Origin of the sequence: Chloracidobacterium sp., from assembly GCA_025057975.1 — a bacterium.
Lineage (GTDB): Bacteria > Acidobacteriota > Blastocatellia > Chloracidobacteriales > Chloracidobacteriaceae > Chloracidobacterium.
Genome location: JANWUV010000012.1, coordinates 1 through 115,343, shown reverse-complemented (window position 1 = coordinate 115,343; position 115,343 = coordinate 1). Strand labels below are relative to the sequence as shown.

Genomic DNA, 115,343 nt, shown 5'->3' with positions numbered 1-115,343 from the left:
CGCTCTGCGCTGTCGGGAAAAACCGTGACGACGTTCTTCCCTTCTCCAAGGCGTACTGCTAACTGAATGGCCGCAAAAGCGTTCGCGCCGGCCGAGCCGCCGCACAACACACCTTCTTCAGCAGCCAAGCGGCGTACCATCCTAAAGGCGTCCCGGTCAGTCACGGCGACAATCTCATCGCACAACTCACGATGGAAGTTCTCCGGAACGAAACTCGTGCCGATACCCTCAACCTTGTGCGGGCCGGGTTGCCCGCCGCCCAGCACCGACCCTTCCGTCTCAACGGCGATACACACCGCCCGTGGGTTGCGCTCGCGGATGTAGCGGGCGACGCCGGAAAAGGTCCCAGCCGTACCGCAGCCAATCGCTAGACCGTCCACTTTACCGCCAAGTTGCTCGTAGATTTCCGCGCCGGTCGTCAAATAGTGAATGTGCGGGTTCGCTGGATTGCTGAACTGCTGTGGCACAAAGGCGTTTGGGATGGATTCAGCCAACTCCAGCGCCTTGCGAATCGCGCCGGGAATGCCCTCCTCATAGGGCGTGTACACCAGCGTGCCGCCCAACGCCTCCGCCACCTGCATCTTTTCACGACTGTAGCCTTCCGGGACGCACAAAATGACGCGATAACCACGCCTCCGCCCAATCAGCGCCAGACCAACGCCCGTGTTGCCGGCCGTCGGCTCAATAATCGTCGCGCCGGGCTTGAGCAAACCGCGCCGCTCGGCGTCGGTAATCAACCCCAACGCCGCTCGGTCCTTGATGCTACCACCGGGGTTGAGATACTCCAGCTTGGCATAGACGTTGGCCGCGCCGGGCGGCACAACCGAACGTAGGTGCAATAGCGGCGTGTTGCCAATCAGTTCTGTAATGTCTTCTGTAACGCCAAGTGCCATGAAGGTGCTTCTTCAGCGGGGTGGTACCAGAAGTGGATGCTAGCCTTGCCTGCCGGTCAACGCAACGGATGGGTGACTGCCCTGCCGACAGACTAGGCGACCAACCTTTGGCGGCGGCGCGCACCCTTGATAGGCTACCTAAAAATCGGCGGCATGCCGGAACACTTTTGGCAAGGATGTTGAACAACCGATGACCAACGGCATTCGCGTTCGCTTCGCCCCGTCGCCAACCGGCTACCTGCACATCGGCGGCGCGCGAACGGCGCTCTTCAACTGGCTCTTCGCCCGCAAACATGGCGGCGTCTTTATCCTGCGCATCGAAGACACTGACCGCGAACGCTCAACCCCCGAAGCCGTGGCGACCATTCTCGACGGCCTGCGCTGGCTCGGCCTCGACTGGGACGAAGGGCCGTACTTCCAATCCGAACGCCTCGCCGAACACCGCCGACTAGCCGAACGCCTGCTGGCGAGCGGACACGCCTACAAGTCCTACGAAACCAAAGAAGAACTTGACGCCCTGCGGCGCGCGTCCGAAGCAGCGAAAACCGCCTTCGTGTTTCGCGGACGAGAGCTGTCGCCAGAGGAAGAAGCGCGGCTTGACGCGCAAGGGACGCCCTATGTGGTTCGGTTTCGTGTCCCGCGTACGGACGGCGCCGTGACGTTCCACGACCTCGTACATGGCGAACAAACCAAGCGGTATGCCGACATTGAAGATTTCGCCCTGCTGCGTTCGGACGGCTCGCCGCTCTACATCCTTAGCAATGCGGCGGACGACATCGCCGAACGCATCACCCACGTCATCCGTGGGCAGGACGGACTGGCGAATACCCCCAAGCAGTTGCTCATCTACCGGGCGCTGGGCGTCGCCGAGCCGACCTTCGCGCACCTACCGCTTATTCTGGACGGCAAACGCGCCAAGCTGTCCAAGCGCAGACACGGCGAGGGGGCGACGGTGCGGTTTTACCAAGAACGCGGCTTTATCCCCGACGCCTTCCTCAACGCCATTGCGCTCATCGGCTGGTCGCCCGGCGACGACCGTGAAATCCTTTCGCGCGACGAGATGATCGCGGCGTTCGACTTCGCGCAGGTCAGCCGGACGAACGGCATCTTCAACCTGCCGCCGGCCGATCAGCCCCTGTCCGACCCGCGCCAATTTACCGACCCCAAGGCGCTGTGGATGAACGCCGAATACCTCAAAACGATGCCGCTTGACCGACTACTGCCGATGGTGCAGGCGCAGCTGGAAGCCGCCGGTTTGTGGAAAGCCGAGTTCGCGGAAGGCGCCGGCCGTGCTTGGTTCGCCCGGACAGTGGAAGTTATTCGGGAACGCTTCCGTACACTGACGGATTTCGTCACCTACGGACGACCGTACTTTGACGACGTTTTCGAGTTCGATCCCGAAGCCGTGAAGAAAAACCTGCGGGATCCACGCCTGACAGACTGGTTGCCGGAACTCGCCGACGCACTGGAGCAGGTGGAAGACTGGAAACCAGAAACGGTGGAGGCCGCGCTCCGGGCGTTCGCTGAAACCAAGGGCGCCAAGGCGGGACTGTTCATCAACGCGGCGCGCACGGCGCTGACCGGGCAAAGCGTCGGGCCGAGCATGTTCGAGGTCTTTGCCCTGATTGGACGGGAACGCTCCTGTGCGCGGCTGCGCGCCGTCCGTGAACAAATAGCGGCCGCGACGGCTTAGCCCCGAAGGCACAAAACTTCAGCCGGTGGTCTGGAAGCTGTGCGCCTTGGGGAGGCGTTTGAAAAGTCACGCCCGATTCGCGTGGCGCAAGGTAACGTCTTGACACGGGGGCGCATCCCTTCGCCCATGTTCGGTCTCCAACCGAAAGGAGGCGCTTGTTTGATGGTGAAAACCTACCAGAGCTGTTTGCTGTGGCTGGGACTGCTGGTCGGCGTCCCCTTGCTCGCCCTCGCGCAACAGGCCAGTGTGGTGTCGTTGGTCGTGACCGACGGCGCTACGCAGCGACCCATTCGCAACGCTGTCGTCACCCTGACGCCCAAAACCAAAGCTCCCGGCGCGCGAACGCTTACCCAAACTACCGACGGCGACGGCAAAGCTGTCTTCACAAACGCGCCCAGCGGCGACTACACGCTGACCATCACTGCGCCCGGCTACACGACGCTCACTGACGAACATTACACGGTCGAGTCCGGCGTCTTCGTCGAGCAGCCTATCGAACTCAGCCCTGCCGGAGGCGAAGTCGTCGAGGTGCGCGGCGACCAAGAAGCGCCGCTTGTCGCGCAAGGCGCAAACGCCGCCGCCGCCCTAACGCCCGCCGAAATTCGCATCCTGCCGTCACGCGGGCGCGATATTCTCACCTCGTTCCCACCTGTCCCGAACGTCATCCGTTCCAACGACGGCCGCACCAGTATCAAAGGCGCACGCGAAGACCAAGCCGCCGTTTTGGTCAACGGTAGCCTCAGCAACGATCCGGCGACCGGACGCTTTCAAGTCGAAATCCCGCTCGAAGCCCTCCAGCGGGCGGAGGTCTTCACGAACCCGTATCTGCCGGAGTACGGCAAGTTCACCAGCGGCGTCAAACGGCTGGAAACCAAGCCCGGCGGCAACAAATGGACGTACAGCGTCTATGACTTCTTCCCGTCGCTACGCGCTCGCTACGGCAAAATTTTCGGCTTTGCCAACGTGTCGCCGCGCGCAACCATCACAGGGCCGCTCGTCCGCGACCGGGCGTTTCTGGCGCAGGCGCTGGAAGTCATTGTGGATAAGGCTGTCGTCCGTGGTCTGGCCAGCCCCGACAACGAAATCCGCAAGCACGCCTTCCGCAGCTTCAGTCAGTTCGATGTTGTGCTGTCCGACCGCCAAACGCTGACAGTCACGGCGAACGCTGCGCGTCAGTTGCTGCGCAATGTTGACCTTGATTTCTTCAACCCTGTACCGGCGTCAGCCAATCGCCGAACGCTTGATTTGGCCTTTGCGGGCGTGCATCGCTACGCTGGCGCGGGCGGCTCGATAAGTGAAACGCGCGTCAACTACAAGCGCATCGGCGTGGACGTTTTCGGTAAGGGTGACGCGCCCTTCGCTCTGACGCCCTTTGGCCGAACGGGCAACTTCTTTAGTCAGACCGACCGAACAACTGAACGCGGACAGCTTCAGTTTTCCACGGCCTTGGCGGCGTTCAACGCCGGGGGATTGCACCAGATCAAGTTCGGCGCAGACCTCAGCGCCGCGTGTAATCGCGGCTGGGTCGTCAACCGTCCGGTGGAAGTGCGGCGTGCCGACGGCTCGCTTGCTGAACGCATCACGTACGCCACGCGCGGCGACTTGCGCGCCTCCAACATCGAGGTTGCCGGTTACGCGCAGGACCAGTGGCTCATTCGCCCGAACTTGCAGCTTGATTACGGTCTGCGTGTAGAAACTCAGCAGGCGGCGGCGCAGCTCAACCTCGCGCCGCGCGTAGCGCTGTCGTACGCGCCGGGCGGCACAAACAACACGGTGTTGCGGGCGGGCTTCGGGCTGTTTTACGACAAGGTGTTGCTCAATGCGTTGGCGTTCCGGCAAATGCCCCAACCGACGGCGACGACGTTCGCCGCCGACGGCGTGACGCCGACGCTGACGCGCTCGTGGACGCTTGATTTGGCGCGCGCCGATGGGCGCTACCGCGTGCCCTACAACCGCTCATTTCGCGTCGAGCTGGCGCAGCGGCTCTCACGCCGCGTGCTGGCTAAACTAGCCTACCTTGACAGCCGCACGTTCAATGACTTCTACGTTGAGCCGGAACCGCGCGGCGCGGCGGGCGTCATTCGCCTGTTCAACACCGGACGAGCGACGTACCGCGCGCTGGAAGCCACGGCGGATGTCAAGCTCACGCCGCGCCATACGTTCGTCGTCTCCTATGTGCGGAGCAAGGCGCGCGCCGAACTCAATGACCTGATTTCGTACTTCGGCGACACGCCGAATCCGATCATCCGGCCGAATCAGTTTGGGAACGCGCCGATTGACGCGCCACATCGGTTTTTTGCGCGGGGCGTGTTTGGGCTGCCGGGCGACTGGACGCTTGCGCCGATTTTTGAATGGCGAACCGGGTTTCCCTACAGCGTCGTGGACGAGGCGCAGAACTTCGTCGGTCGCCGGAACGCCGATACAACGCGGTATCCGCACTTTATGGCGGTTGACTTAGCGGTGACGAAGAAAATTCGTCTGCCGCAGTGGGTGCGGCGCGGCGTGTTCGGACGGAAGATTGATGTCGAGGCTGTCAACGTCACGGTCAACATTTTCAACCTCACCAATCACTTCAACCCGCGCAACGTCTTCGCCAACACGGGTGCGCCGCAGTTTGGGACATTCTTTGGGGTGTACCGACGTTTCTTCAACATTGAGATGAACCTGTAACGCCGTCGCCAAGCGGCAAAATACCCGTCAAGTCGGCGGAAGGTGTTATGGTTATCTAAACTTCGCCGTCTTCCAACAAGGAGCGCCAAGATGATCAAACAACAGGTCGGCAAGAAAGCCGCGTGGCTTGCCCTGTGGGCGGCAATGAGCGGCGGGATAGGACTGGAAGCGTTGGGGCAAACAATCCAAATCGGTCCAGTCGTTACGGGCGCCGAAGACGCACAGGCTCAAGCACTGCCGGTTGGTCTGGCGATGTCGCCCGACGGTGCGCAGCTGGCGCTCGGACGCGGAAATGTGGTCAGCGTTAGTCCGGTGATGACTGAGGCTCAGGTGAGAGCGCGGGAGGAAGCCTTTCGGCGTGGCGTTCCGCTGCAACCGTCAATGCGGCTGCTTGCCGATGATGCCCCGGTGACGAGCGTCGCTTGGTCGCCGGACGGTCAATTCCTCGCCTCCGGTGGCGGGGACGAACAAGAGGGCGAAGTCGTTGTCCGCGAAACCAAAACATGGACGGAGGCAATGCGTCTGCCTCATACCGACATTGTGTGGAGTGTCGCTTGGTCGCCTGACGGACGCTATCTGGCCGCCGGGAGTGGGATTCAGAGCGGCGAAGTTGTTGTTTGGGATGTGACGACGAAAACGCCGGCGGCGCGGCTCAACCATGCCTCCCCTGTCACCGACATCGCTTGGTCGCCCGACGGTAAACGCATGGCGACGCGCAACGGCGATGACCGGCGCGGCGAAGTCATTATCTGGGCAACCGGCGACTGGCGCGAAGTGTCGCGGCCGGGCGGGGCGAATGTGGTTACGTGCGTCGCGTGGTCGCCCGACGGGCGCCACCTTGCCGCCGGCAACTGGGACGAGCGGCGTGAACACGGTGAAGTTCTGGTCTGGGAGTTTCAAAAAAAGCCGTCGCCCATGCGCCTTGACCACACCGGCATCGTGCGGCGCATCGCTTGGTCGCCTGACGGAAAACATCTAGCGGCCTGGGGCGGAGAAATAGGTGCCGCGACGGCGACCGTCTGGGAAGTCAAGCGTTGGCGAATGACGCCGACAAACATGCGCTTGCCTACGTCTAACGGGAGCATTGTCTGGTCGCCGGATGGAAAAACGCTCCTGATTGCCGGGACAGCAGGGAATGGCGTATTTCAGACCCGTTGGACAGTGCCGCCGGCGTCGGACCCGTTGCCTGCCCAGCCGCAGAGCAACCCTGACAACGAGCGTCGTTTTGAGCGACCAGATTGGTGGCGGAACTAGCGCCTGTTGCGAGTCAACCCGCTGGCCGGGGGTGAGAAGTGGTCACGGCGTGTCAGGCAAAGCAGACCGCGCAAGAAAACAGCAGCCCCCGGCTCAAGGTGATGGCGCGTCACAGTCAGTAACATCGCTTTTGAGCCGCCTAAGCCCACGCAGCAAGACGACAAAGCCCCTTCTCGCCCTCGGCAGGGTGGGTAAGGAATTGCCATCCCCTGCCAGACCGGTGCTATGGCGCTATGTTCCCTGAAAACTGCTCAGGTGCGCTTTCCATCCTGACGGGGCAATACTCGGTTCGGAAGCGGCGTCAAGCGTTTGGCGTGCGGCGGCGTTCCGCCGCTTTGTGACGACGCGGGGCGATATCTGCAGCTCAGACGATGCCCCGCTTCACGCTTTTTCGGGCGGACATTCCGGTACGCGCTGAATAATCCGGATTCCACCTCTGTTGCCCCACTCAAGCAGAGGCGACGCGGACGCAGATGGTTCTCGCTGCGCCGGGAGGTGACACAGCGCGCTTTTCCTGCGCAATCCGCTCCACAGCGTCTTTGCCCTCATCCTGTCCTTTGTCGGCCTGTCAATCCCTGTACATCCCAGTGACACACAGTTTGTCGGCGCGGCGCAGCTTTTCCTCAAGTCGAACCGTCCAGCTGCGTCGCTGACGACCTCGCCGCCTTGCATCCATAAGTCATCCCTTCCAAAGAGGCGCTTTCTACAAAGAACTTGCCGGCGGTTGTACTCCAAAAAGACTTGACACACCCTGCCTTGTGACGAAAGATGGTATCAATCTGAAAATCATTTTCATTTGCGGAACAGCGATGCCACCGTAAATCCTCACCTCTCAAGTAATGAAGCCTCCTGCGCGGCAACGCGGGAGGCTTCCAACGCGCAGTCCCACCCACGGGAAAGGATGGCAAGCGCCGAGGCACTCTACCCGACGCGCCGTCCGAAACAAAGCTGTGACACCCGGCGGCGCGACGCCCGCCGGCGCAACGGATAGGAGTGTTTCAAAGATGACAGCTACGTGGTTTTCTCCGGCCCGGCGACGGATTCGCCCGGCGCTCCGGGTCGCCCTGACTTGGATGATGATTGGAATGATCAGCGGCGGCGCGCAGGCCGAGGAGCGCGGGACCTTGACCGGCAAGGTCGTGGATACGCAGGGCGCGCCGGTGGCGGAAGCGAGCGTTCTGGCGCGCAACATCGCGTCCGGCGCGACGCGCGCCGTCCTGACCGCGGCCGATGGGACGTTTTCGCTCAACGACCTGCCCTTCGGCTCCTATCAAGCGCGCATCGCTCGCAGCGGCTTTTCCGACGCCGTTCTGGAGTTTCGGCTGAACGCGCCCAGCCTCGCGCTTGATACGGTGACGCTTGTCCCCGGAACCATTCAGGAAATCGTGACCGTCACCGCCAGTCGCGCCGTTCGGGATACGATGACCACGCCCGAAGCCGTGTCGGTGGTTACGGAACGGCAGCTTCAGGAGCGTCTGCCCGGTACGGCCGCCGATATTCTCCGCGATTTGCCCGGCGCGTACACCCAATCCCAAAGCTTTCTCACCCGTCCCATCATTCGCGGGCTGGAAGGCAACCGAGTGCTTGTTCTGGTGGACGGCGAGCGCCTCAACCACGGCCGCACGCCGACGAGCCACGTCGGCAACGGCGTTGAAACCGGGCTGGTGGATGTCGGCTCGCTTCAGGCGGTTGAGGTCATGCGCGGGGCGGGATCAGTGCTCTACGGCACGGAAGCTCTCGGCGGCACGGTCAACTTCATTACCCGTCCGCCCGCGACGACGGACGGCGGCGTTCGCGTCAGCGGCGTCTTTGATCCGTTCGTCACCGCGAACGGCCCCGGCGGGCGCTACGGCGGGAGCTTGAATCTGGCGACGCGCCGGTTTACCGCCCGCGTGAGGCAGTCGTTTGAAAACTTCAGCGATTACACGGCCGGCGGCCCCGTCGAGGCCGGCTACGCTTCGGTGACGCCTCAGTTCAACACCGCGACGCGCCTCGTGACGGGTTCAGCCTATCGAACCAACGCCACCCGCGCCGAAGGACGCTTCTTCTTCACCGAACAGATGTTCGTTCGGTCGAGCTACGAGCGACTCGACGCCGCGCCCTACCAGTACCCCTTGCAGGCCACGTTCAACTTTCTGTTCAGCAAGCGCGACAAGGTCAACTTCGGCTTCGTCGCGCGCGAGTTGTCGCCGGTGGTGGCGAGCGTTCAGGCAAGCGGCTACTACCAGTGGCAGCAGCGGCGCGACCAAGTAACCGTGCGCGCCCTGCCGGCGCTGTTTCAAGTAACCGACCGGCAAATCAATCCGACCACGGGCGGGTTCGACGGGCAGGTGGTTTTGACGCCGTTCCGCAATCACGTCGTCACGGCGGGCGTAAGCTTCTACCGCGACACCAGCGCCGACGACCGCATCGTGATTCGCGGCACGCTGCCGACGCCGCCCGGCGGTCTGACGCCGGCGCAGGCGCAAGCGCAGGCGGCTCGCGTCCGTACCGACGGCGACTTTCTACGGACGCTTCGCAACAACCAGCCGCGCCGCGACGTGCCCAACGCCAACTTTCAGGACATCGCCTTCTTCGTGCAGGACGAGTTCATCCCCAGCCGCTACGTTCGGCTCATCGGTGGTTTGCGGGTGGATCGCTACAGCTCGCGGGCGTTGGATACGCCGAGCTATGACATTTTCAACATCGTGCCGCGCGGCACGGCCGGCATCAGCGGCCTCGAATCGCTCCGCCACACAAACGTCGCCGTGACGGGTTCGGGCGGCATTGTCGTCAACCCGATTCAGTCCGTCAGCTTGGTGGCGCGGCTGGCGCGCAGCTACCGCGAGCCGAACATTTTCGACCGCTACAACGCAGGCGCGTCGCATACCATCAGCCCGACGACGCGCAGCGTGACGATTCCCAACCCGGATTTGAGGCCTGAAACCGGCGTCAATCTCGATGTCGGCGCAAAGGTTCGCTTCACGCGGTTTTCGGGGTCGTTGACCTACTTCCGAAACAACTACAACAACTTCATCGGCAACTTCGGCACGCCCGTGCCGGGCCTTGCTCCGATTCCGAACCCAATCCCCGGCGGCGCTCCACTGACGGTTCTCCAGCGCCAAAATCTTGGAAAGATTCGCATTCAAGGGATTGAAGCTGATTTTGAAGCGCCTTTCCGATTGCCGGAAGCCTTCAGGTCGTCGTTTGTCACCCTGCTGGGGAATGTGAGCGTGACGCGCGGCGACGACGTACGGGCGAACCAGCCGGTTGACCCGTTCAACTTCCCCATCGTGCCCGTCAAGGCCGTGCTGGGGACGCGCTGGAATTCAGTGACCAATCGCTACTGGATGGAACATCGGGCGCGGATTGTCACCACGCAGCGCCGCCTGCCGCCGGGAAGCCTCTACGCTCAGCCGGGGACGGCGCGGCTGGGCTTCACCGTGCATGACCTGCGCGGCGGCGTCAACTTTGATTGGGAACGCTACGGCGTGGCGGTGACGCTCGGCGTCGAAAACGTGGGCAATCGCTTCTATCAGGATTTGTTTTCGCTCTTTGACGCGCCGGCGCGCGGTCGCGCTTTTGTGGCGGGTCTGCGTCTGCGGTTCTTTTAGCGAGGTCTTCGTATGGACATCAAATCGCTCTTTCGCCTGCCGGATGACCCGGACGCCGTGCCCGTCCCGGCGCGCATGTGGTTGTGCTTGGACTGTGGGAACTTTCACCTTGTCATCGGCGGCGCGCACTACACGTTTTCGCCGGAGCAGTTTCGACATTTTGTCAGGTGCGTTAACGAGTGCGCCGTCCACTACGGCCTCAGCAGCGTCGGTTTCGCCGAGACGCTGCGTCGCTGTTGCGAAACTGATCCCCTCAAACATCAAAACTGACTGAGGCGACGACGATGGCCAACCTTCGTGAGCGATTCCCGGAAAACGCTGAAGGCCCGTTCTATGTGGACGCCCAGTGCATTGACTGCGACGTATGTCGCTCGATAGCGCCGGATATTTTTGCTCGCAACGACCGGGGAGCGTATTCCTATGTTTTGCGCCAGCCGGAAAATGAGGAGGAGCGCGAGTTGTGCTTGGAAGCCATGGAATCCTGTCCGGTGGAAGCCATCGGCGACGACGGCGATATGTAAAAACCGCCGGCGTACGTGTTGTATCCAGACCTGACAAATTGAAGGAGAAATCAAACGATGACAGCCCCAAACCCAGCGACCGAACCAACCACCGACGCCGGCTATACCGCTGAAGACATCGCCCAGCGATGGGCTTTGTTGCGTCAATCCGAACCCAAACTGCGTATCCGTGACGCCGCGACGAAGCTCGGCGTCAGTGAAGCCCAACTGGTGGCGCTCGGCTGCGGTACGACGGTGACGCGCTTGAGTGCCGACTGGGGCGATTTCATCCAGCGGCTTGAAGCGCTCGGCCCCGTTATGGCGCTGACGCGCAATGACGCAGTGGTAATCGAAAAGGACGGTCAGTACCGGAATGTCGAAATTTTCAGCGGTCACACGCGGATGGGGCAAGTGCTTGACAGCGGGATTGACTTGCGGCTCTTCCTCGACCGCTGGGCGATGGGGTTCGCCGTCCGGGAGGAGTCCCCGCGCGGCCTGCGGAGGAGCTTTCAGTTCTTTGACGCGGCGGGGACAGCCGTCCACAAGACCTTCCTGCGCGAAGCAAGCAACGTTGCGGCGTTTGATGAGCTGACCAACCGCTTTGCCGCTCCCGATCAGCGTCGTGAGCAAGGCGTCACGCCGCCGCCGCCGCCCACTGAAATTCCCGACGCCGAAGTGGACGTTGAGGGATTTCGGCGGGCGTGGCGCGAACTCAAGGATACGCATGACTTCATCCGCCTGACGCACCGCTTCAAGTTGAGCCGTACGCAGGCGCTTCGGCTGGCCGACCCGGAGATGGCCTGGCGCGTTCGTCCCGACAGCTTTGCGCGCATTCTGGAAGAGGCGGCGGCGGCTAAGGAAAACCTCATGGTTTTCGTCGGCAATCCGGGCTGCATTCAGATTCACAGCGGCCCGATTCACAACGTCAAGCTCATCGGCGAATGGCTCAACGTACTGGACGACGGCTTCAACCTGCATGTCCATGAACCGCAGATTGCGAGCGCCTGGGTGGTCAGAAAGCCGACGGTTCGCGGCGTCGTCACCGGCGTGGAGTTTTTTGACGCGGCGGGCGAACAGGTCGCCATCCTCCATGCCAAGCGCAAGGAAGGCGAGCCGCCGTCGGCGTTCTGGGCCGAACTGTGCGAGCGATTGACGCGAGTTTGAGCGGGTTTGGATTGATGGGTTTTGTCGCGCAGGTAAACAACTCCTGAGGCCCGCGCGACCGTCGGGGCGCGGACGGGGTATAGGTTGGTCAGGTCGCGTACTTCGCAACTCGGCCCCGACGTTTTTTCTTGTTCGTTCTCATTCGGCGGCGCGGCGTCAACAGGCGACGCGCCTACATTCGGAAGGCTTACAAGGCGTCATGACAACGAAGAACTTCTGGAAGGCCGTAGGCTTCGCAGGGCTTGCCCTCGCCCTCATGTTCGGCGGCGGCTGTCGCCGCGAAACCGCGACGCAGGCGGCAGCGCGGACGGTGATGGACGCCAACGGGCGGCCGGTGGCGATTACGGATGTCTCGCGGGTGGTCGCCGCCGGCGGCTCGGTGACGGAAATCGTCTATGCCCTTGGCGCGGAAGGGGCGCTAGTCGGGTGCGATGCGTCGAGCCTTTACCCGGAAGCCGCCACGAAGCTGCCGCAGGTGGGGTACGTCCGGGCGTTGTCGGCGGAAGGCGTCTTGTCGCTGCGGCCGAGTTTGGTGCTCACGCTGCCGGAAGCCGGGCCGCCCGACGCGCTGGCGCAGTTGCGCGCAAGTGGGACGCCGGTTCTGACCGTCCCCGCCGAGGCTTCAATCGAGGGCGTCAAGCGCAAGATTCGGGCTGTCGCGCAGGCGCTCGACCGCCAACCGCAGGGCGAAGAGCTGATTCGGCGGCTGGACGCCGACCTCGTGCAGGCGCAGGCCTATCTGGCCGGACGCGCTGAAAAACCCAAGGTGATGTTCATTTACGCTCGCGGGCAGGGCGCGGCCAACGTCGCCGGACGCGATACGGCGGCGGCGGAAATGATTCGCTTGGCCGGCGGCGTCAACGCCTTTGATTTTGAAGGCTACAAGCCGTTGACGGCCGAGGCAGTGGTCGCCGCGGCCCCGGATGTCATCCTGCTCCCGTCACGCGGGCTGCAAAGCTCCGGCGGCGTCGCGGGCGTGTTGGCGATGCCGGGCGTCAAGCAGACCCCCGCTGGACGCAACCAGCGGATTGTCGCTGTAGACGACTTGCTTCTGCTGGGCTTCGGCCCGCGTACCGGGCAGGGCGTTCTTGAGCTGGCTCGCCTGCTGCATCCCCAAAAGTGAGCGCATGATGGCCGCCGTCAACGTCTTGGCTACGCATCCGCAGGCAATACGAGCCACGGGTAGGTGGCTCATCGGTGGGTTGGCCGTCGCGCTGGTCGTGAGCGTGTTGTTCGCGTCCGGCGTCGGCGCGGTCGCCATCACACCGATCCAGAGTGTGGCCATCATCGCCGACCGGCTCGGCCTTGACCTTGGCGTGCCTTTTACGGAGCAACAGCGCGCCGTCCTGCTAACGATTCGCCTCCCGCGCGTGTTGTTCGGCGCGCTGATTGGCGCGGGGTTGGCGATGGCGGGCGCGGCAATGCAGGGCGTTTTTCGGAATCCGCTGGCCGACCCCGGCATCATTGGCGTTTCCAGCGGCGCGGCGCTGGCGGCGGTGCTGTGCATCCGCGCCAACGGCTGGTTGTTCGGCAAGGCCGGCGGCGTGCCGGCGGTGTATCAACTGCCAATCGCCGCCTTTCTTGGCGGAAGCTTGGCGGTCTATGCGGTTTATCGTCTGGCGCGGCGTGAAGGGACGCTTTCCGTAGGGCTTTTGCTGCTGGCGGGCATTGCGTTGGCGATGCTGACGGAAGCTTTGCGCGGGGCGCTCATTTTCGCGGCGACCGACGACCAGCTACGGAGCGTGACTTTCTGGAGTTTGGGCAGTCTGGGCGCGGCCTCATGGGTCAATCTGGCCATCGTCGCCCTGCCCGCGATTCCGGCGATGGCGCTGCTCGGACGGCTGGCGCGACCGCTTGACGCCCTGCTGCTTGGCGAGGCGGAAGCGCGGCACCTTGGTTTTGATGTCACCACCATCACCCGAACGGCGATGCTGGCGGCGACGCTCATCGTCGGTTCGGCTGTCGCCTTCGCGGGCATCATTGGTTTCATTGGTCTGGTGGCACCGCATCTCATTCGGCTGGCGGCTGGGCCAAGTCATCGGACGCTATTGCCGGGCGCGGCGCTCCTTGGCGCGTGTCTGGTCGTCTTGGCGGATTTGCTGGCGCGGACGATCGTGAGTCCGGCGGAAATGCCGCTGGGCGTCGTGACGGCAAGCTTAGGCGCGCCGTGCTTTCTGTGGCTTTTGCTGCGCGAGCGGGGATTCCGGTCATGATGCTTGAAGCGCGTCGGATCAGCGTCATTCTGGGCGGGCGCTGCCTGCTGGACGATGTCTCGCTGACGCTCGCGCCGGGCGAAGTGACGGCCCTGCTTGGCCCGAACGGTGCCGGCAAATCCACGCTGCTCAAGACGCTGTCCGGCGACCTGCAACCAACGCAGGGCGGAGTGTATCTGGACGGCCGCCCGCTGGATGGTTGGTCGCTCATCGAGCGTGCGCGGCGGCGGGCTGTACTGCCGCAAACGTCGTCCTTGGCGTTTCCGTTTACGGCGTTTGAGGTGGTTCTGCTTGGCCGCGCGCCGCACGTCGTACTGCATGAGACCCCGCATGACATCACCGTTGCACGGCAGGCGATGCAGCAAACCGGCGTTGAGCATCTGGCGTCGCAACGCTACCCGTCGCTTTCGGTCGGCGAGCAGCAGCGCGTCCAGTTTGCGCGGGCGCTGGCGCAAATTTGGGAAGCCTTGCCCGACGGCGCGGCGCGCTGGCTGCTGCTGGATGAGCCGACAGCCAGCCTTGATTTGGCGCACCAGTATGAAGCTATGGCGATTGCGCGGCGACTCGCACAAGACGGCGTGGGCGTGATTGTGGTTGTTCACGATCTGAACCTTGCAGCGTACGCGGCCGATCACGTTGTTTTGCTTGATCGCGGCCGCATCGCGGCGGAAGGCCGCCCGGAGGACGTACTGACCCCGGAGCGGATTCAGGGGGTGTTCGGGCTGGAGGTATCGGTGACGCCGCACCCGCGCCATGGCCGACCGTGCATCATTCCGCTTCCGCCGCCGCTGCCGAGGATGGAGGGACGCACTCGCCTGCGCCCAGCAGGCGCTCAAGTACTCCAGTTTCAGTCTCACAGTAGCATCACCTAGGCGGTGGCGCTTCATAAAAAAGTAGAGGGCGCAGACGCGATGTTTGGTCGGTCTGCGCCCTCCACAAGTTCGTTTGGCAGGCCGCTTCTAATTGACCGAGAAGGTCGCCGGTGTCATTTCGGACCGCTCTTCTGTCACGATTACCTGCCCATCGCGCGCATCCACCTTGAAGGCGTTCGCCGCGTTCCACTGAAGCGTGATCGGCAGTTTGACCTTCTCATCAATCGTCCGCTTGAGGAAACGCGCCCCATAAGCCGGGCTGAAGCCCAGTTGAACCAGTTGGTCAATCGCCTGCTCCGTCACATGCAGAGTCTTCCCATACTTGGCCATTTGACGCTCGATTTTGTTGAGGTACAGCACGGCAATCTGGCGCACCTCGTCCTGCGTCAACGGGGAGAAGACAACGATTTCGTCAATGCGGTTACGGAACTCCGGCGAGAAGCGCGCTTCGGCCGCTTTCATGACCTCGTTCTTGATTTCCTTCAAGTCGCCCAGCGACTTCGTACCGAAGCCGAGCGGCTTCATATACTTTTTGAAGTTCTCGCTGCCAAGGTTCGAGGTCATGATGACGATAGCGTCGGACAAATACACCTTCTTGCCGCGTCCGTCCGTCAACCAACCCTCGTCGAAGGCTTGCAGGAATAGGTTGAGCAAGTACGGCGACGCTTTCTCAATCTCATCCAGCAGCAGCACCGTGTATGGGTTGTCACGCAGGCGTTCCGTCAGAATGCCGCCGCGCTCCGACCCAACGATACCGCGCGGCATGCCGATGAGCTTTTCAACCGCCACCACGCCGTCTTGGTACTCGGACATGTCGATGCGGATCATCTTATGCTCGTCGCCGAACATAAACTCCGCGACGGCCTTGGCCAGTTCGGTCTTACCAACGCCGGTCGGACCCAAAAACAGCAGCACGCCGTCCGGCTTGTAGAAGTTTTCCTTGAGCGGCCCCTTGTTGAGGCGCAACCGCCGCGCAACGCTTTCCACCGCCTCCCGCTGACCGATGACGCGCTTGGCCAACTCCGCCTCCATGTTGGCGAAGCGTTCGGTCGTTTCGCGGAAGATCATATCGTGCGGAATACGCGATTCCTGCGCGATCACGTCAATTACGTGGTGCTTGAGCACGGTCGGATTGTCCGGCTGGTTGATTTCCACCTTGACCGCAGCCGTGTCCAACCACCCAATGACCTTGTCCGGCATATGCAGGCTGCGGATATAACGCGGGGCCATCTCCAACGCCGTTTCAAGGGCCTCGTCGGAAATGTGCACCGAGTAGTTTCGCTCCAGTCGCGGCCGGATGCCCTGTAAAATCTTGCGCGTATCCTCGATGCTCGGTTCAGCGATGAAGACCGTCCGGAAACGTCGTGCCAGCGCCTCATCTTCGGCAATGTACTCCTTGTACTCCGTTACCGTCGTCGCGCCAATAATCCGTAGTTCACCACGCCCCAGCGCCGACTTGAACATATTCGCCGCATCGGCCGCTGCGCCCATCGCCGACCCTGCGCCAACAATGGTGTGAATTTCGTCAATGAACAGAATCAGGTTTTCTCGCTCTTTGACCTCGTTGATGAGGCCTTGGATGCGCTCTTCAAACATCCCACGCAGCATCGTTCCGGCGACGACGTTTGAAATCTGCATCGAAACGATGTGGGCGTTGCGCAACCGCCGTGGGACGCGCTCCGGCTCCAGTTCAATCCACTGCGCCAATCCCTCGACCACCGCCGTCTTCCCAACGCCGGGTTCGCCGATGAGAATCGGCGAGTTGGCGCGCTCACGGTGGCAGAGGATTTCAATCATCTGCTGAATCTCACGCTCGCGTCCAATAACCGGTGGCAGCTTGCCTTCGCGAGCCAGTTTGTTGAGGCTCGTCCCGAAGTGCTTGAGGTAAGGCGGTAACTCAAACTTGCGATTGAGCCGCGCTTCGCGCTCCTCCCGTGACTTGAGGCGCGAGCCGACACGTTCAATTACTTCCCGTGGGTCGGCGCCGAACTGCCGGAGTACGGAAGCTGTCACACCATCTTCGTCCTGAAACAGCGAAATCAGCAGGTCAGTGGAATCAATTGTCTGTCGTCCATTCTGCCGCGCCCGCCGCATGGCTTTGTTGAGGATGTCGCGCGTCGCTTCATGCAGTTTCATGCGCTTGCCGACAAACTGCCGCTGAATGGACAACCGCCCGTCGAGCGCATTGCGGATCGCCTGCGGGTCGAGATTGAGGCTTTGCATGATCTCATTCATCAGCGGCCGCTCGACCTCCGTCAAGGCGAGAAAAATATGCTCCGGCGCTAGAAAGTTATGCTCGCGGTTCTTTGATTCCTCATAGGCGCGGCGCATGACGCGCTGTCCGCTCTCAGAAAATCGGTCTGCGAAATCGCCAAAGTCCATCATAGCGTGCCTCAGTGAGGATGATGTGAGTTGTTGTTATATGATGCGCGTCCAACAGACCATAGCCTTTGAAGACGCAGCGCAGACGTGGGAAGGTATGCCAGAGAATATCATACGCACCAGCCGCATCTACAGCCCTTTTGCGCAATGTTATGCCGGAATTTCCGTTTCTGAAAGTACGGCCGACGGGCTTTCGGCTCGTCCCACTGTCACCAGCGCCGGACGAATCAAGCGCCCACTCAGCCGGTAGCCGGCGCGGGACTGCGCCACCACTCGCCCATCCTGTTCCGCCGCCACTACAGCCGTCTCCACCGCCTCGTGCAGCTCCGGGTCAAACGGTTGACCGACGGCTTCGATGCGTTCTATGTCGTGGCGTTGCAGCGCTTGGATCAGCAGTCGCTGCATGGCGGCCAGACCGGTCAGCAGGTCCTCGCGGGTTGCCTTATCGGCCCCGGCCAACATTAAGTCCAAATTGTCAAACACCGCCAGCCAATCTTCAAGCAACGCTTGCCGAGCGCTCAGCACCCGTTGCTCAACGGTACGCTCCAGCCGGCGGCGCGTCTCGCGCAACTCCTCTTGAACCTTAGCCTCGAACTCAACGACTTGCGCGCGCAGCCGCGCGATTTGCGCCTCGCGCTCCTCAAGCTGCATCTGGCGCTCCTCAAGCTGCATCTGGAGCTGGTGGAGATCAGGCGACGGTGCGGACGGCGGCTCCGCGGGCGTCTCCGGTACAGCTTCGGTCGGCGCATCCGTAACTGCCTCGGCGTCCATAAACAGACGACGTTTGTCCGTCACCTGTATGGTTGGGCCGGCAGCGTCCGTTGTTTCGCGTGGTTCGTCGCTCATCTTACCTGTTTGTCTCCCTAGGGTTATGTACAAACCTGCCGCTCAAGCCAACGGTGAACCCAACGTGGGTTCACCGTTGAGTTGAACGCAGAAACGCAACCTTGCGCAAAGCCGCGTCCTAGCTGACCTGAATGTTGATGCTGCGCCCCTGCGCCACTTCACGCTTCGGCAGGAAAATCGTCAGGACACCATGTTTGTATTCCGCCCGAATGTTGTCTTGGTCAACCGTAGGCGGCAAGGAGAAAGTGCGTGCAAAGCTGCCGTACGAACGCTCAATGCGGTGGTAGTTTTCACGTTTCACTTCAGACTCGAACTTCCGCTCACCGGTCAAAGACAAGCGGTTGTTGTCCACACTGACGCGAATATCCTCCTGCTTGACATCCGGCAGCTCCGCCTTGAGGACAATTTCCTTATCTGTTTCGTAGATGTCCACCGCTGGCGACCACATTGCGGCCGCTTCGCTGTCGTTGGTCATCCGAGGCAACAGGCCGACTTCGCTAAACAGGGCGTTTATCCGATTTTGCAGCGTCATAAGGTCACGGAACGGATCAAAACGTTGCAGCATCGTCATGGCTTCGTACCTCCTAAATATGTTCTGGCCGGTTGGGGTTTAGGCAATGGACACTCACCGAACAGTGGTCTCGGCGGTCGCGTTAGCTGCGACCGCCTGTACCGGTGTAAAGGTGAACCCATCGCCGGTTTCGTCGACATCCACTCGTACGGTTTGCCCATCCACGATGGAACCGTCGAGCAACTTCATCGCCAGCGGGTTCTGAAGCAGGTTCTGGATTGCGCGCTTGAGCGGGCGCGCGCCGTACGTGGGATCGAACCCTTCGCTGGCGAGCAAATCCTTCGCCAGATCGGTCAGCTCCAAGGTGATGTGCCGGTCGGCTAGCATCGCCTGCAACCGTGCGAGCTGAATTTCGATAATCCGGTGCAGATGCCGCCGGCCGAGCGGATGGAAGATAACGATTTCATCCACGCGGTTGAGGAACTCTGGCTTGAACACCCCACGCAGGAGTTGCATCACCCGCTGCCGAACTTCCTCGTCGGTTTCGGGATCGCCGCCCCAGTCAAGAATTTCACCGCTACCAATGTTCGAGGTCATGATGATGACCGTATTCTTGAAATCCACGGTGCGGCCTTTGCCGTCTGTCAGCCGGCCGTCGTCAAGCACTTGGAGCAGGACATTGAAAACATCCGGGTGCGCTTTTTCGATTTCATCGAGCAGGATAACGGAGTATGGCCGCCGCCGGATGGCCTCGGTCAACTGTCCACCTTCGTCGTAGCCGACGTAACCTGGCGGCGCGCCGATGAGCCGGGCGACAGTGTGCTTTTCCATGTACTCCGACATGTCCAGCCGTACCATCGCCTGTTCATCATCGAACAGAAACTCGGCCAGCGCCCGCGCCGTTTCGGTCTTTCCAACACCGGTCGGTCCGAGGAAGATGAAGGAGCCAATCGGACGGTTCGGATCCTGCAGACCGGCCCGCGCCCGGCGGACGGCGTTTGCTACCGCCTTCAAAGCGGTTTCTTGCCCGATGACGCGCTGCCCCAAGCGGGCTTCCATCTGGATGAGCTTCTGCACCTCGCTTTCCAACATCTTGGCGACTGGGATACCCGTCCACTTGGCGATGACGAGCGCGACATCGGCTTCGTCCACTTCCTCCTTGAGCATCGCGCCGGCTGACTGCAACTCGACGAGCTTAGCCCGGTTGGCTTCGATGCGTCGCCGCACCTCATTCATCGAGCCATAGCGGATTTCCGCCACTTTGGCGTAGTCGCCCACGCGCTCGTACTGTTCGGCCTGAACCTTGAGTTCCTCAAGCTTTTCCTTGTCGGCGCGGATGGCTTCAATAATTTGTTTTTCACTGGTCCAGCGCGCCTTGAGAGCGGCGCTGCGTTCGCGCAGCTCGGCGATTTCCTGTTCAATCTTGGCCCGGCGTTCGCGGGACGCCGGGTCGTCCTCGCGTTGCAGCGCCTGCCGTTCAATCTCGCGCTGCATAATGTCGCGCTCGATTTCGTCAATCTCCGTCGGCAGACTGTCAATCTCGATGCGCAGGCGCGACGCCGCTTCATCAATGAGGTCAATCGCCTTGTCCGGCAGGAACCGGTCGGCGATGTAGCGATTCGACAAGGTCGCCGCCGCGACAATGGCGGCGTCCTTGATGCGAACGCCGTGGTGGACTTCATACCGTTCCTTCAGGCCGCGCAGGATGGCGATAGTGTCCTCAACTGACGGTTCGGGAACGTAAACCGGCTGGAAACGGCGTTCGAGCGCGGCGTCCTTTTCGATATACTTTTTGTACTCGTTCAGCGTCGTCGCGCCGACGCAGTGGAGTTCACCGCGCGCCAGCGCTGGCTTGAGCATGTTGGAGGCGTCCAACGCGCCCTCGCTCGCGCCTGCACCGACCAGCGTGTGCAACTCGTCAATGAAGAGAATGATTTCGCCGTTGGAACGAACGACCTCCTTGAGGACGGCTTTGAGGCGGTCTTCAAATTCGCCGCGATACTTCGCGCCGGCCAGCATTGCGCCCAAGTCAAGCGCCACTAGCCGCTTATTCTTGAGCGACTCCGGTACGTCGCCGGAGACGATCCGCATGGCAAGTCCTTCAACAATCGCTGTTTTACCAACGCCCGGCTCACCAATGAGAACCGGATTGTTCTTTGTCCGCCGCGACAACACCTGAACGACACGGCGGATTTCGTCGTCGCGGCCGATGACCGGGTCGAGCTTGCCGGCGCGCGCCAGTTCCGTCAAATCACGCCCATATTTCTGGAGTGACTGGTACTTGGATTCCGGGTCCTGATCCACGATCCGTTCATTGCCGCGCAGCTCGCCGATGACCTTGAGCAAGGCGTCGCGGGTCACGCCCTCCTGACGCAGGAGGCGTCCGGCGACGCTTTCCTTGTCCTCCACCATCGCCAGCAGCAAGTGCTCGGTGCTGATGTAGGCGTCCTGAAGTTTGTCGGCTTCCTTGCGGGCGTTGACGAAGAGCGTGGACGTACGTCCTGAAAAATATCGCTCGCCGCCGCTCGCTTGCGGCAACTTGGCCAGCGCCGCCTGTGTTTCCTTGAACAGGCGCGGGACGGCGACACCGATTTTTTCAAAAATCGGCTTGGCGATGCCTTCCGGCTGTTCCAGCAGGGCGGCCAGCAGGTGTTCCGGCTCGACCTGTGGGTGCTGTCGCGTCTGGGCGAGCGTCACCGCCGCCGCGATGGCTTCCTGAGCACGTAGAGTGAACTGATCTTGTCGCATAACCAACCTCGTTTGTGCGGCACCGGCCGTTTTTCTTAGCCTGCCGGTAATATAAAAATCTTAGTTACTTACTGTCAAGTATTTTTTTGAGTGCCGCACGCCCGGCGGGTAGGGGCGGCGAGTGTGGTGCGGTGTCTGCGATGCGGCTTTCCGACAGACGGCGCAGCGGGGTAGACTTGCCGGTCGGTTGATAATCTCAAGGGAAGGCCTGAACGCACTGAACATGCAGGTGAACATGCCTCGAAGCAAGCCGGTTCATCGGCGAAGCCAGCGGCGTTGGTTGGACTGGGGACTGCCAGCGGCGCTTTTGGCGTGGTTGTGCTTTGGCCCAGCACCGGCGGGCGGCACGGCGACGGCCGCCGAGGTCGTCCTCACCCTACCTTTTGAACATACAACGACGCGACCAGAGCATAACTGGATTCGTGAAAGCTTCACGGTCACGATGTCCGAACTGCTTGACGCGCCGGGCCTAATCCCCGTGCCGCTTGACGAGTGCCACCTCGCCTATGAAAAGCTTGGTCTCTCGCGGACGGCGCTACTGACACGCGCCACGGAAATCAAGCTGGGCGAGGCCGTCGGCGCCGACCTCCTCGTACGCGGCTCCTACATGGTGACGGGCGAAGGCAAGGACAGCACACTGACGGTTCGGGCGCAGATGATTTCTCTGCGCGAGGGAAAGTTGCTGGGAAGTGAACACACTCTCAGTGCGCCGCTGGCCGATTTGCAGGTCATCCAAGGTAAGTTGGCGTGGGCGTTGCTTTACCAGCGCAATCCGGCGTTGCCGTTTTCACGCGACCGCCTCATCGCGCGGGCGACGCGCATTGCGCCGAGCGCCTACGAGATTTACGTCAAGGCGCTGGCGACGGAGGATGCCTCCGACCGCACACGGCTGCTGATTCGCGCCATCGAAGAGGCGACGCGCAACGCTCAGTTGACATTCCCGCAGGCGTACTTTGAGTTGGGCCTGATTCACTATCGCGCCGGACGCTACGACGAAGCTCTGTCATGGCTGGAACGGGTTCGTCCAACCGACCCGCGCGGACTGGAAGCCAACTTCTACCTTGGCGTTTGCCAGATTCTGACGAACAAAACGGAAGCGGCCGTCAAGACGCACGGCGCGTTGCTGGCGCCGATGCCGTTGTTTGAGACTTATGTTAACGCTGGCGTGGCGTACATGCAAAAGGGTGACTTCGCCGAGGCCGCGCGTCTGACCAAGCTGGCGGCGGACACCGTACCCACGGATGACGAGGCGCTGTTCAACTACGGCTACGCCCTCTGGCGCGACGGACGCGCCGCCGAGGCGCTGACGCCGCTGGAAACGCTGACCAAGCGTTCGCCGGAGCAGGGACGGGCGTGGTACGTTCTGGGCAAAAGCTACGCCAAGCTCGGCCGCGCCGGCGATGCAACCGCCGCGCTGGAGGCGGCCAAGCGGTACGCCCCGGACTTCGCCAAGTGGGAAACATCCGGCAAACCGCCTTGGCTGCCGTATCTCAAGATGCGCTTCAACCGTGAGGCCTTTCACCGCTACGCGCGCGGCGAGGAGCAAAACCGGCAGCAAGCGTTTCTGGGCGTTTCGACCATGCAGCGGGTTGAGGAACTGATGCGCGTCGCCCAATCCGCCTTTCTGGCCAACCAGTCCGATGTTGCGATCGAGCATTTAGGGCGGATTATTCAACTCGCTCCCGACTACAGCGAAGCTCACCTCTTGTTGGGGCGCGTCCACGAACGGCGGGGAGATTTACCGGCGGCGGTCAATGCGCTCAAGGCGGCGGTGTTTTGGAATCCCAAGCTCACAGCGGCGCATGTCCTGCTGGGGCGCATCTTGTTGACGCAAGGAGACCGCGTACGCGCAGCGGCGCACGCTCGACAGGCGCTCGATCTCAACCCCGACGACGTTGACGCCCAAGCGCTCCAGCGACTCTTGTTAACGCCTCCACGTTAGTGGACTTTCCGAGACCAGGTAGCGCGTCAGCTCGCCTTGGCGTAGACGACATTCCCCAACAGACGCCAGGCCGTTGACGCCGTCTACCCCGGAGTATTGCTACACTTGCACAAAACTTGCGCAACATACCTAGAAGTCAGTTTACATTAAGTTCACACTTAAGAAAGATGGCGTAACATTTCTGTTAGAAGGAATGTTACCTGCGCTGTCTAGCGTCCGTCCCGTTTACAGACAAGTGACCCGCTTTGCCCACGGCAAGGTCGGGCTCCCGTTCTTAACGGCCTCTCTTTTGGGCTTCCGAGGAGGATGGACTATGTTTAGACAGCGCATCACCCGTCTGGTGTGCGTCGCCGCATGGACGGTCGCCTTGGCGTTTGGCGTGGTTGATACCGCGTCGGCGCAAGTCGGGGCGACCGGCAGCCTGGGCGGCGTCGTACAGGACCCAAGCGGCGCAGCCCTGCCGGGCGTCACCGTCACCGTCAAGTCGGACGCCGGCGTCGAGCGCACCGTGCAAACCGACAACAACGGTCGCTGGCTCGTGCCGGTGCTGCCGACCGGGATTTACCAGATCAGCTACCGCCGGGATGGTTTCAAGGAACTTGACCGCAAGGGCGTCGAAGTCGAGGCGGCCGTGCCGCGTACGATTGACGTAAAGCTCGAAACCGGCGCGATTTCCGAGACGATTACGATTACCGAGGACGTGCCGTTGCAGGTCGTTACAACGACCGCCGCGACGTTCCGGCAAATCAACGCCGAACAACTCACGAAAGTGCCGACCTCGACCCGCAGCTTCACGCACCTGCTTTCGACTGAAGCCGGCGTAGCGGCCGACCTGCCGCCCGTTTCCATCAACGGCAACGGCAATGTGTCCCCGGCGGTGAACGGCACGCGCACGACGAGCACCAGTTTGCAGTTCAACGGCATTGACGCCACCAACATTACGAGCAACGAAGGCTCGCTGGACGGCAACATCTCGCCCGCCCCCGAAACGCTTTCGGAAGTCAAGCTCCAGACCAGCCTTTACGACGCCTCAACCGGACGCTCCGGCGGCGGCAACTTCCAGCTTGTGACCAAAAGCGGGACGAATGAGTTTCACGGCTCGGCCTATCACTACCTGCAAAATGAAGTCTTCAACGCCAATGACTTCTTCTTTAACCGCGATGGGATTGAGCGGCCGCGCGCGCGGCGCAATGAAGGCGGCTTTACGATTGGCGGTCCCGTCCTGAAAGACCGGCTGTTTTTCTTCGGCGGCTACCAGCGGACGCAAGCCAGCACGGCGTTTGTACCCACTGCGAGCAGCGTCACGGTGTTGCCGCAGTTTCTCCAACTCATCGGCAGCGACCGCTCGGCGGCGCGCATCGCAGCGGCTGTCAACCAACTCAATCCGGGTCTCAATTTGCTGCCGTCGGAAATTAGTCCGGTGGCGCTCAACCTGCTCAACCGGCGGAATCCCGTCACCGGCGGCTTCTTGATTCCGATTCCGGGACCGAACGCCCGCCTCGTTGGAACGGACAGCGGCACGGGGCTGCCGGGGCTGCCGGTCAACGTCACCGGCAACGCCGTCACTGTCACCTTTACCAACTTGGCGACCGGCACAACGCGCAACGTCAACACTGGCCCGGCGGGCGGGACGCGCGGCAACCCAATGCTTCAGGATCGCATCGTGCAGCCGGCCGATTTCCGGCAGGATCAGGTCACCTCGCGCATTGACTGGCAAATCGCCGGCAACAACCGCCTGAGCGGCATCTTTTTCTTCGCCGATTTTCCGGGCTTCGATCCCTTCACAGCCCCGACCAACCTTGCCTCGCCGGCGACTATTCGCCGCGCCGACCAGAACTACTCCGTGGCGGTTTCGGACGTACACACCTTCTCGCCGACGCTCATCAATGAGTTTCGGTTCGGCTACTTCCGCCTGCGCAACTCGCGGGCGCTCGACAACCCGTTTATCGTACAGCCGGATGAAATCGCCCGGACGTTTAATGCGCCAGATCTGCGTACCTTCAACCCAGCCTCCATCTTTGATTCCAGCATTAACTCCTTCCGTCTCCCGCGCATCATCACGCGGGCAGGAAACTTTTCCATCAACGGCCCGAACGACGCCTTCAACAAGCGGCTGCAAAACACGTATTCGCTGTTCAATACGCTGACGTGGGTCAAGGGCGACCAGACGTTCCGCTTCGGGGGCGAGTTCAAGCGCCACTTCTTCGACACTGACCTGCCGGAGGAACAGGGCATTGAGTTTGAAAAGCTCGAAAACTTTACGCAGTTCCTCGCCGGTCGGGTGACGGAAGCCGACACGCAATACGGCTTCACCCAGAAAAACTTCCGGTTCTTTGACCTAAGCTTTTTCGCTGCCGCCGACTGGCGCGTCACAAACAACTTCACGCTCAACTACGGCGTGCGCTACGAGTACTTCGGCACACCGAGCGAAAAGCGCGGGCGATTTGGGAACTTCTACCCCGACCTTGTCACCGATCCCAACAACATCATTGGCGGCTTTGTCGTGCCGTCCAACGCGAAGCCGACTGGCTTCAACGCGATTGACGCTTCAATTGACCGGGCGCCGCGCGCCAGTACGCGCAGCACCATCAATGACGACCGGAACAACTTTGCGCCGCGCTTAGGCTTTGCCTGGACCCCGTTCAACGACGGACGCTTTGTCGTGCGCGGCGGCTACGGCTTCTTCTACGACCGTCCATCGGCGGCCTTTATCAACACGGTGTTCAGCAACTACCCGCACCTGCGTGAAATCGAAGTGACCGCGCCGGCGGGCAACGTACCGTTCACCACAGCGTTTTCGCAGCAGAACCCAAACACACCCTTCTTCCAGTTCCTCACCGGCATTCCGGCGCAGGGTATTCCGGGCGTACGCGTGGTGCGCACTGCCGGCGCAACCGGCACGTATCAAATCCGCGACGGCACGGGCGTGACCCGGCAGGCGGACGGCTCGCTTAACCCGATTGACCCGGCGACCGGACAGCCATTCCTCGGCAACATTGCGGAAACCTTTGAGTTCCGCGCGGTTGACCGCCGGCTGCGGACGCCCTACATCCAGCAGTGGAACTTTGGCATCCAGTACGAACTGCGCAAAGACTGGATTGTGGAAGCGCGCTACATCGGCACGAAGGGCACGAAGTTGTTGCAGGCGGTCATTCTCAACCCCGTGTTTGACATGAACGACCCCAGTACACCCGACCTGATTTATGAGCGATTCAACCGGGCGTATGTCGCCGCTGGCAGCCCGAACGGCCCGCTCAATCCTGGCGCGACGGCGCGTGAGCGCGGCATGGGACGCGCGTTCGGCTTCCCGAATCCGGCGTTCCCAGTTGGCGATCCACGGCGGACGATGGACCTTAATCTAGCGAACGCGGCCGGCTCAGTGCTTCCCTTTGAGGCGCGCGGGTTGTACTTGGGGTTGAACATCCCCGAAGCCATCCTGCTCACCTCATCGGCAAGTTCAATCTATCACTCGTTGCAGTTGACGACGCAGCAGCGCTTCAGCTTCAACGAATCGTACGGCGGCTTGAGCTACTTTGCAGCCTACACGTGGTCAAAATCAATTGACGACATCTCGGCTGACCCCGGCAGTACAGCGGGGAACGCCCGCCCCGACACGCCAAACACCGGCTTTGTGGCGTCGGGCAATCCGCGCAATCTCCGCGCCAATCGCGGCCCGTCCGACTTTGACCGGACGCACCGCTTCAGCGCGACGGCGGTGTATGACTTTCCGACCTTTGGCTCCAACAGCCGCTTTGTCAAGGGATGGGCGCTTTCGACGTTCATTCAGGTGCAGTCTGGCGCACCGTTCAGCATCTTCTCCGGTGAGCCGGAACTCACCTCTGTTGGACCAAACGGCGCAAACTTTACAAGTCTGCGGCTTGGATCGGGTGGCTTGTTCCGTCCCGGCTTTGGGCGGCCGAACCTTGCACCGGGAGCAACCATTCGTGATCTGCGGCGGCGCGGACCCGATCCAACTGAGCAGTTCTTCAATCCGGCGGCGCTGGCGTCGCCGCTGGGCGGCCACGGCAACCTCGGCCGGAATGTCCTGCGTGGGGCGTTCCAGAAGCGCGTGGACTTCAGCTTGGCCAAGAACACGGCGATTACAGAGCGCGTTGGCGTCGAGTTCCGCTGGGATGTCTTCAACGCCTTCAACAATGTCAACTTCGCCTTGCCCGGTAATGATCTGCAGGATTCGGGCGATTTCGGGCGAATCAACAATACGGTCGGTGGCCCGCGCATTATGCAGTTCAGCCTGAAGGTGCGCTTCTAAGCCGCCGGGCGGCGCAACCGCTTCCGACAAAAACGGGCGCGAGGTATCCAGCCTCGCGCCCATGCTTTTTTTAGCCGCCCCCTCGGCCGACGAAAAAACTGGTTGTGCTTAACGGTGAATGCATACCTCGACCTCTTCAGAGGCCTGCATGCAGAATTTAGGCCGAGCAGTTGCACAAGTCAGCTGTGCAAGCCGCAATGACCAGAGGTTCCGCACCCCCGCCACCACAGGACACACCATCAAAACTTCGGGCACCCCTTACACGGCTTGCCGGACTTCTTGTACTTCTTACAGCACTTGTTTTTACGCTTGTGACGGTAGAGGCGCACGCTTCAGCCGCTCCTTACAAAAAGTTTCTGAAGCGAGCTTACTTCAAACCGAAAACGGTTTTCAAATCCGCTATCCCTCTGTGACCAGCGGTAAGGTCTCCTCGTCAACAACGTAGTAGGTCACGCTCTGCCAGCGTGAGATGCTGCCAGCGGTCGCCGAGCCGTCACCAAACGCCAACCAGCGACGCGGTGGACGACCGTCGCGAGCCGCCGGGCGCACCCAAAACCTGCCTAGGCCGACGATGCACTCAACGCCATTGAAGGCGATGCGAATATCACCACCCTGCAACATAACGGTATAGGTGTTAATCCCGGCGCATGGATTGCAGGCGTAGGCCAAATCCGGCGTGCGCAGCAGGCGAATCCCATCCGGCTGAATGAGCAGAGCGTCAGCATAGCGGTCGTTTTCAAACCACACGGCGCAGCCGGTGGCGTCACGCTCGCCGACATAAGCGACAAGCTGCATTTTGATCTCAACCACGACTTTCTGCTCGGCCGTCACGTTCCAGGGCAGGTAGAAAAACGCGCTGTTTTCCGCGCTGTAGGTCGTATCAAGCAAAAGCGAGCCGTCCGGCTCAGTGCGAATGAGCGTGTTGCCCGATACCTCAACACCCCAACCCAGTACCGTCGCAGCGACGTGTCGGGGACGAGCTTGAGAAGCAGCGACCGATGCGACTTGAGGAGCGACGCTGGACGCCGGCTCTAAGCGGCGGTGGCTTGGCAGTGGGAGCGGCGTCAGTGGTTGTTCCGTAAAGCGCTCCATCTGTTCCGCAAACCTAGACACCTCCACTGGCGTGGAGCTTGACTCATGCAGGGAGTCGGCTGGGAGCTGTTCTCCGCTAGCCGTTTCAGCCTCACCAAGCGCTTGAGCTAAGCCTTGGTGGTGCGGTTCCATCCCTGGGACGCCAGCGGACGGCGCAGCCATGCCCCGGACGGACTGCCCTACTGGGAACACTCGAAGGATGCGGTTAGCGTTGGAATCGGCGATATACAAGTCGTGCTGGAAGCCGACAACAATACCGCGCGGCGCATCCAATTCGGTTTCCTGCGCTCGGCCGACCTGCCGCCCGCGCCCGCGCCCACAAATCAGCGAGGACGTGTAGCCACCGTTACCGTCGGGCGTCAGCCGTAAAACACGATGGTGGTTGGTGTCGGCGACATAAAGGTTGCCGTACACGTCGAGCGCCAATCCGTTTGGAAAATTCAAGTGACGCATCTCGCCGCCGCCGAACACCGTTTTTACCGTGCCGTCCGGGAACACACAGCGGACGGCGTGGTTAGCGGCGTCCGTCACGAAGCACAGACCGGAAACATCAAGCGCAATGGCATACACCCAGCCAAACATCGCCCGCTCGCCGACGCCATCTCGAAAACCGCGTTCCCGCCCAGCCAAGGTGCGTACGTAGCCATCTGGGGTGATGAGCCGTACCGTCACACCATCGGTGACATAGACGCCGCCGTGCAGGTCAGCCGCAACACCTTTGGGACCCTCAAAGGCGGCGGTCACCAAGGGGCCGTCCTCGATGCGGGCAATGCCTGTCCCCGCCAGCGTACGCACCTCGCCGTCGCGTGTCACAACCCGTACGCGGGCGTTCAGGTGGTCGGCAACGTAAATCTGCCCCTGCGCGCCGACGGCAATGCCCAGCGGGCCGTTGAATTCGGCTTCCGCGCCACGGCCATCCCGAAAACCGCGTTGGCGGCCGCCGGCGAGCGTTCGTACTTCCCCGCCCGGCGTCAGCATGCGAATGGCATGGTTAAAGTGGTCGGCGATGAACAGCGTGCCGTCAGCGTCCATCGCTAGCCCAACCGGGTGATTGAGCTGCGCGGCAACGCCAAAGCCGTCCCTGAGTCCGACCTCGCCACCTGCGACAACTTCTACCACCAAGTCGGCGATGTCGGCGGTGCCCAATCCAACTTGGGCGGCGAAGGGTGCAATTCGGCGCGGCGATGAGAGGGCGCTAGCATGTAACACTGGAGTCATTGAAGGCTTCGTCTGCCTCTGATCCTCAGGCGATGGCGGCCGCGGTGACCGTACAGGAAGTTCTTCCGGCAGATTCGGCGTTGTCTCAGCCTCGTCCAGGCTCTGAAGGCGAACCAACCGGATGGCATGCCGCTCGCGGTCGGTAACGTACAACCGATTCTCGAAAAACGTCAGCGCCGTCGGCATCCAGAACTGCGCTGTAGCGGCGTCCCCATCCTGGCTTCCCTGTTGCCCGCCAGCGATGCGCACCACTGCGCCCCCCGGTAACACTGCCTTGAGGGAAAAATCGGCGGCGTCAAGCACGTACAGCGTTCCGTCTGGGCCGATACACAAGGCGACCGGATGCAAAATTGGAACGTCCTGTTGGTTTTCCGGCCCGACTGGAAGCGTCGTCACTTGCCCGTCACGGCTGAGTTTACGCAACCGGCGGTTGCCAGCGTCGGCAAGGTACAGGTTGCCAACCCGGTCAAGCGCCAACCCGCTCAGGGTATCAAACCGCGCCACCGCCGCCGGGCCGTCCATATACCCTGGCTCACTACCGGCCAACGTCGTCACCATACCGTCCGGCGTGATGCACCGCACGCGGGCTTCATCGGCGACATAGACCGTACCGAGAGCGTCTACGGCGACCGCCCGCGGCGACTTGAAACGCGCCTGCCTACCCACGCCGTCGCGCGTCCCCTCAACACCATCACCGGCTAGCGTTGTCACCATCCCGTCGAGCGTCATCCGGCGGATGCAGGCGTTGTTCAGGTCGGCGATGTAGAGATACCCAGCGGCGTAGGTAATGCCACGCGGTCCGTTGAATTCGGCCAGCAAGCCGAGGTCGTCCCGATGTCCGGCTCGTCCGCTGCCCGCCAGCGTCCGTACCAGTCCGTCCACTAAAATCTGACGAACCCGGTGGCCGCCGAAGTCCGCCACGTAGAGGTTGCCCTGTGGGTCGCAGGTAATTCCATTCGGGCGCAAAAACTTTGCCACCGTGAGCGGGCCGTCGGCGTACCCCCCTTCGCTCGCCGTCAGCGTACTCACCGTGATCCGCCAATCCGGCGACGCCTTCCGCTCTGGCGTGTGCGACGGCAAATCCTCCAACGTCGAGACATCGGTTTCGCTGTCGTTCAGACGGCGTGTTTCAATGTACGCGCTCGGATCGAAGCTCACCGCTTCAACGCGGCTCATAGAAATTCGGGCATCCGTCACTGACTGCCCGCCGACGGCAAAGCTATCGAGAATCAAGCGCGCGTCTTGCTCTGCCGCCTCAACTTCCGCTGTCGGGACGGCGATGATGAGCACGCCGTGCGACGTGGCGGACGACGGCGCGCCCGTTTGAGAAATGACGACCACCCAAAGCAAGCAAGGGTTTTCCCGCCAAACGACTTCAAGTTGCGCCGTCAAACCAGTGTAAAACCCGGTGGTGAACTTGTCCCCATGGACGACCGGCGGCAAGTGCTCCAGTAAATCTTGGAGGGCGACCGCTAGGGTTTCTTCTTCTGGCGTCGGTGACGAGCGAACAGAGACCGACCGAAACAGCGCCGTCATCCCATTCGGGCCACGGACGCCGTACTGGAAACCAGCGACGGGCGTCGCTTGCCAATCTGCAGGATGAACAAAGGAGAAGTCCCCGCTCGTGAATTTGACGACGGCCACCTCCGACGCCGCCGGTGCTTCAAGCTGATTTGGCGTGGGATCCGGCATAGTGGGTGCTCACCTCAAGGTTGCAGCGACCGGCGAAAGGGTTCAGATGCGGACGACGACTAGTCCGCCTCACCCGCCGCCCGCCTCCGGGTTTCAGGACGGTTGGTTGCCCAGTGAGAAGAACACGGCGTGAAGCATATGTACACCACAGTGGGGCTTCAAGACAGAGTGCATACAGGGTGTTGCTCCAAACGCGCTGCCCTCTAGCGTCCAGCGCTTCATCGAATGAGCCTGGCGCGACGGTGTACGATACCGGAAGCTGCGACCGCGACTGCTTCCAAAACCATGTCTGAACACGGGTTTCCCTGCCTTGCAGGCAAACCAAACCATTCCCCGGTTGTTGACCAAAAAACTTATGACGCACACCGAAGCCGAGATTAAGTTGGCCGGACCGACGCTCGACGCGCTGCACCAGCGACTGACGGCGGCCGGCTGCACGCTTGAACTTGTCGCCCCACGCCACTTTGAAGACAACTGGCTCTTCGATACCCCAGCGCGCTTGCTGTTCAACACACGCCAGGCTCTGCGGGTGCGCATCCGCGACGACAAGGACGGAGCAGTGCTAACACACAAAGGCAAACCCGCCGCAACTCCGCCCAGCGGCGTCAAGGTACGTGAAGAGATTGAAGTCACGGTCTCCGATGGCCCCGCCCTTATGCGCTTGCTTGAAAAGCTTGGGTTTGAGAAAACCTTCCGCTACCAAAAGTTTCGGACGACCTACCGCCTGCGTCATGCCGACGGTATCGAACTCTGGGCAATGTTTGATGAAACCCCTATTGGGTGCTTCGTCGAACTTGAGGGAGAGGCGACGAGCATCGAGCGCCTCATTCGGTGTCTTGGGCTTGCGCCCGGTGACTACATTACAGTGTCTTACCCACACCTTCAGTTCGAACGCTGCCGAGCGGACGGCAAACCCCTTGAAGATATGACTTTCACTTTGTCGTCTGGTGATGGACGATAGAAACAGCCCACTGTCGACACCGAAGCTTGGAAGCATGTCGCCTCGTTCTCCATCGCGGTTTATGTCCTTTGCGCAGCAGGTGCGGCTCGCTCGGCGGGCAAGCACCATGCTCCGCCTAACCTTACCGACGACATTGGCGTTTGTCCGTGACCGCCGACGCTACTTGGTCTTCGGGCCGCCGCGCCCAGTTTCCGAAGCAATGCACCGCCAACGGGCGCAGACCATCAAACGGCACATCGAAACGCTCGGTACGGCTTTCATCAAGCTCGGACAACTGGTTAGCACGCGCCCTGACCTCGTACCGGCGGTTTATATTGAGGAAATTGCCAAGCTTCAGGACGGCATCACGCCACTGCCCGGAAAGGAAGCCCGTCGCGCCCTCGAAACCATTTACGGCATGCGACTGGAGGCCGTCTTTGATCGCTTCGATGAGCAGGCGTTGGCGGCGGCGTCGCTGGCGCAGGTTCACTACGCGGTCTGGCAAGGGCAGGATGTCGTCGTCAAGTTCGTCCGGCCGGATATTCCGGCGCAGATGGCGCTTGACCTCAAAATTGCCGGTTTCGTCATGCGCCAGCTTGATCGGCATTTTTCCAACTCGTTGACCCGCATGCTGTCCACCGCCATCGCTGAAGGCTCGAAGGGGATGGCGCAGGAGCTGGACCTGACAAACGAGATGGAAAACTTGGAGATGATGGCGCGGATTCTGGCTCGGCGGGAAGACGTCATCGTGCCGCTCATTTACCCAGAGGTTTCCGGGCCGCAGGTTATCGTGATGGAGTACTGTCCGGGCGTGAAGTTTACCGATGTAGAACGTCTGCGGGCCGCCGGCTTCGACCTTGATGATCTTATCGCTCGGCTGGTCAAGCTTTACGCCGAAATGATTTTTGTCGCCGGCGTCTACCATGCCGACCCGCATCCTGGCAACATCCTTGTTGGGGATGGCGGGCAGTTGATCCTACTCGATTACGGCATGGTGTGCCGTCTGTCGCGTGAGATGCGCACCGCCATTCTAGACGCTGTTGTCGCTGGCTTGCGTGGCGACCGGGAACGGCTGGTGGACGGTCTCTACGAAACCGGCATTGTCGCCGAAGGCACAAACCGCCGCCGGATTCACGCCTTCATTGAGGAAATTATCCGACTCCACCGGCGTGGGCTGGATGCGCAAAACCGCATGCTAGGCGTCGGGCTGGCTATTGAGCGGATGGCGCGGGAGTTGGGACTGAACCTGCCGCCCGAATTGGTCTACGTCTTTCGAAGCCTTTCGTTGTTGGAGGGCATGGCCTCGAAACTCCGTCCCGGCTGGAGTCTGATTGAGCACGGGTTTGAGCCGATCCAGGAAGCCTTAGCGCCCCAATACGTGCGGTCGCTCCTGAACAGCCAAGGCTTGCTCAATACAGCCGTAGATGAGCTTCGGCGCTTCTTCGGTCATCGTACGGTGCGACGCTTTACCCAAGAAGCACAGGGTATGATCTGACTTTACGGTACCGGGGAGGGAGGGTCGCAGGCGACAGCTGTTCGTTACAGCTGTTGTCCGCGGGCCGCCCGGCCATTTGGAGACAGTGCGGGCGCAATCGGAGATTACAGATCGAGCATCGGGCGGACACCCTCCACCCATACGTCGCCGTCCTCAAAGAATTCGTGCTTCCAGATCGGAACCAGCGTCTTAATGCGGTCAATTCCAAAGCGACAGGCGTCGAACGCCGTTGCGCGGTGGGGTGAAGTCGCTGCAACAAGGACGCTGGTATCAGAAAGTTGTAACCGTCCAAGCCGATGAACGAGCGCCAGCCGGTCAAGGTCGGGGTACTTGTCTCGCGCTTCGGCGGCAATTCGCCAAAGCATCTTGAGGGCCATTGGCTCATAGGCCTCATAGTCGAGGTAGAGCGTCCGGCGGCCGTGTAGGTTGTCGCGGACAACGCCTTCAAAGGTCACAACAGCTCCAACCGAAGGACGAATCAGCCGCCGGACAATCCCCGCCGTATCTATTGGTTCATACGTCAGCGCAATGATGTCGCCGGAGGGTTCGCTCGCTGTCATCGCACCTTAGCCCCCGGCGATTGGTGGAAAGACAGCGACTTCGTCGCCATTTTCAACTGGGGTTTCAGCGCGGGCGTAAGCTTCATTGACGGCGACCAGCAGGCTGCCACGCAACGGGGCAAGTTGTGGGTACTGTTCGCATACGGCGTCAAGGACGGCCCCCGCCGTCGTCGGGACAGCGACCTGGACCGGCGCGGCGTCCGCCCCAACCAGCGCACGACACTGACCGAACACCAAAACCTTGAGCAAAGCGTCATCAACAGTTTTCATCGCTCCTTGCATAAGGAAAGCCAGCTTAGTCGTCAACAAAATCACCAAATGCGGACTGAAGTAAGCCGACAGCAAGGATGCCCGCCGTTTCAGCCCGCAGGATGCGCCTTCCCAGTGTAACCAAATGCGCACCGTCGGCGACAGCCCGTGTCCGCTCGTCATGGCTCCAGCCGCCTTCTGGTCCGACAAAAGCTGTCACTACCGACGGTGGCGTGTCTATGCCTTTGACAATGCGACTCCAGCTTTGTCCGCCGTGCTCGGTGAAAAAGAATTTGACCCCTTCCATTGCCGTCACTTCGGCAAGCGGACGCGGCGCCGTGACGGGCGTAAGGCGGCTGCGTCCGCACTGCTTTGTCGCCTCACGGCTAATGCGCGCCCAACGGCTAAGACGTTCAGCGGAGAGTCCGCGCACAAGCCCTGGCTCGACGTGGCGGGTAACAAGCGGGACAATCCGGGTAACGCCAAGTTCAACAGCCTTCTGGATCACCCACTCAAACTTGTCGGCCTTGAGTAGGGCGGCGGCAAGTGTCAAGTCAAGCGGCGACTCGTTGGATGGGAGCGGTTCGGCCGGTACTAGACGGACGCCGCGTTTGGAGGCTTCCGTCACGACAGCACAGAAGGCGCGGCCCTGACCGTCAAAAACATTGACGGTTTCGCCAACACGAATGCGAAGAACGTGAACGGCATGGTGGGCTTCGTCGTCGGGTAGGTACACCTCGGCGGCTGTAAAGTTTTCCAACGGCGCGTAGAAGCGATGGTGGGGCATCGGTCGGTTGAATAGACTTTGCGGTGGGTTGTTACTCTAGCATCCTGTGAGTCGTCGTTGGACAGCAGACTTTGGCGAGACGGCGTCTTCAGCAGTCCTAAAGTGCTACATCTCTGGCCTTTAGACCAGCCGGCAAGACCCAGAACTCCGGGGGATACGGCGCAAGTGATGAACCGGCGGACGTTCATCGAACAGATTGGTTTTGGTTTCGGTTTAGTCATCAGCGTCGCCGGCAGCCGAGCGGCGGCGCAGTCGGGTCGCGTCGGTGGGGAACAGTCGCCACGCGCTCATCTGACGGTCATCGCGCAGGTTCCAGCACCAGACACGCCGCCGATTCGCCTGACGCCGACCGATATGACGCTCTACGACGCTGGGACAGAGCAAATCATTGAAAGCGTCGAACCCGATCCCTCTGCCGCCGTTATCGTCTTTTTGGCGGACAATTCGGCAACGTTTCAGGTTGAAGTCGGCGACATGGAACAACTGGCGCGGTCGTTGATTCGAGAACTCTTCACCGGCGACCGGTTGATGTTGGTCGGGTACGCCAAAGAGCCAGAAATCTTGTGTGAGCTGACGGAAGATGCCAGCCGGCTCATTGCTGGAGCAAAACTGTTTCGGAAACGCTCGACGCCCCGCCTCTATGACGCCTTGCTGGCCGTAACGGAGGATGTTTTTCGTCCGGCGACAACTGTCAGTAAACGAGTGATTGTGCTGCTCTCGGACGGTTACGACGAAGGTTCGCAAACCACCTTTGAGGATGCGCTGGCGGCGTTACAGTCAGTGGACGTGGTGTTGTACGCCTGGCAGGCGCAGGATCGCACCTACGGCGCACCACGTCCCAAGCGGCTTGGCCCGAAGCCGGTGGAAGTAATTCGCCGACTGACGGAAGACACCGGCGGGCGGGCTTTTCGGTTGGACGAAACTAATGCGGCCGCCATCTTGACTGATGAAGTTCGTCGGCGGTGGTTTACGGTGCGTTACGTGCCGCAACCAGCCGTAACGACAACAGCCGGGCGATTGTTGTTAGTGGCAGGCGATCCTCAGATGACGCTGCGGACTAAGAAGCGCCGCCTGCCGCGTCGGTAAGCTACGGCACTAAAATAAAGTTGACAACACTGGACTCAAGTATTATAGTGGCGGCATAAAAGTTCCAACGCCGGCCGGCGGGCTGTCACCCACCATCCAGCCGCGTTTCGTGAACCGCATTTCAACGATGAGTGGAGTGTAACGTATGGGGAAAATCATCGGGATTGATTTGGGGACAACCAACTCCGTGGTCGCCGTTATGGAAGGCGGTGAACCGGTCGTCATCACCAACTCAGAAGGAGCACGGACGACGCCATCGGTTGTCGCCTTCACCAAGGACGGAAGTCGCCTGGTTGGCCAGGTCGCCAAGCGGCAGGCCGTAACCAACCCGGAAAACACCTTCTATTCCGTCAAGCGTTTCATCGGCCGCCGGTTCAACGAGGTCAAAGAGGAAATCAAACAAGTGCCCTACAAGGTTGTTGAAGGGCCGAATGGCGATGTGCGTCTGGTCGGCGGCGGCAAGGAATGGGCCCCGCCGGAGATTTCCGCCATGGTGTTGCAAAAGCTAAAGACGGCGGCGGAAGACTATTTGGGGCATCCGGTGACAGAAGCCGTCATCACCGTTCCGGCCTACTTCAACGATGCCCAGCGGCAGGCCACCAAAGACGCCGGTAAAATCGCCGGTCTGGAAGTCAAGCGCATCGTCAACGAGCCGACGGCGGCGGCGCTGGCCTACGGGCTGGACAAGAAGAAAGATGAAACTATCGCCGTTTTCGACTTCGGCGGTGGGACGTTTGATATTTCGATTCTGGAAGTCGGCGAAGGTGTTGTCGAAGTCAAGTCCACTAACGGTGATACGCACCTTGGCGGCGACGACGTGGACGAATGCCTCATCAACTGGATTATCAGCGAGTTCAAGAAGGATCAGGGTATTGACTTAAGGTCCGACAAGATGGCGCTCCAACGCCTGAAGGAAGCCGCCGAGAAGGCCAAAATCGAGCTTTCGTCCGCGATGGAAACTGAAATCAACCTGCCCTTCATCACAGCGGACGCTTCTGGGCCGAAGCATCTGGTGATGAAGCTGACGCGGGCGAAGTTTGAGCAGTTGGTGGAGCACATTCTCCAGCGCACGCTTGAGCCCTGCCGCAAGGCGCTAGAGGACGCCGGTCTGAAGCCCTCCCAGATTGACGAGGTGATTCTGGTCGGCGGCTCGACCCGCATCCCCAGGGTGCAGCAACTGGTCAGGGAGTTCTTTGGCAAAGAACCCAACCGGTCAGTCAACCCCGACGAAGTAGTAGCGATTGGCGCGGCCATCCAAGCAGGGGTGCTGGCTGGCGACGTGAAAGACCTCCTGCTGCTCGACGTTACGCCGCTGAGCCTTGGGATTGAGACGCTGGGCGGCGTCAATACGATCATGATCCCGCGCAACACAACGATTCCCACCCGCAAGAGCGAGATTTTCTCGACGGCGACCGACAACCAAACCTCGGTCGAAGTGCATGTTTTGCAGGGTGAACGTCCGATGGCGCGGGACAACCGGACGCTCGGCGTGTTCCGGCTGGTGGACATCCCACCGGCGCCGCGCGGTGTCCCGCAGATCGAAGTCACCTTCGACATAGACGCCAACGGCATCGTCAATGTCACGGCGAAAGATTTGGGAACGGGCCGCGAGCAGAAGATTACTGTCACCTCCAGCTCCGGGCTCACTAAGGAAGAGATTGACCGGATGGTGCGCGAGGCCGAAGCCAACGCGGCGAAAGACCGCGAAATGCGCGAGCGCGTCGAAGCCAAGAACCGGCTCGATTCGCTGATTTACTCGACCGAGAAGTTGGTCGCTGAAAATCGTGCAAAGATCGAGTCGTCCACACTGTCGGAGATCGAAAGCGCACTGTCCGAAGCCAAGTCGAAGTTGGAAACGGCGTCGCTGTCAGAACTCAACAGCCTGTGCGACCGCTTGCAAAAGGCGACCTACAAAGTGTCTGAAATGATGTACAAGGACGCCGCCGGCCGCGCCGCCGGGGCTGCCAGCGCAAGCCGCCAAGACGCCGGCAAGGGTGACGACAACGTAATTGACGCCGAATACGTTGATGTGGACGACAAGCGGTGACCAAGCGCCATGAGACGGCTTGTGCCCCAGTCGCGCCGGCTGGGGCACAGCTGGCTCAGCCCTGACGCTTAGTCCCGACTGGATAGCGGAGGCAGTCATGGCGAAGCAGGACTATTACGCGACGCTCGGCGTTCCAAGAACCGCCTCAGCGGAAGAAATCAAAAAGGCTTACCGCCGACTGGCGCGCAAGTACCACCCGGACCTGAACCCCGGCGACAAGGCGGCGGAAGAAAAGTTCAAGCGCATTTCCGAGGCCTTTGACGTGCTGGGCGACGAGGAGAAGCGGAAAGTGTACGACCGCTTCGGAGTCTATACCGAGGCGCATGCGCAGGCGGCGAAAAGCGGCGCAACTGGCGGCGGCATTCCCTTTGACTTCGGCAACTTCGACTTTGGCGGCGCTACGTCGTTTCGGGACATTTTCGCGGAAATGTTTGGCGGCATGCGCGGAAGCGCCCGGGGGCCGTTTCCCCAAGCCGGACGCGACATCGAACAGACGGTTTCGATCTCGTTTGAGGAGGCGATGGAGGGAACGACCGTCAAGGTGACGCTCCCACCGATGGGTGGCCGGCCGGCGGAAACCATTACGGCGCGCATCCCGGCCGGCGTGGACAACGGCTCGAAGGTGCGGATCGCGGGCAAGGGTTATCCTGGCGTCAACGGCGGCCCGCCCGGCGACCTGTACCTTATCACTAATGTCGGGTCGCATCCGTTCTTTACGCGCAAAGGGGATAACATTTACTGTACCGTGCCGATTACCGTCCCAGAGGCGGCGCTGGGCGCCAAGATTGAAGTGCCGACCGTCGGCGGCAAAGCCCAGTTGCGGATTCCGCCGGGGACGCAATCAGGTCAAAAATTCCGGCTGCGGGAGAAGGGTTTTCCCGTCTTGCGCAGTCCCGGTACGCGCGGCGACCAATACGTTGAAGTCAAGATTGTCCTGCCTTCGGTCATCAGCGAAGAAACCAAGGAGCTCTTGCGTCAGTATGAACGCTTGAACCCGGAAAATCCACGGAAGTCGCTCGGCGTTGAGTGACCTCAACTTGTAGGGGCCCAAGCCATGACGACACGCAGCCGGAAGCAAACTAAGCCACGCCGGTACTCGATTGGCGTAGTGGCTGAAACGTTTGGCATTCATGAGCAGACGCTTCGCATGTATGAGCGGGAGGGCCTGCTTGTTCCGTCCCGCACGGCGCGCAACACCCGCTACTACACCGACGCCGACCTAGAGCGGCTGCGGTGTATCCTCAACCTGACGCGCGAAATGGGCGTCAATCTGGCTGGCGTCCAGATCATCCTTGGCATGCGCGACCGGATGGAAGAAATGCACCAGCATATGATGGCGCTGGTTGAGTACATCCGCGAGCATATGGCGACGCACACCGCCCACGCGCTGGTGCGGATGCCGCCCATGCACATTGTTCCGGTGGAGACGCCGCCGGACGGGCCGACGCCGGCGGTACGCGCCACCATCCGTCGAACAACCGTCGGGTGAGTCCCGGCGGATGTGGCGCATGAACGCGCAGCGTGTCATCATCGTCGGCGCCGGATTGGGCGGGCTGGCGGCGGCGCTCCATCTGGCGGCGCGCGGTTTTCAGGTTTGCATCCTTGAAAAGAACCCCACCGTCGGCGGCAAGCTCAACCGGATTGTCGCCGGCGGTTTTTCATTTGACACCGGCCCGTCGCTGGTGACGTTGCCCGACATTCTCCGGGACACCTTCGCCGTCGCTGGCGCGCGGCTGGAAGATTACCTCACGCTTCAGCCGCTGGACCCGATTTGCCGCTACCGCTGGCCCGACGGCGCACGACTTGATTTGTCGTCCGACTTGGCGAAGACCATCGCCGAGCTGCGCCGGCTCGCGCCGGAGGACGAAGCGGCGTTTTTTCGCTTTCTCAGTTACGGTGCCGACCTCTACACCGCGACTGCGCCAGTGTTTTTGTTCAATGACTTCCGCGACTGGCGCAATTTGTGGCGACGGCTCGACGGCCGCCTGCTGCGCCAGCTACCACGTTTGGCGACGTTCAAGACGGTCGCCGACCGGACGGCCGAGTTTTTCACCAGCCCCTATCTGCGGCAGTTGTTCAACCGTTATGCGACGTACAACGGTTCGTCGCCGTATCGGGCGCAGGCGACCTTCTGCCTGATTCCCTACGTCGAGTTCGCGTTTGGCGCGTGGTACGTCGCCGGAGGGTTGTACCGCATCGCCGAAGCGCTGGCGCAGGTTGCGCAGGCGGGGGGCGTTCAAATCCACACCGACACGCCCGTGGCGGAGATTGTCGTCGAGGCAGGGCGAACGCGCGGCGTTCGGTTGGCGGCTGGCGACTTCCTGCCTGCCGACGCCGTGATTTCCAACGCTGATTCGCTCTACACCTACGCGCGCCTCTTGCCCGGCGTCCGGCGGCGCACGTACAGCGACGACCGTCTGGCGCGCATTGAGCCGTCCTGTTCCGGGTTTATTCTGCTGTTGGGAACAGCGCGGAAGTTTGACGCGCTGGCGCACCACAACATCTTTTTTTCAAGCGACTACCCGGCTGAATTCGCCGACATTTTTGACCGCTTGACGCCGCCCGCCGACCCAACGATTTACGTTTGCGCGACGAGTCGCACCGATCCGACGCAAGCGCCGCCCGGCAGTGAAAACCTCTTTGTGATGGTCAATGCGCCGGCGGTTTGCAACGCCTACGACTGGGACGACATCGCGCCAGCGTACCGCAACCAGATTGTGGCGCGGCTGGAGGCGGCCGGACTGGAAGGTTTGGCGCGGAACATCGTCTTTGAGGACATACTAACACCCAAGCGGTTTGCGACGTGGTTTAACGCGCATCGCGGGGCGATTTACGGGCTTTCGTCCAACAGCCTGCGCAACGCCTTTTGGCGGCCGCCGATTCGGGCGCGCGAAGCACGAGGACTGTATTTCGCCGGCGGCGGGACGCATCCCGGCGGCGGCATTCCGCTTGTCCTACTTTCCGGCAAGATCGCGGCGGCGGCCGTGGCCGCCGACGTTGGTCAGGCGTCAACCTCAATGTGTTAGGAGATTGCTCTATGCAGCCGTCATGCATCGTTCGGGCGTTGGTCGTCGGCGCAATGTTGGGAAGCATGCTAATCCGGCCGGCGGTCGCGCAGTCGCCGGTCGGCAGAGTCGTCAAAGTCCCGCCGCGCGTCAGCATTCAGAGCTTTCGCTTTGATCCGCCGGAAATCGTTGCATCGGAATACGGCAACTTGGCGCGGCTGCGCGTCATCGCCCGGCTAGACCTAAACGACGGTGACCGAGGCAGTTACGAAGTGACGTTCGTGGCGATTCCTTTTGGGCAGACCGGCTTTGCCGATGTGCGTGTCAAGGACATTGCCAAGAGCGTCACGTTTACGGCGTCGCAGCCAGTGCAGGAAATCGAGTTTGAGTTTCGCGCCTTTCGCAACGAGCAACAGACGACGGATGTGGAAGTGGGCGCGGAAGTGGAGATTCCGGTTCAGCCGCAGCAGCACCTACCGTATCAGGTTCGGGGCTTCAATCCGCGGGTTTCTGACCGATTTCGACGCGGCGAGTTGCTCACCATCCGCAAACCCTAAGCAGGCGAGCCGCCTGGGGCACAGGCTTCCAGACCACTTCCGAGAAAATGTAGCAGGAGCATCCACCACGACCGTCGGCGGTTCTACGCGGAGGCTGGTAAGGGGTACTCGGCAGCCGACGGAAGGCTTACCGAACGGCCGTACTAAGCATGCCTGCATATGTCTGAAAAAAACAGGACGCATCTACAGCCCACCGTACATCCGAGCATAGTAGCGCCGATACTCGCCGCTGCGCGCCCGCGCCACCCAATCGCTATGTTCACGATACCACGCAATGGTTTGCGCCAAACCCTCCATAAACGGTATCCGCGGACGCCAACCTAGTTCACGCTCAATCTTGGAACAATCCACTGCATAGCGTTGGTCGTGGCCAGGGCGGTCGGCTACCTCGGTCAGCAGGGAAGTTGGTTTGCCCAACAAATCGAGCAGCATTGTCAGTACCGTCCGGTTCTCAAGGGGTGACCGCCCGCCAATGTGATAAGTTGCGCCGCGTTGACCCTGCTCAAGCACAATCTGCAAGGCGGCGCAGTTGTCGTCCACGTGAATCCAGTCGCGCACCTGCCGCCCGTCGCCATACACCGGAATCGGCCGATCCTCCAGCGCGTTGGTCAGCGCCAGCGGAATGAGTTTTTCTGGGAACTGGTAAGGGCCGTAGTTGTTGCTTGTACGGGTGATGACCACATCCAACCCAAACGTATGCGCCGCTGCACGAACCAAGTGTTCGGCGGCGGCTTTACTTGCGGCGTACGGACTGCTCGGCGCAAGCGGCGAGTCTTCCGCGAAGAACTGCCCGTCGGGAATGCTCCCGCCAACTTCGTCGGTCGAAATGTGTAGGAAGCGCTTGACGCCTTTTTCACGGGCGACATCCAACAGCACTTGGGTTCCTAAGACGTTTGTCGTGATGAACTCACGCGCGCTCAGAATGCTGCGATCAACGTGCGACTCAGCCGCAAAGTGAACAATGGCGTCGCAGCCATCGGGAATCGCGGCCCGCAGCGCCTCAGCGTCGCAAACGTCGCCGTGAACAAAGCGGTACGTCGGATGGTCGGCGACCTCGGCGACGTTATCGAGGTTGCCAGCGTAGGTCAGTTTGTCGAAGTTGATGATGGTCTCGGCCGGGTGTCGCTTCACCCAGGCCCGAATAAAAGCCGAGCCAATGAATCCCGCGCCGCCTGTCACAAAGATGGCCATGACTTGTCCGACATTCCTGTCTCGGTTGAGGTTAGCGAAGCCTATCGCACCGCGTCGAAGCTGCGCAAAGCCGCGTTCAACGCTTACGTAGAAGCCATGTCTTTTTGCGAACTATTCCCGTGAACGATTCCGGCTGCGCCAGGCAAGCGCCGACGATGGGTTGTCGCGCTGAAACGCAGTCGGTATAGTTTCACACGTTCTGTGGCGCGCCGTCGCCGGGCGGACACTTCGGGCGTGACCCCTCAACCACTCGCCCGCTTGCAGGTTTCACCCATCATTGAGGATGAGCTATGTCCACTGACGCACTCAACTTAGAGTCTTCCCTTCCCTCTACAGCTTCGTCGCCAGAAACAAAATCGGCTTGGTCGCGCAGCTTGCTGTTTATTGTCCCAATCGCAGCGGCGACCCTGCTGGTTTTGATGCGCGCTTCAGGTCTAGTTCCGACCGTCCTCAAAGAAGGCAATCTAACCGTTCTGGCGTTGCTAGCTTACTTGGGCGCAACCGCTGCGTACGTCATGTGGATGCTGGGGCGCGAATCGCTCCTGCTACACATCGGCATCGGGACGATGGCCTTTGGCTACATGATGAATCTCGCTGCTTGGGGCCTGCGGTGGATTGAGTACATCGAATTTGAAAAGACCAAACCGGCGATGCAGGCCGTCTGGCATACGCTGCCGTTGATGGAGAAGATTTCGCATACCTACCCGCTCAACAACCTCTACGACATCGGATTGGCGTTCACGGGCTTCGCCGTCTTGGCCAGTCTTATTATCACGACGCGCGACAAGTATCGCTTTATTGGGGCGGTAACGATGCCGCTGGCGACGCTGACGCTGACACTGGTCGTCTTTCTGGGGAGCGAAGTGACGACCCTCCAGCCGATTTTGCGGAGCTACTGGCGCCCGATTCACGTCAGCATCGCTGCCATCAGCTATGGGGTGTGTCTGGTGAGCTTTGGCATCGCTGTGCTGTACCTGCTCAAAGACGGCGTCCGCGTGGAGAGCATGGCGCTGTGGGTGGCGATTTTGGGCTTGGCGACATACGCAACCATCGGCGACTATAAGGTGCTGACGACGGGAACGTACGGGCTGGGTGTCCGGTGGATGGGCAGTGGGCTGAATCTGGCGGGCGGCGGTTCGCTGCGGGCGACGCTGCCCGGCGTCGGAACGCTGATGCAGCTTGGCTGGCTGGTCTACGCGGCGGCGGCGATTGCCCTGGCTATGTACTTCTTCCGCCACAACGAATCAGCCCGGCGGTGGGGTAACCGCCTAATGGCGGCGGCGCTGATCGTTCAGGTACTGATTTTCGGGGCGATTTTCTACCGGATGAAGTCGCCGATGGACATCAACGCCGCCATCAACCCCAATCAGCACCAAGCCTTCGGCGCATGGTTGGCGAAGCGTTCCGACCTTGATCCGGCGACGCTTGCGCCACAGCAGTTGCAGGCGGAAGGCGCGCGCTGGCTCAACCAGAACGCCAGCGCTCTGGAAATCAACTTCAGCTCGAATCCAGTTGAGTTGTCGGCCATTCTAACGCTCATTGCCTGCACGGCCTTTGTTGTTCTGTTTGCCTGGCGCGGCCGACAGATGCTGGAAAAACTCCCCAGCTTGGATGCGCTGGACGACCTCACCTACAAGACCGTCTCGGTCGCCTTTCCACTGCTGTTGATGATGTTGGTGACGGGCGCCGTGTGGGCGAATGAGTCGTGGGGGACGTACTGGAGTTGGGATCCAAAGGAAACTTGGGCGCTCGTGACGTGGTTAGCTTATGCGGGTTATCTCCATACGCGGATTGTCCACGGCTGGAAGGGGCGCACGTCAGCCTACTTCGCCGTGCTGGGCTTCATCTTCGTGCTGTTCACGTACTTGGGCGTGAGCTTCTTGCTGCCGGGACTGCACTCTTACGCCGGGGTGGATTGATTCCCCAACGGCCAGGGAGGGAAAAACAGGCAACGGGCGGCGTTTGTCGCCCGTTGCCTGTTTTAGGAAAGCAAGATGAGCCGTGCAGGACTCGAACCTGCGACCCACTGGTTAAAAGCCAGTTGCTCTACCGACTGAGCTAACGGCCCTTACGAAAAACGTAAGCCAGTAAGGTATGAGAACGGTTGCGGCGCTGTCAACGCCTATTCGCCTGGAACAAGTGACCTCCAGCAGGTTTGGACTTCTTGCGCTTTGTGCGGCGCGGCGGAACGCCTGCCGCCGAGCAGCCGCCGTCAACGTACGCTGGGTTACAGAAAGTCGCCAAGGCTTCGCCCATTGTCCGGGCGCTATGGTTTCCACGGTTTGCTTTCTCCTCCAGCAAGCGGCGACGGACGCACCGGTACGCGGCCCCATTATGGGCTACATTCCCATTGCTCTGCTGTTCGCTATCGCGTTGGCGATTCCAGTTGGGGCGCTCACGGTTGGGCGCTTTTTCCGGCGAACGGTCATGACACGGGAAAAACTGATGCCCTACGAGTGCGGCGTAGACCCAGTTAGCGACGCGCGAGAGCGCATCTCTGTGCGCTACTACGTCATCGCCATGCTGTTTCTCATCTTTGATGTGGAGACCATTTTCCTCTTTCCGTGGGCGGTCATTTTCGACCAGCTTGCCTTGTTTGGACTCATCGAAGCCTTCGTTTTTATTGGCATCTTGGTTGTCGGTTATTACTACGCTTGGTGCAAAGGCGCGTTGGATTGGGTGTAACGCGCTTGAACCGGGCGTGTAGATCGGCGCTGTTCGGTATGCCCCCAAGCCGACGCCCGCAGTAGTAAGAAAGGATGTTGAGCCGTGGTACGCGAAGAGGCACCGGGTTTAATCCTGTCGTCGGTTGACTACATCTTCAACTGGGCGCGTAAGTCCGCGCTCTGGCCTATGACGTTCGGTTTGGCCTGCTGCGCCATCGAAATGATGGCGACGGGCGCTTCGCGGTTTGACCTTGACCGCTTTGGCGCCGGCGTTTTCCGTCCCAGCCCACGTCAATCCGACCTCATCATCGTCGCCGGGACGGTTACGCTCAAAATGGCCCCGGTCGTCCGGCGCATCTATGAGCAAATGCCCGACCCCAAGTGGGTCATCTCGATGGGTTCGTGCTCCAACGTCGGCGGCCCGTTCAACACCTACTCGACGTTGCAGGGCGTGGACCGCATCATCCCGGTAGATGTATACGTGCCGGGCTGCCCGCCGCGCCCGGAAGCGTTGCTCTACGGGTTGATGCGCCTTCAGGACAAGATCATGCGCGAGCACCCAACCCGCTTCATGTTCGGGCGTGGCAACGAGGTCATTGAGCCGGAGAAGATTGAGCTAGAGAAGTCTGTAGCAGCGTAGCGTCGTGTATCGTCACGCAGGGCTTGACGATACGCTGCGACTTGAATACTGTTTTCGTTGCGAGCTGTTCAAGCTCACGGCTGTGGGGGTATAGCTCAGCTGGGAGAGCGCTGCAATGGCATTGCAGAGGTCAGCGGTTCGAACCCGCTTACCTCCACCAACCACAGTGAAGCGGGCGAGTCGTTGATTCGCCCGCTTTTTTATTGGCGCCGACTTTCCTCCCCCGAAAACCATTTCCGGTCGCCGACGAACATGGATTAGTTTCGACAACAAGCCGTCCCTGCGTCGGACGCGGCGTAGGCGAAGGCCGGATTTTCTCCGTGTGATTGGCTGGTCGTCGTTCACCCATGCCCTATGAAGACCTCCGTGAGTTCATTCAGGCCCTTGAAGAGGCTGGTGAACTCAAACGCATCAAAGCGCCCGTTTCCTGTCACCTCGAAATCACGGAAATCACCGACCGCGTCTCGAAGGCCGGCGGCCCGGCGCTGCTGTTTGAAAACGTTGAGGAGTCATCCATTCCGGTGCTGATCAATGCGTTGGGCAGTCGCCGCCGCATGCTGATGGCGCTGGGCGTCAAGGATTACGCCGAGATCGCCGGACGGCTCAACGAAATCCTCGATTTCAAGTCGCCGCAGGGCATGCTGGAAAAAGTCAAGCTGCTGCCCAAGTTCGCCGAACTCGGCGCGGTTTTCCCCAAGCGCGTCAAACGCGGCCCCTGTCAGGAAATCGTCCTACGAGAAGGTGAGTTTGATTTGCGCCGGCTGCCGATTCTTCAGTGTTGGCCGGAGGACGGCGGGCGCTTCATCACATTTCCGCTGGTGTTCACGCGCCACCCGAAGACCGGACGCCGCAACGTCGGGATGTACCGGATGCAACTGTACGACGGCTGTACGACGGGCATGCACTGGCAGATTCACAAGCACGGCGCATCGCACTGGCGCGAGGCCCTTGAGCGTGGCGAGCGCATGCCCGTCGCCGTCGCCATCGGCGGTGACCCCATCCTGACCTTCGCGGCGATTTTCCCGCTCCCCGACGACGTGGATGAAATGATGCTGGCGGGCTTTCTGCGCGGCAAACCCGTGCCGATGGTCAAGTGTGTCACCAACGATCTGGAAGTGCCAGCGACGGCGGAAATTGTTCTCGAAGGGTATGTTGACCCGCAGGAGTTGCGCACCGAAGGACCGTTTGGCGACCACACCGGGTTTTACACCGAAGCCGACAAGTACCCTGTGTTTCACGTCGTCTGCGTCACGCATCGGCGGCGTCCGATCTACCAGACGACGATTGTTGGGCGGCCGCCAATGGAGGACTGCTGGATGGGCGAGGCCGTCAGCGAAATCGCCAAGCCTGTCCTGCGGCGGCAATTCCCTGAAATTGTGGATATGCACTTGCCCTTTGAGGGCGTGTTTCACAACCTGGCGATTGTATCCATCAAGAAAGCCTACCCGGGCCACGCCCGCAAAATCATGAACGCCCTGTGGGGAACGGGGCAGTTGATGTTCACGAAGGTCGTCGTCGTCGTGGACGACGACGTGCCGGTCAATGATCCAAGCTATGTCGCGTGGTATGTCCTCAACAACATTGACCCAGAGCGTGACATCCAGTTCACGCTTGGCCCGGTGGACGCGCTTGACCATGCCTCGCGGCTGCCAGCATACGGCTCAAAAATGGGTATTGACGCCACGCGCAAGTGGCCCAGCGAAGGCTTTACACGCCCATGGCCGCGGGAGAATCGCATGACAGCCGACATTCAACGCAAGGTGGATGAAAAATGGCGCACACTTTTTGGAAAGTAACGCAGCGCAGCCTCCTGCTGTGGTTACTCGTCGCCATTGGATGCCTGACAGCCGTCACAGCCGCCCCGGCTAATGACCCGCTCGACATTCTGGACTATCAAATTGACGCCGAAATCATCCCAGCCGTCCAGACCTTTGTGGCGCGCGTCAAAGTCACCATGGACGCCGCCCGCCCAATGCAATCCGTCGTGTTTGAGTTCAACGGCGCGCTGGAGGTCAAGCGTGTACTGGATGAAAACCGGCAGCCGTTGCAGTTCACGCAGGATCGCCTACGTGATTTGGATTTGCGGATTGCGCTGCCGCGCGCCACAACACCGGGAACGCCGTTTGTGGTCATCGTGGAATACGTTGGGCAGTTGCTTTCGGCGGAAGGCGGCGTTTTGTCGAACAAGCGGCTGGCTTATGTCGGGACAGACGGGACAGCGTATTTGCTCTACGGCGGGCGATGGTTTCCGTTCCACGGCTACGCCGCTGACGCCGCCACCTTCACCCTGAACCTCACCGTCCCCGATGGGCTGACGGTGGTCGGCTACGGCTTTCAGAGCAAGCAGCCGGCGACAGGGCCGGGCGTCCCATCGTTGGAGCCGGAGCGTCGTCCAGAGCCGCCGGCCACACCGCGGCCGGCGTCGTCGCGCCCGTCACAACGTCCGCGCTCGCGCCGGCCGGGCGCGAAGCTGTGGTCGCCGCTTGCCTTTGCGCCACCCGGACAAACCGCGCCACAGCACACTGCGCCGACGCTGCCGAGCGGGGTAGGACCGCGTACCCGGTGGACGTTCGCCTCGACACGGCGCGTGCTGTTTGGGAACTTCGCCGTCGGTCGGTATCAAACGCAGACGCGGCGACAAGGCGATACGGACGTGTGCTTTTACACTCGTCCCGGCAATGAAGCCCGCGCGGCCGAGTACGCTGCGGTCGTGTCCGAAGCTCTGGCGCGCTATGAACAAAGCTTCGGGCGCTACGCCTTCGGGCCAACGCTGAATTTGGTCGAAATTGACGACGAAAGTCTTGAGGCTTCAACCAGCGCCGGCGTCACACTGCTGGCCGGGCGCGTCTTTCAGGCGCGGACGCTGCCGCGTGAACTGCTCTGCCGTGAAGTCGCCTTCCAGTGGTGGGGACAGGGTGTTTTGCTCAGGTCATTTGACGACGCTTGGTTGTCACAGGGCTTGGCGACTTACGCCTACATACTTGTCGAAGAAACCCGCCGCAATGAAGGCGAACTGCGGGAACTGGTGCGAGAAGTGCTGGAGCGGGCGCTGGCGTTTGAGTCGCAGGCGTCACTCAGGCGCGCGCCGGCGGAACTCGACGACCAATCGGCGGCCTACCGCTCGATTATGTTCTACAAGGGCGCGTTTGTGTTTCGGATGCTGCGCGGCTTGCTGGGCGACGAAACATTTTTCCGCCTGTTGACCACCTGCTACACGCAGTACCTTGGCCAAAACCTCAGCTTGGACGACTTTGAAAACCTGACGAACCAGATCGCCGGTCAAAACATGCGCTGGTTTTTCGCCCTGTGGGTGGATTCCACTGGCGTCCCGGAATTCGTCCCGGACTATAAAATCCTGCGCATTCCCGGCAGCGGGTACCGCATGCGCGGCACGCTGGAGCAAAACCTCGAAGGCTTCCGCATGCCAGTGGACATAATGCTTGAAGCCAAAGGCGGCAGCGAACGGGTGACGCTTCAGTTTGATGGGCGCGAAGCAAGCTTCACGTTGAGCGCCGCTTCTGAACCGCGCGACCTGATCATTGATCCCGACATAAAGATTCTGCAGATTTCCGACGAACTGCGCGTCGCCGTCGTCGTGCGCCGGGGCATCCAGCACATCGAAGATGGGGAGTTCGCCGAAGCCCAGCAGCAGTTTGAAGCCGCCATTCGGGTCAACCGCCGGAGCAGTTGGGCGTGGTACAATCTCGGCCTGCTGTACCTGCGCCAACGCAACTACGAAAAGGCCCGCGACGCCTTTGACGAGGCGCTGGACGGCGATTTGCGCCCGCGTTGGGTCGAAGCCTGGGCTGCGCTCAAGAAGGGCAATGCTTACGACGCCTTGGGTCAGCGCGACCGCGCCGTGGCCGAATACAAAAAGGTCATCGAGCTGGGCGACGACGCGGCCGCAAGTCAGCAGGCGCAGCGGTATCTCGAACAACCCTATCGCTCGGAGCCGTAACGCCTGTCACCATGTTTTCGAAGTCGGTTCTTGTCAAACTCAGCGTCCTGCTTGGCGGCGGCGTCCTCGTCGCGTTGCTCTGGTTTGGTTGGCGACGGCAGGTGGAGGCGATGCGCGCCTATGCGCCGGACTTGTCCAAAGTCGCCTACGTCGGGTCGGAAAGCTGCCGGGAGTGCCACCGCGAGCAGTTTGATCACTGGCTGGCGTCGCACCACCACAAAATGACGCAGCCGGCGACGCCCGAAACCGTGGTCGGCGACTTCAACAACGCGACGTACACCTACCTAGGCGTCACTTCGCGGATGTTTCGGCGCGGCGACGAGTTCTTCATGGAAACGCTCGATCCGAGCGGACGCATGGCGGTGGCGAAAATTGTCCGTACGATCGGCTCGCGGCGCTTCCAGCAGTATGTGACGCAGGTTGGGACGACGTTCTACCGGCTGCCCATCGCGTGGAATATTGAGAAAAAATACTGGTTCAACCTGCAAGGGCTGTTTCTGCACCCGGACTTGCCGGATTTCAGCCGCCACACGAGCGTGTGGAACAACAACTGCATCTTCTGCCACAACGTCAAGGGCAACCCCGGCATGGACTTGAAGACGGGGCAGTTTACAAACACCAAAGTCGAGGAACTCGGCATCGGCTGCGAAGCCTGCCACGGCCCCGGACAGCTCCATGTTGAGAAGAATCAAGCTTTCGGCTGGACGTGGCTGCGACGGCAGGCGCGCCCGGACGACCCGACAATTGTCAATCAGGCAAAGCTGGACAAGCGCGCCAACACCCAGGTGTGCGGTCACTGCCACGGCCAACGCCTGCCCATCGAACTCGACAAGATTCGGGAGATTATGGCCACGGGCGACCCGTACACACCGGGTGAGGATTTGGCGAAGTACTACCGCCCGCTGGACATCACGGCCAAGGTTGGCGACTACAGCTTCGCGCCGCGTTTTTACCCGGACGGCACGCCGCGTTTGACGGCTTACGAGTATCAGGGCCTGCTGATGAGCAAGTGCCACACGGAAGGCGGCATGACCTGCATCAGTTGCCATGACGTGCACAAGGGCCGCCAGCAATCGCTGATGCACGATGAAATGCGCGGGAACAAATCCTGTACGCAGTGCCACGCCGCCATCGCCGCCAACGTGGAAGCCCATACGCATCACCGGGCCGATGGGAGCGGGAGCGCCTGTTATGAGTGTCATCGTCCGCGCATTTCGTTCGGCCTGCTGACCGCCAAGCGGACGCACCGCATCCTCAACCCAGAACCGGATAAGAGCCTGACGACGGAGATGCCGAATGGCTGCAACATGTGTCATCCGGGCGAAAGCGCCGCGTGGGCGGCGCGCTACATGACGCAGTGGTACGGGCCGAAGTACGCCCTGTCCAAGACCAACGCCGCGCGCCCGGAGGCGAACATTGCGGAAATGGTACGGGCGTTGTTCAGCCGCGACCCGTCGGCGCGCATCACGGCTGCGTGGGCGTTGGGCACAAGCGGAGCCGACGGACGGGCGCGCGACCGCAAGTGGGCGATTCCGTTTCTAATTGAAGCGTTGCGCGACACGTATCCAGCCGTTCGGTACTTCGCCTATGACGCGCTGCGGAATGTTTCCGGCGAGGATTTTGGCTTCTTCTACCTTGCAGATGCGCGCGACCGAGAGGCGGTCATCGGACGGTATGCCGCGTGGTGGCGGTCGCTACCTAAGTCAGCGGAGTGGACGCGGCCGGCGAGTGTGCCGCTTGACGCTGACTGGCAGATTCCGGCGGCGCAGATGGCCGCCTTCCGTGCTGAGTTGGCCAAAAGCTCCACGATTGACATTGGCGAGTAAGCGGCTGGCGTCTCCGGCTCGATTCCACCGAGGACGTACCAGAAACCATTGAGCGGCGCTCGCTTGCAACCGGTTCGTTTCTCAAACGAGGTCGCGTCGGCTCGAACGAGTTCGCGTCGGCGCACGCTTCGGTGTCAGGACGGCGCTAAACCCTGCGGGGCGGGCAAGGCTGCCCTTCCCTGCCCTGTCTGGCGGGAAGACCAAGCGTGCGTTGCTTCACTGCGCAGGCGAGACGCCGCCGCCTTCACGCCTAGCCAGTATTATGGCGCTCGCCAGTGTTACAGCGCTCGATGACCCCGGAAACTGACGAGTGAAACCCAGCCAAAACATTCCGTCTAAATCTCACAGGCCGCCATGTTGACATGGACAGGCGACACTCTCCAAATAGACTGGGCATATTCCAAAATCGTTCGGTCACTAGAGAACTTACCCATTTTAGCCGCATTGAGGATGGATTTCCGCGTCCACTCATCCTGATTGAGGTACGCTTGCGAAACCTGTTCTTGACATTCAACATAGGCGCGATAGTCCGCCAGCACCATGTACTGGTCGCCGCCTTCAAGCAACGAAAACAGAATCGGATGGAAGAGTTCCCTATCAAGCGGACTGAAATACCCACCGCCGATCATATTAAGCGCCTCATTGAGTTCGAGGTCCTTGTGGAAATACTCCCACGATGCATAGTGTGGCCTCAGCGCCGCTACTTCCTCAGCTGTCAGTCCGAAGATAAAGATATTCTCGCGTCCTACTTCTTCGGCGATTTCTATGTTTGCCCCATCAAGCGTTCCGATGGTCAATGCGCCGTTGAGCGCGAACTTCATATTACCTGTGCCGCTGGCTTCCATGCCGGCAGTCGAAATTTGCTCGGACAACTCCGCTCCCGGCAGAATTTTCTCCGCCAATGAAACGCGGTAGTTCGGGAGAAAAACAACCCGTAAGCGATCCCGCACCATAACGTCATTGTTGACGATTTCAGCGACGGCATTGATGAGTCGAATAATCAACTTCGCCAACCGATAGCCCGGCGCCGCCTTACCGGAGAAAATAATCGTACGTGGTGTAATGTCAAGGTTTGGGTTATGCCGTAAACGGTTGTACAGCGTAATCACATGCAGGACATTGAGTAGCTGGCGCTTGTACTCATGAATGCGCTTCACTTGACAGTCAAACATTGAAGTTTTGTCTATCCGCAGCTTGCCGCCCCATTCATCTTCGATGAGCTTGATAAGAATGTCCTTGCCCTCCTGTTTGATTTTCCACCATTCCTGCCGGAAGCCGGGGTCTTCGGCGAGTGGGACCAACTTTTCCATCTCATACAGGTCGGTCATCCACTTGTCGCCAATGGCTTCTGTAATCAGTCGAGCCAGCCGTGGATTGCAGCAGGCAAGCCACCGTCGCTGGGTGATGCCGTTGGTTTTGTTTTCAAACCTTTCGGGAAACATCATGGCGAAGTCTCGGAAAAGATCTCGCTTGAGAATCTCCGTGTGGAGCTTGGCGACGCCGTTAACGCGGTGTGAGCCGACAATCGCTAGGTGCGCCATTCTGATGGACTTCGGACGAATGTTCGGAATCGGCTCCTCAACTAAAGAGACACGTTCCACTAGCGATTCATTGTTCGGATATCTTGAGCGAACTTCGCGCAGGAACCTGTAATTGATCTCATAGATGATTTCTAAGTGACGTGGCAGAACTTTGCCCAGCAAGTCAACTGTCCACTTTTCTAGAGCTTCAGGCAAAACCGTGTGGTTTGTGTAGGCGACGGTTGCGCGCGTCAGTTCCCACGCCTTTTCCCAAGGAAGATCTTCAATGTCAACGAAAATACGCATCAGTTCGGCGACGGCGATTGCCGGATGTGTATCATTGAGTTGGATGGCTACTTTGTCGGGAAAATCGTCAAAAGTTGAGCGGTTCTTTTTGTAGCGCCGAAAGATGTCCTGAAGCGTCGCTGAGACAAAAAAATACTCCTGCTTCAACCGGAGTTCTTTACCGGAGTGCCGATTGTCATTGGGATAGAGAACTTTTGAAATTGTTTCAGATTCAGTTTTTGAACGAACAGCACTAATGTAGTCACCCTCATTGAAGTAGTAGAAATCAAATTCCCGCGAGGCCTTCGACGACCAGAGACGCAAGGTGTTGACATTTTGTACGCCGTACCCCGGAATCGGTGTGTCATAGGCCATCGCCAGGACTGTTTCTGTTTTAATCCACTTGTGAACAATCTTGCCTTTTTCGTTTGGATACTGGACGACTTCACCGTAGTAGTGCACCGGGTAAAGCAGTTCGGGGCGCGCAATTTCCCACGGATTGCCGTAACGCAGCCAGTTGTCCGGTTGCTCGACTTGCTCACCGTCTTTGATCTGTTGGTGGAAAATGCCATACTCATAGCGAATGCCGTAGCCATATCCCGGCAGCGCCAGTGTCGCCATGGAGTCAAGAAAGCAAGCCGCTAGGCGGCCAAGACCACCGTTGCCGAGGCCGGCGTCGGGTTCAATTTCCTGCACTTCTTCAAGGGCGTAACCAAGGTCGGCCAAGGCTTTCTGACACTCTTCCCGGAGATTGAGATTGACGATAGCGTTGCCAAGCGTGCGCCCCATGAGGAATTCCATCGAGAGGTAATACACCCGTTTGGCGTCAGCGCGGTAGTAGGCATCCTGCGTCCGCAGCCAACGTTCGATGAGCCGGTCTCGAATGGCATAGGCCAGCGCCAGATAGCGATCTAATTCGGTCATGCTGAAGCGATCCTTGGCTAAGGTAAACTCCAGATGATCGAGAAAACTACGCTGAATGGCCTGCGCCGTCAGTCCGTGATAGCTCTCGTACGCCGAAAGATTGGCGGCCGACTCCGAAAGCAGCGTTTTCGTCTGGGACATGCTTGCAACCTCCGTTGTGAACGTGATTAGTCTTGCCGTTGAGTTTTGTGAGGTGAGCCGACCTTGCGTCTGATTCTGTAAGTTTCATATCGGCAAACAGATGAGAAATCGCAGGACGCACACTCGCGTATGCCGCGTGCAGGGAACACATCAAATCTTCCTTGTTTGATCTGCGCTTGATATTTCCAGACGTAATCCATAACAACCTTGTATGTGGCTTCAAAGTCTTCTCGTGATATGAATGAGCGACCGTAGGGCTGGTTCAACAGGCTTTCATACTCCAACAGGTAAAGACCATGGTGACAACGCGGCGTCTTTGCAACGGCGAAATAGCCACCGCCAATGACGGGTTGGAATTCGGGGAAACTATTCGCCAAAGCCGCAAGGTAGACGGCGATTTGTACATCGCGCCCTTCGAGCATGTCGCGTACGGAAGGGCCTTTAGACAGCTTGTAGTCATAGACAACAAACACCCGTTGTCCTTCCGCGCCGTTCCGAGCCTCAAGGATATCAATCCGGTCTATTTGCCCACGGAGTTGAATGATTTCGCCGTTTGCGCCGGTGAGCCTCAGCGGCAATCTTTTCGAACGAGGATCGGCGTGCAGCGACTGCATACCAAAGGCCAGTTCCGTGACATGGGCGGCGGCGTTCCCATATGTCATCTCTTCGATGAGCAGTTGTTCGAGGTATGTCAATAGGACGCGCTTTTCAATCGCCCACAACCGGGTGTTGAGCGGCGGAATCCGTTGCTCATAAGCGTCAAAGACAGCGTTTGCCACCGCATGCAGTCGCTCCAAGTGGACTGCTTGTTGGTCGGGCGAGGCCGCGTGCGGCGAGTCTTGGCGGTAAACGTCCCGCAGAATGTCATGCACGATGCGGCCGCGCTCCACCGCCTGAAGATCAAGCGCAGCGCTGACTCGCGGGCGAAGCCGTAAGACGCGGTGGGCGAAAAACCGGAACGGGCAAGCCGCATACTCATTCAACGCCGTGGCGCTGAACACGTACCGCTCGCCGAATCGCTTTGCCAATTCCTCGCGCAGGTCAGCGCTTTCAATGTGACCGTCAAAGGGCGTCCATGCGCGGCTGTAGCGGGACTGCTCAACTGCTTGGCGCTGTACGAGCGTTGCAGAGAACCAACCCTGCCGCTCAAGGTAATCTTGAACGGCCGCCAGTTGTTCCAACGGTGACAGCACCGGCGGCGCGTCTTCAGCGTCCGGCGGCGACAACAGCTCATCAGCCGCCGCGCCGCGTCGAAGACGGGCGGTTGCCGCCGCTGTTTGACGGAGTAGTTCGTGCTTCGTAGTCGCTTTCAACAGCGATGCGCCGTCGTACCCCTTCGGCACGACAGTGTGCCGCCGTCCGCCGGGCTGTGTTTCTGGGACCAACCGCCCGATTTCAGCCAGAAACGAAGAGGGAGACAACTCCTCGTCCTCCGCTCCGATGGTCGGGTACGAAAGATGGACGGCCTGCGTTGCACGACAGACGGCTTGGTAAAAGTAATGCTCTTCCTTAGCCAGGGTCGCCGGCGAGAGATCTTCGAGGGTGAGGCCGTCCTCCTTGAGCTGTTCGCGCTCGGCAGCCGGATAAATCCAGTCGCCCGACAGTCGAATAGGAAAGCCGCCTTCCACAAGGCCCGGAACGAAAATGACCGGAAAGTGCAAACCCCGCACGGTTGTTGCTTCCAGAATGCGCACTGCGCCAAAGGTCTCCGGCTCAACGCGCAACGTAAGGCCGTCCAACGCCCGCAGAATGTCAGCCTGAAAGGCGGCCAAGGTCAGCGTGGGCGAGGCCGTGTTTACCGGCGACGCCCCGCCCAAAACAGCCGCTATGCTGCGCGCTGCAAGCCGTTGGGCGTCCACGGCGGCCGCCACGGCCCGCCGAACAGCCTGCAACCCGCGCAAATCCAGCGTCGCCTGCAGCAGTCGCCGGGGTTGTCCCACGGCCATCCGAATGTCGGTTTCGAGCCGCGACTCAAAACTCAACGCCGCTAGCGTCTGCTCAATAGCCTGCAAAAGCGCTTCCGCTGTTCCCGTCAACGGGATGCCAGCAATCAGGCGTCCCAGTCGTCGCAGCAGGTCGCCGACGGCGTCCAGGTCCGCGGCCGTAACGGCGTCTGGGTGAACCTTCGGCTCAGATGTGGCGGCCTCCGCTTCAGTCTCGGCGGTTTGGTCGGCGTCCACCGTACTGTCTGCTGCATTGCCCAGCCGTCGCAGGTAAGCCGCCAGTCGTTGCGCACGTTTGAGCCAAGCGTCAAGGCGCAGCTGGTCGCCGACAAACGCAACGACGTTTTCTATGTCGTCGGCGGTCAACAAGTTGTCCGGTACGGCAAAGTAATCACTCTTGAGGACATCAATCAGCCGGCCAACTGGGATCGCTGGCGGCTCTTCCCCGGATGGGCTTTCATCGGACGGACGATCCATCGCCGCCGCCAACAGCTTAAGCCAAGCGCGGACGGCTGGAACGTCCATCACCGGCAGCCGTTCGTCAAGCGTGTAGGCGATGCCTTCGTCGCTCAGGATGCGCCGCAAATGTGGGCCGTAGGCCTCCTTGTCCCGAACGACGATGGCGATGTCGGACGGCGTCAGGTCGTCGAGCGTGACGTACTGCTTGATGGTTTTGGCAAGATGCCGAAGTTCGCGTTCGACATCGGGCGCGGCCGCCACAAAGACCGGTGGCGTAGTAGCTTCCGCCGCCGTCGGCGCACGAAACGACGGATTGAACAACCCGTGGCGCAAGATATCCAGCCCCTCCGCCGTCGGCTCAACGGCGATGGTTTTCGTCCCGGCTCGTTCATGGAAGACGACTTCCGTAAACCCCTCGCCCATGGCTTTGACTTTGGCGATGGTTTCCTGAACCGGCGCGAAAACCTGCGGATTGTCCACGTCATCGTCGAAGTTGAAGGTGATCCGCGGCGCGCGCGCCACCAGACGGCGGAGGATTTCACCCTGAACCGGCGTGAAGTCGAAGAAGCCGTCCACAATGATCCACTCGACGCCTTCGAGGAAAGGCGTCCGGCAGGGAGAGCCGTCGAGTTCACCGTCCAGCGCCGCTATCGCTCGCAAGTAATCGTAGTCGTTTTCGGTCAGCCCACCAATTTCCAAAGCGGCGGCGTAGCACTGGGCGATGCGGGCGACATCACGTTCGTAGCCATAAACCTGCTCCGCCGGATGCGGTGCCTGCGTGCCGGTCGGGTCGGGCGCGGGGAGGCTTTCCTGATGACGCGCGATGCGTTGCTCAACGATACGGGCAAACTCAGCGGCGGTTTTACCGGCGCGGGTGATTTCGCCAATCAGCTTTGTGACGGAAGCGACGCAGCCGCCGGCTGTCGCCAACGCGCCAAAAGCCGGCAGTCGCCCTCGTTGCGCAAGCTGCCGCATGATTTGGGCGATGAGCGGGCGGCGCATCGGGTAGTCTTCGCCACTGATGTCGCGGCGGCGGGGGACAGGTTGCCAGCGACCGTCCCACTCAAGCAGCGCCGTCCGCAGCAGGCGGCGGATGAATCCATTGAAGAGATACACCGGCAGCCCGTCAAAGCTGCCGACACAGCTTTGCCCGTCAAGCAGGCGACGAGAAACGGCGTCCAGCATTGGCCGCGAGGCCGTCAGATAGAGAACGCTTTGCGCACGGCCTTGCTGAATGAATGCCCTCACCGCCGCCAACAGATGGTCGCGCTGTTTTCCGAGAAGCGGACCACGCCAGATTTCACGTTGCGGCGGCATAGGCGAATCCTCCCAGAGGCGTACGTAGAGCAGGCTTACGACCGAGCCGATGCCGTTGTTTTTATCGTGACGAACGCGACAAACATTGCCGTCGCTAATGCTGCGACGGCAGCGCCGGTTACAAACGGGGACACGATGGAAACGTGCTTCACGGCGTACCCACACCAAGCAGGCGCCAGAATCCGTCCGAGACCAGCGACGGAAGCAGCGACCCCCAAGACTTCGCCGCGTTCCTCCTCCTCGGCTTGATTGGTGAGCAACGCCAGCAGCGTCGGGTTGGCGAGCGCCGTTCCGACGCCCATACCGGCGCACAGCCAAACCAAACCGGCGACGGCATCCGCCAACGGGGCTGCCGCCAGCGTCGTCGTCAGCAAGCTAACGCCGAAGACAAACACGGAGCGTTCCCCAAACCGATGTACCAGCGGACGAATGCAGCCGGCTTGTACAATTGTCATCGTCAGGCCGAGGAAAGCGAACAGATAGCTATTGTCACGCTCCTCCAGCGAAAACCGCAGGTTGGTGTAGAGCGGCAGCATCATCTGGTAGCAGGACGCCGCCACAATGAACAGAAAGTTAATGACGAACAGCGGGCCGAGTTGTGGATGGCGCAGCCAGGTCCACAGGGAAGCCACATCGCCGGCGTAATGGTTGGACGCAGCTTCGGCGCGGCGTTCAGGGGACAGGCTCTCCGGCAGCAGCCACCACATCGCCAGCCCGTTGGCTAGAGCTAGGCCGGCAGCGACGTAAAACGGCGTCGCAGCGTCGGTGTAGTGGGCGACCAGCCCACCGAGCGCGGGGCCGATGGTGTAGCCCAGACCAATCGCCGCGCCGATCATCCCTAGGCTCTGCGCGCGTCGCTCCGGCGGCGCGACATCGCTGGCGTAGCTCATAGCCAGCGCCGTATTGCCGCCCGTTGCGCCGTCTAGCGCGCGCGCCGCAAACAACACGCCTAGCGCCAGCGTGTGGTCGGTCAGTAACGACGCTGCGCCAGTCGCCGCCGCCGCAACCGTTGACCCCCCCATGCACGCCAACAGCAGCGGCTTGCGACCCTTGCGATCAGAAAGTCGCCCAATAGCCGGCGCACACAGCAACTGCACAATGGAATAGGCAGCCAACAGCCACCCAACGACCACCGGCGAGCCGCCGAACGCCCGCGCATACGTCGGCAAAATGGGGACAACCATCCCCCACCCAATCTGGTCAACCAACGTCACTAGGAAAATCAGCCATGACGCGCGCCGCATGACCCTGTCCGACTCCGACTGCATAGGCGTTCCATCTCACGGCGAGGTTTCGGCGACTTCGCCGTAGTAGTGGCAGGCCGAAGCGCATGTCTCGGCAATGCTCACCCGGTACAAGCAAGGCAACGTCGGCACCAGTCGTTCCCAAATCCAACGCGCCAAGATTTCGCTGGTGGGGTTTTCAAGTCCGGGAATCTCGTTGAGGTAGTAGTGGTCAAGCTGAAGCCGAATGGGTTCAAACGCCTGCGCGATCTGGTCAAAGTCCATCAACCAGCCGAGTTCGGGGTCCACGTCGCCACGGACGACGATCTCAACCCGGTAACTGTGACCATGGAGGCGGCGGCACTTGTGGTCGGGCGGGACATAGGGCAGGTGGTGGGCTGCCTCAAAGGTAAAGGTTTTCGCCAACTCAACACGCATGGATCACCAACTAGGGCCGAAAACCGCCGGGCGGAGTGATGGAAGGTGATATTACGCACCTTCACTTGTACGTCAATCTTCGCTCCGAAGGTCAATGCCGCCGAGCGCCAACCATTGCTTGACTTCGCCTCACGTCGGCACATACCGTTTAGTGGCACGCAGACGCCTGTTTCAACGAACCCTACGACTCGGTTTTTCTATGGTGATCGTCTACATTGCAGATGTAGATGGTCACGTCATCAGCCGCACGCAGCATGACTGAACACGAGTCGCCGCCGACAACTGCTACGGCCGAGGACCAAACCGACCCACTTCTGGGCATGACCGTAGACGGCAAGTACCGCATTGAGCGTGTCCTTGGCGTCGGCGGCATGGCGACAGTCTATGCAGCGACGCGGCTGCAAATCGGCGATACGGCGGCGATTAAGGTGCTGACGCCGGAATCGCGGGCTATTCCGTTGGCGGTGGCGCGCTTTCAGCGTGAAGTACGCGCTGCGGCCCGCATCAAACACCCCAACGTTGTCACGATTTACGATTTCGGGACGCTGCCGGACGGTCGCGCCTACATGGTGATGGAATACATCACTGGCGAGTCGCTGCGGGATGAACTCAAGCGCGTTGGTCGCCTCAGCCCGGAGCGGGCCGTCGCCATTATGACCAGCGTGTGCGCGGCTATCCACGCCGCCCATCAGGAGGGCATCCTGCACCGTGATCTCAAGCCGGAGAACATCATGCTGGCCCGGATGCGGGACGGTTCGGAGGTGGTCAAAGTCGTAGATTTCGGCGTCGCCGAGCTGCACGAACAAGCAGCCGCTTCCGCTATGACCAAGTTGACCGAGCACGGCTTGATGGTCGGCACGCCGCACTACATGTCGCCGGAGCAGTGCCGGAGCGAGCCGCTTGACCCGCGGTCGGATGTGTACAGCCTGGGCATTATCCTCTACGAGCTGTTGACAGGAACTGTGCCTTTCAACGCACGCACGGTCTCGGCGGTCATCATTCAGCAGGCGACGGAAACGCCACGCCGACCGCGCGACCTCAACCCTGACCTGAGCTGGGCGCTGGAACACGTCGTGATGCGGGCGCTAGAAAAAGATCCGGCGCGCCGTCCGCAAACCGCCGCTGAGCTTGCGCAGGATTTGAGTCTATCGCTGACAAATACGCGCCCACTGGCTTCAGGCGCGCGTCCAAGCGGTGCGCTGCGTTTGACCAGTTCACCGGGCGGCTTTGTCCCACCGCCAACCCACGAAATGAGCGGCTTTGCGGCGCCGCCGACCCGCGAGATGACCGGGCCGCTCACGCCGCCGACCAGCGGGGGCGCCGCCGACCACCCGTCGCTTCGCAACGTTGTTGTGCGCCGGTCGGGAACGCTTCGGTATGACAGTCTGACTGGCATTCGCAACTTGACCTTTCTCAAGCAGGAGGTGGAAAGCCTGGTCGCCGCACGCCGGACGGCTTCCCTGCTGCTGGTCGGCGTAGACGGCATGAAAGCCTACAATGAACGGTTCGGCTACGCTGTGGGGGACAATCTCCTGCGCGAGTTGGCGCACTGGCTGCGCGAGCATGTCGGCGAGTTAGGGGTTGTCGCACGTCTCGGCGGCGACGAGTTCGCCATTCTGTTGCCGGGGAGCACAGCGCCCGATGCCATTGTGTTCGCCGACCGCATGATCCAGCAGTTGGCGACGCAGCGCTTTCTACGCGCTGAGGTGCCGGGCGGCGTCACCGTACAGGTCACAATCGCCGTCGTTGTTTCACCTGACGACGCCACAACGGGCGTGGGCTTACTTGATGCGGGTGGGCAGGCGCTGGCTGTCGCCAAACAGCGCGCGCCGGGCCGGGTCTACCGGCAGGGTGTGGATGAAGCGGCGCTGCAGACTCACCCGAACTTCAACGCCTTTGTTGGGCGGACGGCCGAACTACATAAACTGCACGAAATGTATGACCGGACGGTGGCCGGACGCGGGCAGCCTGTGCTGGTGCTAGGGCCGACTGGCATTGGCAAAACCCGCCTGCTTCACGAGTTCCGGCGGCGGCTTGCTGGCTTTGAGGTGACGTTTCTCAGCATGCCCTTCTACGAGGCTGGGCAGGGCACGCCGTACAAGTCGTTTTACGACAGTCTGCGCGGGACGTTGCAGTTACTGCTTGAAGCGCATGAGCCAGCCGAGTTGCAGCAAATGTTCGGGCCGCTGGCGGAACGTGTGGCGCTTGAATTCGCCACCGAGGATGGTTTCCTCCATTTCTGCGACGCTGTCCAGTCTGAAAATCAGCATGAACGCTTTTTAGCGTTTGACTACCTCGTAGCGCTCTATACGGCGCTGGCGCATCGGCAAGTCACCATTTTGTGTGTGGACGACGCGCACTTCGCCGACGAACTCAGTCTGGACATGCTGGCCTATTTGGCGCGCTCGATGTCGGGTTTGCGGCTGATGTTGGTGTTGACGGCGCGGACGGAATCGCTGACCGAACAGCATCCGCTGCGCCACTGGATGCGCGCCGTCAATCAGTCGGTCGGATTTGAGTCTCTGACGCTAGAGCCGCTATCGCTGGAAGACGCGACAGCCCTTGTGTACGCGACCTTTCCTAAGGTGAAGGTCGCGCCCGCCACGGTTGCGCGTCTTCACGCGGAAACACGCGGCAATCCCTTCTTTCTGGCGGAAATTCTGCGTCATTTAGCGCAGTGCCAGCATGTTCGATGGCAGGACGATGGTTGGGTGTTTCCACCGCTGACGGATGTTTCCCTGCCGCCGTCGGTGATTGAGGTGGTGGAGGCGACGTTTTCTCGACTGTCACCGGCGGCGCTGGAGCTTCTGTCGCAGGCGGCCGTCATCGGGATGGACTTTACTTTTGACTTACTGCTGGCGGTGACGGAACGCCCGGAGCGCGAGGTGCTCGCCGCCGTCGAAGAGGGTCTGGCGCAGGGCATCATCACCGAGTTGACGGACGCGGAAGAGGACAGTTACCGCTTTCGGCACGGTACGGTACAGAAAGTGCTCTACAACCGGCTCAATCGCCGTCGTCGCCGAACGACGCACGCCGCCGTCGGCCACGCCTTGGAGCGGGCGGCCACAGCGACAGGGCGCGGCGGGCGGCTGGCCGGTGAACTCGCCTACCATTTCCATCAGGCCGCCGAACACCTTCCAACCCTGCGGTACGCTGCCGCCGCCGGCGCTCAGGCTTGGCGCAGCTGGGCGATTGACGAGGCGCTCAAGTACTTCGGCTGGGCCGAAGAAGCCGAACGGCGCTTGAACATTCTCGTAGATGTGATCTTCGACGAAAAAGAGGCGTCGTTTGACAACGTGCCGGTGGAGCAACTGCGCCTGCTGACCGACTTCAACCTCAACTACGGGCAACTCCTCGTCCACATTGGGCGACTGGATGAGGCTGAAAAGAAGCTTCAGCTTGCGCAGACGCTGGCGCGGCCGTCGCAGGACGAGCACCTGCGCGGTCGCACGCTGGCGGCGCTTGGTGAGTTGTGTGAGGCGCGCAGCGAGTATTCCTCGGCTTTGTTGTACTGCCATCAGGCGCTTGAGGTGTTGCGTCGCACAGGCGACAAGCGTGCCGAGGCGCGCACCATGGCGGTGATTGGTACCCTGTACGGCCGCCTTGGGCAGTTCACACGGGCGGCGGATTCGCTTGATAAGGCGCTGACGTTGGGACGCGCCATCCGGGATCGGCAGGTGGAAGCGCTGGCGCTGCGCGAAGGCGCGTTTGTCCGCGCCCGGCAGGGTGAGTTCGCTAAAGCGATGGCGCTGGCTCAGGAAGGGATAGCCGCCGCCGAACGGCTGGCCGATCCTTTAGGCGCTTCCATCGCCACCAGCATCATGGGGGTTGTACTCCGGTTGCAGGGCGAGTATGAAGCCGCCATTGAACGCTTCCAGCGGGCGCGTCAGTTGACGCAGGACCTCAATCGCCCGCGCAGCGAGTGCATTGAACGCATCAACATTGCAGAGTGCTTGGTTCGGCTGGGCGACCTCTCGCAGGCGCTTGAGCAGGGTCAGGCGGCGCTGGACATTGCTCTGCGCATTGGCAACCGTCAACTGGAAGGGCTAGCGACGTTGTGCATTGGGTATGCCTACCGACAGCGTGAGGAACTTGGGGCGGCCGTAGTGTGTTTTCAGTCCGCCCATAAGCTGTTGTCGGCGATCAGCGACCGCGCCGCCGAGTGCGACGCTTTGCTGGCGTTGGCGGATTGGCACTGTCTGGATCGGCATCCGGTTGAGGCGCTGGAGCTGGTGCAGCAGGCGGCGACGGTACTGCCGGACGCGACGGCGCGGCCTTGGCAGTGGCGTATTGCTGTGATGTCAGCCCGCTGTCACCGGCTGCTGCGCCAAATGGATGTGGCGCGCGCTGATTTGGCCAAGGCGCGTGCTGTCATCGAAGACCTTCAAGCGAACCTTAGTCCAACGGTCAATCCCCGCCACTTCGCGCGGGTCATCGAGCCGTTCCACGCGGAGTGGCGGGAAACGTATGGAGAATAAGACGCTTTCGGCGCCTGGCTTGTGGAAAGCAACTGTTGGCTCGTTTTGGTTGCCCGGCGGCGGACGCGCCAAAACGCTCGCCGGCCCGCCCTGTCTGGCGACTGGTCGGCAATGAAACTGAGTGATTTCGCCGCCATCATCTTTGACATGGACGGCCTCCTCATAGACACGGAAAGCCTTTACTGCCGGTCGTGGCAACGTGCCGCCGCCGACTGCGGCTTCACCATTACCCCAACCTTTTACGGTCGGCTCGTTGGTCGTTCGCGCGCCGACGCCCTGCAAATTGTCCTCGACCATTTCGGCGACAGCGTTCCAATGCCGGCTTTTCATGAGCGTGTCCTCTACTACGAAAATGTTTACTTTGCCGAAGAGCCCATCCCGGTGAAGCCGGGTGTGTGGGAGATGCTGGCCAAAGTGGACGAACTCCGTTTGCCCAAGGCGCTGGCGACATCAACCCAGCGTCCGGCGGCCAAGGCGCGTCTGGCGCGTACTGGCCTTGACCGGCGTTTTCCTGTGACCGTCACCGGCGATGAAGCGGCCCGTCCGAAGCCGTCGCCGGATATCTACCTTGTCGCCTGCGCCAAGCTCGGTGTTGCGCCGGAACGGGTGTTGGCGTTTGAAGACTCCGATCCGGGTGTGTCCGCCGCCCATGCGGCCGGCGTAACAGTGGTGATGATCCCTGACTTCAAAGCGCCGTCCAGAGAGGCTCAGCAGCTTGCAGCGCGAATTTTTCCATCGTTGACAGAAGCCTTGCTCCACCTCGCCCCGTAACGCCGAACATTCTGCTGAAAGCCGCTTTTTCGCGCACTCGTCATGCCGACCGTCGCTGCTCCATCAACGCTATCGTGGCAACAGGAGGTCGGGCTGGGGTTGCTTGGCCTATGCGGCACCGGCGCGCTCTGGTTGACCCTTTCGCGCCATGGCGTCGGACTGTCGCCAGATTCCGTCAGCTACTTGGCGGTTGCACAGCATATCCTCGAAGGCGCAGGCCTGACTTCTTATCACGGTGAACCTCTCGTCTCACAACCACCTTTGTACCCATTTGTGCTGGCGGGATTGATGCGTCTCTTCAACTTGGACGGCGTCGCTGCCGCGCTCTTTCTCAACTTGATGCTTTATGCTGCCGTCATCTACCTCGCTGGAACAGCATCCTTCTCAGTAACCAATTCATTCGGCTTATCAATTCTAACCTGTCTTTCAGTTATAGCTAGTGTACCAATATTTTGGGTGTCAGTTTTTGCATGGAGTGAACTGCTTTTCATTTTTCTCTTAATGATTCATCTAAATCTCATCAACAACTTTGCTATAAACAGGAAAGCTAAGTACCTATTCCTAAGTGCAATCATTACAGGATGCTCATGCCTAACTCGCTACGCTGGAGTTACTGTTATCATTTCCAGCATCATTCTCCTTCTTCTTCTTCACATAAAGAACCTGAAAGTAGGTTTCGCACGATGTTGCATCTTTTTCTTAGTTTCATCGCTGCCCATTGGTTTGTGGATCATAAGAAACTATGTTGTCTCTGGTACGTTTTTAGGTCCTCGGATGGCTTCTGTGCTAACTCCTCACCAAGTTCTCATTTTGTTTGGGGATGTACTTCTTGATTGTTTTTTCTACCCATCTGCAAAGTTGAGCAAGGTTACTTGGATCATTTTTTCATCATTGGTGCTTACCGCCTTTTTCTTTTTCCTAGGCGCTTATCTTTACCAAAGCTTGCAGAAGAAAATGTTTGAACTTACCTACACTCCCATCTTTATCATTGTATATTCCACTTTTATCATCCTTTCAGCTGTTTGTGTTTTGTATGATCCCATTGACCATCGCCTGCTGTCTCCGATCTTTATCCCGCTTGTAATCGCTGTACTGTGCTTCTTTTCCCAATTCCTGCACTTCAGTGTACGTAAAGAATCGCCCCGCCATTACAGGCGGTTTCCGGTGGTCTTCGGACTGATTATCTGGTTTGCATACCCAGCCGTCGCTACGACGACGCTGGCGATTGAGGCCCACCACAACGGACAGGGCTATCAGGCTGTCCACTGGCGGCGAAGCGAAACCATCCAATACATACGGCAACACCAAGCCTACTTTGCCCGCCAACCAATCTATACCAACGACCCAGAAGGGCTTTACTTCCTCGTTCACATTCAGGCAAGGCATTTGCCGTTTCAGGTGCGATCCTCTTGGCCGGAGTCCGGACAAGCCTACTTGGTGCGATTCAAGCACGCCTATCTTGGTGAGTCGCTGAATCGAGTCGAACAGCTCAAAAGCGTCGCCGAAATCACCTCCCTAGTAAAACTTGCGGACGGTGAAATTTATTTTGTGAAGCGTAGGAATCCCTAGACGAATGCCATCGCAGCGAACGGCAGTTAGGCCAAACGCCTCCGACTGGCGCTGATTCTTAGCAGGCTGCTGATAGCGCGCTCAACTCTGCGCAGGGCGCAAGCCAGCTTGCTTGGTGTACGCCGCAGCGGCCTGTAGCATTCGTGCGCCGATAACGATGTCGCCGACCTTACAAAGCAAGCTGCTTCATTGCTGGGCCAATGCCGACTGTTTTTCCCGCTTTCGCCAAAATCAACCTGTCGCTGGAAGTTATTGGGCGTCGTCCCGACGGCTACCACGAACTGCGAACGGTTTTTCAGACCATAGACCTGCACGACCGCCTCGAAATCGAGGCGACGGCGACGCCGGGCATTCACCTGACCTGTGACGACCCGACGCTGGTATGTGATGAACGTAATCTTGTCGTACGCGCTGCCCAGGCGCTCCAAGCCGCTGGGCAGACGCGGCAGGGTGCACGCATCCACCTTCAGAAACGCATCCCAATGCAAGCTGGCTTAGGTGGCGGCAGCAGCGACGCCGCTGTGACGTTGCTTGCCTTGCGGCAATTGTGGGCGGTCAACGTCTCCGACGCAGAACTGCACCACATCGCAACGCAACTCGGCGCTGATGTCCCCTTTTTCCTTGTTGGGGGAACGGCGCTGGGCTTAGGACGTGGTGATCTGATTCATCCGCTGCCGGATGCCGAGTTGCCGTCGATCGTGCTTATCCATCCCAATGTGTCAGTACCGACCGGGCCGGTGTTTCGGCGACTCAACGCAGGGTTGACAACCGCCGCCGCCGTTCGTACACTGGCGGCTTCCTCGCAGGCCGACGTGGATTGGCGGCAAGCGGGGAATGACCTCGAAGCTGTCGTCTTTGAAGACTTTTCCGTGGTGCGCGAAGCGCGTGACCGACTTCGTGCATGGGGCGCGTCGGTGGCGCGGATGTCAGGCAGCGGCGGTGTGGTCTTCGGGTTGTTCGCAGACGCAGCGACGAGTGAAGCGGCGCGACAAGCAGGCACAAACGCCGGATGGCGATGTTGGGTCTGTCGCGCTGTCGGACGTGAAGCCTACACGCAGCGCCTTCTCGGGTCAAAAATGTGACTTGCCTGATGGTGCGGTGTTAGGGCTATAATGAGAGCGATTTGTTGGCAGATCGTCCAATGGTAGGACAAGCGCCTTTGGAGCGCTGAATCAAGGTTCGAGTCCTTGTCTGCCAGCCACATTTTCGGTGATGTGTGATGTGCGACGCCCTGCTCCCGGCAGAGTAGGGCGTCGCATTTGTTCGTCCGTGGGGAACGAGGTCAACCGATCATGAGCGGGATGCGCGTGTTTTGCGGCAACGCCAATCGTCCCCTAGCGGAGGAAATCTGCCGCTACCTCGGCATCCAACTCGGCGACGCCAACACCACCCGCTTCAGCGACGGCGAGTTCAACTACCAAATCAACGAAAACGTACGCGGGGCGGATGTCTTTATCGTTCAGCCCACCTGTCCGCCGGTGGACAGCCACGTCGTCGAGCTGCTCATTATGCTTGACGCCTTTCGGCGCTCATCGGCGGAGCGCATTACGGCTGTTATTCCCTATTTCGGCTACGCCCGCAAAGACCGGAAGGATCGGCCGCGCGTCCCAATCTCGGCTAAGGTCATGGCGAACATCATCACCACCGCCGGCGCGACGCGCGTACTAACGATGGATTTGCACGCCGGTCAAATTCAGGGTTTTTTTGACATTCCGGTGGATCACCTCTACGCCGCGCCGGTGCTTCTCGATTACTTCGCCAAGAAAAAACTGGACAACCTCGTGGTGGTCGCCCCTGACGCAGGCGGCGTCGAACGCGCGCGCGCCTATGCCAAACGCCTCGATGCGGACTTGGCGCTGGCCGACAAACGCCGTGACAAGGAGCGGGCCAATACCGTTGAAGTGATGAACATCGTCGGGAACGTTGCCGGGCGACCGGCGCTGATCGTGGACGACATGGTGGATACCGCCGGCTCGCTCACGCAGGTGGCGCAGGCCATCGCCGACAAAGGCGCAACGGCCGTTTACGCCTGCTGCACGCACGCCGTCCTCTCTGGGCCGGCGCTGGAACGCATCGCCCAATCGCCGATTGAGGAACTCGTCGTCACCAATACGATTCCACACACAAACCTTCCGCCCAAGATTCGCGTGCTAAGCGTGGCCGGCCTGCTGGCCGAAGCGATTCGTTCCATTCACACGGCGACATCGGTGAGCCGGCTCTTTGTATGAATTTGTCAGTGCGGAAGAAAGGTCATTATAGGTCGTATGATTGCAGAAACCGTGATTGAGGTACAGCCGCGCCTGAAACTTGGCTCGAACGAGGCGCGTCGCAACCGGCGGGCGGGCGCAATTCCGGTCAATGTCTATGGGCGCAAAAAGCCGTCATTCAACGGCTTGGTGGATCGCAAAGCGTTCATGGCTTTTGTGCGAACAGGGATTAGTCGGGCGACGGTGTTCAACATCAAGCTGCCGGAAGAAGGCCTGGTGCCGGTCATCATTCGGGAAGTGCAAACCCATCCCGTACGCGGTACCATCGAGCATTTGGATTTTCTCCGTGTCGCCATGGATGAGCCGGTCAAAACGCCCGTACCGATTCGCCTGCAGGGTGAACCGCTGGGTGTCCGCCAAGGTGCAGTGTTGCAGCGAGGGGTACGGACGCTGACCATCAAGTGCCTGACATCGCAACTGCCCAAGGAGCTTGTTGTGGACATCACCGACTTGAAAATTGGCGGGCGGGTGTACGCGCAGGACGTGCCGTTGCCGGAAGGCGCGCAGTTGCTGTCGCCGCCGACGCAACTGGTCGCCTCGCTGGTCGGGACGCGCGCCTCGGCCGAAGCCGCCGCCGCCGCTGCTGGTGAAGCGCCGAAGAAGGGCAAGAAGTAGTCCGCCCGTGAAGTGTGTCGTGGGCCTCGGGAATCCCGGCGCAACCTATGCCATGACGCGCCACAACATCGGCTTTCTGGTGGTGGACGTGCTGGCTGAACGCGCCGGTCGGTCAATCGGGCTGGCCGAGTGTGAGGCGTTGACGGGAAGGATTGTGGTCGGCGGCGAAGCGGTGTTGCTGGTCAAGCCGCAGACCTACATGAACGCATCGGGACAGGCGGTAGCGCCGCTGTGCGCCAAATACGGCGTCAACCCACAGCAGGATTTGCTGGCCGTGGTGGACGACGTAGCGCTGCCGTTTGGTCGGCTGCGCTTACGCGGTAAGGGTAGTTCGGGCGGCCACAACGGCTTGAAGTCGTTGGCGGAGAAGCTCAAGACGGAACACTACGCCCGCCTGCGCATCGGCATTCGCCCAGAACATCCCATCCACGACTTGGCTGCCTTTGTGCTGAGCAATTTTTCGGCGGCCGAACGGTCGGCGCTGCCGGAGTTGACAGCGCGCGCCGCCGACGCCGTTGAAGCGTGGGTCCAGTATGGACTTGAACCGACCATGGCGCGGTTCAACACCTGACCCGCCCTCCAAACCGCCGGCGTTGCCGTTTACGCCGGCTATCCCTTGCTTCCGCTACAGGTGCGGAGGCGTCAGTCCGACGGACTGAGTCCGAAAGGAGTTATCCGTGAACACGAAGCGTGATCGTTTGTATGAAGTGATGTTTGTGCTTGACCCCGATCTGACGGAGGAAGAAACCGACAAGATCATTGAATCGCTTTCCGAACAGGTCAGCAGCCACGGCGGACTGGTCAACAAAGTTGAAAAGATTGGCCGCCAACGGCTGGCCTACATGATCCGTAAGGGAAGCCGTAAATTCCACGAAGGTTTTTATGTTCTGCTCCATATCAACGGCACAGGGCGAGAAATCGCCGAGACCGAACGCCGCCTGCGGGTGCTCGATCCAGTCATTCGCTTTCTGACGGTACGGGTGGACGAGGACCTCAAGCGGGCGGCGAAAATCAAGGCGCGCCGCGAACGGCGAATGGCAGCGCGCGCGGCGCAACAGGCGGCGGCGACCAACGGCGCAGAGCCGGAAGGCGAAGCCTGATGGAGGTGAACCTGCAATGGCGATGATGGAACTCCTGTTGAAGGAAGACGTCGAACACCTTGGCGTCCGGGGCGACATTGTGAAGGTACGGGCCGGCTACGGACGCAACTACTTGATTCCCAAGGGATTGGCTTTGATGGCGACGCGCGCCAACGTGAAGCTGATTGAGCGGGAGCGGCAGCGGCTCGTCAAACTGGCGCAGGCGGAACTGGCGGCGGCGCAGTCGCTTGGCGAGCAACTGTCCGCCCTGACGCTGACGTTCCAACGCAAGGCTGGCGAACACGGAACGCTCTATGGCTCAGTAACCTCGATGGATATTGCCGAAGAGCTGGCCTCCCGCCAACTTAGCGTTGAGCGGCGGCGAATTATGCTCAAAGAGCCGATTAAGGCGCTTGGTGAGTATGAAGTGCCGGTCAAGTTGCACCGCGACGTAACAGTGACGCTCAAGGTCGTGGTCGTCTCCGACGCGCCGCCGGCCGAAAAGCCAGCCGCTTCCTCGAAGCCGGAAAAGTCGGCGGTGCCGGCGGCGGAAACGTTAGCCGAGTAGTCGGCGCGGACTGGTAGGTGGAAGCGTCGCTATGAAAGCTACAGTACACGTGACGCTCAAGCCGGGCGTCCTCGACCCACAGGGGCAAACGATTCAGCGCGCAAGCGAAGCGATTGGCTTTACGCGCATCGCCGACGTGCGGCAGGGGAAGTTCTTCGAGGTCGAAGTCGCTGCCGACGGTGATTTGGAAGCTGCTCGCGCCGAGTTGGAACGCTTTGCGCGCGAGGTGCTGGCCAATCCCGTCATTGAGGATTACCGGATCGAGTTCCCGGCCGCCGCCTCAACTGGTTCATAGGCGGACGCCGTCATTTGGGTAAATGGGACTCGCGGTCGCCACGGCAGACTGAACCGCTCGTTTCCAGGGTAGGCGCTGGCGGGCGATTTTTCCACCCGACTTACCCGACGGTGGCGACCTCCACTGAGGACGGCGCCGCGGTGCGGCCGTCCGTTTGGTTTTTCGCTAGGGCGACGCCGACGAGTGACAGGGCGTAGCGAAAGTCTTCATACGTGACGCAGCGTTGTTCGCCGTCCGCTTCCAAACAGCGCAGAAAGGCCGCACGCGCGGCAACCTGACAGATTTCCTCAATATCCGCGCCGGATTTGCCGACCGTCGCCTCCGCCAATGCTTCCAAACAAACTGTTTCTTCAAGCCGCATCGCCTGCGTGAACAGCGCAAAAAGCGCCCGCCGCTGTTCACGGTTTGGCAACGGGACATGAATTTTTTCCGACAGGCGACCGGCGCGCAGGATTGCCGGATCAATCAAGTCAAGGCGGTTGGTCGCCGCCAATACAAACAGGCGATCATTAGCGCGCATGCCGTCCATTTCGGCCAAGAACTGATTGACGACACGGTTGACATGCGGGGCAGCCTCTCCGGCCGCCGCCGAGCGAACGCCGAATAAGGCGTCCGCTTCGTCGAAGAAGAGGATGCTAGGACGGTTGGCGCGCGCCCGCTGGAATAGTTCCGTTACGCGGCGCTCAGATTCGCCGGCCCACTTGGCGTAGATGTCGCTAGGCGTCACGGCGTAGAAGCTACACCGGGCTTCATAGGCTAGCACACGCGCCAGCGTCGTCTTGCCAGTCCCCGGCGGGCCGTACAGCACCGCGCCGCGCGGCGGCGTTAGCCCGAAGACGCGACCGGCTTCAGGGTCTTCGAGCAACTGCTGGATCAGACGGAACGTCGCCCGCACGTCGTCCGCCATCACGATGTCCGCCCACGAGCGTTTCACCCCGAAGAACCGCTCCTTCGCTTCAAACTGCGCCAGCGCCGCCGCCAAATGCTGATCCGCAATCGGCTGGTCGGCGGCGAACGCTGCCAGCGCCGCTGTATTGACCAGCCGCGCCAGATCAGCCGCCGTATAGCCGGCTGTCCGCGCGGCCCAGCGGTCGTAGTTGACCTCCCCGATGGGACGCAGGTTCAGTAAGCTTTCTAGTATGGCGCGGCGCTCCGTCACACCGGGCGGCGGCAGTATGATACGCCAGTCGAAGCGTCCCGGCCGCACCATGGCAGCTTCCAGCGCGTTCGGCTGCGATGTGGCCGCCATGAGCACCACGCCCGGCTTGGAGCGGACCTGCTCGACGTGTTGGATGAACGCCTCAAGGAAACGGCGGTGCTCAATGTTGGACTCCGTATCGCGCAGCGTCGCCGCTAGCCCGTCAAAATCGTCAAAGAACAACAGACACGGCGCGCGCTGCGCGGCTTGTTCAAAAACCTGGTGCAGGCGTTCGACGCTTTCGCCAGCCCATTTGGAAGTGACTTCACTGAGTGTCACTCGCAGCAGCGGTAGCTGAAACTCGCCCGCCGTCGCTTCGGCAAAGAATGTCTTACCGCTGCCCGGTTCGCCGACCAGCAGAATGCCGTTGAGCCGAATCCGGTAGCGCGCCGCCCGTTCCGCCTCCAGCACAATCCGCACCGCCTGCGCAATGCTCCGCTTGGCGTCGTCGTAGCCGCCGATGTCTGCAAAGGTTGGGCGGCGGCGTACAACATCGGGCGGCGGCGCTTCAACCGGCGGGCGAACTTCTTCCAGCGCCGCCCGGTAGTTTGGGTTGTTTGGTTCACGCCGGACGGCTTCCGCCAAGTGTCGCCGCGCCGCTTCAACGTCCCCCAGACGGCTGTAGGTCAATCCCAAGTTGTACTGAATCAGGCCCGGCGCTTCAGGGTACACCCGCAGAAAGGTTTCTGCCTGCGCCGCCCGCTGATAGGCCGCCAGCGCTGCCGACCAGTCTTCCAACCGGAAGAGGACATCACCAAGTTCGTTGTGGTAGGTCGCGCGGCGCGGCTCAAGCCGAATCGCCGCCTGATAGGCTTCACAGGCGGCGGTGAGATCGCCCGCCAGCGACAGGGCGTAGGCAAGGTTGGCGTGAATGATGCCGCGCTCACGTGGATAGGCGCGAGCGTACGGGTCGTGTGCGATGGCTTCACGGTAGGCGGCGATGGCCGCCGCATAGTCCCCCTGTTGAAGGTACTCATTGCCGCGTACATTGGCGGCCCGCGCTTCGGCAAGATTCATCGTCCAAGTGTTCTGTCTGCAAGTGTTCTGTTAGAAGAGACAGGGTGAAGTCGCCGCCGGTCACGGCGGGGGAAGCCTCCGGGGCGACCTCACTTCCACTATCGCATGCGCAGTCCAATGATGCGAAAAAACTCTTAGGGCATTGACCAGACGTCTTTGAAGGCCTGCAGGCGGACGACCGGTAACTTCCCGGCGCAGGCGTTACAATCCATTGTGAAACCGATGTTTTACAAAGGCTGGTCAGGGCGTGATGCAGGTTTTGGCGCGCCCGTCCGCAGAAACTGAAGAAAGTGCCGTGTCACCGTTGCGTGAGCGTCGCTGGCGTCATTTGCGTCCTGCCGCGGCTTGCGCGCCAACCGCCAAGCCGTCATCCCCCTAGAACAACGTCCAACCGGTGCGGCCGCCGACGCAATGTGTGCAATGTTACACTTACGAAACTGTTTTACTTCTAACGCTTTGCTATAGTGAGGCGCAGTTGGCATGGCTTCCGGCGGCGGCGTGTGTACCGTCATTTCTTCGGTTGAGAGGACGAGGTAGCGTCATGGAGATTCGTACGTTAGGTGTCTTGACGGGCGGCGGCGACGCGCCTGGCCTCAATGCTGCGCTGCGCGCTGTTGTCCGTCGCGCCATGCAGCACGGGATTCGCGTGCTGGGCATCCATCAGGGCTGGAACGGCCTAATCCATGGGCGCGTCGAGCCGCTGACGAGATATTCGGTCTCAGGCATCCTGCCGCGCGGCGGGACGATTCTCGGTACGTCGCGCGTTAATCCTATGCAGACCGATGAAATCGCTGAACGAATTCGCGTCAACTGGCGCAAGTACGAGCTGGACGCCTTGATTGTCATCGGCGGTGAAGGAACGCTCAGCGCGGCGCTAGAAATGCACCGGCGGTACGGCTATCCCATCGTCGGCGTTCCCAAAACCATTGACAACGATCTGTGTGGTACGGATATGACGTTCGGCTTTGATACGGCGATGTCGGTCGCCACCGAGGCCATTGACCGCCTGCACACTACGGCGGAGTCGCACGATCGTGTGATGGTGGTGGAAGTTATGGGACGGCATGCCGGCTGGATCGCCGCCGGCGCTGGGATTGCGGGCGGTGCCGACATCATTCTCGTTCCAGAGCATCCGTTCCGCATCAGCGAGGTGTGCCAAATCCTCAATCACCGTAAATCGCTAGGGCGCTTCTTCTCAATTATCGTCGTCGCGGAGGACGCCCACCCGCACCCGGACGAAGATTTTTTGACACCGGAGGAACGCGAGCGCGTGTTTCAGCATACGCGGCTGGGCGGCATTGGACACTTGTTGGCGAAAAAAATCGAGGAATTGACCGGTATCGAAACCCGCGTTACGGTCTTAGGCTACACGCAACGCGGCGGCGTCCCAACTGCTTATGATCGGCTGCTGGCGACGCGCCTCGGCGTCAAAGCCGTGGATATGGTACGCGCCGGTGAATTCGGCTGCATGGCGGCGCTGCAGGGGATGCGCATGGCGTCGGTGCCGATTGAACAGGCCGTCGCCTGCATTAAGCGTCTGGATGATGAGTTGTATGAGACAGCGCGCGTCTTCTTCGGATAAACTTCCCACCCCTGTACAAACACTGTTTGTGTCTGTCGGGTTCAACGATCACCGCCGATTCTGCGCCGGAGCTTTGCTCACCTATGAAACAATGCCCGACTTGCCAGACGCAGTACCCGGATGACGCCAAATTCTGTCCACGCGACGGCACGTCTCTTGCCCCCGCCGGCGCTCCAACCGCCGATCCCTTCATCGGGCAAGTCCTTGCCGGACGCTATGAAATCCTCTCTAAGCTGGGTGAAGGCGGCATGGGGAGCGTTTACAGCGCTCGTCATCTCCGGTTGGAACGTGTGGACGCTGTGAAGATTCTGCGCCCTGACGCCGCCAATCCTGAGGCGGCGCGGCGTTTTTTGCGCGAGGCTAAACTGGCCGCTGGCATTAACCATCCCAATGCCGTCGTCATTCACGACTTTGGCGAAGCCGAGTCCGGCGTGGCCTTTCTGGCGATGGAATACATCCAAGGGCAGCCGCTCTCCAAGCTGTTGCAAAAACACGGGCCGCTGCCGCCGGCGCGTGTCGTCGCCATTGTGCGCCAAATTGCTTCGGCGTTGGACGCTGCCCATCAGTTGGGTGTCATCCACCGCGACCTTAAGCCCGACAACATCATGGTGATGGATGGCGACCGCGTGAAGGTCGTGGACTTTGGGATCGCCAAAGCCGTCGGCGGTATGGAAAGCGTCGTTCCGATGACGCAAGTCGGCTTCATCGTCGGGACGCCGCAGTACATGTCGCCTGAACAGGTCCTAGGCGAACCGCTGGATGCCCGCTCCGACGTCTATGCGTTGGCGCTGACGACCTATGAAATGCTGACTGGAGCGCCGGCGTTTCTGGGTGACTCCTTACAGGCGCAAATGGTGGCGCGGTTATCGGAGCCGCCGCGCCCGATGGTGGTCGCCGCCCCCCATGTCGCCGTGCCGCCTGCCATCGAAGCCGTGGTGCGGCAGGCGTTGGCGCGATCGCCGGCGCACCGTCCAGCTTCGGCCGGGATGTTCGCCGACCAACTTGAAAAGGCTTTATCCACCGTGGAGGACACACGCGCAATGGCGGCCACGACGGATCGCGCAACGCACCACCAAGGCGCGACGATCGCCACCGCCGGAGCGCGGTCGCCAGCCGCCACGCAGCCTGCGACGCCAAACCGGGACGATGTGTTTCGTCCGCCGCCCGCCTACGCCGCCGCGCCGCCGCTGCCTGCGACGGTTGCCCAACCGATGGCGGCTTCCATGCCGGGGACAGTGTGGCAAACACCGTACGCCGCGCCGACCTATCCGACGCCGCCGACGCAGTCCGCCGCTCCGGGACACAGCGAAACGTCTAAGAACGTCTGGATTATTGGCGGCGTGCTTGGCATCGCCGGTCTGGTTGTTGTCGTTCTAGTCGTTGGCGCGGCGCTGTACTTCTATGCCCCCTCGGACGGCGGCGGTGGGAATACCCCGTCGGTGGTTACCATTGACACCACCGCCATACTGCGCGAGTCGCGCGCCTTGCGCGAGGCAGGCGACTACGACAAGGCGCTGCGACTGGTTGACGAGCAGCTGGCTGCGAATCCTACGTCACCGGAATTGCGCATTGAAAAGGCGGAAATCCTGTTTGAGCAGGAGCGTTTTGTTGAGTCGGAAGATATTGTGTACGCCGTGCTGAAGTCGCATCCCGATTATGGGCCGGCCTACCAAAACTTAGGTGTTCTGAAGTGGCGGCAAAACAAGGTTGAGGAAGCCATCGCCAACCAGAAACGCTGTTTGGAACTCAACCCGGAGCAGGAGTACGTCTGCTATGCGCACGCGGTTCTGTCACAGATTTACGCCGAGCAGTACCTCTCCGACAAACGCAAGTTTGCGGCGCGGGCGGATGAGGCCGAAATGGAGGCGCGTTCGGCGCTGACGACGGCGACGCGGAAAAGCTTGGAGATTTATCCGCGCCTTACGCTTGCCGGCCTGTTCATTGATCGCAAGCAGTATGCGCTGGCGCGTGAACAGGTGGACAAGATTTTTCAGGACGGGGCGCTGAGGCGCAACCGCGACAGGGCAGCAGTTTTTTCCTATGCGGCGTTGATTGCATTTGGTGAAAAGCGTTACGCCGAAGCAGCCGAGGCGGCCGAGCAGGCGTCCCAGCTTGATCCCCAAAACAAAGATTATCGGAGGCTGGCTGACATGCTACGACGCTACCGCCGCCGGGGTTAAGCGGATGAAAATTCCGTCTAACGTCAGACGCAACAATTCACACGGAAGTTCGATAACCAGAGGTGATGGTGACATTCCCTGTACCGCCTGCTGCTTTGCCCAGGCGTGACCGGTGAGGAGACAGCTCTATGACGAATCGGATTCAGCCTCAAGTGGCGCGCCCAATTGCCCGCACGCTTTCGCCGACGGTCAACACCCCGCGTACAACGCCTTCAACGCCCGCCAACACCACCGTGTCCGCCAACACGACGCGGCTTTCCGAACTTCAGATGATGGGCGCATTGCGCAAGGGACAAGTTTTGACGGCTTCTGCAGTGGCGACTGCCGGCGCTCCGACTCGTCTGTATCCACGGGGGCCGATTACGGGCGCTGGGCCGAATCCGTCTGCGCCGCCGCGCGTTTCACCGCTGGCCGCCGACAGCCATCTCAACGGCGCAGCGTTTCGTGTCACAGCGCCCGGCGTTAATCCAAATGCCGCGCCGCCGGTCATCGTCGTCAACGGCATTATGACGCCGTTTTCCGGCGCAGCGAGCCTCGCGCAGGAAGTCTCCCGCGTGACGGGTAAACCAGTCGAAATGGTCTATAACAACTCCGACCCGGCGGTGGCCGCCAGCATCGCCCTAACGCACCATGCACGCCAAGCACGGGCGCGCGCCGAGGCGGACTACAACAATCTCCCCTTGCCGGTACGCCTCATCTTAGGCTCAAATCCAGCCAATCGGGAAGCATTCATTCTAGGTCGGACAACCCGCTACCTCGCCGAAGCGACGGTGAATCCGGGGACCGCCGACTGGGTCAAACGGAATACGCTCCAGAACCCGCCAGCCGCCCAGACGCAAGCCAACATGATTTTGTCCCAGTTAGCAAACTATCCGAACAGCCCGGTGCGGATTGTCGGCTACAGTCAGGGGGCGGCCATCAGCGCGGAGGCCCTCCGGTTGGTCGAGCGGCATCTCGTTCAGCAGCATGGGCGGGCGGTCGCCGACCAGATGCTGGCGCGCGTCCAAGTGCTGACGCTAGGCGGCGCGGCGAACGCGAATGATTTTCCGCCGGCGGTCAACGTCACCTCCATTGCGCACCAGACGGATATTGTCAGCCAGTACTTTGGCGCGAACCGCGCCGCCTTCGGACGTGGCGACCTGGGCGACTTTGTGAACTTCATCCGTGAAGGCTTCGGCATGCGGCAGCACCTCAACTATCTGGGCGCAAACAGCAACCCCGAAGTGGCGCGACAGATGCAGGATTGGGTGACGAATCCGCCTCGGCAGGATCGCGACGTCATTCTGCCCGATTACCGGGGATAAGATACTTTTCAACAAACAGAGCGCCTGGCGAATGCCGGCGGGACGCCACGATGCCGAAAAAGAAGGCCGCGGCCTTTAGGTGAGTTGGAAGCTTTTTGAGTCAAAGTAGCGAGTCAACCGGCTAGTCGGTGGCGAGAGTAGTCACAGGGCATCTGCCTGAACAGCCCGCGCAAACAGGCGGCGGACTCCAGCCTAAGGCGGGCACCCACCTGCGTTGCCCTAAGTCGCAGCGTTTTTGGGCAGCAATACCTCCAGCCTTGCCATTATTGAAAGGTCACGGAGAGGCTTCAGTGGAAGCTTCCCCGTGACCTTATTTGCTTCAGCGCTGTCTAAGCGGCAGTCGCCGTACGCCGACGGCAACCACCTTACGCCGTCGCCGATTTCGTTGCCACCACGCGCGGCCGCTCGGTGTAAAAACCTTCGTACTTGGCGATGATGCTCATCATAATCTCATCTGCACCGCCTCCGATGGGGAACAACCGCGAATCCCGGTAGTACCGCGCCAGCGGATATTCCTCCGTGTATCCGATCCCACCGTGGAATTGCAGGCAGACGTCGGCGACCAGTCGCACCAATTGCCCACCCTTGAGCTTCGCCATCGACGCCTCGCGCGTCATGTCCTGTCCGGCAATGAGCTTTTCCGTACAGTGGTAGCACAACTGCCGCAGGCATTCGATTTCCGTGACGACCTCCGCCAGCCGGAACTGAATGTATTGATTGTCAATTAGGGGCTTGCCAAAGGTCTTCCGCGTCTTGAGGTAGTTTTTCGTGATCTCGACAATCCGCTCCGCCCCGGCGTAGCACGTCACCGCCGCAATCAGCCGCTCTTTCTGGAACTGCTGCATTTGCAGCTTGAAGCCCTGCCCTTCTTCGCCGATGCGAAACCACTTCGGCACTCGTACTCCCTCAAACGCCAGCTCCGCCGTGTCTGACGACCAGTTGCCGAGTTTTTCAATCTTGCGGCTGACGATGAAACCCGGCAAGTCAGTCGGCACTATAATCAGCGACATGCCTTCATACGACTCGCCGGGCGAGGTTCGCGCCAATAGGCAAACCCAGTCGGCCTGCGTACCGTTGGTAATCCACATCTTGCTGCCGGTAATCACGTAGTAGTCGCCGTCGGATTCGGCGCGCGTCCGAATGCGGGCTACGTCCGAACCAGCGTCCGGCTCGGAAACGGCGATTGCGCCGACCTGTGTTCCGCGAATCGCCGGCTCTAGAAAGCGCTTCTTGAGTTCATGCGAACCGAACTCCGCCAGCGCCGGCGTACACATATCCGTGTGCACCGTAATCCCCATGGGGACGCCGCCGCAGGGAATTCGCCCAAGCTCTTCGGCGCGAATGATGTTGTACCAGTAATCCAAACCCAGTCCGCCGTACTCCGGCGGGTAGTTGACGCCCAAGAAATCGAGGTCACCCATTTTCTTGAGTACCTCGTGGGCCGGCCAGATGCCGTCCTTTTCCCACTGGTCAACGTACGGGTTGATTTCCTTCTCAATGAAGTCACGGAGCGTTTTACGGAAAAGCTGATGTTCTTCGTTGAACTGCATGCGGCGCAAGCCTCCTTCCACCAGTGCGTTGTTTGTGCATTATGAAACAGGGGCAGGGGGAACGGTGAAATCGTTTGGAACGACAATCCTGTACCGGGTGACCAACTCATCCAGCTTGGCTTCCACTCTGCGCTGGCGGAGCTTTTCGGCGATCTCACGCTTGGTCGGTTCATCAAGCGCCTTGGTACGTTTGTCTACCAACTTGATGATGTGGAAGCCGTACTGGGTTTGGACCGGCGTGGTCGAAGTAGCACCGACCTGAAGCGCCTTCACGGCTTCAAAAAAGGGTGTTACCATCATCCCTTCACGGAAGTAACCCAAATCACCGCCTTGTTTCTTCGAGACAAGATCATCCGAGTGCTGTTCAGCCAACTTGGCGAAATCCGCTCCACCCTGAAGTTGCTTAATGAGGCTTTCGGCTTTGGCGCGCGCTTCGGCTTCTGTCAGTGGCTTATTCGGCTTTTTGGCATCAGGGGGTGCGGTCGCCGGTGTCGTGGAAATCAAGATGTGGCTGGCCTTGTATTCCTCAAACTCCGCCGGATGCGCTTTGTAGTAGGCCTCAATCTCCTCGTCCGAAGGTTTGGCGTTTTCCTGAAGCTTGGTGATGATTTCGTTGCCGACGAGATTGGCCTGAAGCAAACGCCACTGAAGTTGAAAGGCGGTGGTTTTATTGACGCCGGCGGCTTCCCCGCGCATGCGGGTGACTTGAAGTTCGCCGTATTTTTCCTTCAGTTCGTCCATTTTGGGGAACTGGCGAAACTGTGGGTTTTGCGTCAAAAAATCCTCAAACGCTGTCGGACGCTCACGGTAAAAGGCCTCAATGTCTTCCTTGGTCACGGCCTTGTCCTTGCCTTCTGAGCGGCGCTTCCACATTTCGCCCACAATCTGCGCGTAAGCAAGATCGAGTTGGCTCCTGACTTCGGGTTTTTGGAACAGACCGCGTTGTTCAGCTTCCGCGACAATCGCCAGTGAGCGAGCAATTTGCTTGCGAAACTCTTCCTTACCCTTGGGGTCATCGCGCAGTCCGGCAAGGTTGCCTGCCGGTAAGTCAGCCAAATAGGCGTTGATGTCGGCCGTCGTCAGGGTGATGGGTGGTTTAGGCTTGGTTAGGTAACTTTGGGCGACCAGCGCGCCAGTTGCCGCCAAACAAACAAAAACAAAGATGATCAGCGACTTTTTCATAACGTCGAGATTGTCTCTATGCGATGCAAGCCCACCCAACGAACGCCGGTGGTAGGTGACAAGCTGTGCCGGCGTCAACCGGCGTTCTCTTCTGCTGCAGTGGGTTGCAGCGTCATCTTCTGGGAAAGTTCAACCAGCACGCCACCCGTCCCTTTTGGGTGAACGAACGCCACAAGGCAGCCTTCTGCGCCGACGCGCGGCGTCTCGTCAATCAACGGAACGCCCGCCGCCTTAAGGCGCTGCAGGGCGGCTTCAATGTCGTCCACGCCGACGCAGACATGGTGAATGCCGCCGCCGCGCTTAGCGATGAACTTACCTACGGGCGTGTCGGGACCGGTCGGCTCAAGTAGCTCGATTCGGCTTTCGCCAATCGGCAGCATCGCGACACGAACGCCTTGCTCTTCGACGACTTCAGTATGGGTAAGTGTAAGGCCAAGCGCTGTCTGATAGAAGTTCAGCGCCTTTTCGATGGATTCGACGGCGATGCCGAGATGGTCAACTTTCATAAAGCAGCACGGATTGGCTTTATTCAGCGGATGGGTTTCGCATGTGAAAGCTGCATAATGCACAGCACTTCGCCCAAACGCCAGTGTTTTCCGCTCGCCGGCGTACAGAGCGCGTCAGGAGCGGAACAGAATTTCCTCACGGTTGAACAGCGCCGTACACACCGCCGTCGCCAACGCCGCATAGAGAGCCGACGACAGGAACGTGAGCGCGAAAAAGCCAACGGTCAGCGATCCAGTGAGCGCTTGCTTGATGGCTAGCGCGCAGTTGAACAACGGGATAAGGCTCATCGCAAGCGGATTTTCATCCCCGACAAACAGTGACAGCGTCGCCGGGAGGATAACCACCATGACGAATGGCAGCGAATAGGACTGCGCTTCCTTTTGGTTGCGCGCAAATGACGACAGGATCATTAGGAGCGACGACGTAAACAGCGTTAGCGGCAGCGTGACAAGCGTCATCACGGCGACGGCCGAGTACGAAACGGCGATTTTCCCCTGCGTCACCTGCGCAAAGTAGCTCAACCCGATGGCGAACGATCCAACCAGACCAATGATGGTGAACACCGCTGAAGCGAAGCTGACGGTGGTGATGGCTAGGGTTTTGCCCAAAACGATTTCCGTGCGCGTAGCCGGCGACACCAGCAGCGTTTCCATCGTGCCGCGCTCTTTCTCGCCGGCCCCTAGATCGAAGGCGCTGGTCATACCGCCGAACGCCGCCGTCATAACAACGAGGTAGGGTAGGAGCGCGCCAAGCACCAAACCGCCGATGTTTTTATCTGAAGCCACACTGCGTTTGTTGAGCGTCGTCGGCGTCACCAGCGACGGATCAAGATTGAGCCGCTTTAGGCGTTCGCCGGTTGTCGCGCGGTTGAATTCGTCCAGCGCGTCCTGAACGCGCCGCATCGCCGAAAGGGATTTTTCGTTGGACGGGTCGAAAACAAGTTCCAGCGGGAGCGTTCCGTTGGCGGCTAGGATTTGTTCGCTGTCGGGTGGCGCAATGAGGGCGACGCGCACCGTACGCCGTTGAACAAGCGTCTCCACATGGTTGTTGTCGGCGGCGGCAGGCATCACCGCAAGCGAGCCGTCGCGTTCCAGCGCCATTCGAAGCGCAGTAGGTGCGCCGACGACGGCGACAGTGAGCACTTCCGCCTTGTCTTCAGCAGCTTTCCGATTGGCGAAGTACCCAATCACAAATAACAAAAGCGGTGTGACAAGCAGCGGCGAGATGAAGACGCCGAACAAAACCCGCTTGTCACGGAGGGTTTCGCGCATTTCCTTGGCGTAAATACAGCCGATGCGCCGCCAAGAACGCGGCTGAGCAGACCGGCGGCCCAGGGCTGTCGCAGGGGCGGACGGTGGTATGTCGTTGGGCATGGCGCTTCGCTTTTGTTTGGTTGTTTAATGCGAATTGGATGGATGGCGCGCGTTGGTTGTCTGAGCGCCGCGCTTGCTCTACAACAAAACGCCTAAGTTGCAAAAGAATGGCGTGAAAAACGACCAAGCCAAGGCAAAGGGCTGCAACCAACGGCTCAAAGCGGAACACCGCTTCTTCCCACTTGAACAGCGTGAGACACAAAAACATCACCAAACGGCATACGTCCCCAATGAGAGCCGAAGGTTTGGCCAAGAAACCTTTGGTTGATGTAAAGCTGGGCGGCGCAAGTAAAACACAAGAAATATGCCTTGGGTTCCCAGCAGGCGTTGCGCCAGACGCCGAGTGACGTTACGCTTCCTTGGCACTTGCGGTACCAAGCCCTAGCTTCCCGCAAGTGAGCGCCTAGGGTGGGCGCGCTGTGTTCAGCCGAGCTGTGGTGGGTTTCGCTTGCGTGTTTCTAAAGAGGAGGCGGGTCATGAGCAAGCCAAAGAAGTGGGTTCAAACCATTCTTCCGATGCACCCTGAAAGCCACTGGTCGGTTGAATCCGGTTGTTTGGCCTTTGTCGCCGATCATGGAGCTATTCGGTTTGACTACCCTGAAACGTGGGTCGTCATGCCTGGCGAAGGTGGCGCTATTGATTTCTACGACAAAGAGCCGCCTGACGGGAACAGTGTGCTCACGGTTTCCTACATCACGCTGCCGCCGTTTGCCGTGCCAGGCTTTACGCTGGCGATGTGCATGGAAGAGGCCGCTAGAGTTGATCCGCGCCCTATTTACGAATTCGGCCCAATGCATGAAATCCGGCGTGGCTCGATGGCGATCGTGTGGCGACAGGCGCGGTACATTGACGAAACAGAGAAACGTGACGCCGTCTCCCGGACATGCATCGCACGCAAGGGGCGGATTCAAGCTCTATTGACGTTTGAATACTGGGCCGATGCCGCCGAATGTTCCGAAAGGGCTTGGGACATCATCCTCAAAACTCTACGTCTCGGTGAGTTGGTGATTGACGTAACGCGCGGCCCGTGGCGCGGTAAACACCGGGGGCGTGGGTAGGCGGGTTTTGGGGTGGTTGTTGGCTGCAAGGGCGGCGGCGGTTCACGGCTTATCCTTCAAACCGTCGCTCGGCGCTTTGAGCCTTTCAAGCGCACGCCTGAGGAAGTCGTCCAGCCCGCTCAATGCGGCCGCCTTTTCATAAGCAGCGACGGCGTCGTGACGCCGGCCGGCGCGTTCGTGAACGTAGCCCAATTCCCGCCAGACGCCAGCCTCGTTGGGGAGCAACGCCGTCGCTTTAGCCAGCACTGTTGTCGCACGGTCGAGTTGTTGTTCGCGCGACAGCGCCAAACCCAGCGCGAAAACAAGCGCCGGCTCATCCGGTTGCTGCGCCAAGGCGCGGTCGAGTTCAGGGATCGCCTTAGCGAACTGCCGTTGCGCGACCAAGAGACGCCCGCGCAGTCCAGCAGCAACCGTTGGCGCTAATCGCTGCACCTTTTCAATCCCAGCTAGAGCGCGCTTGACGGCCGCCGCGTCGCCGGGTGTCGCCGTCGCGCTCGCCACATCCAATTCGGCCAGCAACCGCCAAGCTTCCATTTGACGGTCGTCCCGTGCGACCGCTTGTAGAAGCGCCTGTCGCGCAGCGGCTTCATCACCCAACCGATAGTGGGCGTAGCCAAGCAACGTCCAAGTGGCGGCTTCAGCGTCGGGGCGCGCGGCGGCGAACGCCAATTCAGCGGCTGCACCCTGGAAGTCCCCGGCTAAAAACAGCGCCTTGCCCAAAGCGAGCCGCGCAGCAACGTCTTCACGATTTTCTTGCGCGCGTATCAGTTCAACGGCCTTACGCAAGGCCGCCGCCGCCCCCACGTAGTCTTTCAATTGTAGGCGGCAGAGACCGATCAGGCGGTAGGCGGCGGCTTGGTCGGGATACTGAACGGCGACCGGCTCCAAAGCTTCCAAAGCGGCGGCGTACTGCGTCTGCTGATAGAGCGACACGCCCCGCTGGAAGCGCGTTTGGGCCTCTTCATCGTCGGCGAATGAGCGTTTTGCCTCCTGCGCCCAAGCGAGGCAGGCTAAACCGCAACACAGCCAGAGGTGCAACAGTTGACTGCCCCACTTCCAGCGCAATGCACTGCGCCTTTGCTGACTTGGTCGCATATAGACACCCTCCCTACGAACGACTACCATGCAGGCTGATTTAAGGTTGTTGCGTTGTCGGTCATTGGTTTTCAGTATCTGTTGGCGGCTTCCTAAGCTAGGCCAAAACCAGACTGAGTATGGAACACCGTCAAGCTAGTGATTCACCGCTCACCGAAGCCGATATTGAGTTGTTCAACCGCTTTTACGTGGATTTCCTCGGTAAGCGCCTTGACGATCCGATGTCGTTTCTCAAGGCTGGCACGCTGCTGCGGCGCGGCGACTTGCGCAATGTTATGCGCGAAACCATGGCCCTGCGCGCAATGTTCGAGCAAGCGATGCCGAATGTTCGTCAGCGCGACTTACTGCTGAGCTTCCCCGGCGTGTTGCCCAATCTGCACAGCATTATGTTTGACCTGTCGCAAAGCTACGGGGCTGAAGGGGTGACCGTCCAAGTAATGAAGCGCGAGCAAGTTGAAAAGCACCTTGACGGTACGGAGATGTTCCGGCTCGACATAGACAAGGCAATGGAGGATTTCCCTTCGTTGCCGACTGATGACCGGCAAGCGTTGCTTCAGCTGATGAAAGCCCGTCCGGGCGAAGCGACGCTTCGGTTTCTCCTAGTGATCCTCGCGGATCACCTTTTTTTGGTCATCTTGCCAGGTCAGCCGACCGAGACAACGCCGGCCCTTGGACGCCTACGCCGACTAATTGAAACCCAATTGGGTGAAAAGGCCGATGAACTCATTGTCGAGTTCTTTACTGTCGGCGGCGGGTACATTCGGCGCGCAGGCGATGGCGTTGTGTTTGGTGGGAGCAACCCGCTTTTCGATCCGATCTATGCCGTTCCTGAAGCGCCGGCAGTTAAGGTGTTTCAGCAGCGGTGGCAAGAACATAAACTGGCGCTGGTCAAGCGTATCCTCGCCGCTGAAATGCCCGAACTTATTGTCGCCTTTGACCGCTAGAGCGTCTTTCAGAGCATTTCTCCAAGACAATGGAGTTCGCTAGGCGGCGGCTGCCCGTCTCGTGTTGCTGCTTCGGAAAGCGCGTCATCATCAGCTCTTGCGGCAAACTTGTCATCTGGGGGCGGCGAAGGCGCTCACAAAGCATTCGGATGTCGTCACGTATCCGCCTCAGGTTTTTAGTGAGGCGTCCTAGCACCGGCCACTACATACCCTTGTGCCGCGCTGCTTTTGCTCAGCAAATCACCTGCGTCCAAACATCCGCCAAACAGCTTGTTGCAAGGCGTCTAACTCAAACGGCTTGACCAAAAAGGCTACGCGATCAGGCGGAAACATCCGGCGCACATGCGCTGTGATGTCCGTCCCAGACATGATGATGGCGCGTACTTCCGGGCGCTGCGCCAGTACTTCCAACGTAAGCTGCAGACCGTTGACGCCAGGCATACGCACGTCCGTCAGCAGGCCCCGTAAGCCTGGCAACGTGAGAGCTTTCTCCAACGCTTCCCGTCCGTCACGCGCCACGACGACGGCGTACTCCGGTGACAGCAACTCGGCGTAGAGTTCACACAGCAGTTCTTCGTCGTCGGCGATCAGGATACTCGGTTTTGGCACGTACCCCCCCCCCCCCCGCACACATTTCGTGCCCCGCAGGCAGGATGCAGAGGGTCAACGGCGACACCAAAAAACTCACGGCAATGAACTGCCACATAACACCTCCAGCGTAAGACGGCTGTAGTTCACCCCATAGACTTGCTCTTGGCGCTCGATGGCTGTGAGGTAATCGTAGATGACCAGTCCGCGCCCCGGCTCAACCGGCGTCAGATGTTCTGCACAGAACCGGTAGGGAATGCTCTTCCGCTGCCGGGCTGCACGAAAGCATGTCACGAGCTGAATCGGAATGAAAAACACCGACCGGTGGCCGGCGAACTCCACGAGAAACCCCGCCACAGCCCCACAGGCACCCATTCGCTCTAAGAACGTCACCTGATGCGGATGCAGGTTGTCAAAGTCCAGCAGGTCACGTTTCGTCGTCTTGGCGTCGTAGAAAATGCCGCGGCCGGTCGGCGCCATCACGCCGCCGTAATCCGGTTCACCGCGTGACTCCGGCACAAACGCGCGGAGGTCACTCGCCTGTTCCTCTTGCCAAGTTTGTCTCAATATCGTCGCTGGCACAGCGTCCCCTGTTTTCAGATGGGCCAGCGCCGGCATCGGAGGAACCACTAACCCCCGCCGGCGGCAACTCTTGGGCACAACGTATTTGCCCGGAATCGCTTTGCGTGTGATGCACGCGCGTCCGAGTTGTTCATACGCCTCGTTTGTGCGGTTAATGGCCTCCTGAAATCCGCTTCCCCGCTCGGCGCCGCGTTGTTGTCCGCGCGTCGTCATGGTTCGGCTTCAGGTTCGATTTTCATCCGCCGCCGGTCGGACAAGACGGAGCAAAGAAATTTCCGGTGGGCACTGGTAGCGAATCGGCAGAAAGATTGTTCCCAGCCCGCGGTTGACATATATCTGAGTCTTTCTCATTCGCGCCCAACCGCGTGTGTATTGCTTTCCGTGACGATTGTAGGAAATCGGCGCTCCAATGATTGGCAGGTTGACTTGGCCGCCGTGCGTATGCCCAGACAGCACCAAATCGCACTCGGCGAGCGAGGCCTCCTTGATGATGTTGGGGTTATGCGACAGCAGGATGCGCACGTCTTGTCGTCGTGTACCCTTGAGCGCTGCAACGAGGTCGTGATTGCGCGTCGTGGTATCGCCCAAACCACACAAGTAGATAAACCGGCCGCCAATGTAGAGCGGGATATTGGCGTTGTTCAGCACCGGGATACCGTGCCGCTCAAAAGCCTGCGTGACGACGGAAGCGCCCACCCAGACGTCATGATTGCCCAAGACGGCGAACACGCCGAACCGTGCCCGCAGCCTCCCTAAACAGGCGGCACACGGTTCCACATAGCGCGCTGTATGCGTCACATAATCCCCAGTCAGCACAATCATGTCCGGGTGCAGCGCGTTGGTTTCGGCGACCGCTTCCTCAAGACGTTCCAGTGGCAGGTACGGGCTGTGGTGAATGTCGGAAAGCTGCGCGATGGTGAACCCATGAAAATCATCCGGCAGGCCGGCAATTACGATGTCTTGGCGGTCAATCTGGAAACGATAGGTTTCCTTGATTTCGAGGTTGGCGCGCTCGATGAGATCCGCCGTGAATTCAATCAGGGCGTCGCGCTGCTTGAGGCTACGCGGATGCTTGGCGGTGGTGCGGTTGAGAATACGGGCAAGCGGCATGGAAAAAACCAGGCGGAACGTAGTCAACGACGCTGTGTTTCTTATGACTTGGTAAGTCGGCGGGGCAAAAACCACATTGCTAAGCTACCAATTTCGGAAGCAAAAAATCAAAGCATAAAAGTTGAGATTCAGTGTAAGAGGGCGGCGCGTTGCGGACATGCTCCGGGTGAGCCTGTCCGCAACGCGGAATGCCCGGCGAGCGTTACGCCCGCCGGTCTGGTTTCAGGTTAGCGCCGTCCGGGCAGGCGGGGTGGGTTCTTATCAATCGCCGCCGGGTCAATCTCCAGTTTCAGTGGCGGCGCTTGTCTCACGTTCAAGCCGCCCGTGGCGCAACCTAGCACGTTGACGAAGAAACGGAAGCGCCGCACCGACGGCAGAGCAATACGGAACGTCACCGTAATGCTCTGCCCTGGCGTCAGGATAACGCTCGACGGCAACGACTGAATAGAGCCAACGAGTCCGCCACTTGTGCAGGTCGCGCCGTCCGCCGTCAGCAGCCGGAACGGCACAGACGGCGGCAGACCACCCGATTCCTGCAACTCGACAACCTGGAAGGCCGCCAGCGACACTGTCTGGGTGCTGATGTTGGTGAACACCGCGTTGATCAGGAAATCGTTGCTGTAGCCGTGCGGGCCGCAGCTCGGCGCAACCACCGTGCTCGACGCCACGGCGAGCGACACGCTCGGATTGATGACCGACGGCGTACAGGCCGGCGTTGCCGTCCCGCAGATGACGAACGGTACATCCACCGGCAGGCCTGCTCCCGAGTCAATCAGGGTCGCCCACGTCGTTCCGTTGCGCTGCCGCCCGTTTTCCGTGCCGTTGAAGACGGCGCGCGGCGGGTAGAAGAGCGTCCCGCTCACCGGCGTCATCGTCCATTCGAGCCAGTAGGTCCCCGGCGCAAGCGTCGTCGGGAACGACACCGGCCAGTTCACCGTCGTGGCAAAGATTGCCCGCTGATTGTTCGTCGGCGTGGTGTCCAGCACGCGATACACCCCGCTGAAGATATTCGTCGTGATGGTCGCCGGCGTCAGAGCTGTAAGCGGCGTGCCGCTTGTGCCGGGCGGGCCGTCCCACAGCCGCAGGCTGACGCCGGTGATGGGCGAGGGCGACGTAGGCGACCCCGTCTGATAGGCGTAGAGCGTCACGGCCGTGGGCGTCCAGGTTGAGCCGCTCGGCACGGTGAAGTCTTCCGCCAGCGCAAAGTTGGCGGTTGAAGTCACGTTGAAACCAAAGCTGCTGAAGGGCGGGGCCAGCACGCTGATCGGCGCGCCGCCGAAGCCGCCGGTCGGCAGGCTTTCAATCCCGCCGTTGGTGAAGATGGGCGTTGAGCAGGCTTGCGGCGGCACGGGCGGCACGGCCCCGGCAATGACCTGAATCGTGTAGTTCCGATCCGTGATGCAGCCGTTGGCGTCAGTGACGCGCACCGTGAAGGTGAACGTCCCAATCGCCGTCGCTGTCCCCGAAATGACACCCGTCGTGGGGTTGAGCGACAATCCGGGCGGCAGCGCGCCGCCGACGACGGCAAACGTGTAGGGCGCGGTCGTTCCGCTGGCGGTAATCGTTTGCGTGTAGGGCGAGCCGATTACGGCGGCGGCCACCGTCGGCGGCGTCACCGTCGGATTCGCACAGCAGCAGATAAAGCCGTTGTTGGTCGTGGTGGTGATGCTGAGCGACCAGCCGCCGGCAATGCTGCCGCTGTCGCCTCCAACGAAGTCCTGAACAAACAACTCCCAAGTGCCGTTCAGGCTCGTTCCCGACAGGCCGTTGAAGATATTCAAGTTGCTGTTGTAGGGCGGAGCGCCCAGGCCGGTGAAGGCTCGCGTGCCGCCGTTGTTGTTCGGTTGGTACGTCCCGCTCGGCGGGAAGCCGGTCAGCGGCAGCGCCGTCGCCGCCGTCTGGTCAAAGGTGTACGTCCGGCCGGTTATGCCGCCCGATCCGCCAATGGCGTTGTTGAACAGTACGCAGACTTGCCCACCGGGGCCGCGCAGCAACACGCCGACATCACTCGGCCAGGTGTGGCTGAAGTTGTTGATGGTCACGGTGACTTTCGTGATAGAGCCGGTCAAGCCCGACACCGTGATGTTGGATGGATACGGCGTCGCCGTCCCGGAGGTTGGAATCGTGATGGCGGCCGGGTTGCTGAAGGTCGGCGGGGCGAAGACGCCAATCTGGAACGTGTAGGGGATCGGCCCGTAAGTGTTGACCCCATCGGTCAGCGTCAGGTTGAGCGTCAGGACGCTGCCGCAGCTTGCTGTCACGGTGAAACTGAAGTCGGCCGTTCCCGTGCCGCCCGGCGCAATCGAGGGCACGCTCTGGCTGGCCGGTGTGATACCCGACGCGCCGCTGCTCGTCAGGGTCGCTGTGAGCGGCCCGCTTGCGCCGCCGCCCGCGTTTTCTACGACGAACCGCACCGTCGCCGTTTCACCCGGCACGAGAACGCCGTTCGCCGGCGTGCAGCTTTCCGCCAGAATCGTCGCGCCGCCATTGATGAGCACCGGTACGCCCGCCGTGGCCGTGGCGTTGTAAATCACCAGCGCGTAGTCCTGATCGAGCGGGTCGGCGTCCCCCGGCACGCCGTCGCCCGCAATGTTGAACGCCCGTACTTGAATGGTGACGGGCGTGCCGGGCGCGTAGGTCCCCGCCGGAATGAAGATGCTTTCGGCGTTGTTCAGTCGGTCAAAGCTGCCGCCCGTGACCGAGTTTGCGCCGGAAAAGTTGTTGCCGCGATAGACATCCGCGCCGGCTACGGCTTGAAGGTCAAGGTCGTTGACGAGACGCGGGCCGCTGCCCGTCGTCGCGCCGGGCACGTCCGTCCACGCCAGCGTAATGCGCAGCGGACCCGACGCCGGAAACGCGACAGTCTGCACCCGAACCTGACCTGACGCAGTGAACTTGTCCGCCGCCACCTGGTCGCGCAGGATGCGCGGGGCGGTGTCAAACGCCCGATCAAGCGCCATGCGTCCCATGCCTTGGTTGTTTGACCACAGCGTATCGCCCGCGCCCGTGCCGGTCATGTACTGCGCGGAGTTCATCAAGTACGCCTTGGTCATCGCCGGACTGGGGGCTGTACCGTTGAACGGCGGTCCCGGATTGTTCAGAAAGTACTGCCGCACGAGCGCCGCACCGCCCGCAACGGCCGGGCAGGAGAAACTCGTTCCAGAGGATGAACGGTAGTAGCCGGTCGTGCCCGGGAGCAACGCGCTTGTCACGCAGGGGTCGGCGTTGCCGGATCCGGTCGGGTCCGGCGTACCGATCTGCAAAACGCCGCCGGAGACGGCTGTCGCCGGGGCGACGATTTCCGGCTTCCGTCGTCCGTCGGCGCAGGGCCCACGGCTGGAGAAGCCGGCTAAGTTTTCCGCGTTCTCACCAGTGGTGCGTGTGTTTTGGCTGCCGCCCACGGTGATGACGTTTTTCCCCGTACCGGGTGAGCCAACCGTTCCCAAGCCGGGGCCGCTATTGCCGGCGGCAAACACGATGACCATTTCCTGATTGCCGGGCGTCGGGAACACTGAGGCGGGGCGCTGGGCGTCGCGCACGAGGAAGTCGTAGGCTTGCGAGTCGGTGGTGTACGCCCCTGAAACGGCTGCGCCCCAGCTATTTGAGCTGATGCGCGCGCCGTATTGATACGACCGCGCCAGCATGTCGTTGTAGTTCGGGCTGGTGAAGCCGCCGGTCACGCCGGCGTTGCCGAAAATGGCCGAGCTGCCGATGCGGACGAAAGGCGCAACGCCGAGACCGTAGTAGAAGTTCGGCGCGGCGCTCTCCGCATGCGGCAGCGCGCGTGGCAGCGACGCCGGCACATTCCCACCGATGATGTGCGCGCAGAGCGTCCCGTGGCCGATCCGGCAGCCGCGCACGTCAACCGCCGCCGGCGTTGGGAAGGTCGTGCTTTCCCATTTGGCATAGACCAGTCGGCTCGGCGCGGTAATGTCGCCGGCGCGATAGAGCGCAAAGTGGCTGGTGTTGAGGCCGCTGTTGGTGTGGTTGGGCGGCCCGCCCGGCGGAGCGGTGATGGATCCCGTCACCGTGTTGCCGATGTCCACCATTTCGTCGCTGACATCCACCACGAAGGTCGAAGTGAAGGTCGAGTTGAGCGCCGGGAAGCCGGCCGCCGTCAGAAACGTGGCGTACGGCGTGGAGAGGTTGGGAATCCCGCTTGTCAGGCTGTTGATGAGGATTTGGTTCTGCCGTTCGTCGAGCAGCGTCGGCTCGGCGTAGGGCATGATCGAAATCACGTCTTCCTGCGCGGCCAGCGTCGTCAGCGCGTCGGTCGGCAACTCGACGATGAAGTTGACGAAGTTGGCGATCCGGTACAGTTGGACGGCCTTCGACCCGGCGAAGCTTTCCGCTAGGCGAATCGTCGCATCGTTTTGCGACGGGTCGGCGACGAGCTGAACGGCGTAGCGCGCCGTCCCGCGCGCCGGCGCGTCGGCCGTCGCCGGGTCAAGCTTGAACGCGCCAAGATAGGGGCCGTCCCACTGCTTGAAGCCGCCGCTTCCGGCGAGCGTGTCCGCCGTCGTCCGCTGACCCTCGCCAAGGCGCGCAACGCGCTCAATGCTCGCTGCGTCGCCATAGACGAGGTAGGCGTTGTGCGGCAGGTAGTTGACGACCTCAACGCCGGTGCGAAGCAGTTCGGTGAACCATTCGCGTCGCGTTGGGCCGGCGAACTGGACAACGTGCAGATGCTTGCCGCCGCCGCGCAGCCGTTGCCGCGAAAGTTCCTGCGCGCCGCGCGAAGTGGTGTTGATGGGCACATTGAGGTGGACGATGTTGAACTCGTGCGCCATCTCGACGCCGTCAAGCTTTCCGAAGGGCGTCACATCACTGCGGCTGGTGTTGTAAACCTGAAAGTCACCGTAGTCGGCGACCAACGTTGCGCCGAGGCGCTCCACTTCTCTCCGAGCGCCGGTGGTACGAGTGATAAGTTTGCAGCCTCGGCTATCCGCCGCGAAATCATAGGGAACTGACGGTCGGAAGCGCCGTTCCTTGCCGGTTTCAACCGGCGGGGCGCTGCTGACCCGTGCGAGCGGCAGCGCCGTCAGTCCGGCCAATGCCGTCAGGGCGATTAGTCCGGCCAGCCATGGCGTCCGCCCTCGGCGGTGTGCGGAAGGCAAAGCAGGTGAGTTAAGAGGCATAGTCAATCTCCGTAGAACCCACTGGAATGGTGAAAGCCGTCACCCGGCGCTGAACACAGGTTGATGGAGCTGTGGTGAACGACCCGCATCGGCCGTCTTCGTGTCAGGTCGGGGTGAGCAACGTGACGTTGAATTCAGGAAGATAACTTTTTCTTCAGGTAGGGCTATTGAAACAAAGCCTTGCCTTTTGCGCAACCGGCGACACTGCAAATCCAGACACCTGCAAGGCGCACATGCGGTGAAAATGGAAAGTATCCCGCGCCGTGCAATGTGCAATGCATACAGAGGGCCAAAGCCTCCGGCAATCAAAGCGACCTTCACGCTCGGACGGCGAAACGCTTCCGGCCGGGCAAGGGCTGCGCCCTTCAAACTTCACGCGGCTTTGAATAGAGTCGCCGTCACTTTGACGCCGATACGACCGCGACGTGATGCCCCTGTTCCGCACCATTGGCTGGGTTGGCTTGCTTTGGATGGGCTGTACCGCCCACGTCGCGGCCCAGTACATCCCTACGCCGCCGCCGCTTCCGTCGCCGGAGCGCCGTACGGCCGTGGTCGTCGTCGGCCCGCCGGGGACGACTGCCGCGCCCCAGTCCGTACCGCTCCCGGTGCCGCCGTCCCCGCCGGGCCAAGCACCGCCGCCGAACCAGACGCGGCCCGGCCCGGTCGTCCAGATTGACGCCGATGAGCAGCGGCGCGTCGGCGATACGCTCTACGCCGACGGCTATGTGGTCATCGAGTATGACGGCGCGCGCCTCCAAGCCGATCACGTCGTCTATGACGAAAAAAGCGGCGAAGCCCGCGCCGAAGGCAACGTCATTTACGATCCCCAGCCCAACCAGCGATTGACGGCCCGCCGCGCCGAACTCGACATCCGGCGCAAGACCGGCGTGTTCTACGACGTAACGGGCTACACCGACCAGACCGCCGACGGCGGCCTGCTGGAGTTCACGGCGGCGCGCGTGGAACGTACCGGCCGCGATACGTACGTCCTCTATGACGCCAAGCTCACGTCCTGCTGCGAAGACGCCGTGCCGCTCTGGACGGTGACGGCTCGGCGGGCGCGCATTCGGGTCAATGACTACGCCTCGGCGCGCAACGCGGCCTTTCGCGTCAAGGGCGTTCCCATTCTACTGCTGCCCTACATCACCCTGCCCATTGACCGCCGCGAGCGCAAATCCGGCTTCCTGCTGCCTACCATCGGCAACAACACCTTGCAGGGGCGCATCCTTGGCATCGGGTATTACCAAACGCTAGGCGACAGCGCCGACCTGACCTTGCAGGGCGACATCTACAGCGCGCGGGGCATCGGCTTCGGCGCGACATTGCGCGTGGCGCTGGCGGAGGATTCATATGTCCGGCTGGGGACGTATAGCGTCGCCGACCGGCTGTTCGGCCGGGCGGGCGTCAATCAAGGCGGCACGCTCTTTTTCGCCAAGGCGATTAACCACTTCGCCAACGGCTTCATCGGCGCAGCCGACATCAACTACACGTCCAGCTTTGACTTCCGCGCCGTATTCGGCAACACGATTGAGGATGCCTTCAACCCGGAGTCGAAAATCATCCTGCATCTGACAAAGCAGAAGCGACAGTTCGGCTTCCGGGCGCTGTATGAAAATCGGACGACGCGGGTCAACATTCCGCAGGGCGAGCGCGGCTCGACGCTGGTGGAGTTCTCGATTCGCAAAAGCCCGTCGCTCAACTTCGATTGGTTTCCGACGCGGCTGGGGCGTTTCGCTGGCGCGACCTGGTACGCCGGCGGCGAAGTGAGTCTGGCCGGACTGCGCCGGACGGAGGCGCGCACCGACGTGAACCGGCGGACGTTTGCAACGCCGGAATTTGTGCAGCGCCTCGACGCCGCGCCGCGCCTGACGGCGCTGCTGCGCGACCTTGGTGGCTGGAGCGTCACGCCGACGCTCGGCGTCCGGGCGACCTACTATGGTGCGACCTTCGACCCCGAAACGACGCTCACGCCGCGTCCACCGTTGGCGTTCGGTTTGACGCCGCCGCCGACCGTCCTGCCCATCGGCGCGCGGTTGGGAACGGCCGGCGAATCGCTGTTTCGACGCTTTGTGGATTTTTCGCTTGAAGTGCGGCCGCCCGCCGTAGGGCGCACGTTCTACGCCAAAGACGGCTCACCGCGCTTCAAGCACGTCATTGAGTCGGCGGTCATTTACCGGCGCGTCGCCGGCATTGACGATTTTTCGCGCATCCTACGCTTTGACGCGCTGGATGTTTTCGCCGACACGAATGAGTTTGAGTACTCGCTCGTCAACCATCTGCTGACGCCCGTTCGGGACGAGACCGGGCAGACGCGGCAGGCCCGGGAAGTGCTGAGCCTGACCATCAGCCAGAAGTACTTTTTCGACCCGACGTTCGGCGGCGCGCTGGTTCCGGGACAGCGCAATCAGATTGCGCCGCTGCTGACCTTCAGCGGCTTCGCCTACGGCGGCGTCGGGCGGCGCTTTTCGCCCATCAACGTCAAGTTGCGCGTCACGCCGCAGCAGCCGTTCGCGGCGGATTTGCGGCTGGATTTCGACCCGGTACTGGGCGGCGTACGGAGCTTCGGCTTTACTGGCGGCCTCTACCGACGGCGGTTTCAACTCAGCCAAACGTGGTACTACAGTCAACCCCGCCGCCTCGCCGACGGTCGGCCCGAACCGGGGACGTTCACCGGCAGTCAGTCGTTTACAAATGTGGCGCTGGGCGATCCCACACGGGGGCTATTCGGGAGCGCCGCCGTGGCCTATGATTTCTCGCGTTCCCCCAGCCCAACCACCGGCCGTCTTCAGCAAAAAGGGCTGATCTTCACGTCGTTTTCACTCGGCTATGCGTTTCGGTGCGCCGCCGTCCAACTCAACTACGCGAGCGTCAACTTGGGCGTCGCCAGCGCTGGCCGTCTAACCTTCACCGTCGCGCTGCGCGGGTTGGGCACGTTCGGGACACAACCCGATCAGGCGTCCGGCAATCGCATCCGCAATCTGTGAGTTACATTGAGTTACATAATGTAAGCAAAAGGGCGTTTTTTGACAGCGGTGGCGTGGAAGGCAACCATGCTCGAATCTGTTTTACAGGCTGTCGCGCAAGTTGTCCCTGGCGTGTTGTGCTACCACGACACGGAATTGCGTCTCCGGTTTTTTAACGAGGCTTACGCCAATCTTTACCGGCGTTTGGCGGGGCGTTCCCCACAGTTGGGCGAGAAAACCACCGATTGGCTGTCTGATCCCGATTTCAGGGCGCAGGTCGCCGAACATTGCCGCCGAGCCGCCGCCGGCGAGCTGGTGCATGTGCATTACACGTTTGAGGCCGGCGGGACGACCGAGACCTGGGAAGTGCGTTACCAACCTGTCTATGACGCCGACGGGCGCATCACCGGCACACTCGCTTGGGGGCGGGACGTAACGGTGCAGCAGCGTGAACAGGTCTTTCTGCGGTGGCTGGAAGTCGTCTTATCGCAAATGCATGACATGTGCATGACATGGTGCTGGTGACTGAGGCATGGCCAATTGATGCAGCAGAGGGCGGGCCGCGCATCATTTACGTCAATGAGATGTTCGAGCGGACAACCGGCTACTCGCGCGCCGAAGTCATCGGACAAACGCCGCGCATTCTGCAGGGACCGCGCACCCAGCGCGATCAACTCGCCAAGCTCCGTGCAGCGCTGGAGCGGTGGGAGCCAGTGCGGGTTGAACTCGTCAACTACCGCAAAGACGGACAGGAGTTCATCGTAGACCTCAGCATCTCGCCCGTCACCGGTCCCTCCGGCAAGGTCGCCTGTTGGGTGGCAATTCAGCGAGATGTCACCAAAGAAAAGGCCATGGTGGCCATTCTCAACGACGCCCTCGAAGAGCGCGAAATTCTGTTGCAGGAAATGCACCATCGCGTCAAAAACAATCTGCAAACCATCATGAGCCTGCTGGAGTTGCACGCGGCGGAACGCGACGGCTATGACTTGGACGCGCTGCTGAATGAAGCCCGCTCGCGCATTATGGCCATGGCGCTGATTCACGAACAGCTTTACCAGCAAAGCGACTTCAGTCGCGTTCTGCTTGACGGTTTGCTCAGGTCGCTGCTGGAACACATCCAGCTTGTTTTTGCGGGCGCTCCCATCAGCGCCACGCTTGTGCCAAGCCACTTGGCGATTCCGCTCAACAAGGCCGTACCGGTCGCACTCATTGCGCATGAGTTGCTGACCAACAGCTTCAAACATGGCGCGGGGGCGGGAGCGCAAAACGTCACCGTCCAGATTCACCAAGCGCCGGGCGAGGTGACAATGGAAGTGATTGACGACGGCGTGCATCATCCTGAGGACCTACCGACGCGGCTGGCCGACGGACGGCGACTCGGCTTGCGACTGGTGCGCCTCCTCGCCCGCCAACTCGACGGCAAGATTAGCTTTGACCCGCAACCCGGCCGCTTCCGTGCAGCCCTGTCGTTCCGCTTGGCCGCAGAACGATAACCGGCTCCAACAAAACCTCCATCAATCCTTGCCCCACGAGTGAACGCCGATGTCCCCAACCCGGAAGCGTATTCTCATCGTTGAGGATGAAGCATTGGTCGCCGAGGCGCTCCGCGTCCGGTTGGAACAACTTGGCTACGGCGTCGTCGGCGTCACCGCTACCGGCGAAGAAGCGGTGGAGATGGTTGTGACGACACACCCCGATTTGGTTCTGATGGACATCCGCTTGGCGGGACAACTGGACGGCGTCGCCGCCGGCGAGCAAATCCAGGCGCGCTTCGGCCTGCCGGTCGTGTACCTAACCGCCAACACTGACCGAGAAACACTCAACCGAGTGCTTTCCAGCCGACCAGCTGGTTATGTCTCTAAACCGATCAATGACGCTGCGCTCCAGTCGGCCATTAGCATCGCGCTCCAAAAAGACGCCTTGGAACGGGCCTATCGGCGGCGGGAGCGATACTACACTTCAACGCTAGATAAACTGGAGGAAGCCGTTTTGGTGCTGGATGCTGACCAGCGCGTGGTTTTTTTCAATCCAGCCGCTGCCGCCTTGATTGGGCACACGCCTGGCGACACCGTCACACCTCACTTGGCCGATTGCTTGGCGTTTACCGACGACGCTGGTGAAGTTATTGATCCCATTACCCGATGCCTAACGTGGGGCGAAGAAACCAGTATCGAGCGTGTATGGTGTCAGTCGGCCGCTGGCGAGCGTGCGTTGGTGAGTGTCGAAGTGATTCCGCTGCCTGCCCCCAGAACAGAGAAGGGGAGTGACACGCTGCGGGACACAGAGCTGGTTGTTTTACTACGGCGCGTCCCAACGGTGTCTTCACAGGCTTCACTGCCAGCGTATATTCGCGTTTGCGCCTACTGCCGCGACATCATGGAGCGCAACGCGGAAGGGCTGACGGTAACGATGCGATTTGAAACGTATTTTCAGCGTTGTTGCGGCTACCAGTTTACGCACGGGATTTGTCCTAACTGCCGTGAAGCGCTCAGGCGTAGATAAGCTTCCGCCGAATCGCTAGCGCTGCGCATGTTAGTGCAAGTTCTGGGACAGTACCGGGTTAGCCTACCATTTGGAGTGTGACGGCTGACCACCGCACTCACCGACCGTCATTCCTGAGGTGATGGCGCTCTTCCCTCTCAGAAACGGCTTCAGCCGAGTCGGCCGCAAGGCGGACAGCAAAGGAAAGTTCGGACGCGCCGAGCTACTGGCCAGCAACGGGAGCAGGCGATTGAAAACTGGCCACCGCCGCGTCTTCGGTGTCGTAGCTCTCTAGAATGGAAGACAGCTTCGTGATGTTGAGGATGTCCACCAGCCGGCGCGTCGGCCCGGCAAGCTTGAGGCTGCCGCCGGCGCGTTTGACGGCGGTCATCGCCCGTACAATCTCGCCCAAACCGCTGCTGTCCACATACGGAACACCGGCTACATTCAAAACAACATGACGGTTGCCCTGTCCCAGTAGGTGGGAAATCCGTTCGCGCAACAAGACGTCGCCGTCACCCAGGAGGATGTTGCCGTGGAGTTCCAAAATCAAAATGCCGTTTTTCGTCCGTTCGTGGATGGTCAGCATGGCGTTCGGGGCGTGGTGTGCGAAGTTTTTTACAGGACTACCATACAACCAACCGCCTAGCCAACATTTGCGTGTCCAAACCACAAGGATTCAAGGTTTTGCTCTGGGAACAGGCGCGACCAGTCGGCAGACAAGGCGTCGGCTGGTAGGGCGTCGGTTGCCGACGCTGGCCGCGCAGGCTGCGCCAGCAACAAAAACTCCCGGTTTCCCGCCGCGCCGAGAATCGGTGAAGCGGTGAGCCGTAGCGGGTGGAAGTTGTTTCGACGGGCGGCGATGATGATCCGTGCAACAGCTTTCGCCTGAAGTTGGGGGTCACGCACAATCCCACCCTTGCCGACCTCGTTGCGTCCGACCTCAAACTGGGGTTTGACCAGCAGGATGAGCGCTGCTTCCGGCAAAAGCAGCGGGTGAAGCGCCGGGAGAATGAGTTCAAGCGAAATAAACGAGACGTCAACCGTCGCTACGGCGAATTGTTCGGGAAACATCTCCGGCGTTAGATGGCGCGCGTTGACACGCTCGTGGACGATGACGCGCGGATCGCAACGCAACTTCCAGGCGAGTTGGTTGTGGCCGACATCCACGGCGTACACCCGCCGCGCGCCATGCTGGAGCAGGCAATCCGTAAAGCCGCCGGTGGAAGCACCGACATCAAGGCAAACGGCGTCCCGCACATCCACTGCGAACGTCTGGAGCGCCGCTTCCAGTTTGACTCCGCCCCGCCCAACATAGCGGAGCGTTTCGCCGCGCAACCGGACGACGGCTTCGGGTGGGACGGGCTGGCTGGGCTTGTTGGCCGGACGGTCGTTGACCAACACCTGCCCGGCCAAGATCAACGCCTGCGCCTTCTGCCGCGACTCGGCCAAACCAGCTTCCACCAAGTAACTGTCCAAACGGCGTTTGGCCATAGCGTCAGCGCGACCGGAATTCCTCCCCAACCAAAAGCATCCCCGGCCGCCACAACTTGGCTACACAACCAAGCACGGCGCCCATACCGTCATGCGTCAGTCACCTGCCCTCGCAGTCGGCGGCGTAGAGCACGGTAGTGTCACCTAGTAACTGATCCACTTTTCAGACACACGTCAATGGTCGTCGCGCAACACTACCTCGGCTAAAAATACTTGATGAAAGGCGACTGAAAAAACCGCACACGACTAGCCCGGAACTGCAACCGTGGAGGGCCGGCGGTAGGCTTGGACGCGCCTGCCTAAAGATTCAATTGAGCACGCCAATCGGGGCTGTTTCCTAGGCTGTTCGTGATAAAAAACGGCGAACTCGTGTGCAGAGTACACTTAGGGCTACCGGCGATTCCTCTAACCTTTTTCTGTAGTTTTACAGTCACCTGTCTCACCTTCTCCGCCCTTGCCCTACCCCATCCTGTCTCCCTGTAACTCACATAGGTACACTCACACGGTGCGCCGCGCTTGACGGGCGTCGGGGCGAACGCCTAGCTTATACAGCCGATTCAAACGGTCGTTTGAATTTTGTATGTTTCCGCACGCAGCAGTAAACGACGCTTATGTGGCGCATTGGGTTGAAGATGCTGATGGGCGACCGCGCCAAGTATTTCACCTTGGTCGGCGGCGTATCAGTCGTCGTATTTTTGTTTATTCAGCAAGGGTCGGTGTTTTGCGGCCTCATTGGGCGCACCGCTAAACCGGTAGAAGCCATCGGCGCACCGATTTGGGTCGTGGATCGCAACCTGCAAGTTGTGGATGAGTTCAAAGGGCTACTGGATACCGACTTGCTGCGGGTGCGGAGCGTTGAGGGCGTCAAGTGGGCTGTTCCACTGTTTATCCGGCAGGCGCAAGTTCGGCTGCCCAGCGGCAAGTTTCAGGCTGTGCGGCTGGTCGGCATTGACGGCGCCACTTTAGTAGGTCGCCCACCGCGCCTGCTTGAAGGTCGGATTGAGGACCTAAATGCGCCGGACGCCGTGATTGTCGGGCGTGCGGAGATGGAGCGCCTTGGCAGCCCTAAAATCGGCGATACGTTTGAAATCAACGACCGGCGCGCGCGCGTTGTCGGCATCGCCGACGTGCCGCGCGATTTTTTGTCCAACCCGTACCTCTACACAACCTTCGAGCGGGCGGTGCAGTACGTGCCGCGCGAGCGAAAACTGATGAACTACATCCTTGCCGCGCCGCAGGATGGCTACACGACAGAGCAAGTCATTGCCAACATTCGGCGAACGACCGGTTTGGCTGCCTACGACGAAGACGGCATGCGGTGGTTGACGATGAATTACTACATGCGCAACACCGGCATCCCGGTCAATATCGGCATTTCCGTAACGTTGGTGTTTCTGGTCGGCATGGCCATCATTGGGCAGACCTTTTACGCCTTTGCGCTGCAAAATGAAAAATACTTCGGCGCACTCAAGGCGATGGGGGCGGGAAGTTGGACGCTGGTGGGGATGATTGTCCTACAAAGCGTCATCGTCGGGCTGATTGGCTACGGCATCGGGGTTGGCGGCGGTTCGCTGGTCGGCTATCTCGGCGGGCAGGGAAAGGGAAGACTGGCGTTTTATACGCCTTACCAACTCCTCATCATCAGCTTTGCGGCGACGATGTTGATTTGCGTCCTGTCCAGCCTGCTTAGCATCCAGCGAGTGTTGCGGCTGGAGCCGGCGGTTGTCTTCCGAGGATAAGCAATGACCAAGTTGAGTGCGCCTGTCGCCGTCGCGCCGTCTGCGCCGCCGTCTGTTGCGCCGGCGGTTTCCCTTCAACACGTCAACAAGAGCTTCGGCGTCGGGAACACCTACCTGCCGGTGCTGAAAGACATCAACCTTGAGATTCGACGCGGCGAGTTGTTGCTGTTGGTTGGCCCGTCGGGCTGCGGCAAGACCACGTTGTTGTCGGTCATGGCGGGCATTCTTGACGCGGACGATGGCGTGGTGAACGTTTTTGGCACTCGCGTGGATCGGCTCTCCCAGTCGAAAAAGACGCGCTTTCGGCAGGAAAACATCGGATTCATTTTTCAGCAGTTCAATTTGATTCCCACGCTAACGGCGACGGAAAACGTCGCCGTCCCGCTGATTATCGCCGGACGACCCTATCGTGAAGCGCTGGAGCAGGCGCGGCATTACCTGTCGCTGGTCGGCCTCGGCGACCGATTGGAGCACTTTCCGACGCAGCTTTCAGGCGGGCAACAACAGCGGGTCGCCATTGCGCGGGCGTTGGTGGCCGAACCGCGTCTGGTGGTGTGCGACGAACCGACGGCGGCGCTCGACGGCGCGACCGGCAAGGTGGTGATGGAGATGTTTCGGCAGGTGGCGCTGAGTTCGGAGCGGGCGATTGTCGTGGTGACGCATGACAACCGAATTTTTCCCTACGGCGACCGCATTGCGGAAATGCTCGATGGGCGCATCGTGGATGTTCATGACAACCCTGACCATGTGCGGTGATTCGGCGCGGCAGGTCGGGTGGTAGAGGAGGTGTGAGCGTGATTAAGAAAGTGTTGTCCATCGTGCTGCCCATCATTGGACTGAGTTTCGCCATCTGGTGGGTGATAGTGACGGCGCGGCAGCCGATTGCCGCGCCGCCCTTATCGCCGCCTGCCGAAAGCCGTTTCAATCGTCGGATTGCCGGCGCAGGGATCGTCGAAGCCGCAACCCGCAACATCAACGTCGCGCCGCCAATTCCGGGTTTGGTGACGGCGGTGTTCGTTAAGGAAAACGATGTCGTCCGGGCTGGCGACCGGTTGTACCAGATTGACGACCGCGAGCAGCGGGCGCGGTTGGCGAGCGCCGAAGCCAACATCGTCCGCGCTGAAGCGGCCGTCGCCACGGCCAAAACCGACATTGCCAACGGTCAGGAAGCAATTCGCGCGGCGCAGGCGAATCTCAAAAGCGCCCGCGCCAATGTTGCGGCGCTGGAGGCGCAACTCGCCGACGCCGAACAGATTGTGGCGCGCAACGAAAAGCTCTTCGCCGCCGGCGACCTTGCCGAGCGGGTGCTGATTTCAAGCCGTGCGGCGCGCGACGCCGCCCAAGCGCGCGTCGAACAGGCGCGGGCGCAGGTTGCACAGGCGCAAGCCCAAGTGACGCAGGCTGAAGCTCAAGTCCGCAGCGCCGAAGCCCGTTTACGGGAAGCAGAAGCGCAGGTCGCCGTGCTGCGGGCGCAGCGTGCGGAGTTGGCTGTCACGTTGTCGCGGTTGACCGTGACTGCGCCGCAGGCGGGAAAGGTGTTGCAGGTCAACGTCCGAGTTGGGGAAACGCTGCCGATGACGCCCACGACGCCACCGGTCTTGCTGGGTGATACCGACTACTTGCAATTGCGTGTGGACGTGGACGAAATCAACGCGCCGCGCATTAAGCCCAACCTCAAAGCGACGGCCAGCCTCAAAGGCGACGCTACGAAAACCGTAGATTTGGAGTTTGTACGGATTGACCCGTACATCCTGCCGAAGCGGAGTCTTACGGGCGACAACGCCGAACGGGTGGACGTGCGCGTGTTGCAGGTCATTTACCGCTTCAGGCCGCCGTCCTTCCCGGTTTACGTCGGGCAGCAAATGGATGTCTTTATTGAGGCGGAGTAGGCGATGTTCGGCGTACATTGACCGGCGCGCCACGCTGGGCAAGCGACGCTTGAATGGCTTCAAGCGTACGCACCACGGCCAGCCCACTCTTACCGTCCGAGACTGTCACGCTACCCCGGCGCAAGCTGTCAAGGAAGTAGCGCGCCTGCGCCTTGAGCGGTTCTTCCAGTTGAACCCGCGGAATTGAGATGTCGCCTTCGCGGGCCAGCAGTTGAAACTGACCGTAGTCTTCATAGTACGGCTCGCGCACCACGCCCTTGTCGTAGATGTAAATCGGGCCAACTGTCGCCAGATCGTCCCAGACGAGCATCTTTTTGTCGCCAACGATGGTAATTTCGCGCACCTTGCGCGGGTTGAGCCACGACACATGGACGTGCGCCAACAAGTCGTTCGGATAGCGCAGCGTGATAAACGCCAAGTCCTCAATACCGGGCTGGAGATACGCCGCGCCTGACGCCGAAACCTCAAGCGGCGTATGCCCCGTCAGAAAGTCGAAAATCGCAATGTCGTGCGACGCCAGATCATAGACCGCGTTAACATCCTTCCGAATCGGCCCTAGGTTCGTCCGGGTGGAGACCATCGTGTAAATCCGCCCCAAATCGCCGAATTGCAGGTACTCCTTCAGCTTCAGGATGCCGCGATTGAAGAGAAACACCTGTCCAACCATCAGCAGCCGCTTGCGTTCGGCGGCCAGCGCCACCAGTTCTTCACCTTCTTCCGAAGTGCGGCAGAGCGGCTTTTCAACGAGAACGTGCTTGTCAGCTAGCAGGGCGTCACGGACGATGGCGTAGTGCGTACTCGTCGGCGTCGAAACCACGACCGCGTGAACGTCTGTTTCAGCTAGCATGCGCCGGTAGTCATCAAACAGCGCCAGTCCGGGATAGGCTCTGCCGACCCGTTCAAGATTCGAACGGCTGACATCCGCCGCCGCCACAACGCTGGCTTCAGGAAAGGAGGCGAAGTTGCGAATGTGGTTCGGTCCCCAGTGGCCGCACCCAATGACGGCGATGTTGAAGATGGTCTGGCTCACAAGCGTCGCTCACTGGTCAGTGATTTAAAGTTCCATACCGTTGTCGTTGGAGCGTCCTTATTTAGCCGGAACAGCCAACGCGGGGCGACGAAGTTGGCTTGTCGTTCGCGTAAGTGTTCTCCGTACTGGCTGGACTCGTCAACCCGTTTCGTTGCGCAGGCTGCACGCGACGGCTTGGCCGCCCATTGCGGCGTCTTGACCCCAACCTGTGCGCTTGATGATGGTGGAAGGATTTGTGAAAGATGGGAAGTCAAGCGTGCGCCGTAAGCGGTGGATGTTCCGCTTGTGAAACGCTGCCCTTAGACGGCGCTCCTGCGTGTGGAATTCCAGTCCGACGAACTTGCTCCATGCTTATCACGCTTGCCGTCTGGATACTGTTGGCGACCTTGGCAAGCGTGATCGGCAGCGCCTGTCTTGCCGGGAGCGCGGGGACGAATCCAACGGAGCGGTTTGTCGTCGCCGTCTGGGCGGGCGTGGGCGTGCTTGCCAATCTCTGGTTGGTTGCGGCGCTCGGTACGGCGCTGACGCCGTGGGTTGCGGCCGTCGTCGCTGCTGTGGCGGTGGGGGCAGCGTTGCGTCTGTCTCAGCTACGCTTGGTTTGGCTGGAAAATGTTCGTCTGCGGTCGCCGGCGGCGCTTTTCAGCTTCACCGCCGTCACCGTTGCAGCCGCCGTCGCCGTTGCGCCGGTGACGCTTATTGACACCGGCATCTACCACTATCCCGCCATGCGCTGGCTGGCGGAGTACGGCGTGGTGAAAGGTACGGCGTTACTGGATGTGCAACTAGGCTACGCCTCAACGTGGTTTGCGCTCTTTGCGCCGTTTACGCACGGCGGGATGAAAACCCGTACGGCGGCGCTTGGCGGCGGCTTTGCTCTGGCGCTGTGGCTGACCAGCGCCGTCCTATCAGGGCTTCGGATCGTGCGCGGCGTCGGGCGGACAAGCGACTGGTTTCTCGTCTGGGCGACGGCCTTGGGCGTCGGCGCGCTGAGCCAAGTCGAGGGCTTGCTGCCTTCCTCTTCGCCAGATGTGCCGACGGCGGCGCTCATTGTGACGACGGCATGGGTGATCTTGAGCGGCGAACAGTCGCCGGACGGCGTGCGTGCTGGCGGACAATGGGCAACCGTTCTAGCCGGCGTGGCGGTCGGCATTAAACTGACGGCTGCGCCGCTGTTGCTCGTCGCCGGGTGGCTGGACTGGCGGGCGGCGGGCTATGGTCGCCGCGCCGCGCTTGGTCTGGCGGCGATTGGTGGGGCGGCGCTGCTGCCCGTCACGCTGGCGCGAGTGGTCGCGTCGGGGTGTCCGTTGTTTCCCTCGAAGCTGTTCGCCCTGTCTGTCCCATGGCGCTATGAGATGAATCCGTGGCAAGTCGCCGACGGGACGCCGCGTGAGTTGACGGTCGCCATTCGTGACCAAGCGCGGTGGGACTGGGGCGCGTTGGCGTCGCCGCGCTACAGCGATGGGCCGCTCAACGGCTTGCTTGACTGGCGCTGGTTGCCGGATTGGCCATCCCACGAACCCGTCGCGGCGGCGCTGCTGGCGGGCGGTTTGTCGGCGACGCTGGTGATGCTGACGCCGCCGATGCGTTGCCTGCGCGTTCCGGGGTGGGGTTGGATGCTGGCGCTGGGCTGGCTGGGCGGCGCCTACGTGTTGACGCAAGCGCCGTCGCTTCGGTTCGGCGTTGGGTACTTTGTTATTCCGCCTGCGCTGGGGCTGGCGCAGGTCTCAGCTGGACTGCCGCGCTGGTCGCCAATCCTGCCGGCGTTGGGACTAGCGGTGCTGCTTCCGTGGCCGTCCGCCGTTCCCCTGGTGTGTCCGCCGCGCCTAACGCCAACGCCGGTTGCGCTAGAGAACGTCAACGGGATGGCGCTTTACCGGCCCATACCGCAACCAGGCGTTTTCCCGCGCTGTGGCGACAGTCCACTGCCGTGCGGCTCAAACATTGATCCGACCGTACGCCTACGCGACCCACGGCGGGGCGTCGTCGCCGGTTTCGTTCGCGGCTGTCCGCCGCAATGAGGCGTTCGCCTGATGGGAGGTTTGTCCGTTCACCACCGGGCGCTGCTAGGCTTGGTGCTCGCCAACGCCGTCTGGGGTAGTACGTTCGTCGTCGCGCAAGATGTCACCAACCCGGCGCATCCGACGAGTCTGGCGCCGATGCGCTACATCATTGTGCGTTTTAGCATCGCGGTCGCCCTGATGTTGCTCATCTGGGTGCGGCGGCTGCGCCGTCTGCCCACCCAGACCATGATTCACGGCCTTTGGCTGGGATTGTTTCTGGGGCTTGGGTATGTCTTGCAGGCGCAGGGCTTGGCATGGAGCGGCAGTCCGTCCAAGGCGGCATTCATCACGGGGTCGAGCGTGCTGCTGGTGCCGCTGTTTGGCGCGTGGTTCGGCAAACGGCGGCCGACGGCAGGCAATCTGCTGGGTTTGGTCATTGCCTTTATCGGCTTTACGCTGCTGTGCTTCCCCGACGACCACACGCGCGGCTGGCGCTGGAGCGACGCCGTTTCCTTCGGCTGTACCGTGCCGTTCGCAGTGCACATCGTGTTGGTGGAACGCTATGCCGAGCGGTCGGACGTGGACGCGCTCAACATTGTGCAGCTTGGGGTGTCGGTGCTGGTGGCCGCCGCCGGTTGGCTTGCGCTGGCCGGATGGGCGGCGCTGAACTGGCCGGTTCCATCGGTGCTTGCGCCGGAGTTGCTGCCACTCACGCTCACCACCCGTCAGGTATGGGAACTGCTGTACTTGGTCGCGTTTGGGACGATTCTGTGCTACCGGCTACAGACGTGGGCGCAGCGGCATGTGTCGGCGACCCAGACGGCGTTGACACTGACCTTAGAACCGGTTTTCGCGTCGCTGATGGCGTTCTTGGTCGGCGTCGAACAGCTTGGGTGGCGGGAACTGCTCGGCGGGGCGCTCACCATCGCTGGCGTCATCGTGTCGGAAGTCGCTGGGACGGCGAACACCCATGCTGAAAAGAACTTGACCTGAACAACCAAAACCGCAACACTCGTTTGTTTCAGCTTTTTCTGTTTGTCGAGCGCTTACAGCACCAAGCGAAAGGAGATGCGGTTATGGCGAAGGCCAGCAAGCGGATCAAAATCAAATTGCAGAGTTCGGCAAGTTCGCACTGCTACTACACGGAAAAGAACAAGCAAAACACCAATGAGCGGCTCGTTTTGAAGAAGTATGATCCTAAGGTGCGTCGGCACGTGGAGTACAAGGAAGCCAAGTAGCGGCTGATTGAGAAACCAGTTCAGCCGGGGCGCAAGTTTTCCGACTTGCGTCCTAGTGTTTTGGGTGAAAGTCGCTGCGATGGAGCCGACATCGAAAAAACAAGCGGCTTTTGACGACAAAGGGTTGACGCAGCGCATTACGGAAGCTAGTGTAGGCGTACACGACAGCGCACCAATAAGTTTTTTATCCAGCCGAGAGGGTCTGTCCTCCCCAAGCGGCTTGTACGCCATGAAATCCTCTGAAAACGATAGCGAACGCGGCGCAGGTCGTCCGCCAGCGCGACGACCGACCCGCTATCGCTTGGATAAAAAAGTCAACGGCGTTTGCGTACTGGAAGTTGTTGGGCGCCTTGCCCCCAGCACCGCTCAAGAAGAGTTGACCAAGCGCGTGGACGACCTGATTGCATCCGGGTATGTCAACTTTCTCATTGACTTGCGCGGCGTCAGCTACATCAGCAGTACTGGTGTTGGTTCGCTGATTGAGTGTTATCACCATGCCGAACGGGCTGGCGGCAAACTCAAGCTTCTGAATCCGTCGCAGGCCGTCCGGCAGATTCTCACGGTGTCACGGCTCGACAGCGTTTTTGACATGTGGACGGATGAAGAAGCCGCTCTGCGTAGCTTTGGGGTTTCCAACGCTGAAGCGCCCGCAGCGGACGATGAGCCGCCGACGCTGACGCCGGAAGCCGTCAAACCGGCGAAATCCGCCCCTGCGCCGACGGCCGCCGCGCCGTCAGCAGCCGCAGCGGCGTCCACGTCGTCCGCGCCAAGCCAAGCGCCGCCGCCGCAGGCGCGCATCGTCAAGGCGGCGGATGCGCCGCCCCTGAAGAAGGGGCGGTCACGGCGCGCAAAGTCATCCGCTTAGACGGGCTTTACGTTGCAGCAAAGTCCCAACCCGCAAGACTGCGCGGTGCAGTCAGATTGCGGACGAAAGTCCGACCACGGTTCCAAACGCGAGCGAGTCACGGACGCGCAAGGCGGTGCGGACGGCTTGTTGTGTGTGCCTCGTTCCACCAGCGGCTTCACCATTCCTCAGGGCTTTGAGAAAGCTCTCAAAGCAAGCTCGCCGGGCACCGGCAGTCGGCGCGAGGTCTTCCCGCTCGGCGTACCCGCCGGCGGCGCGGAGTACAAAACGTTCACGACGGCCCTCGGCTCCGAACGTTGCGCTGATCTGGACGCTGCTTCCATCCGACAACGCCAGCGTCAGGGCGAGGGTGGTGGAGTTTTCGGTCACGACTTCCTGCGCATACAGTCGCTCCGGGACGCTTTCCGTCAGCGCCGTCGCCAGCCGGATCGCTTCCGCCAGACGAAAAACGGCGTCGGCTGATTGCGGCGGCAGGGTTTCCTGAAAGCTATAGTGCAACCAAACCGGCGCGGCGTTCGTGCGCAGTTTTTTCAGGTCGGTGAAGGCAGGTGTTGAAAGTCGCGCAAAGCCGAGCGTTAGCGGCGTGTCATGCGTCGCCGCCAACCGGAACAGCTCATCGAGTTCGTCTTCGTTTTCGGTCGGGAGCGTCGTCAGAAAGAGCGGCAAGCGGCCGCGTATAATCTCGCTCGCGAGCCGAAAAGCGTCGGCGGCGCGCCCCATAACCACCACGTCGGTCTTCCCGTCGGAAAACAGCGGCGACACATCATTTGTGGCGTACTCACCGTCAACACTTTTAACAAGGCGCTTGGCGGTTTCCGGTTTGGTTGCGACAACGCCGGTGAGATGAACTTCTTTTAGCGGTATGAAGTCCCGTAGTTCGTCGTCAGCGTCGGCGACCATCGCCAGCCCGACTGTCCCAGCGAGTTTGGGCCGCGTCGTTCCGACATCAAACCGCAACACTGGGCCAGACTCAATCGCAGTGGGATAGAGCATCACCACCGCCCGGTCCGGTGGCGCATTGGGCCGAAAAGCATCCTCCACAGCGGCGGCGACGGCATTGAAGTCATGACGCTCGACGGTGGGGAGAGCCTCTGGCGGTAGGGAAGCGGCAAAGCGGATGAAAGCTTCCATCGCAGAGGTTGGTGAAACTGCCGCCGCCAAGGGATCGCGTTTACCCCTTCCGCTCGCCCACGTAAACCGCACTTGCATTTCCTGCGCCTGACAGACTGCCCAGGCGGCCAGTGGAAGTTCCGGCAAAGCGGCGACTAATCGCGCCTGCGGCAGCACAACACTGGGCATCCACGCCGCCAGTCGCTCGGCGGCCGATGCATCCGTTACAATCAGTGCGGCCAACCGCTCCGGCGGCGGTCGGTCGCCAAGTTGCCGGTCGGCGTCGAGATCGTACAGCGTCGCGCCGGCCAAACGGCAGAGACCGCGCACTAAGAGTCCTGTCAGATTCCGCCCGACGACGCCCACCGGCAATCCCAGCCGTAGTTCGGCTGCTTCGACGGCGCGCCATGCCATGCCGCCCGGAAGCGCCAAGATGGCCAAGTCGTCCGGTAGGGTTTCCGGCAGCGCCGCCAAGCGTGTTGTCGCCACAAAAACCAGCGGCGCCGGGAGGTCTTGCCCATAGCCGGCCCAGGCCACCCGCTGCCCGACGCGGAAGCCGCTTCGGGGGGCGACGGCTGTAATAACCCCAACACCGCCATACTCAATCGAGCGGAGCGTTGCCTTGCGGGTAACAAACGTCTCGTAGGCTTTTTTGACGCCAGCTTGCCGAAACGACGACCACATGCGGCGTACAAGGCCGGGCTTTGCCACTGGAACCGGCGCTGTTGACGAGACTGTCGTCTGCACTTCAGCCGCCGGCAAGCTGACCGAAGCATGAAGGAGGCACGCGCTGACCCGAATCACAGCGCCGCCCGGCGCGAGACTCGGCGCGGGAGTCTCTGCGTAGGTGAAGATTCCAGTTCGTGGGTCTTGGACAGGCCGTCTCATGTGTCATCCGTCTCGTTCTCGGTCACCGCGCTTGCGTTCAGCTCGGCCAAGTAGGCTTCAATCTGGCGCACGACTTCGCTGGCATGCAGCGCGTAGCGCGTCGGCGCGTCAAGCGTCGTCAGACAGGCGTGACACAAACGGCCGGTCGAGGCGATCAGCCGACAGCCGCAGCCGGCGCAATGCTCTGATAGAAAGCGAATGGTTTCATTGGCGGCGGCTTCCCACTGGGGGTGGGCGTCAAAACGTGCATGTTCCAGCGCGCTCAGTTCCCAGACCATCAGCGCCAGCGCCCCAACTTCCTCCCAAGTAGCGGTATAGCTGACCGTCAGCGCGAAGATAGAGGGCGCTTGAATCGGTCGGTTGGTGATGTCGCCGATGATGCGCAACAAAGCCTGCCGGTACTTGTGAAGATGCTGTTTGGCGGCGTCAAGCTTCGGGTTCACGGCGTGGTGCAAGCCGGCGTTGGACGGGCGGCAGTTCAAGAAATCCGGCCGGCGTCGGGCATGATGTCGTGAGGTTTGGGGAGGTGCAAGCGCTAAAGTGAGGCGCTAGTCGCCATGTCGGTTGGTTTCCAAAACCGCCGATAGGCATTCGATTTTGAGAACGGTCGTGGTATACAGCCGAAACGTTGCTTATCTTACATTTCGCCGACCAAAGGAGCTTTTGCGATGTCCGCTGCTGCCCCTGTACCAGCCTCCTCGCCCGTTTCCGCACTCACGATTCTGTCAGATGATGAACGTTTGTTTCGTGACAGCGTCGCCGACTTTGCCCGCGAACGCATTCGTCCGCATGTCGCCCGCATGGACGAAGAAGGCGTCTTTGAAAAGGCCATTCTCGACCAGTGCTTTGAACTCGGTCTAATGGGGATTGAGATTCCCGTCGAGTATGGAGGGTCAGGGGGTTCGTTCTTTATGGCCGTTCTAGCGGTGGAGGAGCTTGGCAAAGTGGATGCTTCGGCGTCCGTTATCGTGGATGTCCAGAATACGCTCGTCAACAACGCCATCATGCGGTGGGGGACGCTGGAGCAGAAGAAGCGCTATTTGCCGCAACTGGCGACGCGCGTGCTAGCGTCATACGCCCTATCGGAGGCTGGTTCGGGCAGCGACGCCTTCGCCTTGGCCTGCCGCGCTGTAGATAAAGGCGATTACTGGGAACTGACAGGGCGCAAACTCTGGATTACCAATGCTGCTGAGGCCGGCTTGTTTATTGTTTTTGCCACCGTCAACCCAGAAGCCGGCTACAAGGGCATTACCGCGTTCCTTGTTGAACGCGATATGCCAGGTTTTGCGGTCGGTAAAAAGGAAAACAAGCTGGGGATTCGAGCGTCTTCAACCTGCGAGTTGATTCTGGAAGGTTGTCGTGTACCGAAGGCGAATGTGCTGGGTGAGATTGGCAAAGGGTACAAGATCGCCATCGAGACCTTGAATGAAGGGCGCATCGGCATTGGTGCGCAGATGGTCGGTGTGGCGGCGGGTGCATTGGAGCACGGCATTCGCTACGCCAAGGAGCGGGTGCAGTTCGGTAAGCGAATTGCCGATTTCCAAGCCATCCAGCATCAGATCGCCGAACTAGCAACGCACATCGAAGCGGCACGGTTGATGGTCTACAACGCCGCCCGGCTGCGCGACGCTGGACAGCCGTTTATCAAAGAGGCAGCAATGACAAAGTGGTTTGCGTCGCAAGTTGCTGAAAGCGTTACCTCCCAAGTCGTTGAAATCTTCGGCGGCTATGGCTTTACCAAAGATTATCCGGTCGAAAAGTACTTCCGCGACTCGAAAATTGGGAAAATCTACGAGGGAACTTCGTTTATGCAACTGAACACAATTGCAAAATTGCTTCTCGCCGACTGAGGAGATCGCCGGGGATGAATCTGCAAGGGTAGTGTTACTAGTGGTTGATATCCCCGTCCTGTGCTAGCGACGTGAGCAACCGCTAGTTCACCATACCAGTGACTGAAGCCCTATGGCTGGAAGAGTTCGGAGGTTGGACGCAGCGCTGTCTAGCATCCAAACGCCCGCCAGGCCTGGCGCTTGGCTGTAAGCTCTGCTGGTTGGAGCGCCTTCATAGTGCGTGCGCCAGCTTGCCACCATGACGACGCCAAGCGTACGCGCCAGCTGTACCTTCGTCTGCCGTTGTGCCATCAACACCTTCATCTGCTCATCCCAGCCGCTCGGGAGACAACCGATGACGACGCCCGCCCCACACCCAACCCACTCGCCGTCGCCCACGCCCCCACCACCTCACCTCCCCGCCCGCCGCGTCCTCACCATGGACGACCTCCCCAGCGAGTTTGAGGACGAAGAAGCTTTGCCCAGCGAGTTCCACCTCCTGTTCGCCCTGCTCCTGTACGAAACCTTCCGCCCCACAACCGTCCCCCCCGACCAGTACTTCTGTGCCATTGACCTGTACCTGTACTGCCTGCACGAGGGCGTTGTGCGCGGGCTGCGTCCCAACTGGATGGGCGTTGTCGGCGTGCCGGCGCTGTACCGCGGCGAGCGCACGCGGGCAAGCTATGTGGTGGAAGATGAGGGACGCGCGCCGCTCATCATCGTCGAGGCGCTGTCACCGCAGACGCGCCGCAACGACTTGGCTGAGTATGGGCGCGGGGCGTGGGCGGAGGACCGGAAACTGCTGCGGAAGTGGGACATTTATGAGTCGGTGTTGAAGGTTCCGTACTATGTGACGATTGACGACAGACGGGAGGCAATCCGGTGGTTTCGGCACGACGGGGCGCGGTATGTGGAGGAGCGGCCGGCTGGGGAGCGGCTGTGGATGGCGGAGGCGGG

83 protein-coding genes and 3 tRNA genes (1 of these 86 running past the window's edge) are annotated in these 115,343 nt (G+C 60.8%); 56 read left to right on the top strand and 30 right to left on the bottom strand.

The genetic code is table 11. From position 1 onward, the window contains the following. Nucleotides 1-893 carry the 5' portion of a cysteine synthase family protein gene (locus NZ585_11600; GenBank protein ID MCS7080672.1) on the bottom strand. The gene continues 37 nt to the left of window position 1, outside the view, so the window shows 893 of its 930 coding nt (coding positions 1-893); it begins with the start codon at nt 891-893; the stop codon falls past the left edge of the window. A gap of 190 nt (nt 894-1,083) precedes the next feature. On the opposite strand from NZ585_11600, the gene gltX reads away from it, so the two are divergent. The 10 genes from gltX to NZ585_11550 all read left to right on the top strand — a co-directional run bounded on the left by gltX (nt 1,084) and on the right by NZ585_11550 (nt 14,852). After that, nucleotides 1,084-2,586, top strand: coding sequence for a glutamate--tRNA ligase (gltX, locus tag NZ585_11595; protein ID MCS7080671.1), 1,503 nt, complete (start codon nt 1,084-1,086; stop codon nt 2,584-2,586). Between the two features lie 162 nt (nt 2,587-2,748). Next, complete coding sequence (locus NZ585_11590; protein ID MCS7080670.1) at nt 2,749-5,256, top strand: carboxypeptidase regulatory-like domain-containing protein; 2,508 nt, start codon at nt 2,749-2,751, stop codon at nt 5,254-5,256. A gap of 90 nt (nt 5,257-5,346) precedes the next feature. Continuing rightward, entirely contained in the window at nt 5,347-6,510 is a 1,164-nt protein-coding gene (locus NZ585_11585; protein MCS7080669.1) for a hypothetical protein, read from the top strand. Nucleotides 6,511-7,514: 1,004 nt separating this feature from the next. Further along, nucleotides 7,515-10,103 carry a TonB-dependent receptor gene (locus NZ585_11580; protein ID MCS7080668.1) on the top strand — a complete coding sequence of 863 codons (2,589 nt, stop codon included), beginning with the start codon at nt 7,515-7,517 and terminating at the stop codon, nt 10,101-10,103. Nucleotides 10,104-10,115: 12 nt separating this feature from the next. Then, on the top strand, nt 10,116-10,373 hold the full coding sequence (locus NZ585_11575) for a hypothetical protein (protein ID MCS7080667.1): 258 nt from the start codon (nt 10,116-10,118) through the stop codon (nt 10,371-10,373). A gap of 14 nt (nt 10,374-10,387) precedes the next feature. After that, on the top strand, nt 10,388-10,624 hold the full coding sequence (locus NZ585_11570) for a ferredoxin (protein ID MCS7080666.1): 237 nt from the start codon (nt 10,388-10,390) through the stop codon (nt 10,622-10,624). Nucleotides 10,625-10,681: 57 nt separating this feature from the next. Further along, the gene (locus NZ585_11565) at nt 10,682-11,767 is read left to right on the top strand and encodes a hemin-degrading factor (protein ID MCS7080665.1); all 1,086 of its coding nucleotides are present in this window, start codon (nt 10,682-10,684) and stop codon (nt 11,765-11,767) included. A 199-nt stretch (nt 11,768-11,966) separates the two neighbouring features. Continuing rightward, nucleotides 11,967-12,890 (top strand): ABC transporter substrate-binding protein, encoded by a 924-nt coding sequence (locus tag NZ585_11560; protein ID MCS7080664.1) that lies wholly within the window; start codon nt 11,967-11,969, stop codon nt 12,888-12,890. 7 nt (nt 12,891-12,897) lie between these two features. After that, complete coding sequence (locus tag NZ585_11555; protein MCS7080663.1) at nt 12,898-13,980, top strand: iron ABC transporter permease; 1,083 nt, start codon at nt 12,898-12,900, stop codon at nt 13,978-13,980. Continuing rightward, entirely contained in the window at nt 13,977-14,852 is an 876-nt protein-coding gene (locus NZ585_11550; GenBank protein ID MCS7080662.1) for a heme ABC transporter ATP-binding protein, read from the top strand. The genes NZ585_11555 and NZ585_11550 overlap by 4 nt, the downstream gene beginning before the upstream one ends. A gap of 87 nt (nt 14,853-14,939) precedes the next feature. On the opposite strand, the gene NZ585_11545 is transcribed toward NZ585_11550, so the two are convergent. The 4 genes from NZ585_11545 to clpB form a co-directional block, all read right to left on the bottom strand. Then, nucleotides 14,940-17,237, bottom strand: coding sequence for an ATP-dependent Clp protease ATP-binding subunit (locus tag NZ585_11545; protein MCS7080661.1), 2,298 nt, complete (start codon nt 17,235-17,237; stop codon nt 14,940-14,942). Between the two features lie 147 nt (nt 17,238-17,384). Then, complete coding sequence (locus NZ585_11540; protein MCS7080660.1) at nt 17,385-18,080, bottom strand: nucleotide exchange factor GrpE; 696 nt, start codon at nt 18,078-18,080, stop codon at nt 17,385-17,387. A 118-nt stretch (nt 18,081-18,198) separates the two neighbouring features. Then, nucleotides 18,199-18,651 (bottom strand): Hsp20/alpha crystallin family protein, encoded by a 453-nt coding sequence (locus NZ585_11535; GenBank protein MCS7080659.1) that lies wholly within the window; start codon nt 18,649-18,651, stop codon nt 18,199-18,201. Between the two features lie 54 nt (nt 18,652-18,705). Continuing rightward, complete coding sequence (gene clpB / locus NZ585_11530; GenBank protein MCS7080658.1) at nt 18,706-21,339, bottom strand: ATP-dependent chaperone ClpB; 2,634 nt, start codon at nt 21,337-21,339, stop codon at nt 18,706-18,708. A 235-nt stretch (nt 21,340-21,574) separates the two neighbouring features. On the opposite strand from clpB, the gene NZ585_11525 reads away from it, so the two are divergent. Beyond that, nucleotides 21,575-23,281 carry a tetratricopeptide repeat protein gene (locus tag NZ585_11525; GenBank protein ID MCS7080657.1) on the top strand — a complete coding sequence of 569 codons (1,707 nt, stop codon included), beginning with the start codon at nt 21,575-21,577 and terminating at the stop codon, nt 23,279-23,281. A gap of 313 nt (nt 23,282-23,594) precedes the next feature. Continuing rightward, the gene (locus NZ585_11520) at nt 23,595-27,551 is read left to right on the top strand and encodes a carboxypeptidase-like regulatory domain-containing protein (protein MCS7080656.1); all 3,957 of its coding nucleotides are present in this window, start codon (nt 23,595-23,597) and stop codon (nt 27,549-27,551) included. A gap of 399 nt (nt 27,552-27,950) precedes the next feature. Here the strand turns inward: NZ585_11520 and NZ585_11515 are convergent, their stop codons facing one another. Next, nucleotides 27,951-31,553 (bottom strand): hypothetical protein, encoded by a 3,603-nt coding sequence (locus NZ585_11515; GenBank protein ID MCS7080655.1) that lies wholly within the window; start codon nt 31,551-31,553, stop codon nt 27,951-27,953. A gap of 355 nt (nt 31,554-31,908) precedes the next feature. Here NZ585_11515 and NZ585_11510 point away from each other — a divergent pair, with 355 nt between their 5' ends. Beyond that, entirely contained in the window at nt 31,909-32,514 is a 606-nt protein-coding gene (locus tag NZ585_11510) for a class IV adenylate cyclase (protein ID MCS7080654.1), read from the top strand. A gap of 34 nt (nt 32,515-32,548) precedes the next feature. Continuing rightward, complete coding sequence (locus tag NZ585_11505; protein MCS7080653.1) at nt 32,549-33,988, top strand: AarF/UbiB family protein; 1,440 nt, start codon at nt 32,549-32,551, stop codon at nt 33,986-33,988. A 104-nt stretch (nt 33,989-34,092) separates the two neighbouring features. Here NZ585_11505 and NZ585_11500 read toward each other — a convergent pair whose 3' ends face one another. From NZ585_11500 to NZ585_11490, 3 genes are read right to left on the bottom strand one after another with little or no spacing between them, the layout of a single operon-like run. Then, nucleotides 34,093-34,548, bottom strand: coding sequence for a molybdenum cofactor biosynthesis protein MoaE (locus NZ585_11500; protein ID MCS7080652.1), 456 nt, complete (start codon nt 34,546-34,548; stop codon nt 34,093-34,095). 6 nt (nt 34,549-34,554) lie between these two features. Then, on the bottom strand, nt 34,555-34,818 hold the full coding sequence (locus tag NZ585_11495; GenBank protein ID MCS7080651.1) for a MoaD/ThiS family protein: 264 nt from the start codon (nt 34,816-34,818) through the stop codon (nt 34,555-34,557). Between the two features lie 25 nt (nt 34,819-34,843). Then, complete coding sequence (locus NZ585_11490; protein ID MCS7080650.1) at nt 34,844-35,584, bottom strand: 16S rRNA (uracil(1498)-N(3))-methyltransferase; 741 nt, start codon at nt 35,582-35,584, stop codon at nt 34,844-34,846. 168 nt (nt 35,585-35,752) lie between these two features. On the opposite strand from NZ585_11490, the gene NZ585_11485 reads away from it, so the two are divergent. The 6 genes from NZ585_11485 (at nt 35,753) to NZ585_11460 (ending at nt 42,279) form a co-directional block, all read left to right on the top strand. After that, nucleotides 35,753-36,670, top strand: a complete 918-nt coding sequence (locus NZ585_11485; protein ID MCS7080649.1) for a VWA domain-containing protein — start codon at nt 35,753-35,755, stop codon at nt 36,668-36,670. A 145-nt stretch (nt 36,671-36,815) separates the two neighbouring features. Then, nucleotides 36,816-38,717, top strand: coding sequence for a molecular chaperone DnaK (dnaK, locus tag NZ585_11480; protein ID MCS7080648.1), 1,902 nt, complete (start codon nt 36,816-36,818; stop codon nt 38,715-38,717). Between the two features lie 97 nt (nt 38,718-38,814). Then, nucleotides 38,815-39,747, top strand: a complete 933-nt coding sequence (locus NZ585_11475; GenBank protein ID MCS7080647.1) for a DnaJ domain-containing protein — start codon at nt 38,815-38,817, stop codon at nt 39,745-39,747. Nucleotides 39,748-39,771: 24 nt separating this feature from the next. Beyond that, nucleotides 39,772-40,206, top strand: a complete 435-nt coding sequence (locus NZ585_11470; GenBank protein MCS7080646.1) for a MerR family transcriptional regulator — start codon at nt 39,772-39,774, stop codon at nt 40,204-40,206. A gap of 19 nt (nt 40,207-40,225) precedes the next feature. Beyond that, a complete protein-coding gene (crtI, locus tag NZ585_11465) occupies nt 40,226-41,743 on the top strand; it encodes a phytoene desaturase family protein (GenBank protein ID MCS7080645.1) in 1,518 nt (505 codons plus the stop codon). A gap of 11 nt (nt 41,744-41,754) precedes the next feature. Continuing rightward, entirely contained in the window at nt 41,755-42,279 is a 525-nt protein-coding gene (locus tag NZ585_11460; protein ID MCS7080644.1) for a hypothetical protein, read from the top strand. A 183-nt stretch (nt 42,280-42,462) separates the two neighbouring features. Here NZ585_11460 and rfbB read toward each other — a convergent pair whose 3' ends face one another. Then, nucleotides 42,463-43,470: a dTDP-glucose 4,6-dehydratase gene (rfbB, locus tag NZ585_11455; protein ID MCS7080643.1), complete on the bottom strand. Its 1,008-nt coding sequence runs from the start codon at nt 43,468-43,470 to the stop codon at nt 42,463-42,465. Nucleotides 43,471-43,760: 290 nt separating this feature from the next. Between rfbB and ccsA the strand changes: the two genes are divergently transcribed. Continuing rightward, the gene (ccsA, locus tag NZ585_11450; protein ID MCS7080642.1) at nt 43,761-45,389 is read left to right on the top strand and encodes a cytochrome c biogenesis protein CcsA; all 1,629 of its coding nucleotides are present in this window, start codon (nt 43,761-43,763) and stop codon (nt 45,387-45,389) included. A 76-nt stretch (nt 45,390-45,465) separates the two neighbouring features. Here ccsA and NZ585_11445 read toward each other — a convergent pair. Then, nucleotides 45,466-45,538: transfer RNA gene (locus tag NZ585_11445), tRNA-Lys, on the bottom strand. A 200-nt stretch (nt 45,539-45,738) separates the two neighbouring features. Between NZ585_11445 and NZ585_11440 the strand changes: the two genes are divergently transcribed. The 6 genes from NZ585_11440 (at nt 45,739) to NZ585_11415 (ending at nt 52,560) form a co-directional block, all read left to right on the top strand. Beyond that, nucleotides 45,739-46,155, top strand: coding sequence for an NADH-quinone oxidoreductase subunit A (locus tag NZ585_11440; protein ID MCS7080641.1), 417 nt, complete (start codon nt 45,739-45,741; stop codon nt 46,153-46,155). An 84-nt stretch (nt 46,156-46,239) separates the two neighbouring features. Then, nucleotides 46,240-46,776, top strand: coding sequence for an NADH-quinone oxidoreductase subunit NuoB (nuoB, locus tag NZ585_11435; GenBank protein ID MCS7080640.1), 537 nt, complete (start codon nt 46,240-46,242; stop codon nt 46,774-46,776). A gap of 84 nt (nt 46,777-46,860) precedes the next feature. Continuing rightward, nucleotides 46,861-46,936, top strand: a tRNA-Ala gene (locus NZ585_11430). 187 nt (nt 46,937-47,123) lie between these two features. Further along, nucleotides 47,124-48,572, top strand: coding sequence for a menaquinone biosynthesis decarboxylase (locus tag NZ585_11425; GenBank protein MCS7080639.1), 1,449 nt, complete (start codon nt 47,124-47,126; stop codon nt 48,570-48,572). After that, complete coding sequence (locus NZ585_11420) at nt 48,548-50,734, top strand: M1 family aminopeptidase (GenBank protein ID MCS7080638.1); 2,187 nt, start codon at nt 48,548-48,550, stop codon at nt 50,732-50,734. Before NZ585_11425 ends, NZ585_11420 begins: the two co-directional genes overlap by 25 nt. Nucleotides 50,735-50,745: 11 nt before the next feature. Beyond that, nucleotides 50,746-52,560, top strand: coding sequence for a hypothetical protein (locus NZ585_11415; GenBank protein MCS7080637.1), 1,815 nt, complete (start codon nt 50,746-50,748; stop codon nt 52,558-52,560). 335 nt (nt 52,561-52,895) lie between these two features. Here the strand turns inward: NZ585_11415 and NZ585_11410 are convergent, their stop codons facing one another. The 4 genes from NZ585_11410 to queD are packed head-to-tail and all read right to left on the bottom strand — an operon-like array spanning nt 52,896 to nt 60,810. Next, a complete protein-coding gene (locus tag NZ585_11410; GenBank protein ID MCS7080636.1) occupies nt 52,896-55,430 on the bottom strand; it encodes a glycogen/starch/alpha-glucan phosphorylase in 2,535 nt (844 codons plus the stop codon). Between the two features lie 26 nt (nt 55,431-55,456). Then, entirely contained in the window at nt 55,457-59,149 is a 3,693-nt protein-coding gene (locus NZ585_11405) for a PD-(D/E)XK nuclease family protein (protein MCS7080635.1), read from the bottom strand. A 35-nt stretch (nt 59,150-59,184) separates the two neighbouring features. After that, a complete protein-coding gene (locus NZ585_11400) occupies nt 59,185-60,417 on the bottom strand; it encodes an MFS transporter (GenBank protein ID MCS7080634.1) in 1,233 nt (410 codons plus the stop codon). Between the two features lie 12 nt (nt 60,418-60,429). Continuing rightward, nucleotides 60,430-60,810 carry a 6-carboxytetrahydropterin synthase QueD gene (gene queD, locus NZ585_11395; protein MCS7080633.1) on the bottom strand — a complete coding sequence of 127 codons (381 nt, stop codon included), beginning with the start codon at nt 60,808-60,810 and terminating at the stop codon, nt 60,430-60,432. 254 nt (nt 60,811-61,064) lie between these two features. On the opposite strand from queD, the gene NZ585_11390 reads away from it, so the two are divergent. The 11 genes from NZ585_11390 (at nt 61,065) to purS (ending at nt 72,452) form a co-directional block, all read left to right on the top strand. Next, nucleotides 61,065-65,288 carry a protein kinase gene (locus NZ585_11390; GenBank protein MCS7080632.1) on the top strand — a complete coding sequence of 1,408 codons (4,224 nt, stop codon included), beginning with the start codon at nt 61,065-61,067 and terminating at the stop codon, nt 65,286-65,288. 111 nt (nt 65,289-65,399) lie between these two features. Beyond that, entirely contained in the window at nt 65,400-66,059 is a 660-nt protein-coding gene (locus tag NZ585_11385) for an HAD family phosphatase (GenBank protein ID MCS7080631.1), read from the top strand. 42 nt (nt 66,060-66,101) lie between these two features. Next, a complete protein-coding gene (locus NZ585_11380; GenBank protein MCS7080630.1) occupies nt 66,102-67,628 on the top strand; it encodes a glycosyltransferase family 39 protein in 1,527 nt (508 codons plus the stop codon). Between the two features lie 200 nt (nt 67,629-67,828). Beyond that, complete coding sequence (gene ispE, locus NZ585_11375; GenBank protein MCS7080629.1) at nt 67,829-68,710, top strand: 4-(cytidine 5'-diphospho)-2-C-methyl-D-erythritol kinase; 882 nt, start codon at nt 67,829-67,831, stop codon at nt 68,708-68,710. A 45-nt stretch (nt 68,711-68,755) separates the two neighbouring features. Continuing rightward, a tRNA-Gln gene (locus tag NZ585_11370) sits at nt 68,756-68,829 on the top strand. Nucleotides 68,830-68,920: 91 nt separating this feature from the next. After that, entirely contained in the window at nt 68,921-69,856 is a 936-nt protein-coding gene (locus tag NZ585_11365) for a ribose-phosphate pyrophosphokinase (protein MCS7080628.1), read from the top strand. Between the two features lie 36 nt (nt 69,857-69,892). Then, entirely contained in the window at nt 69,893-70,510 is a 618-nt protein-coding gene (locus NZ585_11360) for a 50S ribosomal protein L25 (protein ID MCS7080627.1), read from the top strand. A 7-nt stretch (nt 70,511-70,517) separates the two neighbouring features. Next, nucleotides 70,518-71,081 (top strand): aminoacyl-tRNA hydrolase, encoded by a 564-nt coding sequence (gene pth, locus NZ585_11355; GenBank protein MCS7080626.1) that lies wholly within the window; start codon nt 70,518-70,520, stop codon nt 71,079-71,081. 106 nt (nt 71,082-71,187) lie between these two features. Beyond that, nucleotides 71,188-71,610, top strand: a complete 423-nt coding sequence (gene rpsF / locus NZ585_11350) for a 30S ribosomal protein S6 (GenBank protein ID MCS7080625.1) — start codon at nt 71,188-71,190, stop codon at nt 71,608-71,610. A gap of 16 nt (nt 71,611-71,626) precedes the next feature. Next, nucleotides 71,627-72,157: a 50S ribosomal protein L9 gene (gene rplI, locus NZ585_11345; GenBank protein ID MCS7080624.1), complete on the top strand. Its 531-nt coding sequence runs from the start codon at nt 71,627-71,629 to the stop codon at nt 72,155-72,157. Between the two features lie 31 nt (nt 72,158-72,188). Continuing rightward, nucleotides 72,189-72,452: a phosphoribosylformylglycinamidine synthase subunit PurS gene (purS, locus tag NZ585_11340; GenBank protein ID MCS7080623.1), complete on the top strand. Its 264-nt coding sequence runs from the start codon at nt 72,189-72,191 to the stop codon at nt 72,450-72,452. A 100-nt stretch (nt 72,453-72,552) separates the two neighbouring features. On the opposite strand, the gene NZ585_11335 is transcribed toward purS, so the two are convergent. Next, the gene (locus tag NZ585_11335) at nt 72,553-74,667 is read right to left on the bottom strand and encodes an AAA family ATPase (protein ID MCS7080622.1); all 2,115 of its coding nucleotides are present in this window, start codon (nt 74,665-74,667) and stop codon (nt 72,553-72,555) included. Between the two features lie 541 nt (nt 74,668-75,208). Here NZ585_11335 and NZ585_11330 point away from each other — a divergent pair. From NZ585_11330 to NZ585_11320, 3 genes are all read left to right on the top strand, one after another. Beyond that, complete coding sequence (locus NZ585_11330; GenBank protein MCS7080621.1) at nt 75,209-76,249, top strand: 6-phosphofructokinase; 1,041 nt, start codon at nt 75,209-75,211, stop codon at nt 76,247-76,249. A gap of 83 nt (nt 76,250-76,332) precedes the next feature. Beyond that, nucleotides 76,333-78,429, top strand: a complete 2,097-nt coding sequence (locus NZ585_11325) for a protein kinase (protein MCS7080620.1) — start codon at nt 76,333-76,335, stop codon at nt 78,427-78,429. 128 nt (nt 78,430-78,557) lie between these two features. After that, nucleotides 78,558-79,733, top strand: coding sequence for a hypothetical protein (locus tag NZ585_11320; GenBank protein MCS7080619.1), 1,176 nt, complete (start codon nt 78,558-78,560; stop codon nt 79,731-79,733). A gap of 365 nt (nt 79,734-80,098) precedes the next feature. Here the strand turns inward: NZ585_11320 and NZ585_11315 are convergent, their stop codons facing one another. The 4 genes from NZ585_11315 to NZ585_11300 all read right to left on the bottom strand — a co-directional run bounded on the left by NZ585_11315 (nt 80,099) and on the right by NZ585_11300 (nt 84,345). After that, on the bottom strand, nt 80,099-81,283 hold the full coding sequence (locus NZ585_11315; protein MCS7080618.1) for an acyl-CoA dehydrogenase family protein: 1,185 nt from the start codon (nt 81,281-81,283) through the stop codon (nt 80,099-80,101). Nucleotides 81,284-81,322: 39 nt separating this feature from the next. Then, nucleotides 81,323-82,465 carry a peptidylprolyl isomerase gene (locus NZ585_11310; protein ID MCS7080617.1) on the bottom strand — a complete coding sequence of 381 codons (1,143 nt, stop codon included), beginning with the start codon at nt 82,463-82,465 and terminating at the stop codon, nt 81,323-81,325. A gap of 74 nt (nt 82,466-82,539) precedes the next feature. Continuing rightward, nucleotides 82,540-82,971, bottom strand: a complete 432-nt coding sequence (mce, locus tag NZ585_11305; GenBank protein MCS7080616.1) for a methylmalonyl-CoA epimerase — start codon at nt 82,969-82,971, stop codon at nt 82,540-82,542. 114 nt (nt 82,972-83,085) lie between these two features. Further along, nucleotides 83,086-84,345 carry an ABC transporter permease gene (locus tag NZ585_11300; GenBank protein ID MCS7080615.1) on the bottom strand — a complete coding sequence of 420 codons (1,260 nt, stop codon included), beginning with the start codon at nt 84,343-84,345 and terminating at the stop codon, nt 83,086-83,088. A gap of 476 nt (nt 84,346-84,821) precedes the next feature. Between NZ585_11300 and NZ585_11295 the strand changes: the two genes are divergently transcribed. Next, nucleotides 84,822-85,403, top strand: a complete 582-nt coding sequence (locus tag NZ585_11295) for a hypothetical protein (protein ID MCS7080614.1) — start codon at nt 84,822-84,824, stop codon at nt 85,401-85,403. Between the two features lie 42 nt (nt 85,404-85,445). Here the strand turns inward: NZ585_11295 and NZ585_11290 are convergent, their stop codons facing one another. Beyond that, nucleotides 85,446-86,498, bottom strand: coding sequence for a tetratricopeptide repeat protein (locus NZ585_11290; GenBank protein MCS7080613.1), 1,053 nt, complete (start codon nt 86,496-86,498; stop codon nt 85,446-85,448). 119 nt (nt 86,499-86,617) lie between these two features. Here NZ585_11290 and NZ585_11285 point away from each other — a divergent pair, with 119 nt between their 5' ends. After that, complete coding sequence (locus NZ585_11285; GenBank protein MCS7080612.1) at nt 86,618-87,442, top strand: hypothetical protein; 825 nt, start codon at nt 86,618-86,620, stop codon at nt 87,440-87,442. Nucleotides 87,443-87,682: 240 nt separating this feature from the next. Here NZ585_11285 and NZ585_11280 read toward each other — a convergent pair whose 3' ends face one another. The 4 genes from NZ585_11280 to NZ585_11265 all read right to left on the bottom strand — a co-directional run bounded on the left by NZ585_11280 (nt 87,683) and on the right by NZ585_11265 (nt 94,860). Next, nucleotides 87,683-88,051 (bottom strand): response regulator, encoded by a 369-nt coding sequence (locus NZ585_11280; protein ID MCS7080611.1) that lies wholly within the window; start codon nt 88,049-88,051, stop codon nt 87,683-87,685. A gap of 75 nt (nt 88,052-88,126) precedes the next feature. Beyond that, a complete protein-coding gene (locus tag NZ585_11275; protein MCS7080610.1) occupies nt 88,127-88,825 on the bottom strand; it encodes a Holliday junction resolvase RecU in 699 nt (232 codons plus the stop codon). 9 nt (nt 88,826-88,834) lie between these two features. Next, nucleotides 88,835-89,722: a metallophosphoesterase gene (locus NZ585_11270; protein MCS7080609.1), complete on the bottom strand. Its 888-nt coding sequence runs from the start codon at nt 89,720-89,722 to the stop codon at nt 88,835-88,837. A 227-nt stretch (nt 89,723-89,949) separates the two neighbouring features. Beyond that, nucleotides 89,950-94,860: a S8 family serine peptidase gene (locus NZ585_11265; GenBank protein ID MCS7080608.1), complete on the bottom strand. Its 4,911-nt coding sequence runs from the start codon at nt 94,858-94,860 to the stop codon at nt 89,950-89,952. A 428-nt stretch (nt 94,861-95,288) separates the two neighbouring features. Between NZ585_11265 and NZ585_11260 the strand changes: the two genes are divergently transcribed. From NZ585_11260 to NZ585_11245, 4 genes are all read left to right on the top strand, one after another. Continuing rightward, on the top strand, nt 95,289-97,844 hold the full coding sequence (locus NZ585_11260; GenBank protein ID MCS7080607.1) for a putative LPS assembly protein LptD: 2,556 nt from the start codon (nt 95,289-95,291) through the stop codon (nt 97,842-97,844). A gap of 66 nt (nt 97,845-97,910) precedes the next feature. Beyond that, nucleotides 97,911-98,348, top strand: a complete 438-nt coding sequence (locus NZ585_11255; GenBank protein MCS7080606.1) for a PAS domain-containing protein — start codon at nt 97,911-97,913, stop codon at nt 98,346-98,348. Beyond that, nucleotides 98,336-99,316, top strand: a complete 981-nt coding sequence (locus NZ585_11250) for a PAS domain S-box protein (protein ID MCS7080605.1) — start codon at nt 98,336-98,338, stop codon at nt 99,314-99,316. Before NZ585_11255 ends, NZ585_11250 begins: the two co-directional genes overlap by 13 nt. 49 nt (nt 99,317-99,365) lie before the next feature. Continuing rightward, on the top strand, nt 99,366-100,325 hold the full coding sequence (locus NZ585_11245) for a response regulator (protein MCS7080604.1): 960 nt from the start codon (nt 99,366-99,368) through the stop codon (nt 100,323-100,325). A gap of 202 nt (nt 100,326-100,527) precedes the next feature. Here the strand turns inward: NZ585_11245 and NZ585_11240 are convergent, their stop codons facing one another. Next, nucleotides 100,528-100,893 carry an STAS domain-containing protein gene (locus NZ585_11240; GenBank protein ID MCS7080603.1) on the bottom strand — a complete coding sequence of 122 codons (366 nt, stop codon included), beginning with the start codon at nt 100,891-100,893 and terminating at the stop codon, nt 100,528-100,530. Between the two features lie 56 nt (nt 100,894-100,949). Next, nucleotides 100,950-101,798, bottom strand: a complete 849-nt coding sequence (locus NZ585_11235) for a TlyA family RNA methyltransferase (GenBank protein MCS7080602.1) — start codon at nt 101,796-101,798, stop codon at nt 100,950-100,952. A 611-nt stretch (nt 101,799-102,409) separates the two neighbouring features. On the opposite strand from NZ585_11235, the gene NZ585_11230 reads away from it, so the two are divergent. The 3 genes from NZ585_11230 to NZ585_11220 are packed head-to-tail and all read left to right on the top strand — an operon-like array spanning nt 102,410 to nt 105,426. After that, nucleotides 102,410-103,537, top strand: coding sequence for an ABC transporter permease (locus NZ585_11230; protein ID MCS7080601.1), 1,128 nt, complete (start codon nt 102,410-102,412; stop codon nt 103,535-103,537). Between the two features lie 3 nt (nt 103,538-103,540). Beyond that, complete coding sequence (locus NZ585_11225) at nt 103,541-104,293, top strand: ABC transporter ATP-binding protein (protein MCS7080600.1); 753 nt, start codon at nt 103,541-103,543, stop codon at nt 104,291-104,293. A gap of 38 nt (nt 104,294-104,331) precedes the next feature. Continuing rightward, complete coding sequence (locus NZ585_11220; GenBank protein ID MCS7080599.1) at nt 104,332-105,426, top strand: HlyD family secretion protein; 1,095 nt, start codon at nt 104,332-104,334, stop codon at nt 105,424-105,426. On the opposite strand, the gene NZ585_11215 is transcribed toward NZ585_11220, so the two are convergent. Next, nucleotides 105,410-106,456: a Gfo/Idh/MocA family oxidoreductase gene (locus NZ585_11215; GenBank protein MCS7080598.1), complete on the bottom strand. Its 1,047-nt coding sequence runs from the start codon at nt 106,454-106,456 to the stop codon at nt 105,410-105,412. The genes NZ585_11220 and NZ585_11215 overlap by 17 nt on opposite strands. Nucleotides 106,457-106,803: 347 nt before the next feature. Between NZ585_11215 and NZ585_11210 the strand changes: the two genes are divergently transcribed. From NZ585_11210 to NZ585_11195, 4 genes are all read left to right on the top strand, one after another. Further along, the gene (locus tag NZ585_11210; GenBank protein ID MCS7080597.1) at nt 106,804-108,474 is read left to right on the top strand and encodes a hypothetical protein; all 1,671 of its coding nucleotides are present in this window, start codon (nt 106,804-106,806) and stop codon (nt 108,472-108,474) included. 12 nt (nt 108,475-108,486) lie between these two features. Beyond that, complete coding sequence (locus tag NZ585_11205; GenBank protein MCS7080596.1) at nt 108,487-109,449, top strand: DMT family transporter; 963 nt, start codon at nt 108,487-108,489, stop codon at nt 109,447-109,449. An 83-nt stretch (nt 109,450-109,532) separates the two neighbouring features. Then, on the top strand, nt 109,533-109,694 hold the full coding sequence (gene rpmG, locus NZ585_11200; protein MCS7080595.1) for a 50S ribosomal protein L33: 162 nt from the start codon (nt 109,533-109,535) through the stop codon (nt 109,692-109,694). A 229-nt stretch (nt 109,695-109,923) separates the two neighbouring features. Beyond that, nucleotides 109,924-110,559, top strand: a complete 636-nt coding sequence (locus NZ585_11195; protein ID MCS7080594.1) for an STAS domain-containing protein — start codon at nt 109,924-109,926, stop codon at nt 110,557-110,559. A gap of 51 nt (nt 110,560-110,610) precedes the next feature. Here NZ585_11195 and NZ585_11190 read toward each other — a convergent pair whose 3' ends face one another. Further along, a complete protein-coding gene (locus NZ585_11190; GenBank protein ID MCS7080593.1) occupies nt 110,611-112,557 on the bottom strand; it encodes a hypothetical protein in 1,947 nt (648 codons plus the stop codon). Then, nucleotides 112,554-113,000 (bottom strand): hypothetical protein, encoded by a 447-nt coding sequence (locus tag NZ585_11185; protein ID MCS7080592.1) that lies wholly within the window; start codon nt 112,998-113,000, stop codon nt 112,554-112,556. Before NZ585_11185 ends, NZ585_11190 begins: the two co-directional genes overlap by 4 nt. 225 nt (nt 113,001-113,225) lie before the next feature. Here NZ585_11185 and NZ585_11180 point away from each other — a divergent pair, with 225 nt between their 5' ends. Continuing rightward, nucleotides 113,226-114,407 carry an acyl-CoA dehydrogenase gene (locus NZ585_11180; protein MCS7080591.1) on the top strand — a complete coding sequence of 394 codons (1,182 nt, stop codon included), beginning with the start codon at nt 113,226-113,228 and terminating at the stop codon, nt 114,405-114,407. Nucleotides 114,408-114,741: 334 nt separating this feature from the next. After that, the coding region (locus tag NZ585_11175) for a Uma2 family endonuclease (GenBank protein MCS7080590.1) at nt 114,742-115,343 on the top strand (602 nt) is incomplete at its 3' end.

Excerpts from the sequence above, each read along its gene's own strand:
- mce (MCS7080616.1), bottom strand. The coding sequence starts at position 82,971 with ATGAAAGTTGACCATCTCGGCATCGCCGTCGAATCCATCGAAAAGGCG.
- NZ585_11405 (MCS7080635.1), bottom strand. The coding sequence starts at position 59,149 with ATGCCGCCGCAACGTGAAATCTGGCGTGGTCCGCTTCTCGGAAAACAG.
- NZ585_11195 (MCS7080594.1), top strand. The coding sequence starts at position 109,924 with ATGAAATCCTCTGAAAACGATAGCGAACGCGGCGCAGGTCGTCCGCCA.
- NZ585_11590 (MCS7080670.1), top strand. The coding sequence starts at position 2,749 with ATGGTGAAAACCTACCAGAGCTGTTTGCTGTGGCTGGGACTGCTGGTC.
- NZ585_11315 (MCS7080618.1), bottom strand. The coding sequence starts at position 81,283 with ATGCAGTTCAACGAAGAACATCAGCTTTTCCGTAAAACGCTCCGTGAC.
- NZ585_11335 (MCS7080622.1), bottom strand. The coding sequence starts at position 74,667 with ATGAATCTTGCCGAAGCGCGGGCCGCCAATGTACGCGGCAATGAGTAC.
- NZ585_11320 (MCS7080619.1), top strand. The coding sequence starts at position 78,558 with ATGACGAATCGGATTCAGCCTCAAGTGGCGCGCCCAATTGCCCGCACG.
- NZ585_11310 (MCS7080617.1), bottom strand. The coding sequence starts at position 82,465 with ATGAAAAAGTCGCTGATCATCTTTGTTTTTGTTTGTTTGGCGGCAACT.
- NZ585_11460 (MCS7080644.1), top strand. The coding sequence starts at position 41,755 with ATGCAGCCGTCATGCATCGTTCGGGCGTTGGTCGTCGGCGCAATGTTG.
- NZ585_11565 (MCS7080665.1), top strand. The coding sequence starts at position 10,682 with ATGACAGCCCCAAACCCAGCGACCGAACCAACCACCGACGCCGGCTAT.
- NZ585_11330 (MCS7080621.1), top strand. The coding sequence starts at position 75,209 with ATGGAGATTCGTACGTTAGGTGTCTTGACGGGCGGCGGCGACGCGCCT.
- gltX (MCS7080671.1), top strand. The coding sequence starts at position 1,084 with ATGACCAACGGCATTCGCGTTCGCTTCGCCCCGTCGCCAACCGGCTAC.
- NZ585_11190 (MCS7080593.1), bottom strand. The coding sequence starts at position 112,557 with ATGAGACGGCCTGTCCAAGACCCACGAACTGGAATCTTCACCTACGCA.
- NZ585_11365 (MCS7080628.1), top strand. The coding sequence starts at position 68,921 with ATGAGCGGGATGCGCGTGTTTTGCGGCAACGCCAATCGTCCCCTAGCG.
- NZ585_11580 (MCS7080668.1), top strand. The coding sequence starts at position 7,515 with ATGACAGCTACGTGGTTTTCTCCGGCCCGGCGACGGATTCGCCCGGCG.
- NZ585_11520 (MCS7080656.1), top strand. The coding sequence starts at position 23,595 with ATGTTTAGACAGCGCATCACCCGTCTGGTGTGCGTCGCCGCATGGACG.
- NZ585_11475 (MCS7080647.1), top strand. The coding sequence starts at position 38,815 with ATGGCGAAGCAGGACTATTACGCGACGCTCGGCGTTCCAAGAACCGCC.
- NZ585_11410 (MCS7080636.1), bottom strand. The coding sequence starts at position 55,430 with ATGTCCCAGACGAAAACGCTGCTTTCGGAGTCGGCCGCCAATCTTTCG.
- NZ585_11415 (MCS7080637.1), top strand. The coding sequence starts at position 50,746 with ATGTTTTCGAAGTCGGTTCTTGTCAAACTCAGCGTCCTGCTTGGCGGC.
- purS (MCS7080623.1), top strand. The coding sequence starts at position 72,189 with ATGAAAGCTACAGTACACGTGACGCTCAAGCCGGGCGTCCTCGACCCA.
- NZ585_11285 (MCS7080612.1), top strand. The coding sequence starts at position 86,618 with ATGGAACACCGTCAAGCTAGTGATTCACCGCTCACCGAAGCCGATATT.
- NZ585_11470 (MCS7080646.1), top strand. The coding sequence starts at position 39,772 with ATGACGACACGCAGCCGGAAGCAAACTAAGCCACGCCGGTACTCGATT.
- NZ585_11515 (MCS7080655.1), bottom strand. The coding sequence starts at position 31,553 with ATGCCGGATCCCACGCCAAATCAGCTTGAAGCACCGGCGGCGTCGGAG.
- crtI (MCS7080645.1), top strand. The coding sequence starts at position 40,226 with ATGAACGCGCAGCGTGTCATCATCGTCGGCGCCGGATTGGGCGGGCTG.
- NZ585_11265 (MCS7080608.1), bottom strand. The coding sequence starts at position 94,860 with ATGCCTCTTAACTCACCTGCTTTGCCTTCCGCACACCGCCGAGGGCGG.
- rpmG (MCS7080595.1), top strand. The coding sequence starts at position 109,533 with ATGGCGAAGGCCAGCAAGCGGATCAAAATCAAATTGCAGAGTTCGGCA.
- NZ585_11300 (MCS7080615.1), bottom strand. The coding sequence starts at position 84,345 with ATGCCCAACGACATACCACCGTCCGCCCCTGCGACAGCCCTGGGCCGC.
- NZ585_11325 (MCS7080620.1), top strand. The coding sequence starts at position 76,333 with ATGAAACAATGCCCGACTTGCCAGACGCAGTACCCGGATGACGCCAAA.
- NZ585_11570 (MCS7080666.1), top strand. The coding sequence starts at position 10,388 with ATGGCCAACCTTCGTGAGCGATTCCCGGAAAACGCTGAAGGCCCGTTC.
- NZ585_11385 (MCS7080631.1), top strand. The coding sequence starts at position 65,400 with ATGAAACTGAGTGATTTCGCCGCCATCATCTTTGACATGGACGGCCTC.
- NZ585_11235 (MCS7080602.1), bottom strand. The coding sequence starts at position 101,798 with ATGGCCAAACGCCGTTTGGACAGTTACTTGGTGGAAGCTGGTTTGGCC.
- NZ585_11180 (MCS7080591.1), top strand. The coding sequence starts at position 113,226 with ATGTCCGCTGCTGCCCCTGTACCAGCCTCCTCGCCCGTTTCCGCACTC.
- NZ585_11275 (MCS7080610.1), bottom strand. The coding sequence starts at position 88,825 with ATGACGACGCGCGGACAACAACGCGGCGCCGAGCGGGGAAGCGGATTT.
- NZ585_11425 (MCS7080639.1), top strand. The coding sequence starts at position 47,124 with ATGCCCTATGAAGACCTCCGTGAGTTCATTCAGGCCCTTGAAGAGGCT.
- NZ585_11440 (MCS7080641.1), top strand. The coding sequence starts at position 45,739 with ATGGTTTCCACGGTTTGCTTTCTCCTCCAGCAAGCGGCGACGGACGCA.
- NZ585_11510 (MCS7080654.1), top strand. The coding sequence starts at position 31,909 with ATGACGCACACCGAAGCCGAGATTAAGTTGGCCGGACCGACGCTCGAC.
- NZ585_11525 (MCS7080657.1), top strand. The coding sequence starts at position 21,575 with ATGCCTCGAAGCAAGCCGGTTCATCGGCGAAGCCAGCGGCGTTGGTTG.
- queD (MCS7080633.1), bottom strand. The coding sequence starts at position 60,810 with ATGCGTGTTGAGTTGGCGAAAACCTTTACCTTTGAGGCAGCCCACCAC.
- NZ585_11585 (MCS7080669.1), top strand. The coding sequence starts at position 5,347 with ATGATCAAACAACAGGTCGGCAAGAAAGCCGCGTGGCTTGCCCTGTGG.
- NZ585_11505 (MCS7080653.1), top strand. The coding sequence starts at position 32,549 with ATGTCGCCTCGTTCTCCATCGCGGTTTATGTCCTTTGCGCAGCAGGTG.
- NZ585_11245 (MCS7080604.1), top strand. The coding sequence starts at position 99,366 with ATGTCCCCAACCCGGAAGCGTATTCTCATCGTTGAGGATGAAGCATTG.
- NZ585_11495 (MCS7080651.1), bottom strand. The coding sequence starts at position 34,818 with ATGAAAACTGTTGATGACGCTTTGCTCAAGGTTTTGGTGTTCGGTCAG.
- NZ585_11255 (MCS7080606.1), top strand. The coding sequence starts at position 97,911 with ATGCTCGAATCTGTTTTACAGGCTGTCGCGCAAGTTGTCCCTGGCGTG.
- NZ585_11560 (MCS7080664.1), top strand. The coding sequence starts at position 11,967 with ATGACAACGAAGAACTTCTGGAAGGCCGTAGGCTTCGCAGGGCTTGCC.
- NZ585_11550 (MCS7080662.1), top strand. The coding sequence starts at position 13,977 with ATGATGCTTGAAGCGCGTCGGATCAGCGTCATTCTGGGCGGGCGCTGC.
- NZ585_11210 (MCS7080597.1), top strand. The coding sequence starts at position 106,804 with ATGCTTATCACGCTTGCCGTCTGGATACTGTTGGCGACCTTGGCAAGC.
- NZ585_11575 (MCS7080667.1), top strand. The coding sequence starts at position 10,116 with ATGGACATCAAATCGCTCTTTCGCCTGCCGGATGACCCGGACGCCGTG.
- NZ585_11555 (MCS7080663.1), top strand. The coding sequence starts at position 12,898 with ATGGCCGCCGTCAACGTCTTGGCTACGCATCCGCAGGCAATACGAGCC.
- NZ585_11545 (MCS7080661.1), bottom strand. The coding sequence starts at position 17,237 with ATGATGGACTTTGGCGATTTCGCAGACCGATTTTCTGAGAGCGGACAG.
- ispE (MCS7080629.1), top strand. The coding sequence starts at position 67,829 with ATGCCGACTGTTTTTCCCGCTTTCGCCAAAATCAACCTGTCGCTGGAA.
- ccsA (MCS7080642.1), top strand. The coding sequence starts at position 43,761 with ATGTCCACTGACGCACTCAACTTAGAGTCTTCCCTTCCCTCTACAGCT.
- NZ585_11400 (MCS7080634.1), bottom strand. The coding sequence starts at position 60,417 with ATGCAGTCGGAGTCGGACAGGGTCATGCGGCGCGCGTCATGGCTGATT.
- NZ585_11270 (MCS7080609.1), bottom strand. The coding sequence starts at position 89,722 with ATGCCGCTTGCCCGTATTCTCAACCGCACCACCGCCAAGCATCCGCGT.
- NZ585_11500 (MCS7080652.1), bottom strand. The coding sequence starts at position 34,548 with ATGACAGCGAGCGAACCCTCCGGCGACATCATTGCGCTGACGTATGAA.
- NZ585_11380 (MCS7080630.1), top strand. The coding sequence starts at position 66,102 with ATGCCGACCGTCGCTGCTCCATCAACGCTATCGTGGCAACAGGAGGTC.
- rplI (MCS7080624.1), top strand. The coding sequence starts at position 71,627 with ATGGCGATGATGGAACTCCTGTTGAAGGAAGACGTCGAACACCTTGGC.
- NZ585_11240 (MCS7080603.1), bottom strand. The coding sequence starts at position 100,893 with ATGCTGACCATCCACGAACGGACGAAAAACGGCATTTTGATTTTGGAA.
- NZ585_11295 (MCS7080614.1), top strand. The coding sequence starts at position 84,822 with ATGAGCAAGCCAAAGAAGTGGGTTCAAACCATTCTTCCGATGCACCCT.
- NZ585_11485 (MCS7080649.1), top strand. The coding sequence starts at position 35,753 with ATGAACCGGCGGACGTTCATCGAACAGATTGGTTTTGGTTTCGGTTTA.
- NZ585_11540 (MCS7080660.1), bottom strand. The coding sequence starts at position 18,080 with ATGAGCGACGAACCACGCGAAACAACGGACGCTGCCGGCCCAACCATA.
- NZ585_11535 (MCS7080659.1), bottom strand. The coding sequence starts at position 18,651 with ATGACGATGCTGCAACGTTTTGATCCGTTCCGTGACCTTATGACGCTG.
- NZ585_11225 (MCS7080600.1), top strand. The coding sequence starts at position 103,541 with ATGACCAAGTTGAGTGCGCCTGTCGCCGTCGCGCCGTCTGCGCCGCCG.
- NZ585_11390 (MCS7080632.1), top strand. The coding sequence starts at position 61,065 with ATGACTGAACACGAGTCGCCGCCGACAACTGCTACGGCCGAGGACCAA.
- clpB (MCS7080658.1), bottom strand. The coding sequence starts at position 21,339 with ATGCGACAAGATCAGTTCACTCTACGTGCTCAGGAAGCCATCGCGGCG.
- NZ585_11360 (MCS7080627.1), top strand. The coding sequence starts at position 69,893 with ATGATTGCAGAAACCGTGATTGAGGTACAGCCGCGCCTGAAACTTGGC.
- NZ585_11250 (MCS7080605.1), top strand. The coding sequence starts at position 98,336 with ATGGTGCTGGTGACTGAGGCATGGCCAATTGATGCAGCAGAGGGCGGG.
- dnaK (MCS7080648.1), top strand. The coding sequence starts at position 36,816 with ATGGGGAAAATCATCGGGATTGATTTGGGGACAACCAACTCCGTGGTC.
- NZ585_11205 (MCS7080596.1), top strand. The coding sequence starts at position 108,487 with ATGGGAGGTTTGTCCGTTCACCACCGGGCGCTGCTAGGCTTGGTGCTC.
- NZ585_11420 (MCS7080638.1), top strand. The coding sequence starts at position 48,548 with ATGGCGCACACTTTTTGGAAAGTAACGCAGCGCAGCCTCCTGCTGTGG.
- NZ585_11490 (MCS7080650.1), bottom strand. The coding sequence starts at position 35,584 with ATGCCCCACCATCGCTTCTACGCGCCGTTGGAAAACTTTACAGCCGCC.
- NZ585_11230 (MCS7080601.1), top strand. The coding sequence starts at position 102,410 with ATGTGGCGCATTGGGTTGAAGATGCTGATGGGCGACCGCGCCAAGTAT.
- NZ585_11290 (MCS7080613.1), bottom strand. The coding sequence starts at position 86,498 with ATGCGACCAAGTCAGCAAAGGCGCAGTGCATTGCGCTGGAAGTGGGGC.
- NZ585_11260 (MCS7080607.1), top strand. The coding sequence starts at position 95,289 with ATGCCCCTGTTCCGCACCATTGGCTGGGTTGGCTTGCTTTGGATGGGC.
- rfbB (MCS7080643.1), bottom strand. The coding sequence starts at position 43,470 with ATGGCCATCTTTGTGACAGGCGGCGCGGGATTCATTGGCTCGGCTTTT.